Origin of the sequence: Rummeliibacillus sp. TYF005, assembly GCF_003844195.1 — a bacterium.
Lineage (GTDB): Bacteria > Bacillota > Bacilli > Bacillales_A > Planococcaceae > Rummeliibacillus.
This window is the reverse complement of record NZ_ML122541.1, coordinates 173,014-288,356: the sequence shown is the minus strand read 5'-3', so window position 1 is coordinate 288,356 and position 115,343 is coordinate 173,014. Positions and strand designations below refer to the sequence as shown.

Here is a 115,343-nt window from a genome sequence, read left to right as displayed (position 1 = left end):
CTTATCGTAGGATAATAACACTCCATTCGAAAAGGATTGCATTGTGTTAAATTCACCTATCCGTGAGTCTATAACAGGAGCTGTAACAGTTACTTTTTCATCATGAAATACATCCTTTGTCCAATTTGTAAGAATTAATAAATCATCGTTTGATAATACGTAGGCCGTTACATCACTATTTATTATTTGCTTTTTTTCTAATACGATTACACTAAATAATAAGAATGCGACAAACAACATTAGTTTCCACTTTTTCAAGAACTACCACCCCAAAACTGCATTTTCTTTCAGTTTATGAGCCAAGCATCGTAAAAATGAAAAAAGAGTCTCTAGAGATTATTACCTCTCTAGAAACTCTTTTCATAAATGTCTAAATAATTATTTAGCAAATAAAGCTTTAATTTTTGCAAATACACCTTTATGTTCATTTTCTAATGACATAAGCGGCACAGATTCACCTAAAATTCTACGCACAATATTACGATAAGCAATAGCAGCTTGTGTAGAAGGCTCCATTACAATCGGTTCACCTTTGTTTGAAGAACGGATTACTTGTTCATCATCAGGAATGATTCCTAATAAATCTATAGATAGATGTGTTGTAATTTCATTGACATCCATTGAATCTCCGTTTTTCATTAACTGTGGTCGAATACGGTTAATAATGAGTTTAGGCGGTTCTATTTCTTCTTGTTCTAATAAACCAATAATTCGGTCAGCATCACGAACTGCTGAAATTTCAGGCGTTGTAACAACAATCGCTCTGTCAGCACCAGCAACGGCATTTTTATAACCTTGTTCAATTCCGGCAGGACAGTCAATTAGGACATAGTCAAAATCTAGTTTTAACTCTTCCACTAACGTCTTCATTTGCTGAGGAGTTACAGCATTCTTATCGGAAGTTTGAGCAGCTGGCAATAAAAATAGTAAATCATCAAAACGTTTATCTTTTACCAATGCCTGCTGAATTTTACAACGCCCTTCAACAGTATCTACTAAATCATAGATAATACGGTTTTCTAAACCTAAAATCACGTCTAAGTTGCGCAAACCAATATCTGTGTCTATTAAGCATACTTTTTTATTTTGAAGGGCCAATGCAGTACCTAAATTGGCAGTAGTAGTTGTTTTCCCTACTCCACCTTTACCAGAAGTAATTACAATAGCTTCACCCACATTAGCTTCCTCCCTTAAATGTCGATAAATTTGGTCTTAAAATACGTAAATCCTGTAAACGGTCAATAGCAATTTGTCCGTTTGAATGAATATAAGCACATTCCATTTCAGGTTTTTCTGCTAGAATTGTCACCTCATTGGTCATCAATTCCATTAGATCCGCAATCTTTAAATGAGTTGCTTCTAACCATGAAGCAGCAATCACACAATCACGATTTCCTTGTGCCCCTGCATGTGCAATCCCCTTCAAACGTCCCATAACATAAATACTACCTCCAGCAACTACTTTACCATTGGGATTAACATCGCCAATAACAACAAGATCGCCTTCAGCTCGTATTTCTTGTCCAGAACGTACAATTCCTATGTAAGTTGCAGATTGACTTTTCAAAAGCTTTTGGTTACATTCTTCCACAGTAATAACATCACTTTTAATCTTTGAAACTTTCAGGTGTTTGGATTGTTGCACAATATGAAGAATTTCTTTTAATTGCTCTTGACAGCAATATCGGTTTCCTACATGAATTGTTACTTCTGCCTGTCCTTCTAGACCATCTTCAGTGACTTTACGCTTTAATTCATCCAATAAATCAGAGTAAGCGCATTGATCATCAAGCTGAAGCACGAGTCCTTCTTTTGTTCCTTTGATCAAGACTAGTTGCTTAGTTGTCAAATGCTTCACCCCACGCTTCACTACTATAACGTTAATCGACTTGTGTTTTTCAATAGTCGAGCTTCAATCAAATACTTAAATGTCCAACCTAGCATGATTAAATAGATACAGTTTGCAATCATAGTTGGAATAAGTCTTTGATTTAAAAACTCTGTAAATGGAACCGAAGTAAAAGAAATCAATAAGAAAAATTGATGTAAAACAATCTCTAATAGGGCTACAAGCACCAATGAAAGAATTGTTGATATAGCTAGATGTTGATGGATATATTTTACTGTATAACCTGCTATAAAACAAATAAACGGGTAGAGGAATGTATATAATCCAATAATATCAATATAGAAAATATCATACAATACCCCAAATACTAATCCATACCACATCGCACGTTTACGGTCATAGTAGATTGACAAGAAGATTAAGTAAATAATCAAAAATCTAGGCACTAGGTAATATAAATGGCCATGCCATTTAATGGGTGAATAGAGTGAAAACTCCGTTTCTAAAAAGAACAATACAACAGCTACAAAAGGTATAAGAAATCTAGCCATTATTTTTGAGCTCCAGTTCCTGTAATAGCTTTATTTGTATTATTGCCATCAGAACCATCAATAGTAATCGATTGACGATTAGCAATTACAACATGATCCAACATAGAAAAATCAGCCGCTGGTTTCACATAAGCTAGTTTTGTTAAGCCATAGTCATCCGTAGAAACTTTTGTAATTTCACCAATTAATACACCTTTAGGGAAAATCCCTCCTAGACCAGATGTTGTAACTTTATCACCCTTTTTAACAGGTAAGCTTGAATCGATTCTTTTTAAAATCAATTCACCACGTTTTGGTTCAAAACCTTCAACAAGGCCAAATGCTTCTGATTTTTTATTTGCCACAACAGCAGATACACGATAATTTGAGTTATTCGTAGATAATAACTCAACTTGAGATGTATAAGGTGTTGTTTGAACAATTTTACCTATTAAACCTTTTGAAGTTAGTACTGCCATATTAACCTTTACACCGCTCATAGAACCCTCATTTAGAATGAGTTTTTCTTCCCATTGATCAGGGTTTCGTGCAATGACATTTGCTTGAATTGGATTAAAGTTACGTAAATCATCTTTCTTTCCGACTAAATCTTTTAACTTGTCATTCTCAACTTTCAATTCATTGACTTTAGCTTGTAATGTTCCAAATTCCTCCAAGCGCGATTTTAAACGTTTATTTTCATCGTAGGTGTTTAATAAATCATCTACATTATTGACGAATCCTGTTATATAGCTAGCTGGTTTTGCAACAATAGATTGCACAAAACCAACAGTATCTTTAATTATTTGTTCAGGAAGAGAAGCGTTTTGACGATCGCGTAAGGAAAAGCTAATCAATGCCACTAAGAAGATTACGCCGACAAGCAGCAATATCAATCGCTTATTCGAGAAAAACTGTGGCATTGTCTAATCCCCCTTATTTTGTTTGGTGACGACGCATTAAGTCGATATGATCTAATGCCATACCAGTACCAATTGCAACACAATCTAATGGATTTTCTGCGATAAATACAGGCATTTTTGTTTCATCACTAATAACCTTGTCCAAATTTTTAAGTAAAGCGCCACCGCCAGTTAACACAATTCCTCTTTCCATAACGTCAGCAGAAAGTTCTGGTGGAGTTTGTTCTAATGTTTTTTTCACGCCATCGATAATTGCAGCGATTGATTCTTTCAATGCATCTACAATTTCAACAGATGAAATTTCGATTGTTTTCGGTAATCCTGTTACTAAATCACGTCCGCGAATTTCCATTTTTTCTTCTGGACCTTCAGTGCTTGCAGAACCAATTTCCATTTTAACTGATTCAGCTGTACGTTCACCGATTGTAAGGTTATATGTCTTACGAATATATGCTGTAATAGCAGAGTCCATTGCATCCCCACCGACGCGTACAGATTCACTTGTTACGATACCGCCTAAAGAAATAACTGCAACTTCAGAAGTACCACCACCGATATCTACTACCATACTACCTGTTGGTTCCCAAACTGGTAGATTTGCACCGATTGCTGCTGCAAATGGTTCTTCAATTGTATAAGCTTCTTTAGCACCAGCTTGACGTGATGCATCGATTACTGCACGTTGTTCTACAGATGTAATGCCGTAAGGAACACAAACCATAACATTTGGTTTCTTCCAGTTACCACCTGAAGCTTTCATAGCTTCTTTCATATAATATTCAATCATCGCAGTTGTAATGTCGAAATCTGCGATAACACCATCTTTCATAGGACGAATTGCCACTATTGAACCTGGTGTACGACCAATCATATTTTTGGCATCATTACCTACTGCAACGATTTCGCCAGTTTTTGTATTTTTCGCTACTACAGAAGGTTCTCTGAGTACGATTCCTTTACCTTTTAAAAATACCAATGTATTTGCTGTGCCGAGGTCAATCCCGACATCTTTTCCACCTAATCCAAACACTATTCTGTTCTTCCTTTCTCTTTTAGCCATAACTTTCGTAGCTGTTCATAAAATCATAAGTTTCATTATAACGGAAAAGAGCAAAAAATTACAGTCCTACATGTACCCTTTCTCCTTTAAACTTATAAATTGATGATCTCCAATGATGACATGGTCTAATAATTCGATTCCGATGATTAAACCAGCTTCTTGTAAACGCTTAGTTACATCTATATCTTCTGGGCTAGGAGAGGGGTTTCCTGACGGATGATTATGTGCACAAATAATTGAGGCAGCCGATCGCTTAACAGCTTCACGAAAAATTTCACGGGGATGTACAATACTTGCATTTAAACTCCCTATAAAAATCGTTTGCTGATGGATAATTTGGTTTTTAACATTTAAAAATAGCGTCACAAAATTTTCCTGCAATAAAGATGACATGTCTGGCATCAAATAAGTGGCTGCATCTTGTGGTGAGCGAATGGTGAAACGTTCATCGGTCCTTTTTTTATGTAAACGTCTACCTAATTCAATTGATGCTAACAATTGGATAGCTTTTGCCTCACCAATTCCTTTGATACACATGATTTCTTCAATTGTCGCATTCTTTAATTCGTGAAGCTGTTCAAAATGAGTTAATACGCGATTTGCAACATGTAGAACAGATTCATGTTTTGTCCCTGTTCGAAGAAGAATTGCTAATAACTCTTGATTTGATAAACTATCTGCACCTTGTCGCTTAAGTCTTTCTCTCGGCCTATCATCAAGATGAACGTCACGAATCATTAATGGATTTTCAACACTAGTTGAAGTTGCCATAAACTGATTCCCCCTCTTCAACAGATATAATCTCTTTATCTGTTAAAAATTTTTTCAGTACATCTAATGGTAACCCCGCAACATTATATTTACTTCCGTCAATCCTCTTCACTAAATTCTGTCCAACTCCCATTATATTATAACCAACATCTTGTTCAAAAGGTTCCCCTGTTTCGATATATTGTACAATTATTTTTTTGGATAAATGGTGCATTAAAACTTCAGATTCTACCACAAATGATGAGATTTTATCATCATAACGGATTCCCACTGCTGAAGTAACTAAATGTCTTCTATTTGATAGCTTTTGAAAGAAAGTTATTGCTTCATGTCTACTACGGGGTAAAGGCAAGATCTCGCCATTAAAACTAACGACTCTTTTAACATTCATATAACATAGGGAAGGGTGTGGAGCTTTCATCCGTAATAATTGAACAACAACAAAACTGTTTACAAATTCAATAGGGTTAGTAGGTAGCGTAAAATCCATTGATACATTTTGGTGAACAACTGAAAAAGGGAGCTGCAGTTTTCCTAACAACTCTTCACAATTTCCTTGTGGATTTAATAATATAATGTCTTTTTTTAACTGAATTGACATTCTATCAACCTCCTTTTTAGTCATCATAATCCAAAAGTAAAAATTAGGGAAATTTACGAAAATAAGCAAAAATGTTATTTTGAATACTATTTAACTATCAAAATTTAATTTGTAAACAGTCATTTTGGGATACATAATGCTCTAAAATCATTAACTTTACGATTTCCAATTCTTTCGAAACCTTAGTGGCAGTAGTAACGGCCGTCTTCCAATCAACCGGTGTTGCCTGTCCAGATTTAGAATCGCTAATATTTAATTTTGCCACTTTGTCAACAGCTAACAATTGAGGTATAATTTTTACCCCCTTTTCTTCACATGCAGCACCATTTAAAACAAAAGGCTTCACAAAAGAGTCTTTAGTTACAATCGATTTAATCTTCTTCTCACTATTACTAATAGCTCCCCACAAATAGAATTGCTTATCAGCTCTAATAATAGAAACATTCTCAAATTCAGGATGTGCTGCTAAAAAATCTGAAGCAGCTTGTGATGATGAGTAAACTCCATACTGTATTGCATAGAATTTGACTGGTTTATTTTCTACACTAGCACTTTTTTGTGAATCTACAGAAAGAGTTTCCCCATTCGAATCTCCTACTTTTTTCTCAACTACCTGTAATAGGAAGAAAAATAGTAGTACACCTGCAGCTCCAATAATGACACCATGTATAACCGCAGCAAGTAAAAACTGCTTTTCTTCCTTTTTCTGTCTTGTATTAAATTTCATATCGACATCACCCCTATTCAATACCCTAGCAGAATAGACATAAAAAAAGGCGAGACTGATGTCGTCTCGCCTTAAAAAGTTTTCTCGCTAAAATAACAAATTCATATACCATTCGAGTATATCTGTACCGTAAAAATACGTCACAACACTCCCTAGAGCAATCCAAGGTCCAAAAGGCACAGGGTGTTTGCGGCCTTTCTTTTGCCATACTAACTGTGAAACACCTGCTACAAGGCCAATGATAGAAGAGACAAACAGTGCCAAGATCGTTAGTTTACTTCCTAAAACAAGGCCAATGACGAAAAATAGCTTTATATCTCCACCACCCATTCCACCTTTCGACACAAAGGCTATCAAAAACAAAATACCAAACCCAATGACTGCTCCAACAAATGCGTCCCACCATGGGTTTAAAGGTGAAAAGATCCGAGAAATAATGAGTAAAATACCAAATGGCAATAAAACCTTATCAGGTATTAACATATATGCTATATCAGACACTGTAATAATAATTAGTAGTGATATAAAAAGAATAGCGACAACTAGTTCTAGTGTAAATCCAAAGTGTAAATAGGCGAAGGCATATAAAACCCCTGTTAACAGCTCCATTAATGGATGGAAAAATCCAATCTTTGCCCCACAACTACGACATTTTCCTCGTAAAAAAAGATAAGAAAATACTGGTACTAAATCGAGTGCAGTTAATCTCCTATTACACCCTTCACAATGGGAAGGTGGAGAAATAATAGATTGTCCTTTTGGCACTCTTAAACCCACTACATTAAAGAACGAGCCAAATACTAATCCAAATATCATAAAAAATACCGCATAAACTATTTCCATCATCTTTTCCCTCTCTATCTATACCAAAAGACAGAAATCTCCCTGAAAGGCTTTACTGGAGAATTACTGCCTGTTTTTGTTGTGCTCATTTCTTTTCGTTTTGTTCATCCAGTTGACCGACATAATAGAAGGTAGTAAGTTGAATAGTCGCTTGTAATGGATCTTCTTTCGTATCCGCAGATGAATTTGTTACCTCTATATTGGGTGTTTCATAAGAAACAGAGTCTATTCGCATGATTCGAGGCAAAAATTCAATTTCCCTCAAAAACTGTTTAATCTCTTTTTTATCAGTTGCATCAACCGTTAAGTTCATCGTTAATAGTTTCAAGGATTCTGGCAAACTACTAGTAGCAATAGGTGACACAGGTGCTATATTTTTTTCACTATTTTGCGTAGCATCTGTATTCTGGTTATTTGAATCTGGTGCAGTCGTATTTAAATTTTGTGATTGATTTGAGTCAACCTGTTGCGCATCTGTGGATTGGGTAGATGAATTACTATTTGTTGCCCCATCTTTTTGCTCTTCTGTGTTAATTGTTTCTTTCACAGCTGCATCATAATTATTAAAAGCAATATCGACAATTTCCGTGTTACTAACAGATTCTAATTGCTCAATCGAATCGATTAAGCTATCAAGCTCTCTTTCTGTAGGGACTTCTGTTTTTAGTTCAGACGTACTCTTTTTCTCTGCCTGCTGATTAGATTTTAAGTTATCTAATTGTTTCTCCAAGTCTTTTGATTCTGTTTTTAAATTTGTAATTTGGTATTGCAAAGAATCTCTTTCTTCCATCTTTGGATAAACTACATAGTAAAAAATCGCAAATCCCAATACAAATACAAGTGCTGCGATAAATAAGGAAGTTAGTTTTTTGTTCGTACCAAATGATTTCATGGGCGTTCACCCTCTGCTAGTAGATTTGCTTGATTGATCTTAAGTTGAATGGTTGCTTTATAGCGAGGGACAAGCAGCTCACTCGCTGTCGCGTTTTGGTACTCTGCTTTCTCTGGTTTAAAAGAAGAAACAGAAGAAACTTGCACATCTGTATACAATTTATCTGTCATTAAATTTTGAACATATGTAGAGACACCATGTAATGTTTCAAAATCTGCTGTAATTTCAATGCCTGATTCACCATATGTAATATCCGTCAATTTTTCATAAGATTCTAGATGACTTTCAATACTGTCAATAATCGGTGTAACAGGGTATGAAACAGCTTCAACAAACTTCACTGATTGTTCAAAAGAACCTGGTGATTCCTTTTGAAAATTAGCAATTTGTTTATGATAAGAATCTACCTCGCTCGATAATGCTTGTTGTTGTGAGTCAAGAGATTTTATATCACTTGCAAGCGAAAAATAATATAAACCAAATACGAGCGCCATTAAACCAGCTATTAAGACGGCAAGCCATACAGCTGGTTTTTGCGATGTACTTTTTTCCACATTGGGTAAGAGGTTAATATCTGGAATCATGCCTTGACAACCTCCTTCAATGCCAAACTAATGAGACTGGCTTGTGATGCTTTAAAGTTTGGAAACTCTTCTTCCATTACTTGATCTGTTAAAATGTGAACAGGTAAAGTAACTTGACTTTCTAGCATTTCTGCAATGTATTTAAGCTCAGGAGAGTCTCCCAATACGACAATTTGATCTACCCCTTTTTCCCCTTTGTTCAATGAATATTGATAAAAGTTAATAATTCGTTCAATTTCAGCTAGCGGCTCAAATAGCGCGTTTTGATACTGACTAATCTCATCATTGTAAAAATAATCAAAATCATCTTCTGTATAACGCGATTGCCATTTACTACGCTCTGTCTCAATCGTTTGGAAACGCAAAAACTCTACCTCGCCAAATGAATAGATGACGAGCGACAATTCATTGATTGACCAGTTGGCTAGCAATGTTGTCGTATTCACCAAATTTGGTAAGAGTAAATTGACTAAACGAATCAATGAAATCACTTTAATATCTGCTACAACAGGTGTTAAGCCTGCATCTGTCAGTAATCCAACTACTTTTTGCACTTCTTCCGCATTCGTTGCGAAGATTGTTGCTTTACCATCGCCTTGCTTCGCATCATAAATATCAATCAGAGGATTTTCAAATGGTAGATGGATCGTTCGACCAATCTCCATCTCCACATACTGTTTAATAGATACAACATCTTCTAATTCTTGCGGATGCTCAATAGCTTTCATCATTACCGTACTTTCCGGTACATAAAAGCTCACATTTTGGCCCTTAATCCCCCAATTTTTCACATGATCTTTTAACAATTCAAAAAATGCTAGTTCATCCTCGATAATTCCATCGACCATCATCTATCATTCTAATTACCATTCTGATTACCATTTTGAGTTGTATCATCAGCAGTAATATCTTGACCATCCATTGCTTTGGCTAATTTTTCACTTGTTACAGTACCTGAAGAGAATTTATCTTTAAACTTTCCTTTCATCTCTTTTAATGGAGCGTAAGTCAATTTATACCCATCAGTAGTTTTTTCAACAAAAGTAGCATCAGTTAATTCAGCAGTATCTTTTTCAACAAAACCTTTTAATTCAGTACCTAAGCACTTATCTTTATCTTCACAAGATCCATCTTGTAATGCAATTTTTGCTCCAGAAATTATACTTGAAGCATCGGCTAAAATAGCTTTATCCTTAGAATTATTAATAATATTCCCAATCGCAGGAATTGCAATTAAAGCAATAATCGCAATAATAACGATAACTGCTAAAAGTTCAATCAATGTCATACCTTTTTGATTTTTCATCAATTTTTTCATTTTTGTTTTCATTGTTCTTCCTCCCTTTTTATATGTAGGTTCTTCACCTAGAAAATTTCGTGAAACATCGTCTTTCATTTCCTTTTCACCTCCTTTCAACTGGTCTTTTTACATTTGTTCATATAGGCTAAACATCGGTAGCATGACTGCTGCCATGATGAACCCAACTACAACTGCCAATAAAAGAATCATGATTGGCTCGATTAACGCTTTCAATGAGTCTACTGTTCGGTCGACATCATCTTCATAGAACTCCGCAATTTTCTCCAGCATATAATCGAGAGAACCTGTTTGTTCGCCGATTGATACCATTTGTGTTACTAAAGGAGGGAAAACCCAACTTTGCACTAATGGCTCTGCTAACGAACTCCCTTTTTCGAGTGAAGACTTTGATTGTTTTACGACATCTTCAATGACAGGGTCTCCAATAATTTTCTCAACAATTGCTAATGCATTTAAAATAGGAACAGAACTACTAAATAATGTAGCGAGCGTTCTTGTCATTCGAGCAATTGCCGATTTTTGCAACACTTTTCCGAAAATCGGCATTTTCAACAGTGCATAATGAATATAAAAATTTAATTTTGTATTGTTCTTATAGAGATATAGGAAAACGCCAATAACCACTATTCCCCCGAATAGAAATATCCACCAAAAGTTTTTTAATGCATCACTTAAGGCTAGTACCATTAATGTAATGGCGGGTAACTCAGCACCAAAACTTGCGAAGTTTGCGGTGAATTTTGGCACTAACCAAATGAGCATAAAAGCGGATACAAAAAGGATGAGAATGAGTAAAACAATTGGATAGGCCATCGTTGACTGGATCTTCTTCTTCAATTTAAAAGACTTCTCGTAACTAAATGCCATACGGTCTAATGTATCATCCAAATTTCCTGTTGCTTCACCAGCTTTCATCATATTGACAAATAGCACAGGGAATATCTTTGGGAATTTCGTTGCGGCATCCGAAAAAGCAATCCCAGAACGTAAGTCTTCTTCGACACCATTTAGTGCTTTTTTTAAGCCTTTGCTTGATGTTTGTTCAGATAGAATATGGGTAGCTTCAACAATCGATATCCCAGCTCTTATTAATGTTGCAAATTGCCGGCAGTAAATAACAAAATCTTCATTTTTCATGGCATTGCCAATCGTCAAATCTTTGTGCAATAAGCTCTTCGATTCTTCAACTTGTCTTGGATTAATACCTTTATCACGCAATTTTTTAATCGCTAGTTGTTTTGAACCCGCTTCAATCGTGCCCTTTTCCATTGCCCCTTGCATAGTACGGCCGCTAAATCGATAAACTGTCATACAAATTCACCTGCATTCATATAAACTTTTGCTGTATCAAAATCGATTAGTCTTTTGGCAAGTAGCTGCTGTATTGAGCTATCAATTGTATGCATACCAAGTGCTCGATTCGTTTGCATAATATTTGTCAATTGATGTACTTTGTCATTGCGGATTAAGTTTGCTACTGATGATGTATGTATCAAAATTTCAGTAGCAGCAATACGACCAGGCTTGTCTATTCGTTTAAATAGACGTTGAGAAATGATCCCTTGCAAAACATTCGCTAATTGAATACGAATTTGCCCCTGCTGATGAGGAGGAAAAACATCAATAATGCGATCAATCGTTGTAGGTGCACTGCTCGTATGAAGCGTTGCCATCACTAAATGACCAGTTTCTGCAGCAGTAATTGCTGTGGAAATCGTCTCTAAATCTCGCATTTCTCCGACTAGAATAATATCTGGATCTTGACGAAGTGCAGCACGAAGCCCATTTGCAAAGCTTTTCGTATCTGAACCAATTTCACGTTGATTGACAATTGACTGTTTGTGCTTATGCAAATACTCAATTGGATCTTCTAATGTGATAATATGTTTAGCCTGATTTTCATTGATATTGTTGATCATCGCTGCCAATGTAGTCGATTTCCCTGATCCTGTGGGACCAGTCACTAGAATAAGTCCTTGAGGTTTTTTACATAAATCTTTTAATACATTAGGCATTCCTAGTTGTTCAATGGTTGGTATTTCTGCTGTAATCTTACGAGCAGCTAATGTACAACTGTTTCGTTGATGATAAGCATTCATACGAAAACGGCATCTTCCGGGTAACGAATAGTTAAAGTCGACTTCGCCATTCGTCTCAAATTCTTCCATCCGATGAGGTGGCAACACATCACAAATCATTCGCTTTAAATCCTCAGGCGTTAGTATTTCTTCTCCATGCGGTTGTAATTGACCGTTGATTCGATAATAAGGAGGTACCCCTACAGTTACATGTAAATCCGAAGCATCCTTTTCATCAGCAATGGTTAGTAAATCTACAATTGATTTTGTCATTTCCTCACATCCTACTCATCTGTCGCCACACGTAATATTTCTTCAGTTGTCGTTAGACCATCTGCTACTTTTAATAGTCCATCTTCTAGTAACGTGCAATATCCATGCTTGTACATATGTTTTTTTATATCTGCTAGACTTGCCTTATTTAGTATTAACTCTTTAACTTGTTCATCAACTACCAAAACCTCGTGAATTGCTAGCCTTCCTCTATACCCCGTATTATTACAAGATGGGCAACCTGACCCACGCTTTACTTGTGAAATTGGAATTTGATGTTTCTCAAATATACCTGATTCTCGACTTGATAATTGTTGGTATTCTCCACAATCTCGACAAACTCGACGAACAAGACGTTGTGCTACCACTCCAACCACTGAAGAAGAGAGTAAAAAAGGTTCAATCCCCATATCAAATAGTCGAGATATAGATTCGACTGCACTATTCGTATGTAATGTACTTAATACTAAATGACCTGTTAAAGATGCCCTTGTTGCAATTTGAGCAGTCTCTAAATCTCGTATTTCTCCAATCATGATAATATCTGGGTCTTGACGCAAAATTGAACGTAACCCAGTCGCAAATGTTAAACCAATTTCTTCACGGACTTGAATTTGATTGACACCTTCCAATTGATATTACACTGGATCTTCAACCGTAATAATATTGACCTCTTCATTATTTAGATAGGTAAGAGCAGTTGATAATGTTGAAGATTTCCCTGATCCTGTTGGTCCAGTTATCAATACAATTCCATTTGGTTTGCCAATCATTTCTTTAAAATAAGTTAAATTAGCCTCTGAAAAACCTATTTTATGGAGATCTCCGTGTGAATTATTTAAATCTAATACACGCATCACCACTTTCTCCCCGTAAACAGTCGGTAAAGTAGATAATCGTATATCAACTGGATGAAGATTAATATTAGCTTTAATCCGTCCATCCTGCGGTAAGCGATTTTCTGTAATATTTAAATTCCCCATAATTTTTATACGAGCAATAATCATATTCTGCATCGTTTTCGGTAACGATCTTTCAGTTTTTAAGACACCGTCAATTCGATAGCGAATACGAAGTACGGTTTCTTGAGGGTCAAAATGAATATCACTTGCTCTTTGCACAACGGCATTCGAAATAATTTGGTTCACGAGCTTAACAATTGGCGAATCATCATCTAGCATTTCGTTTTCATCATTCTTTTCTGTAGGCATAAGATCATTTAATGCCGCATCCATTGTTTCTTGTAAGTCATAATACTTACTAATCGCACGTCGTAAATCATCTTTTGTCGCAATACAAGTTTCAATTTGACAGCCTGTAGCCATTCGTACTTCTTCAATCGCAAAATAATCCATTGGGTCTGCCATTGCGATTAATAACTTATTCTTCTCTCGAGACAAAGGCATAAGTAAAGCACGTTTTGCCAGACCTTTTGGAAGCAACTGTATTAGGTCTTGATCAATAGCAAACTGACTGATGCTAATGTGTGGAATGTCTAATTGAATTTCTAATACGTCTATAAGTTGTTGCTCAGTTAATAAGTTTTCGCGTATTAAAAAGTCACCCAGCTTTTCATCTTTGCTCTTATTATGTAAAGCAAATTCTAATTGTTCCCCTGTTATAGCCCCTGCTTCAACTAGTAAATCACCCAATCGTTTCCTAGTCGTTAAACTCATCATATTCACATCCTACAATGTTATTTAGTATCTTTTGGTGTTACTATATCGCCAGATTTGTTATAATAACTGCCTTTCGGTACAGATCCACCATTTTTACTCTTTGTAGCTTCTTTATGACTTGCTGAAATTGAATTTTGCTCTTTACTATTTGAACTTTCGCTATTACTATTTAATTTTCCGCTCGAATCCTGATTACTTAAATCCTCAGAAACTGATTGTCCATTTGAACCTACTGAATCTTCGTTTGTATCATCTAAAGTATTACTATTCGTTGATTGAATAGATGATTTTTCGATAATTTCATTTTGTGGAGCATAGTAATTTTGACTTATGAGTTGGGTCTTTGAATCACCATTTTCCTCTGTAATAGTTCGATAGATTAATAGCTGTAAACCCGGTTTCGCTTGTTGAATTGTTTTACTTTCACCTTTCGATAAATTTTTGGAGTATCGATAGATTGTACGTGATTGAACTGTCTTTTTATCTTTTTCTGAAACAATAACTTCTGGGCTACCCGGTAAAGTAAATAATTCAATTTTCAGAGTATTTTCTTTCACGGAAGCTACAACTTTTGTAGGGACCGCACTATGAGAGATGAATTGCAAATCCTTTTCTAAAAAAGGACTTACAGTAGCTTCGTATCCTGGTTTTATGTAAGTTGGAATTTTTTCAGCTTGATGTCTTTCCATAATTTCAAAACTACTTTGTAAAACTGCACTATATAATGCTGATGCCACAAGCGTCATCGTATCATCATTACTACTAGCTTTTGTGGCAAGATCATTAAAAGAAAACGGCGTTTCTGGTTCAATCATGACGCCATCTAATTCTTTTACAATTGCTGTAGCGTCTAAAATTTGATCTTCTTTTAATGCAATTGACTGAAATGAAATTCGTTCTGCATCTTCCAATGAAAGATCATTTACTTTTATTTTAATGGGAGATTTCTTTAAGTAAGATGCTGATTCAAGTAATTGTGATTCAATTTCTGAATTATGTATTTTAGTTTCACTTTTAATTTTTTTCATTAATGACTTACTTGCTCTAACATCTAACCGTTCATCAACAGTAGGAGAATCTTGCCAAAATGCATACCATGGTTTTTCACTATGCTCTTTAAATTTTTTAATAGAATTATCAATATTAAATAGAAAATCATCACCACTTAATAATATTTTCTTAGAACCAACTGTTACGTAAATACCTTCACTCTTCCAGTCTTCTATTGCGGTATTTAAATTTCTTCTGATCTCTTTATCCGATAATTCATCCACACTAACAGTTCCAATCGTTGATCCATTAGAAGTTGCATACGCTATAACATCCACATATTTTAGAGAAATTAGTAATATTGATAAAAATAGTATTATTGCCATTGCTTTAGACAAAAAATTCATACTTATATCCCCTATCAAAATCATTCTATTAACATGTATTTTTAACTTTATTTAACATTATATCTTTTTCTTATAAAAAAATCTGTGACTTTTTACATCAATTTTGTTCAAAAAATAAATTAATTAAACAAATAATATGATTTTTTTCATACAAATTATCTAAATAAGTGTATATAATATATATGCATGGGTAAATTGTAAATTTATAGAATTTTAATTGCGCTGTATTTACCATATTAATCTAGTAATTACATAAATAATTAGCAAAAAAGATTTTGGGAAAGGATATTAAATGATGTCAAATAATGTTTATCGTAACGAGAGAGGGGCAACATTAGTAGAAGTCATTGCTTCATTTGTCATCTTAGTCATTCTATTAGTATCATTTTTCACCTTTTTCATTCAGACGAAGCAAACAACGAAATCTTCAAAGACTAATGTTGATGCCACATATGTTGCACAAACCGAAATGGAAAATATATATAATACCAGTATAAATTATACATTTAATGATAAAGAAAGTGGTATTTCAGGGTTAAAATATCAAAATGCTTCATGTGTAAATACTTTTCATAAAAAAGATACTCAATTTTCCGATTATTTAATAGTCTTGCAAATTGAACATAATGCCCAATTCCCTACAGTTCTCTCAGATATAACTATTAAAGTTTATGACAAAAAAACATTAGAAAATCTAGATGTTATCTGTGATAATCCTCAAAATTATAAGGCAATTATGCAAAATGTCATTGAATGGAAGGCTGGTACTCAATGAATTTCAAAAAGATTTTTCTAAAACAAAAGGGAATAACCTTAATAGAAGTTGTAGCAGTACTTGTTATTATTAGTTTCTTGTCACTCTTAATACTTAACGTTTTAACAGATAGCTCTCAGCAATATAATGTCCAAGTAGCGGAAAATACTCAGATTAATGATATTTCATATATTTTAAAACTAGTTACAAAGGAAATTCGAATGACGAGCGTTGAGCATATTATTGAGATTGATAACGGTATACGATTTAATAACTCGAATACAAACTATCAATTAGATACAGCTAATCGCACGATTTACAAATATAGTGGCGATCCAAATACCTATAGTAATCGCGACGAAGTTCTCGCAAATCAAATTAATACATTTAAAATTGAAAAAATAAAGCCTACTAAACAAGGGTCTAATACAGGATGGCATATTCTTATTGAAGATCAGCATAACAAAAAAATTGAAACAACAATATTTTCGAGGAGTTGAGGCTATGAAAACACTTTTGATTTGCAGGAATAACAATCAAAATGGCTATACTTTAATTATCGCCATCCTAACTCTATTTATAATATCAATACTCGGATTAGGCTTAATAAGCACCACTTCTTCAACAATGAAAAAAACTGCTAACGAAAGGGACAACCAATCTGCCTACTATATCGCAGAATCTGGCATTACCCAGGAACGAGTTGAAATCAAAAAAATAGCAAAGCTGGCTTTTGACGAAACAAAAATTGCCGAAGCGGCTTATATTGCCGCTTTAAAGGAACATCAAGAAACTAAACCAGCACCATTCGATTTTCAATCTGAGTTTATTCAAAATGCGAAAGAGAAAATTAATAAAAAGTACACAAATTTACCTGAAGGAAGTAGCCTTCTCGTAATAAGTGACAGTAATTTAATAAAAATGAGCAGTAAAGTTACATACACTAAGCAAAAAGGTATAGAACCTACTTCAGAAACAACCGTAAAGCCGGATTATCAAAATAGTACTACTAAAAAGCTTATTTATACTATTAAATCAACCGGGAAAATTGGGGACAATAATAAAAGGACTATCTCACAAATAATACAAATTTCTCTAGATCAAGATCCAGGCAAAAAAAAGGTTGTTATTGAAAATCCAATAGATCCTACACCTCCAAGTCTAAATTCTTGTTATGCAGTTTACACTTCAGGAACATTTAACGGTGGAAGCGCAACAATAAAAGGAGATGTATACTCAACGAAGAAATTAGTGATTGAAAATACAGGAGCCTCCTATAGGGGAAGTATCTATTCTACTGAAGACATAATTATAAAGGGTTCTAATGGCATAAAAAATGTTTATTCTCAAAAAGATGTTACCTTAAGCGGTGGAAGTATCAGTGGTTCAGTTTATGGTAACAATATTTCAATTGATGGTTATCCGAAAATTTCACAAGATGTAATTGCCTTGAATAACATTAATATTACAAGTTGGGTGGAGATAGGTGGACATTATAAATATGGAAATAATTTTTCAAATACTACAACTTCACAGGAGACTTCAAAAGCAAGTCAATTAACAAACGGAGAAATAACAAATTTGAAAAAAGAATACTCATTTGAAAATAATAATGAAAATAATTTCAACAATACATGTACAGCAACTATACCCAAATTAAAAAATACAGAGGATGTTTTTAGAAATACAAATCTCCCTATTTATCCAAATAAAAAGATTACCAGTACAGATAATAGTGGAACTTCCTTTGCTTTTGTGGAAGATGGAATTCTTTCCGTAAATGCAAAAGCAAGCAATCAGGTATTAATATTAGATTCAGATATCTATTTAAAAAAAATAAATATTACTGGTAATGAAACACTATATATAGATCTTAAAGGTCAAACTCATTCAATATATGTTGATTCATTAAATTTAGCTGGCAAAATCAAGCTTATCAATCAAGGAGTATTAAATCTTTACATTAAAGATAAGATGTATTTGAATCATGGCTCTATTAATGAAAATGGTGGTTCTTCACAAACAAATATCTATTATGCTGGTGCTGACAAATTAACTATAGCGAGTAATATTAATTTAATGAGCTCTTTACATGTTAAAAATGCAGACTTAACTTTAACTTCTGGAAGTAAAGTAGCTGGTAATATTTTCGTTTACGGAAATAATAATGTGGAGGTTTCTGGCGGATCTAAAGATGTAGAACAATTATTTTTAGCCCCAAATTGCAACTTTGTACAATCCGAAGGTGGAACCATTAATGGAAATATTGTAGCTAAAAATTATGTTAATTCTGGTGGTGGTTCGGTGAATCCCCCTTCGAAAACAGAGCAACCAGGAAGTTTAAATCCAGGAGGTAGTTCGACGACAACCATAGAATTAGATGATTTTCCTGCAATAACTGACGATTTTGTATTTATTCAATCTCAAATTGAAGAAAAACGATAAAAAACTAAGGCTCTAGCCTTAGTTTTCTTTTTAGAATTTATTTAAAGTACCTGTCAAAACCCAGCAACCCGGTTCCTACCCTTTTGCTTTGCGCCAATGTACATTGCTTGATCGGCGTTTCGTAGTAATGAGGGGCCATCATCGGTATCTTCATAAGCGGAAGATACACCTATACTAGCAGTGACATGCACGACTAAATGTGAGACATCTTCTATTAAATCCGGAGAAATTTCAAATGGTTGTTGCTCAATGGTTTTACGTAAATGTTCTGCAATTTTTAATGCAGCTTTTTTTGAATAGTTTGGTAGAAGGACAACAAACTCTTCCCCTCCGTACCGAGCAATGGTTCCTCGCGAAGCCACTTCTCTTCGTAAAAGATCTGCAATTCCACATAAAATATCATTACCACTTTGATGACCATAATTATCGTTAATTCTTTTAAAATAGTCGATATCGAGCATTATTAATGATAAATTTGAAATATTTCGATTATTTAAATCACCCATCATATCCGTTAAATGTTGGTCAAAATATCTGTAATTAAATAATCCCGTCAAACCACATCGTTCACTACTATGTTTTGCATTTTCTACATATCTTGCTTTTTCTAACGAAACGATAAAGTACGAACAGATAAGTTCTAAAATCTTTATTTGGTAATCTTTAAAAAAGTTTTTCTTTTTAGATGTTAATAATAGAATGCCTTCCATACTTTTTTCTCTCAATAGTGGTAGTGCTAAAACACTTTGAGTATCAGAAGGGAGATAGTCATTTGAACACAAATCTAATTCTGAACGTTTATTTACCCCAAATTTTGTTTCTGTAGTTAAAATTTCAGTTAAAAGGCCTGTACTAAGTTCTTTGTGGGTAACGTTTTTTAATATCATTTTCCCATTTTCATATGCTCTTAAAACTGAAAGAGTTCCTGTTTGTTTTCTTCGATCAATCATATAAAGTCCATCAACAGAAACCATTTTAGGTACACGATCCATAAATAAGTCGAGCGTTTCTTCTGAACTTAATCGATCAGCTAATTGGTGTCCAAAGTGCGCTGCGTTAGAAAGTTCCTTATTTAACTTACTTGAAGTCCCATATAATTGTAATAACTTTATCGCAATATAAAATGGAATCCCTAGTAAAATGATAGATATGACACCTACATGTTCACCTAGAATATACAAAGTGATTCCCATTGGAAGTACAAAGCAACAAGTTAAATAATCCCATGCGTCTTCCATCGTAAAGAATGGTGTCCTATTTCCTAATAAAAGTCCACTAACTTTTAATAAAATATGATTTGCAGTAATATTCACCAAAATATAAAGCAAACCATAACTAATAATCTCCTTAATATCATGCGTATGGATTCCTCCCCCAAATTTCAAAAAGGCAAAACCGCTTATGAATGAAACAAGTAAGAACATAATCGAATTCCAAGGCATACGGTATAGTTCTTTCCGAGTTAGTTTTAAACGATAGATAAAAGGAATCATCGAAATTTGGAAAACAATAATTTCAATAAATAATCCAAATCTCAAAAATACAGCAAGACTTACCCATTGAATTAGGAAGTAAGGTACCCCATTAATATTCGCTGGCCAATAAGCAGTTACAAGACTTAAAACAGTGAGTCCTATTAATAATATCCAATCTATATCACTAGTAGGAGGAAATGCGCGATAAATTGCATAGATACTTATAGGTACAATGGCCATCCATGCTATAAAGATCATTATCTGAAAAACAAATGACTTTTTCATACTCTCCCCCCACTTATTCTCAAGTTACTGTAAATTATAGCACAAAAAATTTCCAATTCAATACAAATGTATAGGTTATTTAAACCTTGTTAATAGTGTTTTTCTCCATTGGGCTAAAAGATAAAGCGACCCTGTCATAATAATAATACCACTCATATCTAGCTTTTTTTCCATAATTTGAATTATATTATCTTTGGATACAGATTTATTTTCACTATGACTTAAGTCGTATATCATATTAGCTGGCATTGCCCGTTCATTATCTACATCAACAAAAGTAAAACTATTACCTACTTCTTCTAATAACCTTAAAACACCTTCTACATCTTTATCCTTTAATATCCCCATAACAAAATGAATCTTTTGTCCTGGAAATTCTTCTTTAATCGTCTCAATAAGTGTTTTTGCACTTGCAGGATTATGTGCACCATCAAGATATAAGTTTTGAGTGATTTTTTCAAAACGTCCAGCCAAATGTGCTTCGTGAACACCTTTTTTTATCTTTTCTACATTAATTTCTATACCCTGTTCTTCTGCAAATTTTATAAAGGCGGTAATCGCAAGAGCCATATTACTACGTTGATGGGCACCTGGCATGATACGTTTCAAATGTGAAATTTCATAATTAGGTTTATAGTATCTTTCATCATCTTCCGTTACTTCAATAGAGAAATCTTTGTCGTACACATAGAGTGATGCATTTTGTTTTTTTGCTTCATCGATGAAAACCGTCATTGCTTCAGGTGGAAGCTCTCCGGTAATAATTGGTCTTTCTTTCTTAATAATGCCTGATTTGTGATAAGCAATTTTAGCTAACGTATCTCCTAAAAAGCGGGTATGTTCTAATGAGATACTAGGTACAACTGAAACAATAGGGATCATTACATTTGTAGAATCATAACGGCCACCCATACCACATTCGATAATCGCAATATCGGGTTTAAATCGACTAAATGCCAGATAGGCTGCTACTGTAAGAAGCTCAAAATCCGTTAATCTTCCACTTAAACCTGCCTCACTCATAATTTCAAAAATTGCATCCATCTCATTTGTTGTAATTGGCATTTCATTAAGCTGGATTTGGTCGTGAACATCTTCTATACATGGAGACATAAATGTAGCTGTCTTTAAGCCATGACTTCTAGCAATATGTTCAATAAATGTTACTGTAGAACCCTTTCCATTTGTACCAGCTAGATGAATTACCGGTATACTATTTTGAGGATTTCCCACTAAAGCTAATGCTTCTTTCATCGCATCTAATCCTGGTTTAATCGCTGGATCGCTGGAAATTTGCCAACGTTCCTTATATTCATCTAATTTAGGAATCATCTTAACACTCCGTCCTATATATTCAATCATTTTCGTGCTAAACTTTTATATATTATTATAGCACTGTGTTAAGGGGATTTTTATGATGAAAACTTGTTGGATTATATACAATGGTAGTCTTGTAAATGACAAATTTCTCGACCAAGCAAGACTAATGGCCGAAGCATGTGAACAGCTTAATGTTCAACCAATTATTTATAAAAATTATGAAATTATGATGAAGCTAGACGAAAAACTTCAAAACAAACCCGATTTCGTCATCTTTTTAGACAAAGATATTCTACTCGCAACTTTCTTAAAAAATAGTGGTATTCCAGTTTTTAATGATCCTGAGGTCATTGAGACTTGTGATAATAAGGCCAAACAATACATACAGCTCGCAAAAGCAAATGTACCAATGCCTACGACAATTATTGCACCAAAGGTCTATGCTAAGTTTACTATTCGAGATAGCGGTTATTTTGAAAATGTTTTACAAACATTAGGCTTACCAATGATTATTAAAGAAGGTCATGGATCATTTGGGATGCATGTCTATCTGATTCATACAAAGGAAGAATTTTATGAAAAAGTGGATGCACTTAGAGGTGTAGATTTTGTCTTCCAACAGTTTATCGATTCAAGCCGTGGTCGCGATATTCGGGTCAATATTATTGGTGATGAAGTCGTGGCATCCATGTATCGCCATTCTGAAACTGATTTTAGAGCAAATATCACAAATGGTGGTCATGCAGAAAAAGTAGTGTTGACGGATACACAGAAAGAAGTGGCTATTCAAGCAGCTAAAGCAGTTGGTGCTGAATTTGCAGGTGTAGATTTATTATTCGGACCAGATGAAGAGCCTCTAGTTTGTGAAGTAAATGCTGCAGCACATATTCGAAACCTTTATAATGTTACGGGCATTAATGTAGGTGTTAAGTTTGTCGAGTATATTTTGAAGAAAATTGGGTGATTTGATGGAAAAGGCTTATCTTATATATGAACGGGAAGACTCTAAGAAAAATACAACTTTTATCGAACAAATGATAGCTGCAGCTCGTAAAATGGAAATTGAGTTCATTTTAGTAATAGCAGATGAAATTGAGCAAAATATTATGGATATACCTTTCAATGGGGCACTATTTGTTTGGAATCGTACACGTAATCCTGAAATTGCTAAAAAGTTAGAATCGATTGGCATTAAAGTATTTAATCGTTCAACTGTAAATGAGCTTGCGAACAATAAAAAAGAGACCTTAAAGTTTGCCCATCTACACGGAATTCCTACCGTTCCTATCTTACGTGAAGAACAAATACAACAGTATCCTATTATTATTAAAACAATTGATGGACATGGTGGGAATGAAGTTGCTCTATGTAACTCAAGTGAAGATCTTAAATTTTTTCAATTAAAGTGGCGAGGGCGAAAACTATTAACGCAACCTTATATTGAGACAAACTCCACAGATGTACGGGTATGGGTTGTAGGTTCAAAGATTATTGGTGCTGTTAAAAGAAAAGGAAGTCACGATTTTCGATCTAATTACACTTTAGGCGGATCTATTGAAAAATATAATCTATCTCATGAGCAGCGTTTACAAGTGTTGACACTTCAAAAAGCATTAAATAGTAATTATATCGGCATTGACTTTTTACTACGACCGGATGGCAAATGGCTCTTAAACGAAATTGAAGATCCAGTCGGTGCAAGATCATTTTACAATTTATATGATGAAGATTTATCTACTATATTAATGGACTATTTCGTTCAGGAATTGGAAGTTTTATAGTTTCTTGGTGATGCGGGGGTGTCTGATGACTCTCCCGTATTTTTATTAGCTGTTTCTCACGCGATTTTCGGGTGGTCTCCCGCGATTTTGACTAATTCTCACGCGATTTTGACAATTTATATCCTACTACATTTGTTAATTAGATTTATAATTTAAATAAGGAAGCATATATTTTACCCTGCTTGTTTTTCCCAATTTTATTAAGTTCATATTTTTCAACATTCTATAAGATTGATCAACACTTTTTATATTAAGAAATTTTCTACATTCTTCATTGGATATTTTATTATTTATTATTGTTAAATAATCATAAATTGCCCTTTCATGAGCTTTTGAACTTTTAGAATAGCAATTAGGGCATCTCCAGTAATGGGATAATCTCTTCATTCCAAGTGTATTGCACTTATTACAGATTACACCATTTGAAACATCCTCTCGCGGAATATTATATCGTTCAATTAATGGGTAAGGTATAAATTCCTTATGCTTATCTAAAATGGAATGCCTCAAATATTCTAGCTCATCGTCAGTAATAGAATCGCATTTTGTCACAATCCTTCGTAAAAGTGGCTTTATTTCATTTTTTTGTAGGACTGTAGTTTTGTTAGAACTTTGCTTAATAAAGCTTGATGTAAAAGGAAAAATTATTGCTCCGTAGACTGGAATATGAATATTCTTATTTTGGAAAAATTTTTGAAGTTGGTAAATATATTCTTCTAATTGAGGCTCTGGACTTTTAAAAACATGAATTTCACCATCAGGTAGTGTACGGATAAGTTGACTAGGATTGTCTGTCAATTCAATAGCTCCTTTAATATTTTTCACTTCAAAAATAAATGCATAGTAACGCGTTAATATTAAAATGTCAATTTGGATATGGCTTTCTATAGACAAATAGAGATCATGAAAAATGTAAAACTGGTATGGTAATTGGAGTTGCTCAAGAGAGTTCATTACAACTTTTTCGCCAAAGTTTCCTGCTTTAATACGGTTATATTCGTTCAATAACTCTTGCCTTTTTGGATTTGACAATGAGAGTCTTTGAATTAGTCCATATAGTGCATCTAAATAATGTGTATCAGAATACCCTTTTCCAATCAAATTGCTTCCTCCTTCCACTCTAGGTCAAACAAAGTATAAAAGGGTTCCCTAAATCATGCAAAGTAGCGAAATTAAAAAGCGTGCATTTTTTATTTGATAAAAAATCATTTTTTTATCATTTTCATTTATTTAAGCGAAATAAATACAAATTTTACTATACAAAAAATAGTTTTGCTTAATTTTGATATTTTCTATTTCTGTGATTTTCTCAGTTACTCATTCCTACTCACGCGATTTTTGGTCGGTCTCCCGCGATTTCGACTGCTCCTTTCGCGATTTTCGTTCGGTCTCCCGCGATTTTGACTAATTCTCCCGCGATTTTGACAATTTATATCCTACTTCACTTGTTAATTAGATTTTTTATTAGCTGTTTCTCCCGCGGTTTCCGGTTGGTCTCCCGCGATTTTCAGTCTGTCTCACGCGATTCTGTCTAATTCTCCCGCGGTTCCGACAATTTATATCCCAAAACTCCTCTCATCCATAGTAATCCACATAAAAAAACGCCCAAGCTACAAATAGTTAGCTTGGGCGATTTTTCTTTGTATAAAAACTACATATTTTTCAATTCAGCAATACGTTTTTCAACAGTTGCAAATTTTTCTAGGTAGTCTGCTTCTTTTTCACGTTCAGCAGCTACTACTGCTTCTGGTGCTTTTGATACGAAGCGTTCATTGTTTAATTTACCTTGAACACGTTTTACTTCTTTATCCCATTTTTCAAGTTCATGAGTAAGACGTTCAATTTCAGCAGATACATCGATCAAACCTTCAAGAGGTAAGAATAGTTCAGCTCCTGATACAACAGCTGACATTGTTTTCATAGAAGGTTGTAGGTTTTCACCTAAAGTTAGTGTTTCTGGATTACAGAATTTTTCGATGTATGCTTTATTTTCTTCAAGAACTGCAAGAGTTGCTGCATCTTTAGCAGAAATGTACATAGGTACTTTTTTGCTCATTGGTGTATTTACTTCTGCACGGATATTACGAACAGCACGAATGATATCCATTAACAATTTCATATCTTGAGATTGTTGGTTGAAAGTAAATTCTGGGTTCACCACTGGCCATGAAGCTTGTGTAATTGATACACCTTCATGAGGAAGGTTTTGCCAGATTTCTTCAGTAATGAATGGCATTAATGGATGTAATAGACGCATAGTATTGTCTAAAACATATGCAAGTACGGAACGTGTTGTTTTCTTAGCCGCTTCGTCTTCACCGTATAACGGCAATTTAGCCATTTCAATATACCAGTCACAGAAATCATCCCAGATAAAGTTGTGTAAATGACGACCAACTTCACCAAATTCATATTTATCTGCAAGACGAGTAACTTCTTCGATTGTTTCGTTTAAGCGAGTTAAAATCCATTTATCTGCAACAGATTTTTCGCCAGTTAAATCGATTTCATCATATGTCATGCCATCCATGTTCATAAGAGCGAAACGTGATGCATTCCAAATTTTGTTAGAGAAGTTCCAAACAGCTTCTACTTTTTCTGTTGTATAACGTAAATCTTGACCTGGAGATGAACCAGTTGCTAAGAAGTAACGCAAAGAGTCAGCACCATATTTTTCGATAACATCCATTGGGTCAACCCCGTTACCAAGCGATTTAGACATTTTGCGACCTTCACCGTCACGAACTAAACCATGGATTAATACATCTTTAAATGGACGTTCGCCTGTGAATTCAAGACCTTGGAAGATCATACGAGATACCCAGAAGAAGATAATATCGTAACCTGTAACTAACGCACCAGTTGGATAGTATCGTTTGAAATCTGGGGCATCAGTATCTGGCCAACCCATTGTAGAGAAAGGCCATAATGCAGATGAGAACCAAGTATCTAATACGTCTTCATCACGAGTCCAGTTTTCTTCATCTGCTGGTGCTTCTTTACCAACGTAAACTTCACCAGTTTCTTTATGATACCAAGCTGGAATTTGGTGACCCCACCATAATTGACGAGAAATACACCAATCGTGGACATTTTCCATCCAACGAGTATATGTGTTTTCAAAACGATTTGGCACGAAGTTTACCTTTTCTGCTTCTTTTTCTTGAAGTTCAAGAGCAGCTTTTGCAAGTGGTCCCATTTTAACAAACCATTGTGCTGAAAGATAAGGTTCTACGACAACACCAGTACGTTCTGAGTGACCAACAGAGTGAGTGTATGGTTCAATGCGGATCAATACGCCCATTTCTTGTAAATCTTTAACGATTTGTTTACGACATTCGAAGCGATCCATGCCTTGGTATTTACCAGCATTTTCGTTCATCGTACCGTCTTCGTTCATCACGATAATACGTTCTAAATTGTGGCGATTACCAACTTCAAAGTCATTAGGGTCATGTGCTGGAGTCATTTTTACAACACCAGTACCGAATTCCATATCTACATAATCATCGGCAACAATTGGAATTTCGCGACCTACGATTGGAAGAATTGCTGTTTTACCTACTAAGTGAGCATAACGTTCGTCTTTTGGATTTACAGCAATACCACTATCACCAAGCATTGTTTCTGGGCGAGTTGTTGCAATTTCAAGTTTGCCAGAACCGTCAGCTAATGGATATTCCATATGATAGAAAGCACCTTCGATATCTTTGTAAATAACTTCGATATCAGATAATGCAGTTTTTGCTTGTGGATCCCAGTTTATAATACGTTCACCACGGTAGATTAAACCTTTTTCATAAAGCTTAACAAATACTTCTTTTACTGCATCTGAAAGACCGTCGTCTAAAGTGAATCTTTCACGAGAATAATCAAGAGCCAATCCTAATTTTGCCCATTGTTGTCGGATTGTGCCTGCAAAATTTTCTTTCCATTCCCACGTTTTTTCGAGGAATTTTTCACGACCTAGATCGTAACGAGAAATACCTTCTTCACGAAGTTTTGCTTCTACTTTTGCTTGTGTCGCGATACCTGCATGGTCCATTCCTGGTAACCAAAGAGCATCATATCCTTGCATACGTTTCATACGAACAAGAATATCTTGTAATGTTGTATCCCAAGCGTGACCTAAGTGTAATTTACCAGTAACATTTGGTGGTGGGATAACGATTGAATATGGTTTTTTACCACTTTCAGGTTGAGCTTTAAAAAATTCTCCTTCAAGCCACCATTCGTAGCGACCTTGTTCAATCGACTGCGGATCGTATTTTGTAGACATTGTTGTAGTTTGTTCAGTCAATTGGATGACCTCCTTTAATACTCGCTATCAGTAAAAGTAAATGGGGAGAAAATAAAAAACCTCCGCCCCTAAACAAAGGGCGAAGGTATTATTCGCGGTACCACCTTAATTTCAGCAAAAAGCTGACACTTCATCTGATAACGGCTTTTCACCGGTTTCTGCTACTAATTTGTTCACAGAAACTGCTCCAGGGCTACCTTCAAACGTCTACTTGAGAAACTTGCACCAACCGTTTCCTCTCTAACAAGTAGGAGCGTTCTACTCCTCCCCTTCTTCGCATATATATAGCTGTATTCATTTTACCGAATTAAAAATTGTTTTTCAAGCATTTCAAATTTCTGATTTTAAATCATATTCCCCACTTAATACTTTTAGACATTGAAGCAGAAAATAACATTTGCAAAACTCCAAACTCAAGAATAATAATTGATATCAAAAGATATTTCGATATAACGTTATAATTTAAAACCATAAATACATTCTTATCATTAATAAATGAAATTATTTAGAATGGAATCAGGGCATTCATCATCATTCACTAAAAAATTTATGTACAAAGAAGTTGATAAAGACAAAGCACCATTACATCACAGAAAGATTGCAAAAATAAAAGATCTATACTTTGTAGAGTAAACTGCATAATAACTTTCCTACTTAACTACAAAAATCCATTCCTAGCAACATATAATACTAGGAATGGATTTTTCATTTTAAAAGAAAGGAGATTGAAACATGAAAAAGGGTCGTTACAATCCATATTTACTCCCTCCTTGGTTGCGCAAGACAAGGTTTTACTGTAAGAATATCATCATACCTATATCCTGCTTTCAATTCATTCGAGTCATTTTTGTACCGACATCTTTAGACGTTGTCTTACTGTTAATCTTTTTATTACTTTGGTATTTGTTATTTACGGATACCATTTAATTGAATTTCAACAGTTGTATAATGTTCTTCTAAGTCCCACAATAGTTCGCTTATGATTGATTCTTCGTCATCATATGCTTCAGTAGATGTATCTGAGAGGTCGACTAAATCTGTACTTTCTACAGGTTGTACTACGGCCTCTGACGATTCATTCTGTAGCTCTTCATAACTACATTCTACTTGATACTTAACCTGACAAATACCATCATCTTGCATCTCTACTTTAATATCTCGTGCATTTAATTTAACAGATGATTGTGGGATTTCTTTTGGCAAACTAATTTCAAAGGGATTAGCATATTCAAAATATGCTTCTTTTTCTTTCCATTCCACGTCATCTATTAGAGTGCACTCATTCGATAACTGTTTTACCCTTTCCTTTTCTTTATCAAATTCAAGAAAAGCTGATAGGTGATAAATGCCCGAAATTGTGAGTGATAAATCATCTACTTGTTGCTCCCAATGTGGTACTACTTTTATCTCACTTACTTTTACTGGGCAGCCATATGATTCTGGAAAAATAAATGATTCATTTATTTCCCTGGTAATATTTTTCACTCGCTATCCCTCCTCTATCTTCATATATATGCAAAAAAAATGAAAACAGAACTTTTCGAAAAATAATAAAATGAAATTATCTCACCCTTACCAAAAGGGATATTCAAATCTTATACCCTCCCATTAGATTTAATAAATCTAGTGGGAATTTTGAATATAAGCTACATTCTTGATAGTAGGAACATATATCAATAATTATTTTAATATAACAAGTAAATTTCAAAATAAAAAAAGCCAACGAAAATTAAATTTCGTTGGCCATTGTTATATCTTATCTTGCTAATTTCTTAAATACTTTTTGGAATGCTGTTACTGTTTTTGCGATATGTTCTTCTGTATGTGCAGTTGAGAAGAATACACATTCAAATTGGGATGGTGGAAGGAAAATTCCTTCTTCAGCCATTAATGCATAGTAATCAGCGAATAATTGTAAATCAGCAGTTTTTGCTGTTTCAAAGTTAATAACTTTTTCATTTGTTAAGAAGTAGCCAATCATAGATCCTACACGGTTTACTGTGTGTGGAATATGGTATGTTTCAGCTGCTTCGCGGAAACCAGCTTCTAATTGGTCGCCTAATTTTTTGAAGTATTCATATGATTCTGGTGTTACGTGATTTAATGTTTCTAGGCCTGCTGCCATTGCTAGAGGGTTCCCTGAAAGTGTACCAGCTTGATAAATTGGACCAGCTGGAGCAACACGTTCCATAATTTCACGTCGTCCACCGAAAGCACCTACTGGAAGACCACCACCGATTACTTTACCAAGGCAAGTAAGGTCTGGTGTTACACCAAGATATCCTTGCGCACAGTTAAAACCTACACGGAAACCAGTCATAACTTCATCGAAAATTAGAAGTGATCCAGCTTTTGTTGTCACTTCTCTTAAACCTTCCAAGAAACCTGGAAGTGGAGGTACACAACCCATATTACCAGCAACTGGTTCAACTATAATTGCAGCGATATCTTCCCCATATTTTTCGAATACTTGTTGTACAGCTTCTAAATCGTTATAAGGAACAGTCAATGTATTTTGAGCAATTCCCATTGGTACTCCTGGACTGTCAGGTAAACCTAGTGTTGCAACACCTGAACCAGCTTTGATTAATAATGAATCACCATGACCATGATAAGAACCTTCAAATTTTAAGATTTTATCACGTCCAGTATAACCACGTGCTACACGAATTGCACTCATTGTTGCTTCTGTACCTGATGAAACCATTCTCACCATTTCAACAGAAGGCACACGTTTAATCACTTCTTTGGCTAACTCATTTTCAATAACTGTAGATGCGCCAAAGCTTGTACCTGTTTCAGCAACTCGTTTAATAGCTGCTACTACATCAGGATGTGTATGTCCAATAATTAGTGGTCCCCATGATAGAACATAGTCAATATAGTCATTACCATCTACATCAGTAATAATTGCTCCGTGACCTTTTTCCATTACGATTGGATCCATATTTACTGCATTAAATGCGCGAACTGGGCTGTTAACCCCACCTGGCATTAAATTGATTGCTTCAGCAAATGCTGCTTTTGATTTTTCATGTGAACGAGCCATTGATTATTTTTCCTCCATCCATCGAACTGCATCTTTTGCATGATAAGTGATGATTAAATCTGCACCTGCACGTTTCATGCCAGTCAATGTTTCGAGAACGATTTGTTTTTCATTTACCCAGCCATTTATTGCTGCAGCTTTAACCATCGCATATTCGCCACTTACGTTATAAGCTACAACTGGCAAGTCATAGTTATTTCGTACATCACGAACAATATCTAGATATGAAAGAGCAGGTTTTACGATTAAGAAATCTGCGCCTTCTTCTACATCACTTGTAGCTTCTCTCATCGCCTCATTACGATTTGATGGGTCCATTTGATATGTTTTACGATCACCAAATTTAGGTGCTCCATCTGCCGCATCACGGAATGGTCCATAGTAAGCTGAAGCATATTTCACTGCATAAGACATGATTGGAACATCTTCAAATCCAGCTTCATCTAAACCTTTACGAATAGCAGCTACAAAGCCATCCATCATGTTAGAAGGTGCAATAATATCTGCGCCTGCTTGTGCTTGTGAAACAGCTGTTTTTGCAAGAATATCTAATGAAGGATCATTTAAGATTTTATGATCTTCTGAAACGACACCACAATGTCCGTGTGAAGTGAATTCACATAAACATGTATCAGCAATCACTACAACGTCTGGATAGTTCTTTTTGATAAAACGTGTAGCTTCTTGCACAATTCCGTGATCATGGAAAGCTTGTGTTCCTACTTCATCCTTTTCAGCTGGAAGTCCAAATAAGATAACAGATGGAATGCCAAGAGATACGACTTCATCCATTTCTTCACTTAAACGGTCTAGAGAAAATTGATACACACCTGGCATTGAATCTACAGGATTTTTAATATTTTCTCCATCAATTACGAAGATTGGGTAGATAAAATCTTCTTTGTGTAAGTATGTTTCTTTTACCATCGCACGCATTGTTGCAGATTGACGTAAACGACGATGTCTTTTAAAATTCAATTCTGTCATGATTCTTGTTCCCTTCTTTTAGCCAGTTCGTCAATAATGGCCATCATCGTATATTTTTTTGGTATTATATCTACCGTAACTCCCACTTGGTGTAACGCAGTTTCTGTTACGTGACCAATTGCTACAACCTCAAAGCCGCTCCATCCTATATCGGGTGCTATATGCTTTGCAAAAACATCTACTGCAGATGGACTTGCAAAGATCACAGTAATAGATTGACATGGCGATTGTTTGATCAAATTTTTTATAGCAGAAGTATACTCAAGAGTTTGAATGGTTTCATAAACTGTCCATTCTTCTACTGGAAACGGTAATCCCTCTCTTATAGTAGCCTTTGCTAAACTACCTTTCAAGAATAGACAACTTTTTAATTGTCCTACATGCTTTGGGAATTCCTTTACAAAAACATCTGCACTATATGTAGAAGGCATAAAATCAATTTTCAGGCCTAATGCTTCAATTGCTTGAGCAGTTTTTTCGCCTACTACAGCAATTTTAGCAACACATTTATCTATAGTCTGTTTAAATCGTTTTAGTTTATTCGAAAATGATTGCACCGCATTTTGACTTGTGAAAATAAGCCATTCACAGGCAAAAGCACGATTTAGCATATCGAAATCCTCTGAAGTTTGGACTTCTCTAACAGTAATAAGCGGTAAGTGATGTACTTTACCGCCTAATTCAATTATTTTAGAAGATACTGAGTGAGTCATTTTCGTGCCAGTTAGAACAATTTGTTGTCCTTGTAATGGCAAATTATTTGGCATTTTGCTCAGCCTTTACTTTTTGAATCAAATCAAATGCACCTTGAGCTGTTAACTTAGTAGCTACTTCTTTCCCAGCTGCAACAGCATCTTTTGATACAAGAGATTCTTTATAAAAAACAGATGCATCAGGAGCTGCTACAAGGCCAGTAAAGTTAACTTGTCCTTCGTTATAACGAGCAAATCCAGCGATTGGCACTTGGCAACCACCATCCATAGCAGCTAGGAATGCACGTTCAGCTTGAGCTTCTTCCCATGTTGCTTTATCTGTTAGTTTAGCAAGTTCTGCAAGTAATTCTTCGTCATCAGCACGACATTCGATTCCTAGTGAACCCTGTCCAACTGCTGGCATACAGATATCTGTAGATAGATACTCAGTTACTACTTCATCATTCCAGCCTAGTCTTTTAAGTCCTGCTGCTGCTAAAATTATTGCATCGTATTCATCTGTTTCAAGTTTTGCCAAACGAGTATCTACGTTACCACGAATCCATTTAATTTCTAAATCAGGTCGAGCAAGTAATAATTGTGCACTACGACGTAAACTACTAGTACCTACAACAGCACCTTTAGGAAGATCAGCAAATTTTACATGACCTTTTGATATAAACGCATCACGTGGATCTTCACGTTTTGGAATACAACCAATTACAAGTCCTTCCGGAAGTATAGCAGGCATATCCTTCATACTATGAACAGCAAAATCAATTTCTTTATCATATAATTCTTGTTCAATTTCTTTTACGAATAAGCCTTTCCCGCCAACTTTAGATAATTGAACATCAAGGATTTTATCACCTTTTGTAACTATTTCCTTCACTTCAAATTCAAATGGTGCCCCTGCTTTTTTCAATTGGTCAATGAACCAATTTGTTTGAGTTAAAGCAAGCTTACTTCTTCTTGAACCTACAATAATTTTACGCACTTACAATCCAACCTTTCTATTAATACCAAAAGTGAAAACTTGATAATCGACTTCCTAAAAAGAAGTTGATAATTACAATCAAGAACGCATAGACATGTGTCCAAGCATACATAGTAGTATGTAGTTTTCCTTTGCGATTTCCATATAAAATTAAACAATAGATTAATAAGGATACAAAAGAACCAATTATTTTCGCATCAAAGATTGTAAAGTGATCAAATGATGTAATTCCCCATTGTAATCCTAATATTAAACTAATAAGTAGAAACGGTATACCTGTTAATAATGCTGCTGACATACCTTTTTGGGCTTGGTCCAAAGATGGAAGCCGTGTCCATTGTTTTGTCCATTTCTTTTTCTTAAGTACATTATAAAGGATTAAATACAATGCAGAGAAAACAAATGACAAAGAAAATGCAACATATGACAAAATTGCGAACGTTACATGTATAAAGAGTAACTCAGAGATTAGCGTATGTCCTACAGGTGACTGAGCAATCTGACTGGGTGCAAATGTATGAATGGTCATAAATATAAACCCAAGCACATTTAAAAAGAATACCGGCAAATCCACACGGTATAAGCAATGCAATAATATGGAGATTGTCACTAATAACCAAGCATAAAAATAAATGCCTTCAAATAAGGACAAAATTGGGAAACGATGTGTTTCTATAATATAAAGACCTAAGAAGATTGACTGCATCACCCAAACAATAGATACTAACCAAAAAGCAATTCGGTGAGCCTTTGCATCCTTATTAAGGTAATCAATAAAATAAAAGACAAGACTGATCGCATATATGACGGTCATTGCTTCATGCAGCCTTGTCATTGTCAAATCAGTCATAACCGACTCCTTTGTACTTTTGTTACTTTATTCAACTTTATTCAATTAAAAAAGCGTCTTCGCACCTCTAAGTTTATCACATAGACACGAAAACGCCTTCTAAAAAGTTCTTTAATATGACAATTTAGCATCAGCCTTTTGGGTTTCTAACGCTAATTTTTGCATGCGTTCTTTTTGGTGAAGTTGTTGTTTTCGAGCTTCTTCTTCTACTTCTTCTTCAATCCCAAAAATTTGTTGGAATAGCGCTAGTTGCTCTTTCGACTTTTGAGAACCCGCCATTTCTTTTGCTTGCAAAATTGGTTCTTTTAACAATTGATTGATAATCGATTTCGTATGCTTATTTAATACCTTTTTCTCACGTTCCGTTAAGTTAGGCATTTTATTTTCAATACTTTGCATAGTATCATATTGAATTCGAGCTGCTTTTTGTCGAAGAGCTGCAATAACAGGTACTACGCCTAAAGTAGCCATCCAATCTTTGAATTCATCAATTTCTGTATCAATCATTGATGTAATTTGCTCAGCTGCACGTTGACGTTCTGCAAGATTTGCTTCAACAATGCCGTGCAAATCATCAATATCATATAGAAAGACATTTGGTAAATCTCCAATTCGTGGGTCAAGATCACGCGGAACTGCGATATCTACCATAAATAAAGGTTTTCCTTTACGTAAATGTTCAACGTATTGCATCATGTCAAAATCGATTACATAATCTGTTGCACCAGTTGAACTGATTAAAATATCAGCTTCTAAAAGTACACATTGAAGCTCTTGCATTGACTTAGCAGTACCATGGAATTTCTCAGCTAAAACTTCAGCCTTTGAGAACGTACGGTTAACGACTGTTACTTTTCCGACACCGCTTCCATATAAGTTTTCAGCAGCTAATTCGCCCATTTTACCGGCACCTAAAATAGCCACATGCTTATTTGATAAAGAGCCAAAGATTTTCTTTGCAAGTTCAACTGCGGCATATGAAACAGAAACTGCATTTTCACCGATTGCTGTTTCTCCGTGTGCACGTTTTGCAAAAGTAATCGCTTGTTTAAATAACTTATTGTATACAGTACCGGTTGCACCAAGTTCTTGAGCTTTTAAAAAGCTGCCTTTAACTTGTCCTAAAATTTGAGTTTCACCTAGCACCATAGAGTCAATCCCTGAAGATACTTTGAATAAATGCATCATCGAATTATCTTCTTCACGAATATAAAGATGCTGTTCAAAGGATTTCACAGGGACATGGAACCACTCTGCCAAAAATTGCTTAATATAATAACGTCCTGTATGCAATTGGTCAACAACTGCATAAATTTCAGTACGGTTACATGTTGAAACGATTACATTTTCTAATATACTTTTTTGACTTTGTAATGCTCTCATCGCTTCGGGAAGTTCTTCTTCAGTAAATGAGAATTTCTCACGAATTTCGACGGGCGCTGTTTTATAATTCAAGCCTACTACTATGGTATGCATGAAATTATACACCTCTCACGTTCTAATTAGCGATTTCAATTATAACATATATACAAATCAATTCTTGTCCTCAATTGTGAACATGATATGACATAAAATCGACATTAATTCATTTAAAGTTCTTTAGAATTATTATAATCTATATTTTATCAAATCATACACACGAGCACAATATTGTTGCTTTTAGATTAAATTTTCAGATATTTAATTGACAATGAATCGTTACTTTTGAACTCTAAATGAAGATTTCTAATACAATCAGATGTTATAAAAAACCTGAAGGATCATCCTCCAGGTTTTATGTAAGAATTACATTCTCTTTTCGATTTCAGCCCAAGCTTCTTCGATGCCCATTCCCTTTTCAGACGAGAACAGAATAAGGGGGTCGCTTGGATCCATATCAAGTACTTCTTTTACAATTTTTTTATGTTTGGCATAATTTCCTTTTTTAATCTTATCCGCTTTTGTTGCAATTACAATCGTTGGGATATTGTAATGTTTTAAGAAATCATACATCATACAATCATCGTCAGTAGGTTCATGACGTATATCTACAATTTGGACAACAGCTTTTAACACACTTCGTCCAGTTAAATATTGTTCTATCATTTTCCCCCATGCTTCACGCTCTGTTTTAGAGACTTTAGCATAGCCATAACCAGGTACGTCAACAAAGAATAATTGCTCTTCAATTTTATAGAAGTTTAATGTTTGTGTCTTTCCTGGTTTTGATGAAATACGAGCCATACTCTTTCTACCAATCATTCGATTGATAAAAGATGATTTCCCAACATTAGAACGACCTGCTAGAGCAAACTCTGGCAGACCGTCCTCTGGATATTGTGATGGTCGAACTGCACTGATGACCATCTCTACATTATTGACTTTCATGAAATCCCTCCGTCTAACGCTAATTCCAATACTTCATCTGCGTTTGACACGGGCTTAAATGTGAGCCCCTTTCGAACACTTTCTGGAATATCATCAATATCACGTTCATTGTCTTTCGGTAAAATAATTGTTGTTAAGCCTGCACGATGAGCACCAAGTGATTTTTCTTTTAAACCGCCAATCGGAAGAACACGACCTCTTAAAGTTACTTCACCTGTCATCCCAACCTCACGTCTTATTGGACGCTTGGTTATTGCAGAAGTTATTGCTGTTACCATTGTTACACCTGCAGAAGGACCGTCTTTTGGTACAGCACCTTCAGGGACATGTATATGAATATCATGCGTTTCAAAGAAATCTTCTTCAATAACCAATTGTTCTGATTTTGAGCGCACATAAGAAATGGCTGTTTGAGCAGACTCTTTCATAACATCCCCTAGCTTACCGGTTAATTGGATTTTACCTTTACCTGGAGTAAGGGATACTTCAATTTGAAGAGTGTCTCCTCCAACAACTGTATAGGCTAAGCCTGTTGCAACGCCGATTTGGTTTTCTTTTTCAGCTTGTCCATGATGGAATCGATGTTTTCCAAGTAGATCCTCTAAATTTTTTGAGGTAATAACCACTCGCTTTTTATCGCCCGACACAATTTGTTTTGCAGCTTTTCGACATAGTGAAGCCACTTGACGTTCTAAACCGCGTACACCCGCTTCTCGAGTATAATAACGTATTAAGTCAAGAACTGCATCATCACGTATTTGTAATTGAGTTTTTTGCAATCCGTTTTCTTCCATTTGTTTCGGGATTAAATGTTTTTTGGTTATTTCCTGCTTTTCAACTTCTGTGTATCCTGCTATCGAAATAATTTCCATTCGATCTCGTAAAGGACCAGGAATTGTACTTAAATCATTAGCCGTAGCGATAAACATAACATTCGATAAATCATAAGTTTCCTCTATATAATGATCGCTGAAAGTACTATTTTGGTTTGGATCTAATACTTCTAACATTGCTGCAGAAGGATCTCCGCGGAAATCATTTGACATCTTATCGATTTCATCAAGTAAGAAAACAGGATTGATAGTACCTGCTTTTTTCATCCCTTGAATAATACGCCCAGGCATAGCCCCAACATAGGTTCTTCTGTGCCCACGAATCTCAGATTCATCGCGCACTCCCCCAAGTGATATTCTAACAAATTTTCGATTTAAAGATTCAGCAATTGATTTGGCTAAAGAAGTTTTCCCAACCCCAGGTGGTCCTGCTAAACAAAGGATTGGGCCACGAAGTGAGTTCGTCAGCTGTTGTACAGAAAGGTACTCTAATATTCGTTCTTTTACTTCTTCTAATCCTTCATGATCTCGATTAAGAATCTTTTCTGCAACATGAATATCTCGACGATCTTTTGTCGTCGTACTCCATGGTATAGAAAGGAGCCAATCTAGATAATTTCGGATCACACCACTCTCTGCAGAAGCGACTGGTATTTTTTCATAACGTCCTAATTCCTTTAATGCAACATTGCGCGTTTGTTCTGGCATATCTGATGTCTCAATGCGCTTTTTAAGTTCTGTAACTTCTGCCTGTTTACCTTCACGGTCTCCAAGTTCCTCTTGTATTGCTTTCATCTGTTCACGTAGATAAAACTCTTTTTGTGTTTTTTCCATTGCGCGTTTTACTTTGGTATTAATCTTCTGTTCCAGATTTAATACCTCTTGTTCATCATGTAATCGTTGGATTAATAGTTTGATGCGCTCTTTTACATCTATTGTAGAAAGGATTTCTTGTTTTGCTTGCATTTTTAGTGGTAAATAAGAGGCAATCGTATCTGCAAAACGTCCAGGTTCTTCAAGATCTGCAACAGTTTCATAAGCTTCATTTGAAATTTTACTAGATGACTTTGAATATTTTCCAAAATAGGATAATAACGTACGCATCAATGCTTCTGTTTCAATGTCGACTTCTTTTGCGTCTTCTAAATTTTCTATCTTAGCAGACACGTAATCATCAGAAATTGTAACTTTTTTGATTTTGGCACGATTAAGACCTTCTACAAGGACACGTAATGTGCCATTTGGCAATTTCAACATTTGCTTGACATAAGCAACTGTCCCTACTTGGTACAAATCCTCTTCAGTAGGATTTTCCACACTCATGACCTTTTGTGTGACAAGAAAAATTAAATTATCATCAGCCATCGCTTTTTCCAATGCTACAATCGAGCGTTCACGACCTACATCAATATGTAATAATATCGTTGGATAAACGAGTAACCCTCTAAGTGGTAATAGTGGTATGTCCTTTTTTCTAGTTACCTCTGCCATACGGGTGAACACCTCCGAGTAATTTTAAAGATCACATATCTTATTGTATCTTTTGAATTTATTATTTACACATTAAGTATGTTACAGAATACTCTTTTCATGCACAATATTAAGTTTAATCTGCTCTTATGATTGATGTAGTTTCATCTTATATAAAAAAACTGGCAACGAACAGTGCTGATTGGCACTTGTTCGAAGCCAGTTCTTCAATCAGTTCTTATGCAGACGTTTTTTTGTTGTCTGACTCTAACTCTGTACCATCTTGTAATAGAAGTTTTGGTCGAGCTTTATCTGTAACAGTTTCCTTTGTAATAATACATTTTGTAATATCATCACGAGAAGGTAATTCGAACATGACATCTAACATAATATTTTCTATGATGGAACGTAAGCCACGTGCGCCTGTTTTACGTTCGATAGCTTCTTTTGCAATTTCATATAATGCACCCTTTTCAAACTCAAGTTCCACATTATCAAGTTCTAACATTTTTTCATATTGCTTAGTTAAAGCATTTTTTGGTTCTGTTAGAATTTGAACAAGCGCATCTTCATCTAATTGTTCTAAGCTTGCCAATACTGGTAATCGACCTATAAATTCAGGGATCAAACCAAATTTAAGCAAATCTTCAGGGATTAAATGCTTCATCAAATTTTTATCATCCATATGTTGCTTTGTATTATCAGAACCGAAACCAATTACTTTTTCACCCATACGGCGTTTAATAATTGACTCGATTCCATCAAATGCACCACCTACGATAAACAAAATATTAGTTGTATCGATTTGGATAAATTCTTGGTGTGGGTGTTTACGACCGCCTTGTGGTGGAACGCTTGCTGTTGTTCCTTCAAGGATTTTTAAAAGTGCTTGTTGAACACCTTCACCTGAGACATCACGAGTGATTGATGGATTTTCAGATTTACGTGCAACTTTATCGATTTCATCGATATAGATAATCCCTTTTTCAGCACGTTCGATATCATAATCAGCTGCTTGAATTAGTTTAAGTAAGATATTTTCAACATCTTCCCCAACGTAACCAGCTTCAGTTAAAGAAGTCGCATCTGCAATTGCAAATGGTACGTTAATAATACGCGCTAAAGTTTGTGCTAATAATGTTTTACCACTACCAGTTGGTCCGATTAGTACAATATTAGATTTTGATAACTCTACATCATCAACTTTACTGTTTGAATTTATACGTTTGTAGTGATTATATACAGCTACTGATAACGCTTTTTTTGCACGTTCTTGTCCGATGACATAATCATCCAAAGTATCTAGTATTTCTTTTGGCTTTGGAATGTCTTTTAGCTCAACTTCTTCTTCAGTACCAAGTTCTTCAACTACGATTTCAGAACAAAGATCGATACATTCATCACAAATATATACCCCAGGTCCTGCAACCAGTTTACGAACTTGTTCTTGTGGTTTACCACAGAATGAGCATTTTAAATTGCCTTTTTCATCATTAAATTTGAACAATTATTTCACCCCTATTCATGCAACAATGTTACAAGATTCATCCTAGATTATCAAATATTACGAACTCTATTACATATTTGTTCTTAATATGTATCATTAAGAATTTTCTAAATTTATATTAAGAAAACAAGGTACGGATTAAAAACCCGTACCTTGTTCAGGTTTACTTTATAACAAATTATTATTCAGTTACTTTAGCGTTTTCAACTAAGAATTCAACTGTTTTACGAATTTTCACATCGTGTTCAAGTACAGTTGTTCCACCTAGTACTGATTTGATTTGTTCAGCATCCATTTTGAATTGTTCAGACATTTTTTCTAATTCAGCGTTAATATCTTCTTCAGATGCTTCGATTTTTTCAGCTTCTGCAATTGCTTCAAGAACTAATGCAACGCGAACGCGTGATTGTGCATCTTCTTTCATTTGAGCGCGTAAAGCTGCTTCATCTTGACCAGAGAATTGGTAATATAGGTCAAGGTTCATACCTTGCATTTGTAAGCTTTGATCATATTCTTGTATCATACGGTTGATTTCTGATTCAACCATTGCTTCTGGAATATCGATTGTTGCATTTTCAGCAGCTTTTTCAACTAAATCATCACGTAATGCTGTTTCTGAAGCACTTTCTTTTTCAGCAACAGTTTTTTCTTTTAGTTTAGTGCGAAGTTGGTCTAAAGATTCTACTTCTGCATCGATTTCTGATGCTAAATCATCATCTAATTCAGGAAGTTCTTTAGCTTTTACTTCTTTTACAGTTACTTTGAAAGTAGCTTCTTTACCAGCTAATTCTGCAGCATGATATTCTTCTGGGAATGTTACAACTACATCTTTAGATTCGCCAGCTTTTACGCCTACAAGTTGTTCTTCAAATCCTGGGATAAATGATCCAGAACCGATTTCTAATGAGTAGTTATCACCTTTACCGCCTTCGAATGCTACGCCATCTTGGAAGCCTTCGAAATCGATTACAGCTGTGTCGCCTTCTTCTACAGCGCCATCTTCTTTTACAACTAATTCAGCAAGACGAGCTTGTTGCTCTTTTAGTTGTTGTTCAATTTCTTCATCAGTTACTGTAGTATCTTGTTTAGTTACTTCTAAACCTTTGTAGTCACCAAGAGTAACTTCTGGTTTTACAGTTACTTTAGCAGTAAATTTGAAGTCTTTGTGTTTCCCTAGATCTTCCATTTCGAAATCGATTTCTGGTTGATCAACAGGTTCGATACCAGTTTCATCAATAGCTAAAGGATAATTTTCGTTTACTAGAAATTCTAATGCATCTTGGAATAATGATTCAACGCCAAATTTCTTTTCGAACAATTGACGAGGCATTTTACCTTTACGGAACCCTGGTACATTAATTTGTTTTACTACTTTTTTGAATGCTTTATCTAAAGCTTCATCAACTTTTTCAGCAGCAACTTCTACTGTAAGTAATCCAGTGTTGCCTTCTTGTTTTTCCCATTTTGCTGACATTTATAAATACCTCCAAAATTAAATTCAAATGTTGGACAATTCACTCGTTAATACGACTTTCACAACTGTTTTAGTATATCATAGATAGCTATAGTTTCAACTGATTTCACACATCAAACAGCTCAGACTGTTCTTCAAGTAGATTTATAAGGTCTAATAAATCATAATCTGTTTCTTTTACCTCTCCAAACATCGCATGTACGAAATCAATATAACCGTCTGCCACTTCCTCTGGTGAGTACTGAAACCATTCAAATGGATAAGTTACAAACATATGCCTTGTCAACAAATATTGTACCATTTCCAAAGTTGTTGGTTCTTGTTCTAATAATTCTTCTACAAGTTTCAATACTTTTTTAGCAACAGGCAATTCATCAGGGAAATCTAGATCTATAGGGTTTATAGTACATTCTTTATCAAATTTTCTCACTTGTACTTCTATATCAATTTCTTGTTGGACAAGTAAGTACAATACAAAACTTTGAATCATCGGATGTGCGCGATTATCTTCAATTATTGCAACTAATAAGTTTTTCAGTGGACGAAGGTTCAGTTCACGAATAGCTTGTAGATGTTTCATTTGTTGCAAATTTGTTTGAGCAAAAAAGGTATCTGCTTTAAGTTGTTCAGATGTCTTTTCTAATTCCATATCACCTGGTTGCTCATTACTTTGCGAATCAGCAATCATAGCATTAAGATTTTTTATACGAATGAATTTATCTTGGGACTCTGGTGGGATTACCTCTTCCTCAAGTAGAGAACTGATTAATGTCTCAACTTGATTGAATTCTTTTAACTCCATTAATACCGTCAAATAAAGTTCCATAGTTTCTATGTATAATTGTGGACCTATAGCTAATAATTTCTCGCAAACAGCTTTCGCTTCTTGGAAATTTCTTGTTTCATACAAAGAAAATGCGTAGATACTTAATAGTCCTTCATCATCATCTGTATACTGCAAAGCTTCACGCAATGATTCAACAGCTTTATCATATTGATAATTTTCGGCAAACTTTTGACCTTCAGTTATTAGCCTATCAACTGCCCCAGGGAACACAATAACATTTTCATGTTTTTGAAGTTTTCTTCTTTTATTACGCAATTGTGTTCACTCTCCCTGAAATCATCATAGCATATTTTTATTTTAAGCATAAACAATTTTATATGACAAAAAACAATGTTTTTTTATATTATTTCAAAATGGTGACGCTTAACCATTATGGGTGAAAATGATAACGTTTATGCCATCTGAAATAAGTTTTATTTTCTTTGTTTATCGTAATCTTCTTATTAGCTGTCAATTGAAATCTACTGTATTCTTCAGGTTGAATTTGTTGAGAAATGTGTAATTTCCCACTACCATCTAACGAGATAAGTCCTTCTTCATATAAGACTGCATGGTTTGCACAAAGAAAAACACCGTTATAAGGATCATTTCTTTCTTCTAATAGACTATCTTTAATAGGTTTAGCATGAGTTGCTCGCATCATTTTTGGTAGATTAATATGACATATTGGACATTGACCATCCCATAATGATCTTTGACGTTCTATAAATAATGATTGCTCTTGTAGAACCTGTTGTTTGACTTCTTTATCTATATAATCTAGTAATGTAAACAATGGATTCGTCATTTGAATAGCATCAATAGATAATGATAATTGTTCTTCCGTATTCTTTTTGTTTAAAGTTCGAATGATACTAGAAAAGGCTAATGTCATTTCCTCATGGCAAGGATATAAATAACCACCATTTCCACTACCATCCTCTTGAAAAGCCGAATATTTCGTTGGAAGTAAAGGATAAATTTCTTGCCAAAAGTCCCTTATGATTAAAGGGATATCTAATGTAAAGTATTTGGTATAAACAACATGTCCTTTTTCTTCAGTCTGTAAACGGAACAAAACAGGTTTTGCTTTTTCTACACAATCACTTTGAGCAACACTAATCGCAACAATTGACCCTTTGACATAATGGAAGAGAATATCACCCTTCTTCACTTGTTTCATCCGGGCCCAAAAGTGAGGTTCTAGCCCTGCCTTATCATAGATTGGTGACCAAATCACCCCCAAATCCTTGTCTTCCTCATAAGTTTCTCCTTGCATGACGATGAAGCTACGCATCTAAAAACACTCCTTACTTCCTGTTGCTTGTTACTTCTATTATAACCCTATTGAGTTATGATTGAGAAAGATCTCGCTCTCTGCTACCGAAAACAAAAACCGGAAAAGCCCTTGTTCCAAGAGATTCCGGTTTTATGAAATGTTATTTATTTTTTTGTTATTTATATATTTTATACTCGCGTTTATGCATACCTAATATATAAAACAGTACTGTCATCAGTGCTATGAAAATAATCCCTACAATTAATGAAATCCGTGTCTCATCATTCATCCACATGCCTACTAATACCATCAATAAGAATAGGATGGTTACATAGTTACTTACTGGTGCAAAAGGCATTTTAAATGGATGAGTTTTCATATCTTCTGCATGTACTTTTCTAAAACGAATTTGAGCGATTAATAAGGCAAACCAAGGAATCATACCTGGTAATACGCTAGCACTATAAACATAAACGAATAGTTTAGACGGGGCTACAAAATTTAAAACAATCCCAATCACTAAACCGATTAAAACAGCGATAGTTCCCCAATATGGAACACCATTTTTAGAAACTTTCAAGAAAATTTTAGGTGCCTGACCATTTTCAGCAAGTGTATATATCATACGCCCAGCACTGTAAATCCCACTATTACATCCAGACATCGCTGCAGTAATAACAACAAAGTTGATGAAACCAGCTGCTACTGTAATACCGATTTTTGCAAATGTTACAACAAATGGACTTCCAACTGCTTTTAGTTCATCCCAAGGATAAACTGTAACAATGACAAAAATTGCGCCAATATAGAATATTAAAATACGCCAAATAATTGACTTTGTAGCTTTTGTAATGGATTTTTGAGGATCTTTTGCTTCACCTGCTGTAATACCGATCAATTCCACACCTTGATATGCAGCAACCACTAGTGATAATGCAAAGAAGAAGCCTTTAATGCCACCTGTAAAGAATCCACCATTTGACCATAAATTTGAAAAGCCAATGGGATGTCCACCGTTTCCAAGACCAAAGAAGATCAATCCAACCCCTGCTATAATCATTAAAATAATAGTAACGATTTTAATCAATGCAAACCAAAATTCAAATTCACCAAATGATTTAACTGATACTAAGTTAGCAATACCTAAAATCACTATAACAACAATACCAGGTGCCCATGCAGGAAGATCTGGAAACCAATATTGCATGTAAGCACCAACTGCAATAACTTCTGACATTCCGACAATTATCCATTGGAACCAGTTACTCCAAGCTGTTAAGTAACCAGCTAATGGATGAATATATTCATGTGCAAATGTAGCAAAAGATCCCGTTTTTGGCTCAAGATAAAGCATTTCTCCCATTGCACGCATGATGAAATAAACGAAAACACCGGCAATTGCATAAGCAAGCATAACAGATGGCCCTGTCCAGCTAATTGTACTTGCCGAACCCATAAACAAGCCAACGCCAATTGTTCCACCAAGGGCAATCATTTGGATATGCCTTGCTTCCAATCCCCTTTTCAGTTCTTTATTTGTCATTTTTAATCCTCCTATGTATTAACACAGATGTATTTACTATTACTTTCACTTTATATATTGTTCAATTATTTCTTCAATCATATTCAAACCAAATTTATATAAAGCAATAAATTGTATTGTATAAAAATTTATTTACGTCTTTAAGTGTAAACATTTTCGTGGAAAAATACAATTGTCTTTCTGAAAAAAACACTTATTTATAGCAAAAAACATCTTGTATATAAAAAAAGAGGATTAAAAGAGTTATTTTTAATATAAAAAATATTTTATTTTGGGAAAAATGACACAAAAAAATGATTTATGAATAGCAATCTCATAAATCATTTCTTATATTAACCTTATTCGTTACTTTTCATCATTGTATGAATCACTCGCATTCAAAACATTCTTAACTGCATCTACTCGCACTTTACTATGACAATCTTCACAAAACATAAATTGGCTTTTTCTTCCTTTATACATACGGAAAGCCAAGCTTCCTTCAGCTAATTGGAAGTTTCTTCTGCAGCTATTACAAACAACAGAATAAAACAACATTCATTCCTCCTCATAAATATAGATTGATTTCGTTCTTCCGCTAAATCATTTAGCGAAAAAATAAAATACTTACACTACTATATTGCGCATAATACCTAACATTTTATGTATAAATTCTATGATTTGAGCTGATTTTACCATTTTATAACTTAATTCTGTATTTTTTATTTATCTTGCTGAACCATGAAGAATCAATATCATTGTAAAAATACTTCTTTCATTATGAAATCCTTTGATTTTACATTATATTTTTCTTAGTTTAATCTTTTAATGAGATATTAAGGAGGAACTTAAATGCACAACGTTCAAGATATTATTGAAGCAAAAGAATTTATATTAAGCAAGACAACTAAAAAACCTAAGATTGGTTTAATACTAGGTTCCGGACTCGGCAATCTTGCAGATGAAATTGAAAATCCCATCAGCATTCCCTACAGTGAAATTCCCCATTTTGCAAAGTCTAGTGCAGTTGGTCATGCCAATGAGCTTGTTATTGGTACATTGAACGGAAAAACAGTAGCTGCTATGAAAGGTCGCTTCCACTATTATGAAGGATTCACATTAGATGAAGTGACATTCCCTGTTCGCGTGATGAAAGCTCTTGAGATTGAAACACTAATCGTCACAAATGCATGTGGGGCTGTCAATACTAACTTTAAGCCAGGAGATTTAATGTTAATCACCGACCATATCAACTTAGTCGGTGCAAATCCTCTAATCGGCCCTAATAATGACGAGTTGGGAACACGATTCCCTGACTTATCACAAGTTTACAATCAAGATTTGCGCAATCTTGCATTGGATGTAGCAAAGAAACAAAATATCACATTACAACAAGGTGTTTACGCTTGGTGGAGCGGACCAACATACGAATCTCCAGCAGAAGTTCGCATGATCCGTGTACTTGGGGCTGATGCATGTGGAATGTCAACCGTACCTGAAGCTATCATAGCTACTCATGCAAGTATGAAAGTATTAGGCATATCTTGTCTAACAAATATGGCATGTGGAATCCTAGACCAGCCTTTAAATCACGAAGAAGTGATTGAAGTTGCAGGTCAAGTAAATACGAAATTTGTTGGTTTGATCAAAGGGATCTTAGAAGAAATATAGGCTACGAATGACTAGAGATTAAAAAAAGAAGTCTGATGATATTATTCAGGCTTCTTTTTATTATTTATCAGAAAATGCTACCAACTATTTCATCATTATCGTTCGTTTAAAATGAATAACTTTTTTCGTTGCATAAAAACTTTTGTACTGGAGCAAAATTATAGAATCAAATCTAATTGGAGAACAACATTTATGATTATTCTTTCACTTTTATTGATGTTAGGCGGATTATTTATTATAAATGCGATTTACGCTTACCAAAACAAGAATATTGATCCTGACTTTTTATCCACTTTGTGGTACTACATTAAAGTCCTCCCTTTTTTCCTGTCTGCGAGTATGATGATTGGATATGGAGTTAAATTTTTAACAAAAATTGTAGATAACTTAACCTTTTCGCTTATTGCATCTAAAGGAATAGAGATTTTCGTGAGCGTTGCCATTGGTTACCTATTTCTAAAAGAAGTTCCAAATTGGCGTACCGGGGTAGGTATTATCATTATCTTAATCGGCTTTTTAGTATTGAAAGGAAAATAGAGGATATATTAATGATTAAAAAAGTCAGATTGAATAGTCTCCTATTGCATCTGACTTTCTATTCTGCTCTCACATCGATACTGTATTCTTAGTAAGATTTAAATTTTTTATTAACTATCTCTTTCTCACAATATAGCTTCAATTGCTTGTTCAATATCTAAAAATGAACTATACGGCTCAAAACGTTGTAATACGCGACCATTTTGATCTACTAAAAATTTTGTGAAATTCCAACGAATATTACGACCTATTAAATAATCTGGATAATTCGTTTGAATAGCATTGTATAAAATCTTTTGTTGTAGTGTTTCACGGGTAAATGGTGGACAATCTACCTCGTGTTTCAAGTAATTGAATAATGGATGTGTTTTATCTCCATTGACATCGATTTTATCAAAAACCGGATATGTAACTCCAAATTGAAGTTTGCAGTGACTAGCAGTAGTTTGACCATCTTCAGGATTTTGTTCACCGAATTGATTGCATGGAAATGACAGTACACTAAAACCCTTTTCTGCATAGCGTTCATACATCTTTTGTAAATCCTCATATTGATATGTAAATTCGCAATGACTTGCTGTGTTGACTATTAATAGGACCTTATTTCGATAGGTTTCCATTGATAAAATTTCACCGTTAGGTTTTTTAACTAAATAATTATAAATACTCATCGTTTTGCTCCTTATTATGTTTGTTTGTGATTGAATTCATTTACTAACATTTTAATAGCTTAAGAGACTTCTACCTAAACGCAACTACCAATATTTTGCCAAATTAAATTGCACACAACTCATTCTGGTGAGTACATTGTACTAAATTTAAATTCACTTTACAAGTTTTATGTATTGTTATCTAACCGATTTTCCTCTTTAATTATCGTATTTGCTAAAGTAAGTAAGATTTATTTATTTTTAGCATAAGGCTTTTCTCTTTTACCAATAGTACTTTGTACATAAAAGAAGCTAAGCTACTAAGCATTAGCTTCTTTCATTTGTTTATATCAAATATAAACTAATTCCATGCCGTGCGTTCACTTACAGGCTTATCATCAGTGGAGAACTCCCTTTCTTTTTTGAAGTCATTGGCATCAAAGTTTGCTTCAGCGCCAAATTCTTCATTTAGATGGTTTGCCTTGGTCTGACGACTTTTTGCACGCGGTTGTTTCTTTACTTCTTGCTTATTGTTTATATTTGACATAGCCATCCTCCACTCTTTTTATAAAACGCATTAATTTATTTAACACGTTTCAATAGAAGTTTGACCACAATCGCTCATTTTATAACACCATGGATATATAAATTATTGTTAGATAAATTTCTAAATATATATTGATAGTGCCGGCTAAATTCACTAAAAATCACACCAGACATTGATGAACTGAAGGTCGGAGTCGTCTCTCTATTTAACCTTCTAGATGGGAGTCCTTAACCTTTTAATTATTAGTGCATATAATATTGGAGAGATTTACGAGTTATAGACTTCTTCAGACAAAATGTGCAAAGGAGTGATTCCAATAAAATTTAGTTTTTTAACACCTGCTTATAATTCTGAAAAATGGATTAAACGACTGTTAGACAGTATTCCTAAACAGTATGCATATGAAATTCTTATTTGTGATGATGCTTCAACAGATAATACGCTAAATATTTTATTAGACTATCAGAAAAAATGCCCTCAACTTAAAGTCTTAAAAAACGAACAAAATATTGGCGCTAGTGAAAGTTATAATCGTTTAATCGAAGAAGCAACAGGAGATTACGTAGCTATTATTGATAGCGACGACATCTATTTACCAACCATTGTTGATGTATTAGAACAAATCGATGGAGAGTATGATATCTACTATTACAATATGTTAACAAAAAATGGTCAAGCATTTATTAAACAGCCTACCGATGGATATATGTGGCCAGGTCAATTTAAAATCATTCGCCGCTCATTTATAGGAGATGCTAGATTCGTAACGAGAAGAGAATATGCCGGGGATACTGATTTTAATATGGCGTTACTCAATAAAGGTCCTAAATGTAAATATACTGGGATTTTCGCATATTGGTACAATTACCCTAGGGAAAATTCAGAATCAGATTTACATCTTAGAGGGTTAAAATAATGTTTTATAGCATTAAAATAGTATATTTGAAAAGAGGTTTACTATGAAGTTTAGCTTTGTAACGCCCGCTTATAATAGTGAAGGATATATTGAAATGATGCTAGATAGTATTCCAAAAGAATATGCTTACGAAATCATCGTTTGTGATGATGGCTCTACGGATCGAACATTAGAAATTTTGGAGAACTATCAAAAAACATGTCCTCAACTTCAAATTTTAAAGCATGAAGTAAATAAAGGGACAAGTGAATCTTATAATGACTGCTTAGCTGCAGTTACAGGAGATTATGTAGCAATTATCGATAGTGATGATATCTATCTACCAACGATTATTGACGTATTACAACAAATTGATGGGACATACGATATTTATTATTATAATATGTTAACAAAAGAAGGAAGTTATTATATTCATGGTCCAGTTGATTGGCCAGGAAACTTTAAAATCTTTCGAAGAAGCTTAATCGGGGATGCAAAATATACAAAAAAACCTACAGGTGCTGATTTAGATTTTTATAATTCTTTATTAGCAAAAAATCCAACTCGCAAACATTTAGATATCTTTGCTTATTGGTATAACTATCCTCGAGAAGGCTCAGAGTCGGATTTATACTTTAAAAGTTTAAAGGGATTTACAGGTTAATCCAATCCTATTAAAAAGCTCAAAATTTTTACACCATCGTAAAAATTTTGAGCTTTTTCGTTTTTATTACGTTGGACATACGCCATAGAAACGCATTCGTTCAACTACTTACTTTCGGACGTATCGTCCTATCTTCGAACTACTTTCATTAAGTCATGTTTTACCGCGGCGGCTGATTCTTACTCATGCCAAGATAATTGTTTTTTACGTTTTCTGCAAAGTGTTAAACCCGGGTTAACTGGTAATGTCATTAATTCATACTCTGTTGTGTCTTTTGACAATTCTTCAATTGCTTGATAGGCTGTATCGCAAAGAGCCCTTTGCATCATCCAATTATCCCTTGGGTGTGTATCATGGAACAAAATTAAACCATGTGGTGAGACGAAAGGAAAATAATCATAAAAATCCTGTAACACCGCTTCTTTTGCATGGTCTGCGTCTATAAATAAAAGATCAATTTGTAAAGGATTTTTTTGTAATTCTTGTGCAAATTCTTGCGTAGTACCGTTAAAAAAATGGACTTTTTCCGACTGTTGCATAAAATTTCCTGCTGCTGGATTCATGTCAACCCCAATTAGTTTTTCCGCATAAGGAATCATGCGATTAAATAAATCACAGTGATATAAACCAAGTTCTACATATACTTTTGGGCGAATAAGCCCCCCTAGGAAAGCAATTAAATCCTCATGCCAATTTTGATCCAACTCACCACAACCTCTCCGATATATTCCCAAAAATTATAAGTGGTTATCTTCTTTATCATATTTTGAAATCGGCGTATTGTTACAAATAGTTCCATTTCTTTTAAAACGGTATGGAACTTTTATAAATAGTACCCAAACCAAATTTTCACCCATTCATATACTAAATAGAGCTTCATTAATAAAACTATGAATATTTTACTGCTAGACTATTTTAGAGAAGAAATTCATTGGAATGGGGTGTTTATTTGAAATTCAGCTTTTTATCCCCTGCGTATAATAGCGAAGCTTGGATTAAGCGAATGCTAGATAGTATTCCAAAAGAATATGCCTATGAAATTATTGTATGTGATGATGGTTCTATAGATCGGACCGTTGAAATTTTAGAAAAGTATCAGCTAACATGCCCCCAACTCAAAATTTTAAAAAACTTCTCAAATAAAGGCGCAAGTTATTCCTACAATCGATGCATTGAAGAAGCAAGCGGAGATTATATCGCAATTATTGACAGTGACGATATTTATCTACCTCCAATACGAGAAGTTTTAGCTCAAGTAGATGGGACATACGACATTTACTATTACAATATGTTGACTAAAATTGGGCAACGTTTTGTGAAGAGTGAAACAGATGGATACAGTTGGTGTGGGCAATTTAAAATTATTCGTAGAAGTTTTATAGGGGATGCGAAATTTACTGATCGAAAGGATATCGCTGGAGATTACGATTTCAATAAAACATTAGTCGACCAGTCTCCAAAGTGCAAATATACAGGTATCTTCGCCTATTGGTACAACTACCCGAGGGAAAACTCAGAATTTTATCTATATCAAAGAGGATTAAAATCATAAATCACTAATCAAGCACGATTAATATTTTATACTACATTAAAGTTTGGAGAGAATACAACTTGTTTAAAGATAAAATATTATTGATAACTGGCGGCACTGGATCATTTGGAAATGCAGTATTAAAGCGTTTTTTAAATACAGATATTAAAGAAATCCGAATTTTTTCGCGGGATGAAAAGAAACAAGATGACATGCGGACTTTATATCAAAATGATAAATTAAAGTTCTTTATAGGGGATGTCAGGGACATTAATAGTATCAGTCATGCTATGTACAATGTGGATTTTGTATTTCATGCTGCAGCATTGAAACAAGTACCTTCTTGCGAGTTTTTCCCTTTAGAGGCTGTCAAAACAAATATTCTTGGAACAGATAATATGCTGACTTCAGCCATTCAAGCAGGTGTAAAAAAAGTCATCTGTCTATCTACCGACAAGGCCGCTTATCCTGTAAATGCCATGGGGATTTCTAAAGCAATGATGGAAAAAACGTTTATTGCAAAATCACGAATAGTTCCTGATGATACATTGATCTGTGGGACACGGTATGGGAATGTAATGGCATCAAGAGGTTCGGTCATTCCATTATTTATCGATCAAATTAAAAGCGGAAAACCACTGACAATTACTGATGACAAAATGACACGCTTTATGATGAGTTTAGAAGAAGCAGTAGACTTAGTTATCTATGCATTCCATCATGCATCCAATGGTGACATAATGGTACAAAAAGCACCATCCTCTTATATTAAGGACTTAGCTCAAGCTTTAATCGAATTATTTGGTACAAATAACAAAATTCATACAATTGGCACTCGTCATGGGGAAAAAATCTATGAAGTACTATTAACGAAAGAAGAAGCAGCAAAGGCAATTGATATGGGCAATTTTTATCGAATCCCCGCTGACAACCGTGATTTAAATTATGCAAAATATCTCAATCAAGGCTCCCCTAAAATTACATTAAGTGATGAATATAACTCCAACAATACAAAAATCCTTACCATTGATGAAATAAAACAAAAACTACTCACTCTCCCATTGATTCAAGAAGAACTAAAATCATGGAAGGGAGAGTAGAATATTGAAATTCTTAGTACTTGGTGCTACTGGGATGGCAGGTCATACGATTGCTTTGTATTTAATTGAAAAAGGCCACGAGGTCATTACTTATTCAAGAAGTCCCTTTTCCTTTGGGCAAAATATTAATGGAGAGTTAACTAATGATACATTTTTACGTTCCCTTCTGATAGATACAGACTACGATATTGTTATTAATTGTATCGGAGTTTTAAATAACACTTGTGATCAGGCACCAGCTAATGCGGTCTTTTTCAATAGTTTTTTACCACATAAAATTGTTGAAATATTAGAAGTAGATGAAAATAAAAGATTGTTTCATATGAGTACAGATTGTGTGTTTTCAGGGAAAAAGGCACCTTATTATGAGGATAGTCTTCGAGATGGTGAAACCTTTTATGACCGCACAAAGGCTTTAGGAGAAATTGAAAATGAAAAACATTTAACCTTTAGAAATTCAATTATCGGACCTGATATGAAAGAAGATGGAATTGGATTATTTAATTGGTTTATGAAACAAGAGGGGACAATTTATGGATATAACCAGGCGATTTGGACGGGAGTAACGACATTAACATTAGCAAAAGCAATGGAGAAGGCTGTAACAGAAGGGTTATCGGGATTATATAATTTAGTTAATAATGAAAGTATTAATAAGTTTGAGCTATTAAAGTTATTTAATAAGCATTTTAAAGATGAAAGAGTAACCATTTTGCCTGATTCGAAAGTAAAATTAGATAAAACCCTTTTAAATCAACGTAAGGACTTTAAATTTATAGTTCCCTCTTATGAAGATATGATTATAGAGATGAAAGATTGGATTGCGTCCCACCCAATATTATATCCACATTATATTTAAGATAGAACCTAAAAAACATACAACCTAAATTCAAAGAAGCCGGAATAATACGCTATCTGATACGAAAAGGTGCTATCAAAGCGTAAAATAAAAACGGATTATGATAACGAGTAGTTTTCATAATCCGTTTTTTGCTTTATTTGAGAAATTGGCGAGGCGTTTCCCAGCCAACTTTCTCAAATTATTGCCATGGCGATCAACCAAACTCTGTTCGGGACTTTAATAGACCACGCAATAGAAAGTGCGTAAAAAGCCAAATTGCCATTGAGATTAACGAACGCACTTTCAACAACTACTTACGTTTTTCATAAAATGTTGAAAGTTGTTCTTCCTCAAGATCTTCTTTTGCTTTCTCCTTCATTTCTTCATATTGTATATTGTATTCCAATGTACTTGGCGATTCTTTATACATTCATATATGTATGGACAACCGCTAAAGTCATCACTTAAAAAAAGGTGTTGTAAATCAAGCACCTAATTAAAAGACTGCCAAAAATCCATTAATCTGATTTTTGGACAGCCCGTTCATTCATTGAAAAACATCAATTTCATCTAGAGTTGAAAATGAATATTTTTCTATATTTACTCATCTAATTTCTTTATAACAATAGAACCGTTTATGTTTGCTCCGGTTCCTCCTATTCCAGTTGCGAGGGTAACAGCATTTGAACTGACATTTCTTAGTGTTACAACATCATTAGCTGCTAGGGTCACTATTACAAACCCCTGATTTTGTATAACACCAGACCCTCCTCCATAGAGTGAACCCGGTACCTCCGTACCATTTACATACACTGCAAATTGACTAGATTCATTAGTTGTCGTAGAGAAATTTATCTGGTAATCACCTGGTGTTGTAACTACAATATCGGTGCTACCTGGTGTATGTGTAATTCCAGGTGTTAGTAATCCATTTGTATCAAAAGTAACATCTGCATTTACAGGCACACTTTGGTTAGACACATTGTAAACATATCCGTATTCCAATAACCCAGCTGATGTTGGACCGGTTGGACCGGTTACTCCGGTTGCTCCGATTGGACCTGTTGCTCCTGTTGCTCCGGTTGATCCGGTCGCTCCTGTTGCTCCGGTTGCTCCGGTTGATCCGGTTGCTCCCGTTTCTCCTGTTGCTCCCGTTGCTCCCGTTGCTCCCGTTGCTCCCGTTGCTCCCGTTGCTCCAGTTTCTCCGGTCGCTCCCGTTGCTCCCGTTGCTCCTGTTGACCCAGTTTCACCTGTTGCTCCGGTCGCTCCTGTTGCTCCCGTTGCTCCTGTTGCTCCGGTCGCTCCGGTTGCTCCGGTTTCACCTGTTGATCCTGTTGCCCCAGTTTCTCCTGTTGCTCCGGTCACTCCTGTTGCTCCTGTTGCTCCTGTTGCTCCCGTTGCTCCTGTTGCTCCTGTTTCACCTGTTGCTCCGGTCGCTCCTGTTGCTCCTGTTGCTCCGGTCGCTCCCGTTGCTCCTGTTGCTCCTGTTGCTCCCGTTGCTCCAGTTTCTCCAGTTTCTCCTGTTGCTCCCGTTGCTCCCGTTGCTCCCGTTGCTCCTGTTTCACCTGTTGATCCCGTTGCTCCTGTTGCTCCGGTTGCCCCAGTTGCTCCTGTTGAGCCAGTTTCTCCTGTTGCCCCAGTTGCTCCTGTTGCTCCGGTTGCTCCTGTTGCCCCAGTTGCTCCGGTTGCTCCGGTTGCTCCGGTTGCTCCGGTCGCTCCCGTTGCTCCGGTTGCCCCAGTTGCTCCGGTTGCTCCGGTCGCTCCGGTTGCTCCGGTTGCTCCTGTTGCTCCCGTTTCTCCTGTTGCTCCTGTTGCTCCGGTTTCACCTGTTGATCCCGTTGCTCCAGTTGCTCCAGTTTCTCCAGTTTCTCCTGTTGCTCCCGTTGCTCCTGTTGCTCCGGTCGCTCCGGTTGCTCCTGTTGCTCCTGTTGCTCCCGTTGCTCCCGTTGCTCCCGTTGCTCCTGTTTCACCTGTTGATCCCGTTGCTCCTGTTGCTCCTGTTGCCCCAGTTGCTCCTGTTGAGCCAGTTTCTCCTGTTGCCCCAGTTGCTCCTGTTGCTCCGGTTGCTCCGGTTTCACCTGTTGCTCCTGTTGATCCTGTTGCTCCGGTTTCACCTGTTGCTCCAGTCGCTCCCGTTGCTCCTGTTGCTCCTGTTGCTCCTGTTGCTCCGGTTGCTCCGGTTTCACCTGTTGCTCCTGTTGATCCTGTTGACCCAGTTTCTCCTGTTGCCCCGGTTGCTCCTGTTGCTCCTGTTGCTCCTGTTTCACCTGTTGCTCCAGTCGCTCCCGTTGCTCCTGTTGCTCCTGTTGCTCCGGTTTCACCTGTTGATCCTGTTGCTCCGGTTTCACCTGTTGATCCTGTTGCTCCTGTTGGAATTGTTGTTAGTTCTATTGTTACAATGGCAGAACCAGGTGTTACTATAATATCTAGTGTGTCAGAATTAAAGGCTAAAACATCGCCTAATCCTACAGTTGCTGTACCTGTTTCTCCCGATACAAAGAATAATGTTTGGCCTGTCGCGAAAGATCCAGTTGCTCCAGTAGGACCTGTTGCTCCTACAGGTCCAGTCGATCCTGTTGACCCTGTTACACCCGTTGCTCCTGTTGCTCCGGTTGACCCAGTCGATCCAGTTACTCCTGTTGATCCTGTTGATCCTGTTGACCCTGTCGCCCCAGTTTCTCCTGTTGCTCCCGTTACTCCGGTTTCACCTGTTGACCCGGTTGCTCCAGTCGCTCCAGTTGACCCGGTTGATCCTGGTAATCCTGGTGCTCCGGTTGCCCCTGTTGATCCCGTTGCTCCGGTTGTTCCTGTTGCTCCGGTTGATCCCGTTGCTCCGGTTGATCCGGTTGATCCAGTTGTTCCAGTTGTTCCAGTTGACCCGGTTGATCCTGTTGCTCCCGTTGCTCCGGTTGATCCAGTCGCTCCGGTTGATCCTGTTGCTCCTGTTGCTCCGGTTGTTCCCGTTAATCCCATTGCTCCCGTTGCTCCGGTTGTCCCGGTTGCTCCGGTTGATCCTGTTGCTCCGGTTGATCCAGTCGCTCCGGTTGATCCTGTTGCTCCGGTTGTCCCGGTTGCTCCGGTTGTTCCGGTTGATCCTGTTGCTCCGGTTGTCCCGCTTGCTCCGGTTGATCCGGTTGTTCCGGTTGATCCTGTTACTCCCGTTGCTCCGGTTGTTCCAGTCACACCGGTACCAGGTCCAGTCGGTCCAGTTGGTCCAGGACACCCAGTTGGTCCAGTTGGTCCAGGTCGCCCAGGTTTTCCAGGTCGCCCAGGTTTTCCAGGTCGCCCAGGTTTTCCAGGTGGTCCAGGTGGTCCAGGTGGTCCAGGTGGTCCAGGTATTGGATGTTTTCCGCAGTGACAAGGTGATGGATAACAACTTCTACAATGATCATCGCCATGATTGTGATGATGTTCACAATCACAATGAGAACGATGACACTTACTACAATGTTTATGACCATGATGTTTTTTTGGACTCATATTTTTCTCACCTCCCTCGTATTAAGCTATTCAGCTTACTAAAAGGTGACAAGGACATAAATCTATTTAAAAAGTATTTTTTCAAAGTACTTTTTGTTATAAAGAACTTTTTCAGAGTTAGGTATATACTTACCTGCCATTTCATTATGCATAAAAGCAGTTTTATAATCTTTTAAACGATCGTAAAGAACGCAAAGTTGTAAATGTGGTAGCCAGGTTGAAAAAGCGGGATTTTGTAAACTTAGACTTGATTCCACACTCTTACTGTGTAAAAGAGCGTGTTTATACCAATATATTGCTTCGTTATTTTGGTTTTGCTCCATATAATAGAAACCAATTCGACAACAAGCTTCTGGTCGAGGAAGATCATAAGAAAATGTTCTTAAGGCCGCATTGATTGCTTTATCCTTCTCGTTTAATTCTAGATAGCAATCGCCTATTCGAAAACAAGCACGAATATTATCTTCAATCCATCCTTGTTTTGTTTCTAAAAATTCTTCATATTTCTTAATTGCTTCAAGATATTCACCGTGATCAGCCAATTCATTAGCATAATAATACATATCTCTTGGAGTAAATTCTTTACCGGCATCTAACATTTTCCTATAAATTTCTATATTTCGATTTACATCATGGCTTAGTGGAAGATGACTTACGGCTATGTCACTTTGAAATATATTTCCGTGAACAGCGAGGAATTCATGGACTTCTCCAACCCACTGGAAGTTTTTTGATCTTTTAGCTAATCGATTTCTTCGTAAAAGTGCAGAAACATTCCCATCTTCATCAAATCCTAAATTATAAATCATAGACACAGCATCTACTTCTGGAGAAAGCGTTTCTTTCAACTGTTTAAGCTTTTCTTGATCTTGTTCTAGGAACACATCATCAGCATCAAGCCAGAGAATATAATCCTTTGTTGCCTGCTGGAAAGAGAAATTTCTAGCTGCTGCAAAATTCTGAATCCACTCAAAATCGAAAATTCTGTCGGTAAATTCACTAACAATTTCTTTTGTTTTATCTGTTGAACCTGTATCAACAATATTAATTTCATCAACGAGGTCTTTTACAGATTCAAGACAACGCCCAATTACTTCTTCTTCATTTTTAACAATCATACATAGACTAATAGAAATCACTGTATATCCCTCCCGTACTATATATATGTAGAGGTAATCAATTTGCTTAGGAGTATATAACCGAAAAGGGGTATGAATAGAAAGTAACTCGTGCATAAAACCTATCATATTGTAAGGAGACAAATACTGCTAAGGAGGAGAAAATGGTGAAAAAAATTGCATTACTCAGTATGGATGGGCACACATTAGGTGATCAATATATTTTTAAAGATATTTGCCTAATTCCTATCTTGTTAGGTGGCTATTTAGGCTATGATGTTTTGATTACGACAGAAATAAATCAAGAAAAGTTAAAGGAAACTTTCCCAAATATCAATTTTGAATTTATTGCCTTTCAGGATAATTATGAAATAAACATGAATCAATATTTACAAGACCATGCGAACGAAATCGATATTGTCTTTGCTTTCGGGGCTTATCCTTCTTATTTGCAGTTACTCGACACATACAAAAAGGGTAATCCAAATGGAAAAACATATTTAAAGCTAGATATGAACCGATATTGGTTAAATCGTTTAATTGTAAATTCCCCTGATTATTTAGTTCGTCTATTTCAGCATTGTGATTTTGTTTCAGCAGAATGTTCACCTATCGTGAAAATACTTGAGGAAAAATTCCAAAGGAAAATTCACCATATTCCAAATGGTTTTTATGATTTTTTTCCGACAGAAACAGTGTCTTATGATGAGAAAAAAAATATAATTTTAACTGTCGGTAGATTAGATGCACCGGATAAGCAAGTAATGATGATCGTATATGCTTTTTTGAATGCGCAAATTCCAGATTGGGAACTTCGCTTAGTTGGGGCTATGTCGGAACAATTTAAAGAACAGTTAATGAATTTTGTTGCTGCAAGTCCCTACTCAAATCAAGTGAAAATTTTAGGCCCCATATTTGACAAACGTCAATTGGAAGAAGAATATAGACAAGCTAAAATTTTCTGTCTTACCTCTAAAGTAGAATGCCATGCACACGTATTAGCTGAGGCCGCAAAAAATGGTTGTTATCTTATGTTAACTGATATAGATGGTGCAATCGATATGACGAAAAATCAAAAGTGGGGTAGAATCCATCCTATCTACAATTGGCCTTTTTTTAGTGAGTCACTTAAAGAGGTATCAGAACAGGAAGAATTGTTTAAAACAACATGTGTGGAAATTCAAAACTTTGCAAGGAACAACTTAAATTGGCACCACCTAATTGCTAAAATAGCAAATATATTAGGTGAAAAACGAAGTGAACAAAAAACTGATTTACTTTAAAGATTGCTTCACACGTGAATTGCAGCTCTCAGTGCAAAATCGAATACCATTAGCGACGGCTGCAGACCATTTTCTACAACATTGTTGTGTAGTAAATGTGTAATAACCTTTCATTTTTATCCTTTTTACTGAAAAAACAAAAGCGCCTCAAACCCTTATTATTAAAGGATTTGAAACGCTTTTTAGTTTGTTCAATTCATTCTATAGAACCTTATTATGTCCCAGGAGGTCGTACCTAAATACCTTTATACCAATACTTTAAAATATGTTTGTATACCTTTTGTATACATGATAAATATATTTAATCTTATTTAATCTTACTGTATACCATCTTGTAACCACAAAATTTTGTATCAATATCCTAGACCGTCTTTATGGCGGTCTTTTTAATATTCTATTTGTTTACAATATATAGTATATTTGAATGAAGGAGGGATTAAGGTGAATCGTTATATTTTTAAAAGAATAACCAAAGTAAGTATCTTTTTAGTATCATTACTAAGTTTTATGTTATTTATCCATGTACAAAACAGTTTTGCAGAAAATAAGTATTTAATAGAACCAAAAGAAATCTCAGATAAAGAAAGTACTTTATCATTTTCTTTCAGTGGATCTGATGATAATTTCGCTGGAATAATTGCAGAAGTAAACGGAGAAACATACACAGAGCATTATTATTCAATAAAAGATGGACAGGTTAATACTATAGAGTTTTACGAAACATTTAAAGCTGGAACAAAAATTAATTTATATGTAGTTTATTATGATGAATCTTTAAAAGACAATAAAACCGAATTAGCAAAAACAATCATAGTACAAGATAAAACAGCTCCGAAATTAAGTGTTCCATCCTTTGATGCGAGGAAAAATACAATAAAAATAAGTACTGAGTCAGGAGCAAAAGTAACTGCAACGTATAATGGTAAAAGCGTGAACGTTAAGAAGATCTCCAATACAGCTCGAAGTATTACAATAAAAAAACCATTAGTTGGCAAAAAATTAATTGTAATTGCTAAAGATGCTGCAGGTAATACTAAAAAAATTACAAAAACAACTTCAAAGCCATTCGTTTATCTATTTACTGATGACATTCAAGAATCCGATAAATATGCAACTGGCTCAGTATATGATTACAAATCAACAGATAAGTTATATTTAGTTGTCGGTTCTAAAAAATATAAGGGCACAATTAAGAAAGGTAAGTATAAAATTAAAACGCCTAAGCTCAAAACACCTAGAACAGTTAAAATAAAATTGTTTGATAAATACGGAAATTTACTCGTTACTGAATCAGCAAGAGCGTATAAATATGGCGAAATAAAAATAGGCATGACTAAGAAACAGATATTAAATTCTTTTTATGGAAAACCTGATGACATTTCTACTGATTATTATTCCAATGAGTATTGGGAATATTGGAGATATGATTTTGGTAGTAAAACAACATTTCTTAATTTTAGAAATGGAAAGTTGAATAACGTTAGCACATATTAACAGTATGGACCACCAATTAAGGTGGTCTTTTTTATTTTAAGAAACTTTACTTAACAACAATTAGATTATTTATGCTTGTTAGCTTCGTTGCATCAATAGTAACAGTTACTTTTAACTTTCCATTAGTAGCCCAGCTTATATGTTTTATTGCATGAACCTTTCCTTCTACATAAAATGGTGTTGGCTTATGGCAAGTAGCATGTATTGAATCTCCTATATTCGGCAATTTTCCACCATAGTTTATGGTCAAATTTACATTGATAAGTGTCTTATCCATATATTCACCTCATTTATATTTTAATTTCCTAACCAATTAAATTTACTAATATCAAACGGAGGAGGATTATACGTACTATCCTCGCCTTTCTTCTTATTTAACAGCCAATTGTATCTAATGATATTTAAACCACTGTCACGACGTTTCTTTGCGTTATTATAGGCAGTTGCTACTACTCCTCTAACTGTGGAAGAAATACGCAGATGACTAAGCATATCCATAGATACTTTCTTAATCGTATCTTTGGCCAAAATGAAATCTTCTTTTGTTTCCATAGATATTGCTAATGAAATCTCATATGCTGCATTTAAGATGCTTTCACTAAATGGCATCATGTGGATGAAGTCAAATAAAGCTTGTTGATACTTATTGCCATATTGTTTTATCTTTTGCTCTTTGCTTTCCTCACTTACAGGCTGTTCCTCCACAGATTCTATATATTTATTATTTTTATGTGCTTGTTTTAAAAGATTAAAAGATTGTAATGGTTGGTTTTCTGAATGTTCCACTTCACTCTTACTCTCGCAAGTAGTTTCAGAGTTTTCTCGTTCGGACATTTCCGATGGGACATTGTGTTTTAAAAAAATATAGATGTTAGCGCCTTTAATGCCATTCATCTTTTTAGTAGCTACTTTCTTGATAATTTGTAGATCCGTAAGTTTTTTAATCGCACGTTGCACAGTCTTAGTTGAAATTTCTAATGCTTCAGCTATTGTAGAAACTTTCAAGTGGCACACACCTGGATATTCAAGAGCATGTGAAGCAAGTTTGAAAACGATGGCTCTCTCACTGGATGTTAAGTTGTAGTAGTGAGTTTGAATATGTTTCTCTACTTCTGCATCCATTTCATCCACAGAATTAAATGTTACATATTGTTTTAGATATTCAAATGCTGCCATCGTTTTCACCTCACTTTCTTCACATAATTAATTCTATTTACATATTAAACTATAAAATATACATTGTAAACTATTTAGTTTAATTTTAATTAAAATTATTTACTATGTAATCGAAAGAGTATAAAATGGTATTAACAATACATTGATGATAAGAGGTGAAAATATGGATTTAACTGTAGCTGAAAAAATTCGGATTGTTCTCGGAAGGAAAGATAAGACACTTACTGATCTAGCTGAAGCATTAGAAATGTCACGTCAAAACTTGAACAATAAAATGAAGCGCGACAATTTCAGCGAAAAAGAAATTGCTGATATTGCACACGCTTTGGAATTGGACTATGAGATAAATTTCATTAGCAAAGATGGTAAGAAAATTTAATTCAAAATAAAACCGCTCTTTCCAATTGTGGAAGAACGGTTTTTTATTTACTCTTTTTTAAAATCGATTAGGTCACGAATATCGTCTAATGAAAATGCTTCAGCTATTTTTTCCAATGCTGTTACCGGAATTTGTTTCATCTTATTGTTTACCAGAGTGGATATTGTACGTGTAGACAATCCTGTTTTATCCGCAAGATCTTGATATGTCATTTTATTATCGTTTAAAAGCTTATATAGTTTTACATCTATTTTGTATACATTCGTGGAAATCACCTTCATTCTTTTTACGAATTTTGCAATAAATTTTTATCGGACAAGATATTTTCTTACGAATTTTGCAATACATTATAACTACCAAGGCAACTACCCACCCAACTACTCACACTACTACCTATGCAAATGCTCCCCGACTACTTCTACTGGGCATATTAAAAATCCTTTATTTTCTAAGACTAAACATCAATTTTAAACATTCCCATTTACTGCAACTCTTACTTCGTAAGATAACCACCGTGGCGTAATTCATTAGAGAGGAGATGTTGAATGATTTTCGAATTTTTGACGACAACAATTTTTGGTGGAATTGCAATAAAAGCTTTTTTGAAGAAACAAAATTTAACTGAAAACGATAGTGGTAAAATTCAACGGATCATTACTTTATCAGGATTAAATGTGAAAGATGGAAAGGAGACTTTAACTACTCACCTTGTTTCTAAGAAGCAACATGATTGGGGATGGGAGTATAAGTACAGGATTCCGCTTGGAAGAAGTTTCAACGATTACTTAGCGAAGCAAGATATTCTACAAGATGGATTGAAAAACAGAAGTAAGCAAATCACATTCAATGATTTAAAATCGCTTAATTTTGATGATGGCATAATCACATCTCTTAAATCACTGTGGAAGAAAAAGCTTACTGAACCAAAAGAAATTGAATTAGATTTTGATGGATTATTAATTATTCGAGTGTATGACGAGCCTTTACCCAAGCAAGTACCATTCCAACCAGGAACAAGTTGGAAGGTTCCTGTGGGTATTACAAGGGGTAAAAATACATTCAAATATCATGATTTTGAAGTTATTCCTCACCTGGTGTTAGGTGGTGCGACTAGGTATGGTAAAAGCAACTTTATAAATTCAATTATTATATCGCTAGTTCACAGTGAACCATCGTTTGTAAATTTTTATTTGATTGATTTAAAAGGCGGTGTGGAGCTTTGCGATTATGAAAATATAAAACAAACTAAATCAATCGCATACGAGCCACATGAAGCGTTAGAAACGCTCAAAATGGCTTATGAACGCATGAGGAATATACAACAACAATTAAAAGTAAAAGGTAAAAAGAATGTACAACAGGCAGGTATAAAGGACCGTTATTTTATTATTGTGGATGAAGTCGGTGAATTGAATCCTAGTGAAGCTGTTACAAGAAAAGAAAAGTTATTAAAACAAGAATGTCAAACAATCATGAGCCAAATAGCTCGTATTGGTGCCGGGTTAGGTTTTAGATTAATAGTCGCTACTCAATACCCTACTGGTGATGTTATTCCAAGACAGGTAAAACAAAATTCCGATGCTAAGTTATCATTTCGAGTACAATCACAAACTGCTAGTCGTGTTGTATTAGATGAACCAGGTGCAGAACTTCTTCCACAGATTAGAGGAAGGGCTATATACCAAAGTGCTGATAAACGAGAAATTGTGCAAACTCCTGTTATTTCATCTGAAATTATAGAAGAAACTATAAAACCTCATATTCGAATTAACGAAAAAGAGGAGGGCCAGGATGCTATTGAAGATGAAACAGTTATCACCAAGGCAAGAATCGATACTGTTACTTTTGAAGAAGTTTGATTTTTTAACTCGTGATCAACTACGTTATTACTTTGGATTAGGTCAAAAACGAAATGCAAATAGAGTGTTACGTGATTTATCAGATTATCTAATGTCAATTAGAGATGGCCAACAATCAATTTATTATTTAAGTAAACTTGGTCGAGAATATGTAGGATGTGAAAAGATACGCAAGAAAAGTAGTAACGTGCAGCATTACATTATGCGAAATGAATTTTACTTTTATAATAGTTGTCCTAGTGACTGGAGAAATGAAATTAAAGTTAGTGACGGTTCTTCCACAGTTATTGTTGATGCAATATATACAAAAATACATACTACGCACTTTTTAGAAGTTGATAATTTACAATCAATGGCTGAAAACCGTCTAAAGATTAAACGTTATGAAGAATTATTAAGTAATGGTTTACTTGCTGAAAAGCTTGGCCACTTCCCTACTTTGGTTTGGCTTACCACTACTGAACTAAGAAGAATTCAATTGAAAGAATTGTGTGGAGGATTACCTGTTTGTAAAGTGTTTACTTATGAAGAAATTAAACAATAAAGGAGAGATGGAATGTTCTTTAAGAAGAATAAAGTTGAGGTTGTACCAGAGAGTGAATGGACAGATTACGGTGATCAATATGCTACTAAGAAACATTTAGCAATAGCAATGTGTGTACCTACTGCAGCAAGTGTGGGATTGGTAGCTTGGAATAGTTTACAAAGAATTGCTGAGTCGCCTGTTCAAGAAGTTGTAAGCACTACTAGCGGTATAGCTAATCAAACAACACTTAACACAATTCCTGTTAATGCTATTACGGATAAAGGTGGAGAGTTAGCAGGGGAAATGGCATTAAGTACATTCGCAACTATAATGGACCCAATTCTCGATATACTAGTTGCTCTATCATTACCTGTTGCATCTGTAATTCTAGTTGGTTCTCTATTCATGATTATGTTAGGGCAAAAAGAAAAAGCTTATGGATTAATGATGAATGCAGGACTTGGTTACGTATTAATTCAGATGTCACCGTTATTATTAAAAATCCTTGAAGCTTCTGGTAATGCAGTTCAACCATCTTGATAAAAAATCCCCTCTTCCACAATTGGTTGAGGGGCTTTTGTCTACTTATTCAACTTAATTTTTATAACGAGGAAAAGTATATCTCGATTTATTCCGAAAAAGAGAAAAATATTTATATATAACATTTAATGTAACTATTTCCTCTATTTAATTAAATTTTGCCTCTTTTAATACAATATCTATATAACAAAAAATTGTAATGATATACAATTTTAGTAGTTAGGAGGAGATTTTATGAAAAAATTCATTAGTATTTTAAGTGCAATTATTCTTTGTGTTGGTGTTGCTGTACCATTTGGCAATAGTGCGAAAGCAGAATCCATAGACAACAAGAATAAAGATTATGTAGAACCTGTTTCAGGTATTGAAGTTAAAATTCTTGAGGACAATGAAGTAAAAAGAGTAGTTGAGACTACTCAAAATGGAGAAAAAACAATTTCAACATATAACAAATTGACTTCAGAGATGAGTATTGAGAAAAATGGGGTTAATGTTTTTGAAGAAACTATTAGTGATAACATTAATGTATATGATTCTAATTTGTATGCCGCAGCATCTGTAGAACATCCAACTAATCCTGCAATTAGAAAAACCGTATATTCATTGACTGATTCTATTTTTGATTCCACATGCAAAGTTGTAAGAGTGAGTTATAAAACCACTAGTACTACATACAGAATGTGGACTGTTGGAATTGACAAGAAAAAAGTAACTACTAAGAAAGAAACATCTAAAAACATAGGTGATTTACAAACATTCAAAGGTAGTGTCAAAGATATAGTACTTTTAGAAGATGAGTTTGCAGCTGCTGGAGGTACAGCTTATACTAGTGTTATTGTAGCTGTAATGGGGGCAGCTGCAACTGTAGGGGTTGCAACTGTAGTAGGAGCACTCACAGCTGCTGGTGCTGGGATAACTTGTGTAGGAATTGGCGTGAAAATCTACCAAACACGTAAAGATCAAGAACTTAATTATGATACAATAATTCACTAACGGATTAGCTATTAAGCCTTAGAAAAGATTTGTGTTTATTATTAAGAAATATTAATATTTTATTTTAAGTCTTATAGTAAGGGGTATTAAATGCGTGGTATAATTATTTTAAATACTTTTGGGTTAGTTATAATATTGACCATGGTATTTGCAGTTATATATTTTTATAAATTAAATCAAGCGACAACACGTATTGAAACTAAAATTGCTTTGATTTTGACAATTATATCAACTTTGGCTATCTTAATTGCTTTTGGAATTGTTAATTACACGTGGATTACCACATGATAAAAAAGACCAGGAACTCATTAAATTGGGTTCCTGGTCTTTACTTTACACTTTTTCTACATACTCTTTATTTGCAGTGATATACATTCCCCATTTAGTTTTTAATCGATAAGTTGAGCCATACTTAACAATCGCTACAATCGTATATTTAGTACCTTTTTGGCACAATTCCACACGATTCTCTTTATCAAATATCACGGATCTATAAGCGTAGCAATTTTTCTTGATACGATATAAGCCAGTACCCGATTTGTAGTAAGATGGTGCTTCCACAGATGGCTTACTTACGGTTGTTACCTTCTTTTTGTAGCCTAGTTCATTAGCAATTACTTTTGCAATTGCTTGGCATAAATCTTCAAAGTTTTCATGATATGCAGCTGCATCTTTTTTAGATGTAACAAAGCAAACCTCTAAAAGAATCGCTGGTTTTGATGTATTACGAAGGAAGTACAATTCTTTTCGTTCTTTTGCTCCACGATCAACGATACCTAAAGCATTAGCCATAGCTTTTGACATCTTAGCGGATAATGATTTTGCATCATAATACAAACATTCAGTACCTGTTGCAGATGCGCTTGCACTATTAAAATGTACGCTAATATCTAAATCACGAGTTTTGCCATTGTGGAAGGACACAATATTAGCTAAGTTTTGATTTTGATTTGTCGCAGTGGTTTCATGGTACTTATAACCTTTACCGTTGTATTCATCCACAAGAATACTGTACACACGATTCACAACCTTTTTCGCTTCGTTATGCTCATTTAAAATTCCAATTGCTCCACTAACTTTATCACCGTGTCCACTGCTAATTACAAATTGTTTTGTCATATTATTTCAATCCTTTCTTTTGAAGTTCTTTTTCTTGTTCTTTAGCTTTTTTACTTAATAAATAGCTATTCTTATAGACGCCATAAGCGACTAATATAAATGGAACACTAGCCGTTAACACAGCAATAAAAGCATTAATTGTGTCATCATTGAAATGTTTAAAGTTAATATCTAATGCTTGCAAAAATAAAAGGACGGCTCCAAGCCATCCTCCGAACAATCCGATATATTGTTTTAATTTTTCTGCTGTCATGTTCATCAATCCTTTTCCGTGAATTTTTCGATACGATCTACACGATGTTCTAATGATGATAAACTTCTATTAATGCCATCTAAAGCGACGGCTGTTTTTTCTTGTGATTCATTAGAGCGTTGTAGGTGGTCCATGAGTTTATTTTCACGTTGTTCTGACCTGCGCATTACATAAATCGTTAATAGCACACATAATATCGCCCATACCGCTTGGCTTGTTGCTATTTCGCTTGCTGTTTTTACATCCATGATTACACCTCTTTTTCTGCATAATAAAAACCCTCCACAGTGATTGTGGAAGGCTAAAAGACCGCTATAGTTCTTGATTTTTAATTTTTAACTCGCTAATAATATACTTTAATGCTTCAGTATATAGTTCAAAAAAATCTTCATTCATTTCTTTTTCAATTCTTATTAAATCAAAAATTTCAGGATCCAGGGCATCTTTTTTGAATTTTAATCCCTTAACATTTTGCTCTAATTTTAGTTTTTCTTTTAAAGAAAATTCGTCTTCTGGTGAATGAACAAAATGGTTCCGTAGCTGATTATATACTTCTATTTTTCTCCACAATGATTCCCCATCATTTATTCTAAGCCCCACAACATGTTTTAAATAAAAAATATATTTTTTTACACCATTGTGCCTAATATCTTTTGGTTTTATCGTGAGATTAAATTTTTCTTGACAATCATTAGAAATTTTATTTAATGTTTTTTCAAAGTATGCGTACTGTGCTATTAAAGCAGAAGTTCTTAAAATTTTCGGAAACACGTCGCGAAAGTTATGGAAATCATCCTCAAATTGATCTTCAAAAATTCGATCGTGCACTTCTTTTGGATATTTCATTATATAATCCTCATAGGACTGTTCTAATTGTAACTTTTCTTTTTCAATTGTTTCTTCCATGAAAGAATTATAATTTGCAAAGTTTGTATTTTCAAACATGATCAATAACTCGGAAACACTTAATTTCATATGCTTTTCTCCTTTTGTAAGAGGTAGTGCAATATCTATCTCTCAACTAATTCGACAAAAAGGAGATTTTACCTTCTGAATTCGACAATAAAAATAACGCTAGTCGATTGACTGCGTTTTTTAATCAGTTGTACTCTTATTATCTGCATCTAATAAAGCTTGTACTTGAGCCCTCCATGGTGTTGGAACTTGTTCTACTGTTCTATACCCTGCTTGAATTAAATCGTAATATAATTTTGCCATTTTTAAATTCCTCCTAATAAGTTTTCTGTTAGTTCCGCTATTGCTGATTTGTTCTCTAGATCCATTTGTGTTTGTATTTCTGCTAATTCTGCGATTGCTAATTTGTCTTCTAATTTCTCCATTTCTTTGGCTTCTTTTTCAAGTCGAAACTCAAATAAATCTTTCTTCTTAATGACTTGTAACATATTCTCACCACCTTTCTATATATAAGAAAATCCAAGAGCCTTAATATAGCTATAAGCACTAGCTGTATTTTTAAGGACTTGGATTTTTACGTTGACTGCATAATTTACTGATGTTTTCATTCGATTGGTGAATGTATAGGCATTACCTGATAAAACGGCACTCGTTGCATCTTCCCAAGTTGGCGAAGCATCTAATCCGTTGTTACAAACGAATACTTTAAAGTCAGCATTTGTTGCAATGGTACGAATTACACGAACTAATACTTGCTCTGGTTGAACCGATTCAGGTGTAAGGCTTGCTTGTTTAAAGTATGCTATTACTCTATCTTCCTTACGTGTAAATGTGATTGTTCGTGTGGTTGATAAAGAACCATCTGATACAGTAATTGTAAGTGTAGTAGCTGTATTAACAGGCATTTGTTTCCAAACGCTGGATACGTCAGCTGTGTATTTCTGACCACGAACTGCATTTGCAATGGTACGTATTGTAACTCCGTTTGCCTTTTCGGTTATCGTTAAGTTGTCTGTACTGTTAGCATCATTGACTGTGTAATCATATGTGAATGGGCCTGTTTTTTGCCCAACATTTGTATCTGAACCACTGATTGTGGGTGCTTGGTTAAATTCCGATGTCGGTAAGCTAAAAAAAGTGCCAATATTGCGTATTGCTATAAAACTACTATATGGGCTATTGGTATCATTGTAATACAATATAAAATTGATACTAACATTATAGAAAGCTCCATTTCCATTATAATCGCATAATACTACGTTTTTATTATAGTAATTCGTAGGTATCTTATTATAAGCCCCAAAATCCAAACGAGTTGGTGTAACAGATTCCTCTGCTGGCTTACAATAAATATTACTAGTCCCTGATGGTGAATAATAAGCATGATTTGTTGCTTCGTCAGGTTTTAATTCAAGCGATGGCACTATATAGAAAAATGAATCATCTCTATACGTGTCAAATTTAAATAATGGTTGGTTGCCATTAGCGTTCCCTAAATCTATTTTCCCTGTTGTTCCTACATAAGTATATGCCATACCTTTTCACTCCCCTTTCCTAGATATAAAGTCTCTTATTAGTAGAATCATAAATCCCATTCACCAACTCAACATCATTCAAGTTTTGGAATGTCTCAATCATGATGTTTGCGTTAACCCCTGTTAGACTAGATGCTTTCAACATTTCTAACTCAATTGCTACGTCAATAAGGTTGCTATTTGTATCAACAATCTGTTCTTCAAGTGTTCCAACTCGACCATCTAAACCTTCAATCAGTAACATAATATTTCCAACAATATCGCCACTCAATTGGTCTTTAATGGACTGGAACCAATCGTCAAACTCTAATCGTTTTTCATTCGTAAACTGTTGGTACCATGCCAAATATTGATTAAATATAGTAGTCATATCTGCTTGTTGTATAAGCCCATGAACGATGCCACATAGAGCATCACTCAATCGTGTATCTGTAATATTAATCTGACTAATGCTTGTTGCACCTGCTTTTACATAAACATCTGCCAAGGCTATTTCATACATATCTGCATCACGTTGAACGTTTTGAGCCACCGGATTACTAGCAAATACACCTTTCTTAACATCAATTAAGATTTGACGTTTAGCATTATCAAGTCGTAATACAATGCGATCAATACGATTTAATACACCATCGGCAGTAGCAAGTGTTAAATCATAGTCGCTATCGTTCACAAAAAAATAACCATTAATCCATCCTTTTCCTGGTTTAACGGTTATGGTCATATTTGATTTTTCATAAATCTGTAGGCTGTTACTTGGATTAGGAAATACGCCATTACTAATAAATGAACCGAAGTATTCAGCAAAGTTACTAGCATCGTATACTCTATCTCTATTTACTGAGTTAAAAAAACCACTTCTAGTTGCCATCATTTCACCGCTTTCTTTAACTTACTCAACAAGGTTGGTACGTTACTACCGAACTCAGTCCCTAAGCTATAACCACTCTTGTCGTATTTTTCTTTAGCTGTAACAACCCTTGTGTGCATTGCTATACCGATTTCATCATTTCTTATGGTCACTTTATCGCCCATGAAATAATGTTCCTTGTAAACAAATTGTGTATTGTAATCCACATCTGTTTCAAATGACTGTACACGATGATTTTCAGCTATTTCCGTCTTAGCCTGTTCAACCAATAATGATTCATATTCTGTGGAAGACATAACCGTTTCATCTTCATTTTTAGAAGATATACCACTTGCATCCACAAACATTTCTCTACGTTGACGACCTTTGATTTCATCATTCACAATTAATTGCTTTTGATTACCAGCATCGTCTGATTCACCAACTACAAACGCTACATTCTTATAATCAGATTTATCATCTGTATAGTTTTGAGTGAGGATATTATCAAACTCTTTCGCAAAAATAACAGCGTCACGATCCGTTTGTTCAGTCGTTCTATCAGTACCTTGCCAAACAACAAATATAAATCGTTTATTTGAAATGTCTGCATATATTTCATATGCAATATCTTGCTTCACACATATTTCCCACATAGCATCATCTAAGTCTTTGTTTGCATATGATTCTTCAATGTCACCGCCAACACCTGATAAGTCGCCAAATACTAAGTTAGGAATCTTACGATTAGCATTGCTAGGATTAATTGCATTTGCATCCACAAAGCTACGTATTACAAATTCAGCATTTCCTCGATATGTTTGTTGCCCTATGATTTGTCGCCAACTTAACATTGTGCTTAAAGACTTGCAATATACATCAATTGTTGTTTTCTTTTCATCTGCATATTTAACAGTTTCGATAATGTAGCCTCGTACAACACCTTTTCCAACAGTTAAAAAGATGTCATCATTTTTACTGATAAACCAATCGATATTTTGGTCAGTAGCATCCACAATTAAATCTAATTCACTGTGTTTACGATAATTCGTGGTAAATTCAGCTACTTGATATTCGTCCACAATTCCTAACCGTTCAAAAGTATCGATATTAAATACATTAAGTTCCACGATTACACCCCCACGAACTTATTCGCAAAGTACATGGATACTTCGAGATTATCGACACCTGATTTAGCATCATATCTAAACAAGTTGTCACCTGTTTCAAGCTGTAGAAATTTACTATCTAAATCAACTTTTCCAAATACACTTATCTTGATATTGTTACGAGTTAAATACGCATACTTTTTACCTTTATAAGTTGAGACTTCAACAATATCTCCACCGACTAAATCCATGTTCAACTTAAATTCTTCATAAGTATTTACATTAACTAATGAAGGTGTAGATAATGTACCATTAGCTTTAAACTTTATAATCATTCCACTGTCTTCTTGACCACCATTAAATACATTCGCAATCAATGAAGGACTACGATATCCCATTTCGATACCATCTGTTGGTATTTCCAATGCAAATTCAAAGGCCGGAATCCAAGTAGCGATTTGCACTAATGTTTCATCTTTTTCATAAAGATATGGATCACTACAAGTAAATTGCAATAAGCTTTTCTGCCATCGGTAGTTACTGTTTTCAAATCCAGTTGGAAAATCCGGTGATGCTGTTAATTCAGCATTTAAGAAATACGATTCTCCACTCTTAGTTGTAAAATCTAATCTCATTGGATTTTTCTTTGGATTCAATACTCGATAGGCTTCTTGCCTTCTTTCCTCAATCCATTCATTTCCTTCCACAGTTCTGTTGATGAAGAAGGGGACATTTATATCTCGAACATCTAACCTTGTACGCTGATAACTCGAACCATCATTTGCAGATTCTGAATAACTGACATCTGCTTTTAAACCTGATAAATTAATGTCCTCATACAAACGAAAGTGACGACCAAATTCAATTGATTCGCCACTTGCATTAGTGATTTTCAATTCTTTAATAATCAATTAGTCGTCACTCCTTTTAACCAAATTTAAAAGCCATGCGATCTAATTCTCTGCGCATAGCCTTTTCTGAACTTTCTTGAGTATAAATCTCTACTTTCGGTTGGAAATGCTTAGAGTAATCATAGCTGTTAGAACTGCTATTTACTGTGGAAGAACCAGTCATCATAGTTTGTGCGCTATTAGCTAGACTTCCATATAAATTGCTCATAGCATTTTTTAATCTACTCGCTGATTCTTGTAAACCAACAATGAAACCTTCATTCGTATATACACCAAGCTTTTTCATAACTCGTGAAGGTGAATGAATATCTAATGCGCTTGCTGTTGTACTAGCTACAATTGCCGCTAATTCTGCTGCAACCTTTTCAAGTTCTGATTTCTTAGATTTCATACCATCGATTAATCCTTGTACTGCATATGAACCAATGGAAGGCATGTTCTTCATTTCATTCTTTGTTACCTTAGTAACTTTGCTCATTGAAGTTTTCCATTCGGCTTGATATTCCTCTAGCTTAGTCTTAGTTTCTTCTCTTAAAGCAACTATTTGTTCAGCTGTACTAATTCTCAATCCTTCTAATTCGCTTACTGCTTCATCATGAGCAAGTTTTGATTTTGTCTTCCACAATTCTTGATATTGAGTTAGCTGTTCATCTGTTAAAGTATTTAGCGCTGCAACTTCGGCTGCTGATTTCGGTCCCATTTCTTGTAATTCAGAAATTAAACCTTCACTTACTCCGCGTGATGCTAATGCAGCTAAACTTGCTTGCCATTGTTCAAAAGTAGTGATTTGACCTTGAAGGTTATTTAATAACTGTTCTCCACTTATCTCGCTGTTTAAAGTAACCTCATCGAATAATCCAGCAAAACTATAAAGTGACTTAGCACGATCATCAACAGCCTTTTTATACTCATCTGTTAATTTCTGTTCACTTTCAGCTAACTTTGTATTCAACTCTTCTACTTTCGATAAATAATCTGCATCGATTTTCTTCTTAGCTTCAGTGATTTCTTGCTTCTTTTGCTTTGCTAAGTTTTCGAAGTAGATACGTTCATCACTGTTCTTTTTATAACCTTTAGCAAGAGTATTAAGCATGTTTAATTCTTCTTGCATAGATGTACTAGTTAACTTAGATTTATTTGCGTAATCTCTCTTGTCATCTGCAAATCGTTTTTTATATGCAGCTTCTCTTTCTTTTTTGAGAGTTTCAGCATTCTTTTTCTTAGTACTAGTAATTTCAGCATCTATCTTCTTAATACCAGATGAATAGTTGCTATATTCTTTTTTGAGCTTTTTCAACTCATTTATATATTGCGTTGTGTTTAGTTTTCCGGCTTTAAAGTCCATCTGCACATCTTTCAAATCACTATTAAACGCTCTAATAATCTGTTGCGCCTTTTTCTTAGCTGCCTTTTCTGCTTTTGTATTAGCTTCAATACCTTTAGCGATACCTTCTGTAATCCAATAACCTACTTGGTCACGCATAACTCTTGATGGAGAGTGGATTCCAAGGATTGATTTAAACTTAGCAGGTATTCCATCTGCAACTGATTTAACTGCACTTGCAATCTTGCCTGCAGCACCCTTGATACCATTTACTAACCCTTCTATGATATTTCTACCGATTGATGCAAGATTAATACCTTCTAAGAAAGATTTAGCCTTATTCCAACCACTCTCAACCGCACTTTTTACTTTACTCATTGCAGTTGAAACGACTTCTTTAAACTTACCGAAGATATTAGATACTACTGTTTTAATGCCACCAACTAGAGTAGATGTAACACTTTTTGCAGCACTCCAACCATTTGAAATAACTGTTTTGACAGTATTTATTACAGTTGAAACAGTTGTTTTAATTCCATTCCATACGGTTGTAATAACGGATTTAATGCCATGCCACACACTGCTTGTAACGCTTTTAATACCATTCCAAACGGTACTAATAACTGTCTTAATTCCGTGAAATACCGTACTTGCTGAAGACTTTAAACCGTTCCAAACTGTTGAAACTACAGACTTTATTCCATTCCATACAGAAGAAGTTACAGACTTGATACCATTCCATACTGTTGTGATTACTGTTTTTATTCCGTTAAACACTGAACTACCAAGAGATTTCAAACCGTTCCACATTGATGAAAGTAAAGCTTTTATTCCGTTCCATACTGTGGAGGTAAAAGTCTTAATTCCGTTCCATGCAGTTTTTATTGCATTTCCTATTGCATTAAATACTGTTGTTGCAGTGTTTTTAATACCTTCCCACACAGTTGATAAAAATGATTTAACTGAATCCCAGTTCTTCCACAGGGCTATACCAACCGCAATTAATCCTGTTATAACTCCAATCGCTATGCCTATTGGTAGAGTTATAGCACCTATTGCTGCAGCTAAAACAGGCCATAATGAAGTAACAACACTAATAATTGGTGCAAGTGCCGCAAAAACTCCAACAATGATTCCGATTGCTGCACCAACAGCTGCAATAACTGCGGCTAATGTAGAGTTGTTTGATACCCATTCAGCTATCTTACCTATAACTTCAGCAATTTTAGATAAAAGTGGTTGAAGTCTATCAATCATATCTTGCATTGATTGCTTTAATAAAACTGTAGGATCTTGGTCCATTTTAGAAACAGCATCATTTAATTGTTCTTGATTTTGTTTTGTTTTATCTTGAGCTTCACCAAGTCCTTGTAAAACAGCTATCATATTCGGACCTTGGTCTTCCCATTGAGTAGTAAAAATTTGAGTAGCAAGAGCATTTTTCAAACTCTTATCCTTGATACCATCTAACCAAGTAGCCATATCGGACATTGCTTTTGAACCTTTAGTTCCGCCTGCAGCAACATCTCTACCCCATTGTTGAAATTGTTTTGAAGATATATTTGTTTGTGATAATAAATCCTTCATACTCTTAGGGACTTCTTGACCAAATGCAGCCATTTCAATACGCGCGTTTTTCACACCGTCGTTCAAGTTATCAATATTCCAAGTTTTAGTATCGATGCCTTTTTCGAAAATAGCTTGGATTTCTTTTGTAGAAAATCCGGCTTGTTTCATTTGCAATCCGTACTCTGCGATAGTATCTATCTGTTCCGGAGGAAACCCTGCTTTTAATAATGAATTTGTAAGTGCTAAGGCATCCTTATTTGAAATCTTTAATCCTGACGCAACTTCATTGACTTCTTGAATTAATTCGGTAAAATCAACACCCGAATAACTAGATGCAATTACTGCAGCACCTTTTACGATTGCCGTATTTGCGGAATCACTAGCATCTTTATTTAGTGACCATTGCCTACGGACACCTTCTAATGCAGCTTCACCATCAACACCATATGTTTCTATATTCTTAATCGCTTCATAAACAGATTGCTTACTTTCTTCCGGTACATCAAAAGTAATATCGATTTTCGTATTAAGTGAAGATGTATCAAGTGCTTTGCTAATAACACCTGCGATTCCGCCACCGGCTGCTAAACCAGCAACTACACCTTTTAGATCTTCACCGAAGCCATTTACTTTATCTCCGGCTTGTTCTGCTTCTTTAGCTACATCAGATAAATCCTTTTTAACAGCTTTAATACTTGCCCCATCATCCACAGACTTTAGTGCATTTTTCATCTTATCGATATCGATACTAGAGCCTAATGCTTCTTTACCGATTTTAGCGATTGCTACATCTAATTGTGATGCGCTTGCCTTACCATTCTTAATAGCATTAACTAATCCAATTCCCAATGAATCAGCATACTGATCTACACTTGTACCAGTTGCTTCAAAAAGAGTATCAAGTTGTTTCGTCTTACTTTGTAACTCTTGTTGAGCCTTCCCAACATTAGCTAGTTGTGATTTTAAATTGTTTAGTGATTGCTCTGTATCGATTACTTCACGATTGAAAGCACGATACTGTTCATCATTGATTTTTCCAGCTTTAAACTGCGCTTCAACTTGTGATTGTGCTTCTTTTAATGTTTTGAGCTTTTCAGAAGTGTTTTGTATTTGCTTTGCTAATACTTCTTGTTTTTGAGCGATTAAATCAGCATTGCCTGGGTTAAATTTCAGTAGTTTATCTACCTCTTTTAACTCTGTCTGTGTCTTTTTAACACTTCCATTAACTTTACTGATAGCATTTTGAAGCCCGGTTGTATCGCCACCAATTTCAACTGTAATACCCTTAATTTTCCCTGACATCTATATTCTCACCGCCTTTTTAGGACAAATAAAAAAGAGCGTTAATCAACGCCCTTTCAATGCTTCAATATCTGCTTGTGTCGCTTTACGCGGTTTGTTTTCCTTCTGTTCTTTCGGATTATGAATCTCGTTGTACTCATCGATATAATCTAAGCACATTCCAATTGTCATTAATTCCATGTCAGCATGTTCTAACTTTGTTGAACGACATAAAGCAAGATACAATTCTGTTGTTAATTCTGATAAACTTGTTTTTTCTGTGCCTTCTGTTTCTGTGGATTCTTCTTTTTTTTAGTAGTAGCAAGTGATTCTGTTAATAAATCCATTACTTGTGGAAGAACCTCGTAAACATTGAAGTTATCAAATGATAATAACCATTCGTCACGTTCTCCGATAGATTTATCACCAAACCATGCAAGAACATAAACGATATCATAAAGAACATCGATACTAAATTCACCAAAATTTTCAACTGTTAAATTTTGCATACCTTCTAGTTTCTTTAAATCTTTGAAAATGTCTCGACCAGTTTCGCTTTTGTATTTAACAGGAAAAAGAGCATTCGCTTTAAAACGAACACTCTTTCCAGAAATATTAATTTTCATTTGTCATTCCTCCACAGTTTATTATCCAGCTGGTACTTCTACAGGTTCTGTTACTGCTGTATAGAATGCATCATAAACAGCTTGTGGTGTATCAGGTCCTGTTACCCATTTAATAGCTCCATCAGGTCGTGGAGTAGCTTTAAAGTTTAATTCAACTGTATTTACTTCCGTTTTATCTTCTTTTGTTTTAGAAGCATTACCAGGACGTGAAACTGATACATTGTAATAAACAAAACGGTCAGCTTTTTGATCGCCATCGATTTCAAATAGCAAAGCAATTCGTTTAGATTTAGCATTTGAATTTTCGAATAAACCACCATTTACAACTGTTTGACCTAACACATCAGTATAAAATGATTGTGGAAGTTTGGCGAAATTAAATTTTCCTTCGTAACCTTGGTTAGCTTCGGCTTCATAATAAACACTATCATCTGCAAAGAATGAAGTTGATTCACCGGCCGGATCCGTAGACATTTCTGTTGCTCCTGGAATCCTAACTGGCGTTCCATAAGTGAATTTCCCATCAGCATCTTCTGTAGCTACTGCATAGTAAACATTTTTAAGACCAAATAATACTTTGTTTGCTGCTTGTGGCATTTATAAACATCTCCTCAAATAAATTTTTGTAATAAAAAAAGAACCCGTGGTTTCGGATTCTTTAAATCGTTAAATAGTAAGTTCTTTTATAAACTTTTTCAGACACGATATATACTTCGTCTGGATCATCATAATAGAGTTCGTTATCATCAAATAACTTCTCTATTTTCGCTTCAAGCGCTAAATCTTTTTTACTTGTATATACTTCAACATTAATATTCTTAGTCTTGTGGACGACTTTGTTATCTGCGCCAAATGTGTTATCATCAGGATTCGTATAAATGATAAAAGGTGGTTCCTTGGTAGTTGTAAAATGGTCATAAGCAACTGGATAGCCTATACTCGCCAACTTTTGCGCTAATTCTACTAATGTCATTGTCTACACCATCTTTTCTATACCATGTACGAATTCTTTTATCATTTCTTCTTCGACAGCTTTAATATGTGGCCTAGCTGCTACACGTCCACCGTTTACTTTTGCGTGACCATATTCGAGTAAGTGTGTTAACTGATAATCTGTAGCATTGTGGACTACCCATTTACCTTTTACTTTTTTAGCTCTCCAACCAGTTTTGTAACTACCTGTTAGCTTTGGACTAACAACACTTAAACGAAAAGCACCTTCTTTAGCTACTGTTTCAGCAAGTGACTGTACATCTTCATCCACAACTTTTGAGTATTTTTCTAATTCATCTATGATTGCTTGAGCAATTTCATCTGTTTTGTATACGCCTTTAACCGCCATTACTAACACGCTCCTTCGCAATGATGGTGAGAGTCTTATTTAATTCGTCATCGTTTAGAATACTTTCGATATCGAATATGCGCTCATTAAATTTAATTTGCATATCAGGAGTTAAACCGTTCTTATAACGAATAATGAAACGGTACGTGTTTTCGTTCTGTGTAGATGCTGCAGAAAAATATTCTCGGCCACTTACCGTTTTAATCATGCACCAGACCGTTGCAACTTCCACCATTTCAACATTTTCTTGCATTAATTCATCCACAGTGATTGTTTCTTTTAGAAAAGTGATACGATGCCTAAATGATCCAGAATTAAAATTTGGCGAATACTTAAATGATTGCATCTGTATCACTCTCCGCAACAATTTCTTCAAGTGCTTTTGCAATTCCTAAGTCGTTGATGTTGCTTAAAAAATTGTCATTGAAGTATTCCAGTGCATCGTTATAAACATATCGAGAACGTTCAAAAACCAATTCTTTAAACTCTTCATCAATCGATATGTCATATTCTCCACACATACGCTTTAAAGCCGTATTAGACGCAGAAAGGATGCGTCTTAGGCTCTCATCTTCATCATCACCCAAGTGCATCCTATCTTTGAATTCTTTTAAAATTTCGTCTGTGATTGTCATTCAATCACCTACTTTTTCTCATCTTTAGATCTATCATCAGTAGCTTGTTTCTTATCATCTGTGGATGAAACATCAATGCGCTCTAAAAAAGAGCTATCAAGATTTTTTTCAACCTCGTCAGCTCTTTTTACAGTCATTTCAATTTCTGAATCAGGTGTGTAGACAACACCTGTATGTTTATCACGAAATGTTTTTAATACCTTAAATTTAGCCATTTAAGATTCCCCCTTATTAACCTACTGGCACTGCATCAAAATTAATGTTTAAATCATAAACTAAAGCTGCTTTATTATCTTTTGGTTCACCATTTGCAAACTGTTTTAAAGTGTAAAGCGTTGCATCTTCTATTGCTAATGTTTGGTCAAATTTCTTAACCTTTACGCCACCTGCTAAACGTGCATTGTAACGACCTTTTACAAAGAACAATGCTTTTTTGGATGGAATTTGGTCAGATTCAACAACTTGAATGTTGTATGGTAAAGCTGTTACCCATTGACCGTTAGCTGTTTGAATTGTATTTCGGAATTGGACAGCAATAGCATCTGTTGGGTTAACAACCATTACAACTTTGCCTCCAACTTTTACTTTTTTACCTTTTGCATCTTCAGATAATGCAGAAACAACACCGTGTAACTCTTTTGCAATAGTTTCACCAAATTCAGATGGTGCAAATGTTAATGTACCGCTTGAAGCTTTATCAGTGATAGCCCCTGTAGATGCATTCACATCTTTCATTAGTCCAATTGGTTCTTTTTTAGTTGATCCTCCACCATTTACAAAACCGTACTCTAAACCTGTAGAATATGATTCTACTAGTAATGTACGAACGTAACGTTCAATCCACACTGGACCTAATTCCAACATATCGTTTGGAATAGCTGCAAATGCTGTTAATTTAAGTTGGCCAACCTCTTTATCACTAAATGCAGAAGATACTTGTCCTGCAATACCTTCGAATAAGTTACCCCATGCATATGCTTTTGTTGGGTCTGAATCAATATAACGAGTTACTGCTCCTAAATCTTGCAATCCAAGCGCATCAAGCAATGGATATTCATTCGCTAATTCTTCAAATACACGTTCTACAGTTGTTACAGGAAGAATTGAATCATCAGAAAATCCACCAGATGTTGCAACTTCATTAAAGAACTTCATTTCTTCTGAAGTTAATACATTTTGACCGCGTTGTTGTAAAACTGAACGATCTAACATTTCATTGTTTACTTGTGCAGCAACTGCATTTGTAACTTCTGATTGCAATACATCAAAATAGTTTTCGAATGCTTGTGATTGTTCTTCTTGGGTTGATGCTTCGTTTGATAATACCGATGTTAACTTTGCTTTCGCATTTTTAAAAGCTTCTGATTTGTTAAATTTAATTACCATTTTTACATTCCTCCGATTTTTAGATATTTAAAAAAGCCATACAAGCACTGTTTTGTTTTACAGGCGTAGGCTTTTTAGGTTCCTTATTTTCAAATTGTTCTATCTTATTTTGCATCTCTTGCATTTTAGCTTTAAGTTGAGTAATCTCATCATCTTTGTTTTCTTCCACAGTTGATGATGAAGATGACGATGCAAAACCAATTTCAACAGCTTTTTGAGCACTAAACCACGTTTCAGCATCTACCATGTTGCGTATTTCTTCACGACTAACATTAGCTTTAGTCATGTAAATATCAATGATGCCATCTTCTAAATTTTCAAGGACATCTGCTTCTTTTCGCATTTCTGTTTTAGTTCCCCAAACTATGCTACTAGCTTCATGAATCATAAGCATTGAACCCATTCCCATGATTAATTCATCTGCAGCCATAGCGATAACAGATGCTGCTGAACATGCCCAACCATCAACATTAATTGTGACTTTACCATTATGCTTTTTCAGACGGTTGTAAATAGCGATTCCATCAAATGCATCACCGCCAGGAGAATTAAGATTGATTGTAATATCTCCATCTATGCTATTTAATGCATTGTCAATATCACTAGCTGAAACTGAATCTTCCCACCATGAATCACCAATAACACCGTAAATAGTGATTTCTGTAGTATCTGTTGCTTCATTGTGAAAAGTCTCGAATTTACGATTAACCTTTTTTAATTGCTCGTTGTAAGATTGATTTTTAAAGGTTTTAAGAAAATCTTCTTTTAATATTTGTCTCATTCGTTCTCACCTCCTTCAACGGTAGTACCCATTTCTTGATAGTTTTTAGTAATGTAATGTTTGTCCAGGTTAGTATCTGTTGATGGCTCATACCCAGCCTCCTGTCTGATTTCATTTCCAGTAAATGCACCAGAAGAAACAAGTTTATCTACACTAGCTGCAATATCAAATAGGCTGTTATATGAAATACTTTTAACCTCAACTTTTTGGCCATTTAAAAATTCTTGTTGTGTGAAAAACTTAGAATTTGCTTCATCTTTAATTTTTTTGAGTAGTGGACTAACAGTGTACATCATGTAGTTTTTAGTAGGCTTTTCTACATCTGCCATATCACCATGAATTAAACTGATTGGAATGCCTATAGCCATTGCTACTTGATCTAAGAATCCGTTTGTAACTTTATTAATTTCATCCACACTCTGGGATGAAGAATTACCTGAAGCATGTTCCTTATACTCAATTCCTTTTTGTTGAGGGACTATAGCTACGTCCTTGTCACTAATTGCTTTGTACATGTTATCAATGAATTCTTGTAGTTTAGCTTGTTGTTCTTTTGACTTAGCTGCGATCATATCCATATCAACGGTGCCACGGATTTGATTTTTTCGTTTTTGGGAATTTAATATTCGACCAAATAAATCGCCATAATCTTTATACAAGCCGTCAATTAATGGTGCTAAATTTTCGTTCTTATACCTTAAATGAATGACTTCACTTTGTTTGAATGTTCGTTTAAACATGTAATCTTTAATAGTCACATCGTAAAAGGTATCCTCGAATACTGCATATTCGTTATGGCCGAATGAATCAGCAATAAGTAAGTCACCATCATCAGCTTGAATTACAAGACATTCATTGTCATAAACCAACTTATCGATAAAGGTTTGCCAAAATGTACTTGCAGTCATGTTTTTATTTGGCCTTACGTTTAATCGATAATACAGTTCATCTTTTTCATACTTATCTCCATTTCGGATTCTAAATTCAGATTGACTTATAGTTCTTGCAAGAAACGAAACGCAAGTATCTACTGCTAAACGCTTCATGTGAATTCTTGTGGACGTATCTTGAAAAATATCAAGATCAAACATGAATTCTACCTCGCTATTTCTTTTAAATATTGCATCTAAGAAACCCATTTTTTCTCCTCACCTCCTTTAGAATTTGATATCACCAATGAAGAATTCATTATCCTCAACTATTTCATCTGCTCGATACATACCATGAACGAAAGCTTGGAAACCATCAGTTTTTCTACGAATAGGCTCTTTTTTCATATACTCTTTGTTGCCATCTTTTTTAATAACAACAAGGACATTATTCGTGTACCAACGCATTAAAGGATTATCCCCAAAAATAATTTGTTGATTTGCAAATGCTGTTTCAATCCTTGGCGCTAACAAGCTGTGGATGGCTCTAGGATTACGAATTACTTCTACTTCAAATCCTTCTGCTTCAAATAATGGTTTTAATATTTCCATTCGAAAATTATCAGCTATTATTTTTTTAATAACGTAGTATTCACGCATCTTTACAAACCATTGAACAATTATATTTGGGTCAATTGTAGGTCCTTCCACAACAGTGAGGAGACCTTGTTCTTCCCATTCACGAATAGGTGCAAATTTACGCTTACCAGCCATTTCAGCATCCTGTTTTTTCGAATAACTGTAATACTTATCAGCAAATTCTTTTCTAACATATGAGTGCGTTTGGAATACATAATTTCCTTCATCTCTAAACAGAAGACCACATGCAGCAAAATCTCGAATACTTGCATAGTCAAGACAACCGATGCACTCTTTATAAAGGACATTTGGTAATGGCTTATTTGTAGCAAGAATTTCTTCCCAAGTTGCTACAGATTTTTCTAAATCAGTGATAGGAAGGTTCATACGCTTTGTCATGAACTCTTCTCTATTAGATGGATCATCTTCTAAATCTTCATATTCTTCATAGATGGTATCGAATAAACCTTGAGCATAATCGCTTCTTGGTTCACTTAGCATTGGGTTAGCTTTTTCCCAAGAGGAAATATCATCGACTTCACTTTCATCATCTAATTTACAAATGAAAGGAAATAAAGCGTTTGGCCGAGCTTCACCATTTAAAACCTTCAATGCTTTTTCTTTCATCTTGTCTAGGAAACCGTCACGCACATAACCATCTGTGCCAATATAAAATTCTCGTGGATTAGGTTTCTTACCAAGACCGGAAATATGAACTCTTACATCTTTATTGCTTTCAAATTGGTGAATCTCATCAAATACAACAGCACCATCACGCAAACCATCTTTTGTTTCACCGTTTGATGTTCGAAATTTTAGAACTGATTCTGTTTTCTTATTTGTGATTTTTTGTTTAGTACGTGCCCACATTCCCTTTAAAGTGTTGCTTCGGCCAATTACATTGTAGGTTTCATCAAAAGATGTTTTAGCTTGTTCTTCTGAGTTGGCTACAATTGAGATATTGTATTCTCTAATGCCATGCAATGGGCTTGTTAGGAAATGCGTAATACCGGAAATAATACCGTTCTTACCAGCACCACGTCCCATCATCCATAAGAACTTACGATAGAATACGCGGTTATTCTTCTTGAAAAATAAAAAGATGAAAGCAATTAAAAACCGTTGGAAAGCTTCGGTTGGAAAATACCATTTCTCAATAAACCGAATACAGTTTTCAATCATTTCATCATTGAAATACAAATCATCTCGACTAAGTACATCATTTTGCAAGTACTCAATCAGTTGGATTCGTTCTTTATTTAGTTTTATCTGTCCAGTTTCATAAAGCTGAATATATTCGTCTACGTACTTATTTGAAATCAAATTAAATCATCTTCCGTGAAGTTTTCTTGTTCTTCCACAGTTGATGCAGTTGAGGTTGTGCCTTCACTGATGAAATTGAAAGTTTTCTCGAGTGCAATTAATTGTGAATTAATTTTAGTCTTATCATTCAAAGCTGGATGTGATTTAATAAATCGCTGCGAGCCATTTTCAATAGTTACAGTTGCTCCATCACGTTGAATCGCTTCATCACATAGTGCATCAATTTTCAGAAGTTCTATATATCGTTGAACTTTCTTCACTTCCATTAGATCACCAGTATCAATCTTACTCATTAATTGGTCTCGTAACTGTTCAATCATTTGTGTCATGCTACCCCCTCCCCTCTATATAGCCCCTAACGTGCGCGAATATATTTAAAAATCTGGACAGAACAGTCCACCTCCCGGTGCCCCAATTTCGAATAAAATCGAAACCTTTTGACCGGGGGGTACTTACCATTTTTCATCTTGTTCCCATTTATTTATCTTTCTTTCAAACACTCGTCCATGTTCTTTGTTGTGACAATCAACACAAATGGTTTCAAGGTTATCAATCTCTAATGCTAGTTCAGGATGATGTTCGAGTTCTTTAATATGATGGACAACAAGTTGTATCTTCTTTCGCTTTGCATGTTCACTGAATTCATTTGTGTCAATGCGAACAATACCTTTGCCTTTGCATTCCTGACATTCATAGTTGTCTCGTTTCTTTACTTCTTCTCGAAGTCTTTTCCAATCGCTACTGTCATAGAACTTACGCTTTTGTTCTTTGGTTTTGTATTCATTCATTGATTGTTACTCACTGCCTTCTAATCGTATTGGCAACTTAACAGGTGGTTGAGTTAGTCCTTTAATAAGTCCTTCTGCAACCCACTTACCAACTTGAATACTTTGTTGAGCATTAAGGAACTGACCACGCTTAATAATGTCTGCAATGATTTCATTCTCTTTATCAAAACGTTCTTGTTCAGTCATTGTGAAACCTCCAATCGTGTTGGTAGTTCATCTAATTCAGTTAAACATTTATCACAACGAGAATAGGCTACATCTTCACTGTAAAGAGTTGTATAGCTATCATGACCACACTTTGGACATTTCCAAGCATTATCAATAGCTTCTAACTCATCAGCCAATGCACCTGCATGTTTAGCTATAGCCTTTAACTTACGTCTTGATTTGTTATCGAATCCTAATTCAATTGTGATACCTTTAATGTTTCCCATGCTTATCCCTCCACACTTAATACATGTTATTAACCAATCTTTCAAACTCTTTTTGTATTATTCTTTTTACTTTGTTAACATTCATTGAATCATTAAATGTTATCTGTTCTTCACCAATCGTTCTGATAACTCCATCTTCAGTACCATACTTAATCAAATACTTATGAGGTTGTCGTCCATTCATATCATCTGAAACATATTGATAATCAATTGAAGCAACACCTTTTACTCTCTCACCATCTACATATACAATTGGTGGTTTCGTTACATCTGATATTTCAATCCTTACATTTGCCATGCATATCCCTCCAATAAAATTAATTAAATAAAATCGTTCGCATCATGTTACATAAGTTTTCACAACTCTCTTTGTCATTGAAAGGTAAAGAATAATATACAGTGCCATCAAGATTGGGATACCATTTATTACTATTTTCATCGTATACCGACTCTACAATTATGTTCGCCATCGTTATCCCTCCACAGTTATTACTTAGGTCCAACATGAACCAGACCTTAATTACACACCCATAAACACATACGACCATTCATATGCATTTATCGTTGCATAATCATTCATCTGTGACGTTTTAAATAGAAAGATGATAATTTATACTAGATTGATATAAAACGTCTGTAATCGAATGCTATGCGCTTTTAAATTGATACATAATAAAAAGCACCAGATTATTCCGATGCTTTTTCATTTAACTTTTCAATTATGTATGATAAATTTTCGACGTTTTTCTTTCTGAAGTTTCTACCAACAGCTCTAAATAACCCTCTAGCTATATTGCATAATACTCTTTTAGAATGCACATCAACTATAAATGCTTTCTCTTCTAAACTAGCATCAACATGAGCTCCACCGCTTTTATTTGCTGAGTGCTTAATAAAATCGAATATTGTAATATCTTGTTTTTTATTTTGCAAAGTTATAGATAAGATAACCTGATTTAGCCAATCACTTAAAGGAATTCTCGGTTTTTCATAATCAAACAGTTCATCTGGCACAAATGAATTTCCATCTACAGTTAAGTTTACTAATTCCTTGATCTGATGCAATTGAGGATTGGGTTGTATTTTTCTAATAAGAGAATTATCAATTATCTTGCTCCCACGTTTAGAAGTGTCACAAAGAATCAACCTTAATTGAGCAGCAATCACATTGTTAAATTCTTCTAACTCAAAGAATTCCACCATCATTATACTGTATTCTAAAATTTTCATTGCTTCATTATATTTACCGCGTATTCCTGTGTTTGATCTAGTGAATACCATATCTTCTCTCGACATATCTTATTCCTCCCTTTTATATACATTTTAACCAATAAAATTAAAAAGACCACCCTTTTTGAGTGGTCCATATCCAGAGGAGGAAACTCATGTCATGAAGTACTTTTATCAAATACTCCATGCTACTACTTTAATACATTATTTTGCGAACTTCGCTAGTGTCAGGAAGTTCAGTTTTTCTACGAACTGTGCATTAGTTCTCCCTCAATTCTTCTAAACTATATCCCAACTTGTTTAATTGTCTCTCAACCTCTTCTTTTCCTTCTTTTCCAAAGTACGCTGGGTCTGCGCCAAGAACTTTAGTTGCTTCCTCCATCGCTTTGATAAAAATCTCATCTTTAATATCGGTCATACTTACTCACCCTCCCTGCGTTATACTTTTCTTTTATCATTCACTAAACCCACCCAATCCGTTTAGCAGTCTCATCAATCAATATGTTTCGTTTACGTAATACCTTATGTCTCGACATATACAACTTGTCTGCAATGTCCTCCCATTCGAAGAAATCATTCTTGCACCAATACCGCATCTTTACGATTGTTTTAGAATCATCATCAAGATCCACATATAACTTGTCGATTTCATCCACAATATGCTTTAGATTCTGATAGAGCTTGTCTTCTAATAAAACAATTGCCTTCTGTTGAGTTGTATTAGATATTCTCCCAGAAGAAATACCGCCTATTCGTTCTTCTTCCTGGTATGGATTCAATAATTCCCATTCACGATATTTCAATTTCTTTTTATTCTGCTCATGGTTTATCCAATATTCTTCGATTTTCTTTATGTCTGTACGTGTTAATGCCATGTGCAGCACCTACCTTTTTAATTACGTATTAACCTACCTTGCTTTTCTAACTCATACACTTTTCGTTTTACAGCTTCACGCGGTTTACCGATTAATTCACCAATGATGCGATACGTGCCAAATTGAACACCGTTTTCTTCCACAAATTGAATGATGATTTTTTCCTGCTTTGTGGTCCAACCACGATTGTTGTAATTACCTTGCGATATATTCGTACCATTTACTTTGTTTAGAATATTAATCGCTAATTGTTCTAAACTTTTCTTACAATAAATATCGATTCCATTCACTCTATAATATTGTTTGCAAATAGGATTGCATTTACATTTTCGAGTGGTCTGAATTTCTTCAATAGTCGGTATACTATTCAATTGCTATACCTCCCGATACAAACTGACGTTCTTTTTAAGAGTAAAAAATATATGTTATTCGTTCACTTTAACTTCATAACCATGGTCTTTTGCTAATTGAATTAATGTTTTCTTACCTTCTCCATGCGAATCTCTTGTAGATGCATGTCCATCTGAATAAGCTTTTAATTTACCATCAATATGCAAGTCGTAACGATATTCTGATGGATTCCAAGAAACGATTGCTTGATTGTTCATTTGTTCACCTCTTTTGTTACGCTTTTTCTACGGAATGCACATTAATTTAATTCTGTTATATAACCTTCTCGATTTATCCAACCTTCCATATTATTTTCAATCATTTCATAAATTTGTTCTTTTGTTTTAGGTGTTATTGCATGTACTTCGAAACGGATGCCTAAATGGCGACCAATGTAACGATATCTACCGTTTGGAATCGTTCCTGCATACCAACCATCATGAGGTCTTTCGTCCATGTAATAAACAGGCATACTATTTCCCCCTTTCTATTGCACAAAATTCTTCTACTGTTCACTAAACCCCTGTACTCCCAAATCCATTTACACCACGATCACCACTGTTTAATTCCTGTACTTCCACAAGTTCAATATCAGGAATCTTTTGAAATACTGCTTGTGCTACCTTATCGCCTTTGTTGACTAAAATTTCTTTACTCGATACATTTATGGCAATTACACCAACTTCACCACGATATGAATTATCTACGGTTCCAAATATTACTTTTAATCCGGTTTTAAGTGATAATCCACTCCTTGGTCTTACTTGAAGTTCGTAATTACTAGGCAATTCAAATGCAAGTCCTGTATTAATCTTTTTAGTTTCAAACGGCCAAATAATCATATCCTCCACAGCTATTAAGTCGAATCCACTATCAGTTGGATGTGCTTTAAATGGGATAACTGCATCTTCTACTAATCTTTTAACTTTTATTTTCAAACTCATACCCTAACTCCTCCAATGTTTTTCTAGCTAGATGTCCTTTATCCATTTCAACTTCCGATGGGCTAAATATTCGTTCATCATCACGAAATACCCAGTTACCTTGTTGAGCGTAGAATCGTGCAGTTTTGATTAATTGCTCGTTTTCTCTTGCTAGTTTCATATGTGATTCGTTCAACTTAACCTTTAAAACTTGCAGATAAACAAGAAAATCAATTATTTCTTCACTAGCGTGTTGGATCCATTCTTCCACAGAATAATCATTTGGATTAACAGTGGTACCATACTTAGCTAATCCTTTGGCTGTTTGATTTTCGAGTAAGGCTTGTACATTTCTTATAATTGGATTTGCTATGATTTCATCTGAAATGGTCATTATGCATTCACTTCCTTTAATGCATTTAGTACAATAGCATTCGATTCATGCACCTTTTTTAAATAGCTTTCGATTGACCTAATTTCGTTTTTATCAATGAGCAGTTCATTTGTATGGATAAACTCCAAAGCGCTTAATATCGACTTAGAATAGCCCTTAAATCGCCAATTAGTTGAATATTCTTTTGCAACTGGATTATAAACAGTTTCTAAACGTTCGACAGTAACATTCAAATTGTCATATTCTTTAATTCTGACTTTTCCTAAATCTATTAAAATAGCTTTTTCTTTTGTCATTTATTCTCACCATCATTTCCATAAAGTGCTTCATGCGCTACTTCTCGCATTCTCCATGCTTGTGGATTTGTAGCTTCGATTTTCCATCTAATCGTTTTTAAAGCTGAACGTAAGCGAATATTGTCTTCTCTAAGTGAATCTATCTCACGTAGCAATTCACGTTCATAATGCTTATCCATCAAGCGTTCACTCCTTGTTTTATTTCATCTATCCAGTTATTAATTTCTGTAACTTTCTTTTTTACCGTTTCTCGTGCATCACCCAGTTGTGATAAACGAGTGCGAACTTTTGCACGTTGTTTAACGCTATTATTTCCTTCATCCTTTTGCATTGCGAACAATTTATCCGATTCTTTATCAATACGTTTGTTGTACTTTTCAATTTCTTGCAAGTAATGATTCTTAGCGGTAAGAAGTATTGATATGCGTTCATTCATCACGTATTCGCTCCTTCCACAATCTCAAAAGATGTTGCTTTAACAATTACTGAACCTTTAAAAAATCGTTGAGCACGTTTTGCGCTTTTTAAATTGTCATGAGCTTTAATGGATGGCTTTGTACTACTACCGCCACCCATTGGAAAATTAATTACTTTACCATGCTCATTTATGTTTGCAATTAAAAACACTTCATCTGATTTCGATGTGCAATTGAGCATCACTCATCACCTTCCACATCATCAATCTTCAACTGACCTTCTGGAACTGTAACCGTACCATCTTTATTAACCTCATATTTAATACCTTCATGAGGTTCCTCATAAAATTCCTCAATACTCATTTGAGAAGGTTGAATAAGTAAATCTACATTAGATCCAGCAAATGGATAAAACTTATCGATTTTACCTTTGCTATCTGCATTGACATTAAATTTAAGGACTGTCTTTTTGCTATCACGTTGGATGTTTGCAAATTCAGCTGCAATCGGTTCTAGTTCACTTTTAGCAATTTCCAACACTGTGATAGAACCAGGCATTTTCAATAATTCATCAGCATGTGGAAGTTCATCAGATAATACATGGAACATTAATACTTCCTTTTTGTCGTCTTTTTGCATCTTTTTGAATAATACGTTTAGTTGAATGTTTGTCATTTTAATTTCCCCTTTATTTAGCTAATTTTTGTTTTTTGCGTTCTTTCCTAGCTTTCTCGTAATCTTCTAATTCAATCCATCCACCATCAATCTTTGAAAATTTTACTAGTTTCAGAACAAACGGAAAGCGATATTCGAACAGTTTCTTTTTGAGTTTGAAGTCAGCTGTTAAGAATCCTTTAACATCCACTACTTCGATATGTCCATCTGAATAATGGACTTCAAAATCTGCTTTATATTTAATCGGGCGGATTTTTTTATCACTTTTCACATAGCCTTCGAGCAATATATATTCTTTTTGCATTAAGAATTCTCTGACTGCCCCTTGCTGTTCAAGTTGTTTTAAGTACAAGTAGTAATCGGATTCCATCTTAGAGTCGAAAGTTATTCCATCAACTTCTACTTTTTTATTTTTGTATTTGCTAGTCATTTCATCACTCCTAGAAAGGCAAGTCCTCTTCAGTCACTTCTGTTCGTCCATTGTTAACAGGTGCAAATGGATCTTCATCAACTCTTGAATAATTTTGATTCATATTTGAATTGGATTGAGTCGATTGATAATTTGTTTTTTGCGTTTGACTACCTTGCGTATTATTACGTTTACTTTCTAAAAACTCGATACTGTTTGCTATGACCTCTGTTGTGTAAACGCGTTTTCCGTCTTGCCCTTCATAGCTGCCTGTCTGAATTCTTCCAACAATACCGATTCTGTCACCTTTCTTTTGATAGTTTGCTAGATTTTCAGCTTGTTTTTTGAACACCTTACATGTAATAAAATCTGTTTCATACTCACCTTGCTGATTTTTGAACTCTCGTTGAACAGCAAGTGTAAAATTACAAATCGCTATTCCAGACGGGCTAAAACGTAATTCAGGATCTTTTGTTAGTCGACCAACTAATTGAGTAGTATTCACGATCTACTACCTCCATTGTTTTTTATCTTTATCAAATATCATTGCAGTTGCGGGAAAAATTATTGTTGCATCTCGTATTTCTCTCAGTGTTTTATATTTTTTCTCTTCAGGGAACCAAAAACTCATATCAAGTTCATCTGTAATATCAAAAACCTTTTCAGGCAGCATTCCAAGTTCATTTAAACAATGCCCTCTTGCTGATTTTTCATCCACCGCAAACACAAGAAAATGTTGATTATTGCCAATTGGCATTGTATAGAGTTTAATAATCTTTAAATCTAATTCATTTCTTTTTTTCATCTCTTCCACTTCGTGGTAATTAACCAAATCCCAATTTACTGAATTTGCGTTATCTGTTCCTTTTACAACGTTATTTTTTATTAGCCAATATACAGCGTAGGCGAGTTTTTCTTCGTCATACTTGATAGAGTCATATAACAACTCGTTATACGTCATGAATAGCTCCCGTAAACATGTTGTATTTAGCATGAAGTGTCCCCACTCCACCTTCTCGATGTTTAGCAAGAATCATTTCTAATGAATCATCGTTTTCATCTTTGCTGTAGTAGGCATCACGATAAAGGAACATTACTATATCTGCATCTTCTTCAATACTCCCACTTTCACGTAAATCCGATAGCATTGGTCGCTTGTCTGGTCTTTTTTCTACACTTCTTGAGAGCTGCGCTAATGACACGACAGGACAATTAAACTCTTTTGCAATGGCTTTTAACGATTTTGAAATATCAGATATAGCTAAGTGCATATTTCCTTTAAATTCTTCCTTAGCTTTAATCAACGTTAGATAATCAATAAATATCATCAACTGTTTTCCTGGGAATTGATTTTTTACTTTTCGTACCTTCATGCGTATTTCTTGCACTGTTTGCCCACTCTTATCAAAAATCTGAATGTTTGTTTCGCTTACTTTTCCAATCGCATCCATCCAAGTTCCTTTTTGTCCATCTGATAACCGTTTATATAAATTTTTCATTTTCGAACGATTATAATTTCCTGTTGAAGCAATTAAACGATCGCGTAATTTATTTGCACTCATCTCTAATGAAAAGATAATAGGTATGCAACCATGCCAACCTGCTTGTTTGGCAAAATGCAACATGACATCCGTTTTCCCCATAGATGGACGAGCTGCAATAATAATCAAATCACTGTTTTGCCATCCATTTGTTGAATCTTGCAATGTCTTAATTCCTGTTGGTATACCTTCTGGTTTTTCTTTTGAGTTCCATGGCTCTTCTACAACTTCTAAAACTAATTCTTTAATGTCGTTGTAATCATCAACCTTGTTAGCAACTAAGTTATTGAGTTCAGTAGTTATTTTGTCGAGATTCCAATTTTCGTATTTTGCAATTTCTAAAATGTTTAATTTTTCTTTTTCACGCCAATTATCGATTAACAACTCTACATAACTATCAAACTTTAATTCATTAGCCATGTTCTGTATTCGATTCAACTTACCAGCTCCACCGAACTCTTCAGGCTTACCAGTAGTTAATAAAGTTACTAGATCAATTGCTTGTCCTTTTGCTGCTAGTTCCTTCATAGAGAGAAAAATATTTCGATTTTCACCGACTTGAAAATATTCAGGCTTCAAATCTGAGTCACCTAACAAATGTGGAGCCTTTAATATGGTCCCTAAGATTGCTTCCTCTGTAAGCATCAATCCTCACCTCTTGAATAATCGATATTTAAAGGTTTATAAATTGTCATTTGTTCAGTTCCATTTTGTTCGCTAAAAGGTGTTCTCTTCTTTTGCTCATTTTGCATTTTAATAAGCAATTCAGAATATCTTTTTCTTAATTTAGAAGGAGATAAAACATTGGATTTCCAAAAGTCATCTTGTTGAACCCATTTGATTAGTTTTGAAATCTCATGTTTATCTCTTTTATCCAGCTCTATAAGTTTTCTAAAATCATCACACCATGTTTGCTTATTAGGATCCTTAAATTTTTGGTCGTTTTCACGTATTTTTGAGATAAAGAAATTTGCCAATTTCATCTCATCGGAATCCTCCTCGTAAAAGCGTGAGCGTTTGCGAGATATATTATTATTTACATTATTAACATTATTGTTTGTGTTCATTTGTTGTTCATTTGTTGTTCGTTTGTTGTTCATCTGTTGTTCACTTTTTTTAACACATTCACCTTGAACCGTTGATACAAAAGCGTTTTCGTGCGTTATTTGTTGTTCACTTTTTTTGTTGTTCTCATTTTTGTTCACAGGTTTGTCACCGAATCTGTTGTTCATCTGTTGTTCATTTAGTTGATACATAGACCAATTAATCACAGTAACGACGCTGTATTTCGTTGTTTTTTTGATGTTCACCATATGCATCTTCTCTAGAGTGCCTAACCATCTCCACAAGGTGATTGAAGAAACAATATCTCCTTTTATTGCTCCTCTGTTAAATTCATAAGCTAATGAATCTCGACCAGTAACAAACTGGCCGGGTTGTAACTTTATTATCTGTGTACCAACTAATTGCTCATGTTCTGCGTGAGATGCTTTTAATAAGCAATGAATCCAAAGCTTAAGCATGCCCGCGCTAGAATATATTGGGTTGTCCATGAGCTTTCTGTGTAGACTAATCCAACCGGACATGCATTACCCTCCTATTCCAATAAAAACTCGATTTCAAAAGTATTCGTAAGTTTTTTAGTTGCTCGGCAATACTCGCATTTTTCACATCGCATCGGTTTCTTTTTGCCTTGTTTTATTTCTAAAATTCCTGGTGTATAAATTTCGGCATATTCTTTTTCAAAATCAAACCTAGATTCATCGAAATGTAGTACTGCTTTATCAGGTGGATTTTCTTTCGTTACAGCTACAATGTAAGGGGAATAATACTCACCTGTATTTTGAAAGATTATTTCACGATAAATAGCCATTTGAAGTACATAATCATAGGCTTCTACGAAAGATACATACTTGTTGTATTTGTCACTCCAATAGCGCTTAGAAAGACTTTGAGTAGTCTTTATATCACTAAAAGTTTTACGATCATGATTGATTGAATCAACTTTTATTTTCCACTTAGCTCCGAACAGTTTACCTGTGTAAATAACCTCTTTTTCACCTTCAAGCGCAAACATAGAAAACTTGTCATCTTTAAGCGTTTGAATCATTGCATCAGCTTGTTCAAAATCTGAATATTTTCCATTACTACGTTTTTTAAAGATTACGTCATGTTCTTTTTTACAAAAATTATTGAATGCATCATCACTTTCAAATGCACTATGCAAATATGATCCTACCGTTAAAGCATTAGAATATGGACGAACAAACTCTCCTTTTAATTCTGCTAGTGATCTCGCTTCACACTGTACGAAATTTTTGAATTGTGATACTGACAAGTATTCAACGTTTGCTTCTTGTGAGTAGTAGTTATTCTGATTTAGCAAGGTTTTCTGCAACAGTAGTCACCTCTTTCTCGAAGTCTGCTGCAAGTTTACTAGTTTGTTTTTTACCAGTCTCTTTGTCGAACCAATCTTCAACTTTTGACATTCCATCTTTAAGCGAGTTGAATATTTTAATAAGTTCAACATAATCATGTTCAGTGAAAGATTCTGCATTATAACCAAACTTTGTTTCAATCATTTCTTGAGTAACACGATAATTTTCCTTAAATGCTTTTAGAGCATTTGAAACTCTATCTTTTAAGGGGCCTTTGTTATTGCCAGCTAATGTATTTGTACATTCGCCAACAGCTTTTTCGACAACATCGCCAGGAATCACTTCTAAAATACAAGCACGTAATCTGCGAGAACCGTCATTTGCAACCTTTTCGTAAATATCTCTAGGATCTGTTAGTTGTTTTAGTGAACCTTTTGCTTTTATTGAATGTTTTACCGTGAAAGTTTTTTCTACTCTCACGTTCGTTTCTAAGTCCCATGCATAAGCCATTGCCACTGATTCACCATTACGTTGTTCTAATTCTTTAACACCAAACGATAAGTTTCCCCAATTTTGTGCTAATACTTCTGCTAGTCGAATTGAAGGTCCAGTTACACGTTGACCGCCTTTGGGATATGAATACATTGCCACTTGAGCAAGCGCCGGCCGTTTGCAAGCATCTAAAATTCTTTGTTCTGATTGAAATGAATTTCGAGGAAATTGTTTTGCTAAGAATATAGCCCCTTTTACTTCTTCCATCTCACGAGAAGCACTAGCCTGTGCTAGCACTCCTTGTTGCGATTGATGAAGTGATGGTTGGTTATTATTAAATTGAGTTGTTAAATCATTCATGTATATTTCCCTCCATTTTGTGATATAGTGTTACTAGAAAAAATCTTTTCCTTAACGCTCGTTAAAGACTGCCATCTTTAGCGAGTTTTTTATATTTCCACCAATTCAAGCGCATTTCTAACCTTCTTCCTTTTTGCTAATCTATGTTTATATGTTGGAGTAAGATAAAATTTAATAGTTCTTATCTGTACACCTTTTTGATTAGCCAATTCCTCTAAAGTGCCAATTCCAACGATGTTTTCACCTTTGTACAACGCATACTCTTTCAAATTTTAGCAACCTCCTTCTTCCGCATTACTGCAAAGTAGTTACTAATCGCTTGATGGTCTGAATATCTAAATCTGCTTAACCTATCGATTGAATTCCCTTCATAGTTGTAACGTTTAACTTCTTTGTGTTCCTCGCCACGTTTAACTAATTCAAAGCCACGTTTTTCTAAGTCAGCAATTGCATTATCTAACTCGTATTCTCTTGCACGTTTGATTTTTACGTCTCCGAAAGGTTTGCGCCATCTGTCCAATTAACTCACCTCCTTTAAGGTGCCGGAATTTCTTTAACTCGATTAGTAAATCTGTGGATGAGCGTCCATAAATGGCTTGTCTTTTTACTAAGCAACCAGTTTTCTGAATTAATTCCCATTGACTGCAAATACTTGTGTTCAGCGACTGTTAGGCGTTTACCATTCTTCATGCTTTCACCTTCAATCCTTGTAACCTAATGAAAGTTTTATTAGATTCAAAGTTTCAATAATCCCATCTACTTTCCCGGACTGTTCTTCTCTTCGTATTGAGCAATCAACGTAGTATCTATATTTACTTGGGTCTGTATACAATTCTCTGTTTGCTTCAGCAACTTCGTTATTTTTGAGATCCAGCATTTTTTCTTCGTCTTCTAAAAACTCTTCGATTGAATGAACAATTTTATGAATGAAATCATCCTTATCAATGACTTTGCTGTGAAGATCATCTACAGCTTTGTCTTTAAAATAATTACTTTTAGAATCTACTAATTTGACTAAGCTTCCATTTTCATCAATATAGTTAACACTTGTAATTTTGTTTTCGTATATAGTCGAACCCTTGATTTCGAACTCTTTGCCATCTAATAAAAGAACTTGTTTCATTTTGATTCCTCCCATTTCATACGATTATTTTTATTCGATTCAAGCAACATTAAATATCTCAGATACCCGGGTAACTTCCGCCATTGCTTGTTGTTGATTAGCATTAGACCACCTCATATTGTGCGTTGGTGTCGTCAATGATAAATGTTCCAAAATTATCCGATTGAAAACTTTCATTGCAATCTTCTAAATCATCAGCGTTAGCAGGTTTATGAGTAAAATTGAACTTACCATTAGTTCTAATTTCTAAATCCATTCCCATTACAACTTCATCTGGTTGTACAGCCTTCAAAAACTCATTAGGAACATCAATTTCAAGCGCTCTAGCTAATGCGATTGCTTTACCTATGTGTTCGTTGAATACGTCATCAGGTGCGCATTTGGCTATTCCTCTTTTTGTAACTAATCCATAATTTAAATCTGTAATTAAGCAAACTACCGTTCGTTTTTTAGAATTCACAACAAACCGTATTTCAATTGGCGACTTGTTAAAAAGATAGTACCTTTTGTGGGATTCGACTTGTTCTTCCACAAACTTCTTAGCTTGTTCAATCAACTTCGCACGTTTCTGATTAGCAGTTAACTCAACCTCTGGAAACGGTAATTTTTCAGCTTGTACATCGATGACTTCGAATACTTCTACTGTGGAAGGAGTGCGTTCTCTCCAATAAATTAATCTGCCATCTGCAACTAATTCATCCACTATATCATCTTGTTTAACTGGTCCATATATTTCACCTGACTTTAAACCTCCAACACTTATAGTTGGTCTGATATAGTCACCAGGCTTAGCTATTCTGTTCACACGTTTAAGTTTTAATCCATCATGTTCGATGATTTCAGTTTCAGCTACAGTTGCTGTTGTTTCTTCCACAGTTTCAGTTGATGTTGAAGCAACTTCACTTTCCAATTCTTCTGCTAAAGCTTTCATGCGTTCTACAATGTTTAATACTTTTTCAACGTTCAATTGCTTGTACATTTGAGTTCCTCCTTTGGATTATCCTTATTTCAAAAATTATTCATCGATGTTTGAAAAAAACTCTTAAAAGGATTCAAATTTTTCTCTTCTAAGAATTCATTTAATGTAAATACTTCTGACAAATTATATTCAATCGCATTAGCTCCACGTTCTTGTAAATAACGTACTAATGTCGATTTACCTGTAGGTCCTTGTATGCCTTCTACAATGATTGGTTTTCCGATACTAATCGCATATAGTAATCTTTCAATATCACAATTTGATAAAATACTTTGCAAGTATTTGTAATCATGTTCAATTATTTCTTCCTCACTATCTGCTGCAACAGGTTGTGAGGATTTTTGTTTTTCATTCATGTTTGTTCTCCTTTCACGAAAATATTAAGTAAAAATTATCTTCCAGAAACTTAGACATCTTACTTGCTAGGAATGCCCATTTCTCTCCTGACTTTTTTGGATAATAAACAAATCCACCATTTTCGACATCTAATACTTTTTTGAATCTAGGTTGATATAGTAATTTTTCTTTTAGCCATTCCTGTTTTTTGTTTGTTCTTTTTTCCAATTCCTTCATTGACCAAAAGCAACCAGTTAGTTTTTCTTGTTGTAGTTCTTCAAGTTCAATTTTATTTACAAGCACATAATCTTCTGGCACCGGAATTGTCAAATTAACTTGCATCTGTTGCATTTAATCACCTCAATCTAAATAGAAAGTATTTTTCTAATATGTTCAATATGTTCCTGAGCTTTTGGTCCATCTTTTCTACCGTTGATAATGTCAGATAGATAAGCGTTTGAAATACCTACTAAATCAGCAAGCTCTTTCTGTTTCATCTTTCGTTTAAACAGTTCTGATCTAACTTTTACGCCTAATTCTTGTTGCATAAACTAAACCTCGCTTTCCTTAAAAATTCATACCGTCATTAGCTCGGTAAAACAGTGTTTATCAGAAAAGTTAAAAAATAAGCTAAAATATTTGCTAATTTTGTTGACTGTAACTAACGAATTTGTTAGTATATAGACATAGCTAAATAAGACTTATAAAAGCCTATAAATTAACGCTTTAACCGTTCCCCAACGTTATTAAAGTTATTTTATTGGTTGTATTTTTTATACTTATTTAGCTGAATAATTAGCTTATGAACACAGTATACTAACATATGTGTTAGTTGTCAACTATATTACTAATATTTTTGTTAGTTTAAGTGTTCTAGCGTTAAGGATGGTTGATATGACTACGTTAGAACGTATAAAAAATCTTTGTAAACAATTTAATATTAGTGTGACGATTTTAGAAGAGAAACTTGATTTTCCTAAAAACACTCTTTATCAATGGAATAAAAGAACACCGAGTGTTGATAAATTAGAAAAAGTCGCAGACTACTTCAATGTTAGTATTGATTATCTTCTTGGACGTACTGACAAGAGAAACTATTTTGACCTTACTGCAAAAGATGAACGGGATATTCAAAAAGAACTTAATAAAATAATTGAAGGACTTAGTGATACAAATGGAAGTTATGCTGCTTTTGATGGACAAACTTTAGATGATTTAGACGAGGAAGATCGTGAATTGTTAATCGCATCATTAGAAAATTCTTTACGCTTAGCTAAACGTATTGCGAAACAAAAATTCACCCCTAAAAAATATAGAGATAAATAAGATTCTAGGAGTGTTGAATTTGGATAGAATTAAAGCTCAGGTAGAACGTTTAATCTACAAATGTGGAACAAACAACCCATTCACTATCGCCGAAAAGATGGGTGTTCAAATTGTATATGAACAGTTAGGAAAAATCCAAGGATATTATAATAAAATTTTTCGTGTCCCAATCATACACATAAATGAAAATGCTGAGAATCCTCTGTTCGTATGCTCACATGAATTGGGTCATGCTATAAATCACCCAGATACAGATACATCTTTTTTAAAGAAATACACACTTCTTTCAAATGACAAAATCGAGGTAGAAGCAAATACTTTTGCGGTTGAATTGCTTTTACCCGATGATGTTTTGCTCGATTTAATACATACAAATTACACTATCTATGATGCTTTTCGAGCAAACGGAATACCAGAGGAATTTGTTTATTTAAAAAAGTTTAATAAGTAAAATTTTTTATTTCTAAAAGAACATATATTCTTATTTATGTATATGATAATTTTTTATTGTGAAAATAATAAATAAAGGAGGAAAACTTATGGCAAGTTTAATAAAGAGAGGTAGTACCTGGCAATATACAGTTAATAATTATGTAGATGGAAAAAGAAAACCAGTTGTTAAAGGAGGATTTAAAACAAAGAAAGAGGCTCAATTGGCGGCTGCTGAAATTGAAACACAATTGAAAAAGGGACAACAAGTTGTAATTAAAGAAATACCTTTTTCTCGTTATTTTGAAGAATGGATTGAATTATATAAATCAAATCGTTATAAGACGACTTACAAACGATATATAAATTCGTTAGATCGTGTTAAAGAATATTTCAAAGATATACCTATTCAAAAGATTACTCGAACTGATTATCAAAAATTTATAAATGAATACGGAAAAGGAAAATCCAAAGAGACTGTACGAAAATTAAATACACATGTAAGATCTTGTGTTAAAGATGCAATTGAAGATGGTTTTATTTTTATTGATTTTACTAGAAAAGTTGAATTAAATGCTTCTAAAACAGCTAAAAAACCTTCAGAGAAACATTTAGATTACTTAGAAAGTGTAAGACTTTATAAAGAATTATTTAAACGTTTAGATAACACAACTTCAACATACCATTTAATACTTCTAGGTCTTGTTTCAGGTGCTCGATTTGGTGAATTAGTAGGTCTAACAAAAGATAGTTTTAATTTTAAAAACAATACAATTAATATAAAAAAAGCATGGGATTATAAAGACGGTTCTGGATTTGCACCATTAAAAAATGAACAATCAGAACGTACTATATCCATCGACAGAAAAGTTATGACTGAATTTAAGAAATTAATTTTATCGTTACCAGAAAATCCTTATGAATTAGTTTTCTTTCGTCCAACATCAACTAAGGTTGTAACTAACGAGGGAGCTAATAAATTACTTCGTAAATTATTAGAATCATTAAATATAGATACAATCTCAATGCATGGTTTACGACATACTCATGCGAGTGTACTTCTTTATAAAGGTTCTAACATTCACTCTGTATCTAAACGTTTAGGGCATTCAGATATTCAAACAACATTAGATCATTACGCACATGTTTTGAAAGAAATGGAGCAACGTGATGAAATAATAGCAATGAATCTATATGCAAAATAATCTTGTTTACCTTGTATACTTTTTGTATACATAATTTTAAATTCCTATCTTTTTTAATCGCATTTAATTATAAATAAAAAAACGTTTAAAATGCTGATAAATCAACACTTCAAACGTTTTTAAAATCACTCTTTTATAAGCAATTTTTCTTTAATTATGTCCCAGGAGGGATTCGAACCCCCGACCGACTTAAAAATTCAGAAAATTTATACCTTAACTGAACTCTACGTTTTAGTTGTCTTATTACCACTTGACTGTCATTGTGAGAGTCGATACTCTTACGTACCTAGTACGAATTCATCTTCTATATCATTTTAGCACTGACTCTTCTATTATTAAAGCCATATTTTTTTCATTCCTTTTTATTGCTATTCTCCATCTTCTTCCTGTTTAGCTCTGACATCTATTCATAATTTTTCAGCATTCTTTTATTATTTCGGACTTGTTTTCTGACATTTGTAAAATCATATGGATACCTTACTTATTTAATAAAAGTTCAATTTCTCATTTTTATTTGATTTAGATACTGCTGCCTATTCATCACACTTTAAATTGCTTATTTAATCTTTTCTATTCATTCTCAATTTTCCTTTCACAATTGGTTAATACAATAATAAAAGAGAATCCAATTTTTATGCTAAAAGGGATTCTCTTTGGATACAATTTTAAATTTTAAAATTCATATCTAATTCTCTTAATCGCTCGTATTTTCTTAAACAGAGCATCATACTAATTAGTTTTTCAAAACCTTCACGCTCTTGCTCTGTATTAGCCCTATCCAGCAATTTTGAAAATACATTTTGTTTCTCCTCATTGATAAGAATTTCGCTAATATTAATATGAAGCTTATCTAATAATTGATTAAGTTGTGGAGCTGATGGTATGTATTTGCCATTTTCTACATTGTTAATAATATTACTATTAACTCCAGTTATTTTTTCCATGTCTAGTAGAGTACGATTCCCTCTTTTCCCCTTAACTTTGTCCGCTAATAATTTTTTGGATATTTGGTCTTTCATATATTTCTCCTCTTTATTTTATATATTAAAAAGGGTTATGAACTCTCTCATTGTCATTAGCCAATTTATAATTTATTATACCATTTCGTTATTCTAAAACATTTGTATTATTTACTTCTCTCACTTTCAGATAATTCTCCCCATTCTCTAAGAGAACTTATCCATAATATATTTCATTACATCGACTTAACACAATAATCCTATGCTTTAACATAAAAAAAAAGCACTTAATGTGCTCAAAAAATTTTGTGGGTTATATCTTCGCTTTATTTTTCTCAAGCTCTGAATTGAATTTTTCCTTAGCTTCTTTAAAAGATTGATTTTCAATAAAATAAGCAATGCTAGATTCACATAACGCTAAAGTTCCTGCAGCTGCTACTGCACCAGAAATCGCTGACCCTGCACCTGGTATCAGTTTCGCTAATTGTCGAGCAACTTGTCTTAACGCAAAACCAATACCAACATTAACCCCTAATGCACCTATAAATTCTTTAATTGAATCTTTATTTATTTTTCTTCCACTTATAGCAGCAATAATAAGTATCATAGTAGTTTGCAGACCGGTAATTACAGGTAAATCAGCTATCGGAATAGGTACAGCCCCTACTCCCCCACACAAAGCAGAAATCCTTTTACCATATTTTCTTGCTAACTTTTTTTGGACAGATTTCATTTTAGACAATTTAGCCAACTGCAATTGTGCATCGTTAGGCAATTTTTCTATTAGATAGTTTAATAATTCGTCTATATTCCATACTGTTTCTTCAACCAGTTTTTTAGTATTCTCATCAAACATTTTATACGCAGCCGTAGGAATTACTTTTACTTCATATGGTGTAATGTTGTCTAATTTACGACTTAATTCAGAAACTGCCTCCTTTATATTATTTTGTTTAACAGTACTAATAAAAGGTGGTTCTTCTTTTTTAGGTGTTAACTCATCAACTTGAGTAACAACACCAACTACTGGAATTTCATAATCATGTAATTCTTTCACAATATTTATTAGCTCTTTTACTTGCTCAATATCTTCATCTATTCTTGCCCCAACTTCTTTTGCTTTAGATAAGAACAATATCACATCAGGACATTTATCTTTTACGGCTCTTTCTAACTCTTCTATAGGAGTTTGTTCTTCTGCACACTCTTCTGGCTTGTCCGATTCACCTAGACCACGTGTATCTAAAATTTCTAAGTCTCCTAATTCCGATTTATAAGAATGCCAATTCCCTCTACCTGTTTGAGCTTTTACATCTCCTGTTTCAGCTACATAAGTATTAAAAATTGCATTAATTAAACTAGATTTGCCCGACCCCCTTCTTCCTACTATCATAATTCTCGGTGCACGTGAATCTAAAGCAAAAGCTCTAATTTCTTTTAGCTCTTTTAATATCTCATCTTTAATTTTTTCTGGAATACTCGACTCTGTTAAAGCATTAATTATACTTTTCAATAATTCCTCAAATTCAAGTTTGTTATCTTTATCCATGATAAATACCACCTTAAATTAATATACCTTAATAATAGCATTTACAATATTGGAATAAAATACAAAAGACAAGTCAATTATTAAAATTCCGACAAAAAATTTAATGATTTCACAAAGTTTTTTGTTTTATTAAAACCTGTTTTAACTGCTCTCGTCTTGCCTTTATAGTATTAGTTACTGTTTTTCTAAACTTTTGAGCAGTTTCGCATACTTTTCTTCCCACTGAAGAACCAGCCATATATCCAACCGTTCCTCGTAAAATTGCGAAACAAAGTGGATGATATTCTCTCTTTACTGGATATTTATCAAAATGGAAAGTGCATTGTTAATGCGGGATGTGTATACAAAAGACAAAAAGGATTTTCTCACTCACTAATCATTCAATTGGAACGATTGAACAGTCAATTATCTGTTTATTACTGTGAAGTGGAAGAATACTCCCAAGAAGAGCAGTCTGGACTTTCTGCTCTTCTTCGGTTTTATTTATCGCTTTTTAATTTATTTATATCTCTTCTTAGAACTTGAAGATTTTCTAATTCAGTTAGACCACCTTTCGCCATAGGTATGATATGGTCCACTTGGAAGTATAATCTACTTTTAGCCTTAAATCCTGAAATGGAGCAAGTGTAAAATCCATTTTCATCTTTTGACCTTTCATATACCGCATCTGTTAGTTGCCTCCAATATTGCGGGTTAATATTTTGTATTTCGTGGAGAGTTAGCTTATTTATATGAATCATCTCTGGAATAACAGTTGATTCTTTAGATGACATATAGTAAATATCAGGTTCTTCTAATTTTAGTACCTCGTTATCTAAATATTTTCTAAAATAGAGTTTGTTATATCCGAAGTACACTTTTAAGAAATTCTCTTCTTTTTCCCATAGTTCATCCAAATATTCTTTCTTTCGCTTACCACCAAGTTCATTTTCATAAATAAATTGAGCCACATTTGAAATATCAAATTTCTCTCTATCTTTAAATTGTAAGAATGATGGTTCTATACCTTTTAAAGCAAAGTAACTAAGAATATCTTTGATGTCCTGCTTGTTATAGTCTGGAATCATTTCAAAGCCTGTAAAATAAGCTTCTTCAACTTTTTCGGCTAAAACATCAAGCTGTTCTTCGGTAAAGAATTCAATTTCATTTAACTGATTCACTTCGAAGAAGACAGGTAATTCATCAATAAATTTCTGATATGCTTCTTGAGTACTGTCATAAACTAGTACTTCGCAGTTTTTGATTCTGTCTTCATCATGCTCCGATGGTATCATTAATGAAAATGTATAAATACCAATTGGAATTGTTTTTATAAAATCTATACTTTCTAATTTGGTAGTATCAATAGATTCGTCTATGATTTTTACAAATTCTTCAATTTTTTGTATGGATATCAGCCTTGCCAGTTTCCCTATGTTTTCTTTATTATTTTCATCCCATGTGGCTGTTTCCTCTATATATAATTTTTCTGGATTTACCCATGCGATTTTATTCTTCCATCCGTCTATAAAGCTAACAATATACGCCTTTTCAGTTCCACCTGTTTTTTTTCCTCTTAAAGCCCTACCAATCATCTGTGTCATCAGAATACTTGAAATAGTTGGTCTCGTTAGAAATACCGTTTGAACATCAGGTAAATCGGTTCCCTCCGTCAAAATATTTACATTAATAAGAACATCAATTTCATTATTTTTAAACTTTCTAATTCTTTCTCTATTTGCCTCATTTGATAAATCAACGCCAGTTGCTATATGTTGCTCTGATGAAATTACATATTCAGATGCAATCCCTTTTTCATTGAACAATTTATTTAGTTCAATCGCATGTATTTTGTTTACTGCAAAATACAAGAAGTTTGCCATATTCATCTTTGTTATCTATGTACTCTTGGACAATCCTATTATTTCGCACTTTATTTTCAGCAATATGCTTGGCAATGTCTTCTGGAATACTATCAAACGCTTGAATTCTTTTTATATCCTGTTCACTTAATTCCTTCGTCATATCAATTTCTGTTTCTAACTCTTTGAATATTGGCTCTGAAAGGATTCCTCGGCTAATAAGCGTCCTTAAATCAACTTTATAAACAATGTCATCCTTAAAAATTTTCTTCAATAATCCTTTTTCTACTTCTGCAGTTCTAAATGGAGTTGCAGTCAATCCTAAGATTCCTAATCTATTAGACTTTTCATTTAACAAATCAATTAATTTTCTATAAGTTTTTGCAGTTGCATGGTGAGCTTCATCAACTACAAGAAATATTTCATCATTATAATTCAACCAATTATTCACTAAATAGTTTATCCCTCTATTTAGACTATCTGTACTTGCAATAATAAAATCATCATCTTCTTTGATATTTACAGGTCTATCGTGTTGACCAGATATGATTCTATATTTAAATTCTTTTCGCTTACTAAGCAAATTAGAAAAAGAATTTTTTTTAACTGCATAAAGTGCCTGTTCTAATAATTCATGCCTATGAGCTACCCATAAAACCTTCTTGTTATTATTTATTACATTTCTTAGGACCCATTGTACAGCAGTTAGAGTTTTTCCTCCCCCTGTCGGTATCACTAATAGTCCTGAAAATCTATTTGCATGATTGTTTGTTATATTTTTGTCTAGTGCTTGTAACGCTTCAGTCTGATGTAAATAAAGTTCTATAGGATTTCTTTCCTCACTAACCTTAATCATTCCTGCATATTTACTTTCTACTAAATTTTGCATTGTTTTTCCCTCCCCTTCAATAATTTCAAACGTCACTCTTTCATCAATATCTAATTCTGACCAATCTAAGTCTTTCTCTTTCACAATAATTGCAAGACTATTTTTATCAAGACATTGATTAACCTTATCTATTAATAATGAATTTCTTCTCTTATATCCTAATTGGTCAAGAAAAGTCCGTAACTTCATATTTAGCTTTCTATTTTTTCGTTGGCTAATTTCCTCTTTTAAATTTAAAATGACTTTTTCTATTTGTTTCATCCATTAATACTCCTTTATTAAAAGCTACTGACCAAAATATAAATTCTATCTTACATTAAGACCTTGAGGAACCTTGCTCATTATTTAACAAATCATAAGAATCTCTCAAGGGTTTCTGAACACTCTTTCTCATATGGGCAGTTGTTCATTTTCCTTCATCAGTCTTTCTTAAAAGATGAGCAACTTTCCTTATGAATTCTATTCATACTAGCCCTTGCATCCGTTACACTAAAGTAGTTAAACACGTGCACTTATTTATTGCTAAGCAATTCATAATCATTATTATTTTGTTTAAATAGCTCATTCATTTATTTAATTTCTTCATCCCCCCCAACAAATGTCGTAATGAAATATTTTTCACTGTTAGTTATATACTTCACTCAATTTTATACCTCATGTTTCGAACTGCATGAGATTAAAGTATTTATTTTCTAAAATATATAAAATTTCGAAATATTCCACTTTAATTTTATGTTAACATTTGATATTGAGGAAGTCCTTAATATTGAAAAATTGCTACGGAGGTAAAGCGATGCCAAATACTGATTGGACAAAACTTAATTCATTACAATTAGGAAAATACGCAGAGTATTTTACTAAAATGGAGTTTGCATCCTATGGCTGTGATGTCTATACATCAGAAGTGGATGACCATGGAATAGATTTTATTATAAAAGATAAAAATGGTCGATTTTGCGAGATTCAAGTGAAATCTAAAAGTGGAACGGGCTATGTGTTTATGCAAAAGAGTAAGTTCGATATAACTAATAAAAATCTATATCTTGCTCTTTTAATTTTTGAAGTTGGAAGAATACCAGATATCTTTCTTATACCATCTAAAACATGGGAAGTACCGAATAAAGTGTTTGTTGATAAAAATTACGATAAACCCGGACAAAAAAGTGCTCCTGAGTACGGAATTAATATCTCAAAAAAGAACTTTTCCTTACTTGAAATCTTTAAATTTGAGGACATTATCAAAGATTTTTTATAGGAAAAGTACACTTTTATCTTATTTATCATAGAAAATTGAATTTGCCAAAACAAAATTATAAGATAAAATATTATGTTAAGCAATGACTTCAATAAACATGTACTTATACTATAATAAAATGTAAAAAAGGAGAGGAAATAAATGGTTAGCAAGATTATAAATTTGTATGTAGATGATTTAAGGGACTGCCCCTCAGGATTCACAGTTGCGAGAAATTATGAAGAGGCAATACATTACCTAGAAAACTATAAAATCCATATCTTATCTCTTGACCATGATTTAGGTGTGGATAAGCAAGGTACATTATTACCGACAGGATATGATTTAGTTAAGTACATTTGTGAAAAGGGATTAAGAGCAGATAAAATTTACATTCATACCGATAATGTCGTTGGAAGAGAAAATATGTATCAAACGCTAAAAGCTGCTCAAAGAAGAAGCTTTATAGATAAAGATATAGAAATATATCATTATTCAATTACTCCAAATAAATATTCTGGTTAAAAGAGCTGATTAACAGCTCTTTATTACTAATATGTCAGGTTAATGTGTCCCAGTTCAGCGTTCTATATAACCCCTACATCTTCTCAAAATTTCTCATATATCGTTATTTATTTTGTTTCACTCTGCATTTCTATCAAGAACAAAAAACATGAGTGGATTTTTATAGAAAATTACATTTTATACTCATACTGCTATCATTTAACTATTAATTTATAATGCATTAACAACCTTACTACTATATTCTTCCCAATAGTTCTCTTCATCTCCCCATATTTCATGTAACCAAATATACATCATTATTATCTCAAGGTATTGCTTTTTCCCCTTAATAAACGGTTTCTTTGAAATTTTTGTGTAAAGCGAATTAAGGTTAAATAAGTTTGTTTTTTGTTTGTAATCATACATATATGGTGTCAACTCTTCATTGCTCTTTATTTTATGTTTTAATGGCCATAAGGAATCATCATTAAAAAATCGTGATAATTAATCTGAAGCAAAAGCCCAAATATTCACTTTGTACTTATTCCAAGTCTTTTCTAACCACTCGTTGATTTCTTCGGCTAAAAACACTGAAGGGGTATTTATTTCTATTTCACTTTGAATCCTATGGTAATCTTTTATAAAAAGGAATAACATTTCTGTTTGACCTTTTAAAAATGAGTTCTTTTTTATTAGCTGAGCATAAGCATCATAAGAACAACTCCTAAATTCTTCATCTTTATTGTAAAGAAGAAATAGTTCATCCTTTTTGAGAAAACTTATTATAGAGCGATGGATATACTTTTCATGTACGTCATAAATATTAACTAACCATTCCTGAATTTCATTATCATACATTTCTAGTTGATTTCTGAACTTTACTAATCGTTCTTCGTTTAAAAATGTCTTTTGTTCCATTTCTTCAATATTTAAATACTGATTAAAATATTCAAAAACATAATTCACACAGATTCGCATGTTATCCATTCTGGCATCAATATCATATTCATTTATTTTATCTTCTCTTTTCCTTTTTGAAATATATTCTTCGAGAGAAAGCATTTTGTCACATCCCTTTATTTCTTTCAAAACTTATGTGTGTACCAAATTCCTAATTATTTTTAGAATAATACAATCGAAAGGTTTTAAAATAGTAAAGAATCCGTACATAAAAGTACTAATATTCAGTATAATGCCACTTTTGATAATTAATAAAATAAATAGCCTACTTCTAATAAAGAAGTAGGCTTACCTGTTAACTATACCATTGGAAAATAATTATTTATACTATTCATATTTATTCGCATTATCAATGATTGCGTATTACCTCAATTTTTATATTACCAGTTTTAGTATTTAAAATAAAATTAACATCAAAAGAAGATGGTTTCTCTAGGCTTTTCTCTAAATCCTCTTTAATATCTTTAAATAGTTCTTTTAAGATTTGATATGGTATTGTTTTTTTATTTATAGGTTTAAAAAATAAATTACATTCTTTTACTGTTGTTATGTACTCTTCCAATAAATATTCAATATGGTGACTAAGGTCATAACGAAATCTACTAAAATCCCCATTAAAAGTGAATAAACCTAAAAGAGGTATTTCTTCAAAAATAACTTGTTCAGATTCTTTTTGATTAATTTCGGCAATTCCAATTGTTTTAGAACTAAGTTTATAATTATGTATACGCTTTGAGCACTCCTTGCTTGGAACCTGTTCAATTTGAATATTCAAAAATACTTTGTTATATTTTTTAGTTTTTTTAGAATCTTCATCTATATAATCATTGCAAATGTTTTCTAGCTTCTCTCTAGAAATCTTTTTCCATTGTTCCATCATTGATGTTTTATTATATACTTCATAAATATATTTTGAATGGTATTTACTAAATTCATTACCTGAAGAGTAAACGTTTGTCCATACTTTCCCGTCGCTTAAATCTATAAAAATTCGAGCACACCCCTCCCAGTTATTAAATTCTCTTGCTGCTTTAGCGACACCTTTTAATTCTAAAGTTCTGTTCATATACATTTCCCCTTTCTTTTTACCTAATTTCCATCTATATTTAGTGTATTACTCCTATGATAAAATGTCTAACTTATAAGGTTCGAGTAAGGTTCGAGCAAATAAATTTTTTATGCAAAATAAAATTATTCTTCTGTAGTCTGGTGATTCAATAAACTCCACTTCCATGAAAAAAATATAACCACAACTTTAGAAACTAGACTAATACCTCTCTCTTCACACATTTCAATGAAGTTTCATCAATAGAAAATGCAAAAATCAATCTTCCTATTAATATTGATATATATTAAATCCCTTATATTCTTTATAATACTTTTAAAGCCAATTAAATTCCTCATTATGTAATTATAAACAAATATGATAATCAAGAAGTAGGTGGTAATAAAATGTCAACAGCAAAAACACTCTCTATAGAAACCATGAAAAAAATCGCTGAAGAACGTGGTGGTTGGTGTTTATCAGATAATTATATAAATCAATTAACTAAATTAACCTGGAAATGCTCAGAAGGACATATCTGGGAAACCACTCCGAAAACTATCAGAAAGGGAGCCTGGTGCCCTTTCTGTGCAAGACAGTGGAAAAATAGAAAAAGGCTCCCTAGTCTAGATATAGAAACTGTAAAATTATTAGCAAAAAGATATGGCGGAGAATGCTTATCAAAAGAATATACTAATAAAAACACGAAATTAACTTTTAAATGTAAAGAAGGACATATTTTTAAATTAGCCCCAGCATATCTACAAAGAGGTGGATGGTGCGCATATTGTATCGGGAGATATAAAAATTCAATAGATAGTATGCGTGAAATAGCTGAAAAACATGGTGGTATGTGCTTATCGAAATCTTACAAAAATGTTTTCACAAAACTCAAATGGAAATGTGCAAATGGGCATATATTTGAGGCAATTCCTAAACATATAGTGAATGGACATTGGTGTCCTAACTGCACTCTTTATTTAAATGAGCAACGATGTAGATATATACTCGAAACATTGTTAGATGTGAAATTCATTAAAGACCATAATATTCTGAATGGCTTTGAGCTTGATGGGTACAATGATGATTTAAAACTTGCATTTGAATATCATGGAAAACAACATTTTGAACAAGTTGATTTCTTTTATTCTCGAGGAGATATGAGTTTAAACGATAGAATGGAAAGAGATAAATTAAAAGAAAAGCGCTGTAAAGAATTAGGAATTGACCTAATTATAATTCCATATACAGTCGAACCTGAAGAACACATTACATTTATAGCGAACGAACTTACAAAAAGAGGTTTTCAATTTAAAATAAATCCGAATGATATTAATTTTGAAAATTATTCTTTTACTAATCAAAGTTTAAAAGAAGTACAAGATATTGCGGAATCTAATGGTGGGAGATGTTTATCAACTGTTTACATTAATGCAGATAGTAAAATGAATTTCGTTTGTAAAAATGGGCATGAGTTTAAGATGACTCCTTATAATTTAAAAATTGGGCGTTGGTGCAGAGAATGTTTTTACATTGAAAGAGCAGGTGCTTCACAACGCCTCGATTCTAATGAAATGTATAGAGTGGCAAAAGAAAAAGGCTGGGAATGTCTTTCTACTGATTATAAAAATGCAAGAACTAAGCTCATATGGAAATGTGAAAAAGGACATATTTTTGAAAGAACGCTTGCACATGTAAAAGAAGGTCGAGGTTGCCCCAATTGTAATAAACGTAAAAAATGAGATATTGTGTTTTTAACACATAAGAATACGTATTGAATTGCAATTACAGAATGCTGCGATTTTACTGGAGTGTCATAGTGCATGAGTACCAAATCAAGATACTAGCGATATCAAAAGCTAGCTTTGTCTACGACAAAATATCATGTCTACCACTCCATGTAGTCGCAACGTCTTCTTAAAGAGAAATATGGAATAAAGGGAGAAGTTCTAAATAAAATAGACAACTAAATGTAAATAAATCTTCACTTCAAAAAAAATTTAACATTTAACTAAACAATGAATTTAGTAAATTATTTGCTTCTGTTTCGCTAGGTAAATTTATAGCACTTGCAACATAAATAACTATCGGTAATGAATTAGGATATCCTTTTGCTTTAAATTGATAAAACCTATGAGCATAATTTTTTCCGGATGGACCTAATATCTTTTCTTCTCTAACTAATTCAAATAAATTATTATAATGTTCTAATACTTCAACCCATGATTTTCCTATCCCTATTATTCTCTTTGGCTTTCTTTCAATCGATAACTCATGAATAGTATTAATTGCTAGATTAGTAGCTTCAATTTGTTCTATCCATTCTTGTTTCAACGCTTTAGATATTTTCCAATTCTTAGAGTGGTAAGGGAAAAACTCTATTGTATGCAAAAAATCAAACTTCATTTTGAATGCTTTTTCACACATCTTTTTCATTTTAGTTCGCCAGTCTCTCGGAATTTTATTGAATTCTAATTCTCGTTTTAAAAAATCATTTTTCCCCCAATGTAAATGTCTAAAAGCAATATGATGATTTGACATTTTAATAAGAGACTCATCATCTAAATGAGCAAACTCTGGATAATAAATTCTTAAGGAATTTACATCTTTTTCCCCAGGATTTATTAAAAGCATTAATATATCATTAGATATGTTTTCGGTTAAATATCCGTAAAATGGTTCGGGTGCAAACTCAGTTTGAAATTTAGCTTCAATTTCTTCAGGAACACTTTTTATCTTATTCGGGTTTAACTGAAAGTCAGTCAATATAGCCTCTTCGAAATACTCTTTCCAATAACTATTTAATTTCTCTATATTTGATTTCATAGTTCTCCTCCCTAAATTAGCTAAAGAATATTAGAAGATAGCTTCCAATAGATAAATCGTAATAAGTTTTTTGTATTTTATTGATAACTGTATTCTTTCCATAAATCTTTTAACTTGTTAATCTTGACTTATAGCTCTGATTCTAAATCAATTCTAATATTTCTTTTTTCTTTAAGATATTTGACGAAAAAATCACCAAGTAACTTTAAGCTAGAATAATAACCTATCATTTTACTTTTATCTAAAGTATTATTTAGTTCAGCTTCATGTATTAATTTATGGCGAAACTCAATCATTTCTGAAAGAACTGATACCAGCGTTTTCTCTTGTCCATCGATTGAGATTTTATGAGATAAGATATCTTTATACAAATCAATTCCGATATACTTTTCAAACGCTTTATTTGCCGATTTAAAGTTCTGAAAAGAATACTCTTTTATTTCTATATCAATAATATTTTTTTCACCGTTGATAAGTTCCTTGACAACATTATAAGGTAGTTGCCTATCTTTCTTTTTATAAATTAGATTCTGTGCCTCTTCATTTGTTTCAATATACCTATAAGTAAATGTTTTTAGGAAGTTTTCCATTATTGATACGAAGAAGGGAAGTAACGTGTTATTTCTCAGGTAGTTTTTTTCAAACATTGGTGGTATCCCTAATTCTTCGTAATGTTTTACTTTTTCTAAATCTACTTCTTCAATTAATCCTTCAACCATATCTAAGTTTCTAACAAAGCTTAAATATGCATATCCACATGCTATATCAGTTTTGGAGAGTTTAGGCAAATCATTTTCAAAATCCCCCTCTTCTTCATCTCTATATACTGTACCGCCAAATTTATCTTCTAAGAATTTTATGGTGTCTATTTGTTTTTGAAAATCATAGTAGCTTCGTCCAGCTTTTGTAGATGTTCCGCAGCTGGTCTTCACTAATTTTTCTTGACCCTCCACAAAATGTTGTATATCGTATCCAAAAGAAAACCAACACCCCCTTGTTGAACTATAATCATAATCGAACCAATAATATGTATTCTCATACTCTG

Annotated in this window: 135 protein-coding genes, 1 pseudogene and 1 other annotated feature (2 of these 137 only partly in view); of the genes and pseudogenes, 26 read left to right on the top strand and 110 right to left on the bottom strand. The window is 34.1% G+C overall.

The genetic code is table 11. The features are described from left to right. The 18 genes and pseudogenes from CW357_RS01470 to CW357_RS01385 form a co-directional block, all read right to left on the bottom strand. Positions 1–258 carry the 5' end (the start) of a peptidoglycan DD-metalloendopeptidase family protein gene (locus CW357_RS01470; RefSeq protein WP_119415797.1) on the bottom strand. 261 nt of this gene lie to the left of the window's left edge, so the window shows 258 of its 519 coding nt (coding positions 1–258); the start codon lies at positions 256–258; its stop codon lies beyond the left edge, outside the window. A 120-nt stretch (positions 259–378) separates the two neighbouring features. Continuing rightward, positions 379–1,176, bottom strand: a complete 798-nt coding sequence (gene minD / locus CW357_RS01465) for a septum site-determining protein MinD (protein ID WP_119415796.1) — start codon at positions 1,174–1,176, stop codon at positions 379–381. A 1-nt stretch (position 1,177) separates the two neighbouring features. Further along, a complete protein-coding gene (gene minC, locus CW357_RS01460; protein ID WP_119415795.1) occupies positions 1,178–1,849 on the bottom strand; it encodes a septum site-determining protein MinC in 672 nt (223 codons plus the stop codon). A 23-nt stretch (positions 1,850–1,872) separates the two neighbouring features. Beyond that, the gene (gene mreD, locus CW357_RS01455; RefSeq protein WP_119415794.1) at positions 1,873–2,400 is read right to left on the bottom strand and encodes a rod shape-determining protein MreD; all 528 of its coding nucleotides are present in this window, start codon (positions 2,398–2,400) and stop codon (positions 1,873–1,875) included. After that, entirely contained in the window at positions 2,400–3,302 is a 903-nt protein-coding gene (mreC, locus tag CW357_RS01450; RefSeq protein WP_119415793.1) for a rod shape-determining protein MreC, read from the bottom strand. The genes mreD and mreC overlap by 1 nt, the downstream gene beginning before the upstream one ends. Positions 3,303–3,315: 13 nt before the next feature. Beyond that, entirely contained in the window at positions 3,316–4,332 is a 1,017-nt protein-coding gene (locus CW357_RS01445) for a rod shape-determining protein (protein WP_119415792.1), read from the bottom strand. A gap of 96 nt (positions 4,333–4,428) precedes the next feature. Further along, positions 4,429–5,100 (bottom strand): RadC family protein, encoded by a 672-nt coding sequence (gene radC / locus CW357_RS01440; RefSeq protein ID WP_147414477.1) that lies wholly within the window; start codon positions 5,098–5,100, stop codon positions 4,429–4,431. A 16-nt stretch (positions 5,101–5,116) separates the two neighbouring features. Then, positions 5,117–5,734 carry a Maf family protein gene (locus tag CW357_RS01435; RefSeq protein WP_158582352.1) on the bottom strand — a complete coding sequence of 206 codons (618 nt, stop codon included), beginning with the start codon at positions 5,732–5,734 and terminating at the stop codon, positions 5,117–5,119. A 97-nt stretch (positions 5,735–5,831) separates the two neighbouring features. Further along, entirely contained in the window at positions 5,832–6,461 is a 630-nt protein-coding gene (locus CW357_RS01430) for a hypothetical protein (protein WP_124217180.1), read from the bottom strand. Positions 6,462–6,548: 87 nt separating this feature from the next. Then, on the bottom strand, positions 6,549–7,304 hold the full coding sequence (locus CW357_RS01425; RefSeq protein WP_119415804.1) for a prepilin peptidase: 756 nt from the start codon (positions 7,302–7,304) through the stop codon (positions 6,549–6,551). Positions 7,305–7,389: 85 nt separating this feature from the next. Then, positions 7,390–8,196 carry a RodZ family helix-turn-helix domain-containing protein gene (locus tag CW357_RS01420; RefSeq protein WP_124217179.1) on the bottom strand — a complete coding sequence of 269 codons (807 nt, stop codon included), beginning with the start codon at positions 8,194–8,196 and terminating at the stop codon, positions 7,390–7,392. Next, positions 8,193–8,780 carry a PilN domain-containing protein gene (locus tag CW357_RS01415; protein ID WP_124217178.1) on the bottom strand — a complete coding sequence of 196 codons (588 nt, stop codon included), beginning with the start codon at positions 8,778–8,780 and terminating at the stop codon, positions 8,193–8,195. The genes CW357_RS01420 and CW357_RS01415 overlap by 4 nt, the downstream gene beginning before the upstream one ends. Then, entirely contained in the window at positions 8,777–9,628 is an 852-nt protein-coding gene (gene pilM, locus CW357_RS01410; RefSeq protein WP_164489523.1) for a type IV pilus biogenesis protein PilM, read from the bottom strand. The genes CW357_RS01415 and pilM overlap by 4 nt, the downstream gene beginning before the upstream one ends. 11 nt (positions 9,629–9,639) lie before the next feature. After that, positions 9,640–10,176, bottom strand: coding sequence for a prepilin-type N-terminal cleavage/methylation domain-containing protein (locus tag CW357_RS01405; RefSeq protein ID WP_371683566.1), 537 nt, complete (start codon positions 10,174–10,176; stop codon positions 9,640–9,642). Between the two features lie 30 nt (positions 10,177–10,206). Further along, a complete protein-coding gene (locus tag CW357_RS01400; protein WP_124217176.1) occupies positions 10,207–11,412 on the bottom strand; it encodes a type II secretion system F family protein in 1,206 nt (401 codons plus the stop codon). Further along, positions 11,409–12,452, bottom strand: a complete 1,044-nt coding sequence (locus CW357_RS01395; protein ID WP_119415784.1) for a type IV pilus twitching motility protein PilT — start codon at positions 12,450–12,452, stop codon at positions 11,409–11,411. Before CW357_RS01395 ends, CW357_RS01400 begins: the two co-directional genes overlap by 4 nt. 11 nt (positions 12,453–12,463) lie before the next feature. Continuing rightward, a pseudogene (locus CW357_RS01390) lies at positions 12,464–14,128 on the bottom strand (GspE/PulE family protein). A 20-nt stretch (positions 14,129–14,148) separates the two neighbouring features. After that, a complete protein-coding gene (locus CW357_RS01385; protein WP_164489522.1) occupies positions 14,149–15,528 on the bottom strand; it encodes a VanW family protein in 1,380 nt (459 codons plus the stop codon). Positions 15,529–15,823: 295 nt separating this feature from the next. On the opposite strand from CW357_RS01385, the gene CW357_RS01380 reads away from it, so the two are divergent. From CW357_RS01380 to CW357_RS01370, 3 genes are read left to right on the top strand one after another with little or no spacing between them, the layout of a single operon-like run. Beyond that, a complete protein-coding gene (locus CW357_RS01380; RefSeq protein WP_158582350.1) occupies positions 15,824–16,303 on the top strand; it encodes a type IV pilus modification PilV family protein in 480 nt (159 codons plus the stop codon). Continuing rightward, complete coding sequence (locus tag CW357_RS01375; protein ID WP_158582349.1) at positions 16,300–16,782, top strand: PilW family protein; 483 nt, start codon at positions 16,300–16,302, stop codon at positions 16,780–16,782. Before CW357_RS01380 ends, CW357_RS01375 begins: the two co-directional genes overlap by 4 nt. Positions 16,783–16,786: 4 nt before the next feature. Further along, positions 16,787–18,727, top strand: coding sequence for a PilX N-terminal domain-containing pilus assembly protein (locus tag CW357_RS01370; protein WP_119415780.1), 1,941 nt, complete (start codon positions 16,787–16,789; stop codon positions 18,725–18,727). A gap of 53 nt (positions 18,728–18,780) precedes the next feature. On the opposite strand, the gene CW357_RS01365 is transcribed toward CW357_RS01370, so the two are convergent. Both CW357_RS01365 and CW357_RS01360 read right to left on the bottom strand, forming a co-directional pair. Then, positions 18,781–20,487 carry a sensor domain-containing diguanylate cyclase gene (locus CW357_RS01365; RefSeq protein ID WP_124217174.1) on the bottom strand — a complete coding sequence of 569 codons (1,707 nt, stop codon included), beginning with the start codon at positions 20,485–20,487 and terminating at the stop codon, positions 18,781–18,783. Positions 20,488–20,562: 75 nt separating this feature from the next. Next, the gene (locus CW357_RS01360; protein WP_124217173.1) at positions 20,563–21,819 is read right to left on the bottom strand and encodes a bifunctional folylpolyglutamate synthase/dihydrofolate synthase; all 1,257 of its coding nucleotides are present in this window, start codon (positions 21,817–21,819) and stop codon (positions 20,563–20,565) included. An 85-nt stretch (positions 21,820–21,904) separates the two neighbouring features. Between CW357_RS01360 and CW357_RS01355 the strand changes: the two genes are divergently transcribed. Together CW357_RS01355 and CW357_RS01350 are read left to right on the top strand one after the other, a co-directional pair. Then, the gene (locus tag CW357_RS01355; protein WP_124217172.1) at positions 21,905–22,771 is read left to right on the top strand and encodes an ATP-grasp domain-containing protein; all 867 of its coding nucleotides are present in this window, start codon (positions 21,905–21,907) and stop codon (positions 22,769–22,771) included. Between the two features lie 4 nt (positions 22,772–22,775). Continuing rightward, positions 22,776–23,588: an ATP-grasp domain-containing protein gene (locus CW357_RS01350; protein WP_119415776.1), complete on the top strand. Its 813-nt coding sequence runs from the start codon at positions 22,776–22,778 to the stop codon at positions 23,586–23,588. Between the two features lie 135 nt (positions 23,589–23,723). On the opposite strand, the gene CW357_RS01345 is transcribed toward CW357_RS01350, so the two are convergent. The 17 genes from CW357_RS01345 to CW357_RS01260 form a co-directional block, all read right to left on the bottom strand. After that, the gene (locus tag CW357_RS01345; RefSeq protein ID WP_124217171.1) at positions 23,724–24,689 is read right to left on the bottom strand and encodes a nuclease-related domain-containing protein; all 966 of its coding nucleotides are present in this window, start codon (positions 24,687–24,689) and stop codon (positions 23,724–23,726) included. 550 nt (positions 24,690–25,239) lie between these two features. Further along, positions 25,240–27,867 carry a valine--tRNA ligase gene (locus CW357_RS01340; RefSeq protein ID WP_199670720.1) on the bottom strand — a complete coding sequence of 876 codons (2,628 nt, stop codon included), beginning with the start codon at positions 27,865–27,867 and terminating at the stop codon, positions 25,240–25,242. 93 nt (positions 27,868–27,960) lie between these two features. Then, positions 27,961–28,172: a binding site (T-box leader), on the bottom strand. A gap of 622 nt (positions 28,173–28,794) precedes the next feature. Next, entirely contained in the window at positions 28,795–29,373 is a 579-nt protein-coding gene (locus CW357_RS01330; protein WP_119415772.1) for a hypothetical protein, read from the bottom strand. Between the two features lie 271 nt (positions 29,374–29,644). After that, positions 29,645–30,937, bottom strand: coding sequence for a glutamate-1-semialdehyde 2,1-aminomutase (hemL, locus tag CW357_RS01325; protein WP_119415771.1), 1,293 nt, complete (start codon positions 30,935–30,937; stop codon positions 29,645–29,647). Positions 30,938–30,940: 3 nt separating this feature from the next. Next, a complete protein-coding gene (gene hemB / locus CW357_RS01320; RefSeq protein ID WP_119415770.1) occupies positions 30,941–31,924 on the bottom strand; it encodes a porphobilinogen synthase in 984 nt (327 codons plus the stop codon). Next, positions 31,921–32,691: a uroporphyrinogen-III synthase gene (locus CW357_RS01315; protein ID WP_124217170.1), complete on the bottom strand. Its 771-nt coding sequence runs from the start codon at positions 32,689–32,691 to the stop codon at positions 31,921–31,923. Before CW357_RS01315 ends, hemB begins: the two co-directional genes overlap by 4 nt. Further along, positions 32,681–33,613, bottom strand: coding sequence for a hydroxymethylbilane synthase (gene hemC / locus CW357_RS01310; protein WP_119415768.1), 933 nt, complete (start codon positions 33,611–33,613; stop codon positions 32,681–32,683). Before hemC ends, CW357_RS01315 begins: the two co-directional genes overlap by 11 nt. Before the next feature lie 19 nt (positions 33,614–33,632). Further along, positions 33,633–34,463, bottom strand: coding sequence for a cytochrome c biogenesis protein CcsA (ccsA, locus tag CW357_RS01305; RefSeq protein ID WP_119415767.1), 831 nt, complete (start codon positions 34,461–34,463; stop codon positions 33,633–33,635). A 111-nt stretch (positions 34,464–34,574) separates the two neighbouring features. Beyond that, positions 34,575–35,939 (bottom strand): glutamyl-tRNA reductase, encoded by a 1,365-nt coding sequence (hemA, locus tag CW357_RS01300; RefSeq protein WP_119415766.1) that lies wholly within the window; start codon positions 35,937–35,939, stop codon positions 34,575–34,577. A gap of 309 nt (positions 35,940–36,248) precedes the next feature. Next, positions 36,249–36,830: a ribosome biogenesis GTP-binding protein YihA/YsxC gene (gene yihA / locus CW357_RS01295; protein WP_119415765.1), complete on the bottom strand. Its 582-nt coding sequence runs from the start codon at positions 36,828–36,830 to the stop codon at positions 36,249–36,251. Then, on the bottom strand, positions 36,827–39,154 hold the full coding sequence (gene lon / locus CW357_RS01290; RefSeq protein WP_124217169.1) for an endopeptidase La: 2,328 nt from the start codon (positions 39,152–39,154) through the stop codon (positions 36,827–36,829). Before lon ends, yihA begins: the two co-directional genes overlap by 4 nt. Before the next feature lie 217 nt (positions 39,155–39,371). Then, the gene (clpX, locus tag CW357_RS01285; protein WP_119415763.1) at positions 39,372–40,640 is read right to left on the bottom strand and encodes an ATP-dependent protease ATP-binding subunit ClpX; all 1,269 of its coding nucleotides are present in this window, start codon (positions 40,638–40,640) and stop codon (positions 39,372–39,374) included. 181 nt (positions 40,641–40,821) lie between these two features. After that, positions 40,822–42,114 (bottom strand): trigger factor, encoded by a 1,293-nt coding sequence (tig, locus tag CW357_RS01280; RefSeq protein ID WP_124217168.1) that lies wholly within the window; start codon positions 42,112–42,114, stop codon positions 40,822–40,824. A gap of 106 nt (positions 42,115–42,220) precedes the next feature. Continuing rightward, positions 42,221–43,216, bottom strand: a complete 996-nt coding sequence (locus CW357_RS01275; RefSeq protein WP_119415761.1) for a tetratricopeptide repeat protein — start codon at positions 43,214–43,216, stop codon at positions 42,221–42,223. A gap of 115 nt (positions 43,217–43,331) precedes the next feature. Continuing rightward, positions 43,332–44,237, bottom strand: coding sequence for an HNH endonuclease (locus CW357_RS01270; protein ID WP_119415760.1), 906 nt, complete (start codon positions 44,235–44,237; stop codon positions 43,332–43,334). 157 nt (positions 44,238–44,394) lie between these two features. After that, positions 44,395–45,762 (bottom strand): amino acid permease, encoded by a 1,368-nt coding sequence (locus CW357_RS01265; protein ID WP_119415759.1) that lies wholly within the window; start codon positions 45,760–45,762, stop codon positions 44,395–44,397. A gap of 345 nt (positions 45,763–46,107) precedes the next feature. Continuing rightward, positions 46,108–46,296, bottom strand: a complete 189-nt coding sequence (locus CW357_RS01260; RefSeq protein ID WP_369973784.1) for a DUF2197 domain-containing protein — start codon at positions 46,294–46,296, stop codon at positions 46,108–46,110. A gap of 297 nt (positions 46,297–46,593) precedes the next feature. Here CW357_RS01260 and CW357_RS01255 point away from each other — a divergent pair, with 297 nt between their 5' ends. Further along, positions 46,594–47,412: a purine-nucleoside phosphorylase gene (locus CW357_RS01255; RefSeq protein ID WP_119415757.1), complete on the top strand. Its 819-nt coding sequence runs from the start codon at positions 46,594–46,596 to the stop codon at positions 47,410–47,412. 192 nt (positions 47,413–47,604) lie between these two features. Beyond that, positions 47,605–47,949: a hypothetical protein gene (locus CW357_RS01250; RefSeq protein ID WP_119415756.1), complete on the top strand. Its 345-nt coding sequence runs from the start codon at positions 47,605–47,607 to the stop codon at positions 47,947–47,949. A 125-nt stretch (positions 47,950–48,074) separates the two neighbouring features. Here the strand turns inward: CW357_RS01250 and CW357_RS01245 are convergent, their stop codons facing one another. Continuing rightward, a complete protein-coding gene (locus tag CW357_RS01245; protein WP_119415755.1) occupies positions 48,075–48,620 on the bottom strand; it encodes a glutathione peroxidase in 546 nt (181 codons plus the stop codon). A gap of 340 nt (positions 48,621–48,960) precedes the next feature. After that, a complete protein-coding gene (locus tag CW357_RS01240; RefSeq protein WP_119415754.1) occupies positions 48,961–49,146 on the bottom strand; it encodes a hypothetical protein in 186 nt (61 codons plus the stop codon). Between the two features lie 307 nt (positions 49,147–49,453). Between CW357_RS01240 and CW357_RS01235 the strand changes: the two genes are divergently transcribed. Both CW357_RS01235 and CW357_RS01230 read left to right on the top strand, forming a co-directional pair. Further along, complete coding sequence (locus CW357_RS01235; RefSeq protein WP_233548065.1) at positions 49,454–50,062, top strand: glycosyltransferase family 2 protein; 609 nt, start codon at positions 49,454–49,456, stop codon at positions 50,060–50,062. A 43-nt stretch (positions 50,063–50,105) separates the two neighbouring features. Further along, positions 50,106–50,705, top strand: coding sequence for a glycosyltransferase family 2 protein (locus CW357_RS01230; RefSeq protein ID WP_119415753.1), 600 nt, complete (start codon positions 50,106–50,108; stop codon positions 50,703–50,705). A 179-nt stretch (positions 50,706–50,884) separates the two neighbouring features. On the opposite strand, the gene CW357_RS01225 is transcribed toward CW357_RS01230, so the two are convergent. Continuing rightward, the gene (locus CW357_RS01225; protein WP_119415752.1) at positions 50,885–51,409 is read right to left on the bottom strand and encodes a class I SAM-dependent methyltransferase; all 525 of its coding nucleotides are present in this window, start codon (positions 51,407–51,409) and stop codon (positions 50,885–50,887) included. Positions 51,410–51,654: 245 nt separating this feature from the next. On the opposite strand from CW357_RS01225, the gene CW357_RS01220 reads away from it, so the two are divergent. The 3 genes from CW357_RS01220 to CW357_RS01210 are packed head-to-tail and all read left to right on the top strand — an operon-like array spanning position 51,655 to position 54,195. Next, positions 51,655–52,257 (top strand): glycosyltransferase family 2 protein, encoded by a 603-nt coding sequence (locus CW357_RS01220; RefSeq protein WP_119415801.1) that lies wholly within the window; start codon positions 51,655–51,657, stop codon positions 52,255–52,257. A 59-nt stretch (positions 52,258–52,316) separates the two neighbouring features. Further along, the gene (locus CW357_RS01215) at positions 52,317–53,336 is read left to right on the top strand and encodes a polysaccharide biosynthesis protein (protein ID WP_119415751.1); all 1,020 of its coding nucleotides are present in this window, start codon (positions 52,317–52,319) and stop codon (positions 53,334–53,336) included. A 4-nt stretch (positions 53,337–53,340) separates the two neighbouring features. Continuing rightward, a complete protein-coding gene (locus tag CW357_RS01210; RefSeq protein WP_124217167.1) occupies positions 53,341–54,195 on the top strand; it encodes an SDR family oxidoreductase in 855 nt (284 codons plus the stop codon). Positions 54,196–54,777: 582 nt separating this feature from the next. On the opposite strand, the gene CW357_RS01205 is transcribed toward CW357_RS01210, so the two are convergent. Together CW357_RS01205 and CW357_RS01200 are read right to left on the bottom strand one after the other, a co-directional pair. Beyond that, a complete protein-coding gene (locus CW357_RS01205) occupies positions 54,778–57,657 on the bottom strand; it encodes a collagen-like protein (protein WP_124217166.1) in 2,880 nt (959 codons plus the stop codon). 62 nt (positions 57,658–57,719) lie between these two features. Further along, a complete protein-coding gene (locus CW357_RS01200; protein WP_124217165.1) occupies positions 57,720–58,796 on the bottom strand; it encodes a tetratricopeptide repeat-containing glycosyltransferase family 2 protein in 1,077 nt (358 codons plus the stop codon). Between the two features lie 143 nt (positions 58,797–58,939). Between CW357_RS01200 and CW357_RS01195 the strand changes: the two genes are divergently transcribed. Then, positions 58,940–60,058, top strand: coding sequence for a glycosyltransferase family 4 protein (locus CW357_RS01195; RefSeq protein ID WP_124217164.1), 1,119 nt, complete (start codon positions 58,940–58,942; stop codon positions 60,056–60,058). A gap of 441 nt (positions 60,059–60,499) precedes the next feature. Continuing rightward, positions 60,500–61,552, top strand: coding sequence for a hypothetical protein (locus CW357_RS01190; RefSeq protein ID WP_124217163.1), 1,053 nt, complete (start codon positions 60,500–60,502; stop codon positions 61,550–61,552). Between the two features lie 46 nt (positions 61,553–61,598). Here the strand turns inward: CW357_RS01190 and CW357_RS01185 are convergent, their stop codons facing one another. Together CW357_RS01185 and CW357_RS01180 are read right to left on the bottom strand one after the other, a co-directional pair. After that, positions 61,599–61,829 carry a hypothetical protein gene (locus tag CW357_RS01185; protein WP_124217162.1) on the bottom strand — a complete coding sequence of 77 codons (231 nt, stop codon included), beginning with the start codon at positions 61,827–61,829 and terminating at the stop codon, positions 61,599–61,601. Between the two features lie 20 nt (positions 61,830–61,849). Further along, complete coding sequence (locus CW357_RS01180; RefSeq protein WP_124217161.1) at positions 61,850–62,728, bottom strand: helix-turn-helix domain-containing protein; 879 nt, start codon at positions 62,726–62,728, stop codon at positions 61,850–61,852. Positions 62,729–62,891: 163 nt separating this feature from the next. On the opposite strand from CW357_RS01180, the gene CW357_RS01175 reads away from it, so the two are divergent. Beyond that, positions 62,892–63,107, top strand: a complete 216-nt coding sequence (locus tag CW357_RS01175) for a helix-turn-helix domain-containing protein (protein WP_124217160.1) — start codon at positions 62,892–62,894, stop codon at positions 63,105–63,107. A 47-nt stretch (positions 63,108–63,154) separates the two neighbouring features. On the opposite strand, the gene CW357_RS01170 is transcribed toward CW357_RS01175, so the two are convergent. Continuing rightward, complete coding sequence (locus CW357_RS01170) at positions 63,155–63,388, bottom strand: helix-turn-helix domain-containing protein (RefSeq protein ID WP_124217159.1); 234 nt, start codon at positions 63,386–63,388, stop codon at positions 63,155–63,157. Positions 63,389–63,652: 264 nt separating this feature from the next. Between CW357_RS01170 and CW357_RS01165 the strand changes: the two genes are divergently transcribed. The 5 genes from CW357_RS01165 (at position 63,653) to CW357_RS01145 (ending at position 67,313) form a co-directional block, all read left to right on the top strand. Beyond that, a complete protein-coding gene (locus CW357_RS01165; RefSeq protein WP_124217158.1) occupies positions 63,653–64,966 on the top strand; it encodes an FtsK/SpoIIIE domain-containing protein in 1,314 nt (437 codons plus the stop codon). Next, a complete protein-coding gene (locus tag CW357_RS01160; protein ID WP_241155031.1) occupies positions 64,911–65,510 on the top strand; it encodes a replication-relaxation family protein in 600 nt (199 codons plus the stop codon). Before CW357_RS01165 ends, CW357_RS01160 begins: the two co-directional genes overlap by 56 nt. Positions 65,511–65,522: 12 nt before the next feature. After that, positions 65,523–66,032 carry a hypothetical protein gene (locus CW357_RS01155; RefSeq protein WP_124217157.1) on the top strand — a complete coding sequence of 170 codons (510 nt, stop codon included), beginning with the start codon at positions 65,523–65,525 and terminating at the stop codon, positions 66,030–66,032. Between the two features lie 234 nt (positions 66,033–66,266). Beyond that, the gene (locus CW357_RS01150) at positions 66,267–67,025 is read left to right on the top strand and encodes a geobacillin-26 family protein (protein ID WP_124217156.1); all 759 of its coding nucleotides are present in this window, start codon (positions 66,267–66,269) and stop codon (positions 67,023–67,025) included. 90 nt (positions 67,026–67,115) lie between these two features. Beyond that, positions 67,116–67,313 (top strand): hypothetical protein, encoded by a 198-nt coding sequence (locus CW357_RS01145; RefSeq protein WP_124217155.1) that lies wholly within the window; start codon positions 67,116–67,118, stop codon positions 67,311–67,313. A 45-nt stretch (positions 67,314–67,358) separates the two neighbouring features. Here CW357_RS01145 and CW357_RS01140 read toward each other — a convergent pair whose 3' ends face one another. The 57 genes from CW357_RS01140 to CW357_RS00880 form a co-directional block, all read right to left on the bottom strand. Continuing rightward, the gene (locus tag CW357_RS01140; RefSeq protein WP_124217154.1) at positions 67,359–68,144 is read right to left on the bottom strand and encodes an N-acetylmuramoyl-L-alanine amidase; all 786 of its coding nucleotides are present in this window, start codon (positions 68,142–68,144) and stop codon (positions 67,359–67,361) included. A 1-nt stretch (position 68,145) separates the two neighbouring features. After that, positions 68,146–68,397, bottom strand: coding sequence for a phage holin (locus tag CW357_RS01135; protein WP_124217153.1), 252 nt, complete (start codon positions 68,395–68,397; stop codon positions 68,146–68,148). A gap of 5 nt (positions 68,398–68,402) precedes the next feature. After that, complete coding sequence (locus tag CW357_RS01130) at positions 68,403–68,645, bottom strand: BhlA/UviB family holin-like peptide (RefSeq protein WP_124217152.1); 243 nt, start codon at positions 68,643–68,645, stop codon at positions 68,403–68,405. A gap of 64 nt (positions 68,646–68,709) precedes the next feature. Continuing rightward, positions 68,710–69,372: a hypothetical protein gene (locus CW357_RS01125; RefSeq protein ID WP_124217151.1), complete on the bottom strand. Its 663-nt coding sequence runs from the start codon at positions 69,370–69,372 to the stop codon at positions 68,710–68,712. 120 nt (positions 69,373–69,492) lie between these two features. Then, positions 69,493–69,615, bottom strand: a complete 123-nt coding sequence (locus CW357_RS18465; RefSeq protein ID WP_206426805.1) for a CD1375 family protein — start codon at positions 69,613–69,615, stop codon at positions 69,493–69,495. Between the two features lie 2 nt (positions 69,616–69,617). Next, entirely contained in the window at positions 69,618–69,800 is a 183-nt protein-coding gene (locus tag CW357_RS01120) for a hypothetical protein (protein ID WP_124217150.1), read from the bottom strand. 15 nt (positions 69,801–69,815) lie between these two features. Then, entirely contained in the window at positions 69,816–70,847 is a 1,032-nt protein-coding gene (locus CW357_RS01115; RefSeq protein WP_124217149.1) for a hypothetical protein, read from the bottom strand. Between the two features lie 19 nt (positions 70,848–70,866). After that, a complete protein-coding gene (locus tag CW357_RS01110; protein WP_124217148.1) occupies positions 70,867–71,718 on the bottom strand; it encodes a hypothetical protein in 852 nt (283 codons plus the stop codon). Further along, complete coding sequence (locus CW357_RS01105) at positions 71,718–72,827, bottom strand: siphovirus ReqiPepy6 Gp37-like family protein (RefSeq protein WP_164489519.1); 1,110 nt, start codon at positions 72,825–72,827, stop codon at positions 71,718–71,720. The genes CW357_RS01110 and CW357_RS01105 overlap by 1 nt, the downstream gene beginning before the upstream one ends. A 2-nt stretch (positions 72,828–72,829) precedes the next feature. Then, positions 72,830–73,717, bottom strand: coding sequence for a phage tail family protein (locus CW357_RS01100; RefSeq protein ID WP_124217146.1), 888 nt, complete (start codon positions 73,715–73,717; stop codon positions 72,830–72,832). A 16-nt stretch (positions 73,718–73,733) separates the two neighbouring features. Then, positions 73,734–77,912, bottom strand: coding sequence for a hypothetical protein (locus tag CW357_RS01095; protein WP_124217145.1), 4,179 nt, complete (start codon positions 77,910–77,912; stop codon positions 73,734–73,736). A 45-nt stretch (positions 77,913–77,957) separates the two neighbouring features. Continuing rightward, positions 77,958–78,092, bottom strand: a complete 135-nt coding sequence (locus CW357_RS18720) for a hypothetical protein (RefSeq protein ID WP_256386310.1) — start codon at positions 78,090–78,092, stop codon at positions 77,958–77,960. A gap of 53 nt (positions 78,093–78,145) precedes the next feature. Continuing rightward, the gene (locus CW357_RS01085) at positions 78,146–78,517 is read right to left on the bottom strand and encodes a hypothetical protein (protein ID WP_124217143.1); all 372 of its coding nucleotides are present in this window, start codon (positions 78,515–78,517) and stop codon (positions 78,146–78,148) included. A 21-nt stretch (positions 78,518–78,538) separates the two neighbouring features. After that, positions 78,539–79,114: a major tail protein gene (locus CW357_RS01080; protein ID WP_124217142.1), complete on the bottom strand. Its 576-nt coding sequence runs from the start codon at positions 79,112–79,114 to the stop codon at positions 78,539–78,541. Positions 79,115–79,175: 61 nt separating this feature from the next. Continuing rightward, on the bottom strand, positions 79,176–79,490 hold the full coding sequence (locus tag CW357_RS01075; protein WP_124217141.1) for a hypothetical protein: 315 nt from the start codon (positions 79,488–79,490) through the stop codon (positions 79,176–79,178). Between the two features lie 3 nt (positions 79,491–79,493). Next, positions 79,494–79,859 carry an HK97 gp10 family phage protein gene (locus tag CW357_RS01070; RefSeq protein ID WP_124217140.1) on the bottom strand — a complete coding sequence of 122 codons (366 nt, stop codon included), beginning with the start codon at positions 79,857–79,859 and terminating at the stop codon, positions 79,494–79,496. Further along, positions 79,849–80,205, bottom strand: a complete 357-nt coding sequence (locus tag CW357_RS01065; RefSeq protein ID WP_124217206.1) for a phage head closure protein — start codon at positions 80,203–80,205, stop codon at positions 79,849–79,851. The genes CW357_RS01070 and CW357_RS01065 overlap by 11 nt, the downstream gene beginning before the upstream one ends. Then, positions 80,192–80,494 (bottom strand): hypothetical protein, encoded by a 303-nt coding sequence (locus CW357_RS01060; protein WP_124217139.1) that lies wholly within the window; start codon positions 80,492–80,494, stop codon positions 80,192–80,194. Before CW357_RS01060 ends, CW357_RS01065 begins: the two co-directional genes overlap by 14 nt. A gap of 8 nt (positions 80,495–80,502) precedes the next feature. After that, positions 80,503–80,709: a hypothetical protein gene (locus tag CW357_RS01055; protein ID WP_124217138.1), complete on the bottom strand. Its 207-nt coding sequence runs from the start codon at positions 80,707–80,709 to the stop codon at positions 80,503–80,505. A 16-nt stretch (positions 80,710–80,725) separates the two neighbouring features. Continuing rightward, positions 80,726–81,880, bottom strand: coding sequence for a phage major capsid protein (locus CW357_RS01050; protein WP_124217137.1), 1,155 nt, complete (start codon positions 81,878–81,880; stop codon positions 80,726–80,728). A gap of 19 nt (positions 81,881–81,899) precedes the next feature. After that, a complete protein-coding gene (locus tag CW357_RS01045; RefSeq protein ID WP_124217136.1) occupies positions 81,900–82,661 on the bottom strand; it encodes a head maturation protease, ClpP-related in 762 nt (253 codons plus the stop codon). Further along, entirely contained in the window at positions 82,658–83,800 is a 1,143-nt protein-coding gene (locus CW357_RS01040) for a phage portal protein (protein WP_124217135.1), read from the bottom strand. The genes CW357_RS01045 and CW357_RS01040 overlap by 4 nt, the downstream gene beginning before the upstream one ends. An 18-nt stretch (positions 83,801–83,818) precedes the next feature. Next, positions 83,819–85,492: a terminase TerL endonuclease subunit gene (locus CW357_RS01035; protein WP_124217134.1), complete on the bottom strand. Its 1,674-nt coding sequence runs from the start codon at positions 85,490–85,492 to the stop codon at positions 83,819–83,821. Continuing rightward, positions 85,489–85,821 carry a hypothetical protein gene (locus CW357_RS01030; RefSeq protein ID WP_206426804.1) on the bottom strand — a complete coding sequence of 111 codons (333 nt, stop codon included), beginning with the start codon at positions 85,819–85,821 and terminating at the stop codon, positions 85,489–85,491. Before CW357_RS01030 ends, CW357_RS01035 begins: the two co-directional genes overlap by 4 nt. Positions 85,822–85,944: 123 nt before the next feature. Further along, positions 85,945–86,280: an HNH endonuclease gene (locus tag CW357_RS01025; protein ID WP_124217133.1), complete on the bottom strand. Its 336-nt coding sequence runs from the start codon at positions 86,278–86,280 to the stop codon at positions 85,945–85,947. Positions 86,281–86,286: 6 nt separating this feature from the next. Beyond that, positions 86,287–86,466: a hypothetical protein gene (locus CW357_RS01020; RefSeq protein ID WP_124217132.1), complete on the bottom strand. Its 180-nt coding sequence runs from the start codon at positions 86,464–86,466 to the stop codon at positions 86,287–86,289. After that, positions 86,463–86,714: a hypothetical protein gene (locus tag CW357_RS01015; protein WP_124217131.1), complete on the bottom strand. Its 252-nt coding sequence runs from the start codon at positions 86,712–86,714 to the stop codon at positions 86,463–86,465. The genes CW357_RS01020 and CW357_RS01015 overlap by 4 nt, the downstream gene beginning before the upstream one ends. A gap of 16 nt (positions 86,715–86,730) precedes the next feature. Beyond that, the gene (locus CW357_RS01010; RefSeq protein ID WP_124217130.1) at positions 86,731–87,012 is read right to left on the bottom strand and encodes a hypothetical protein; all 282 of its coding nucleotides are present in this window, start codon (positions 87,010–87,012) and stop codon (positions 86,731–86,733) included. 19 nt (positions 87,013–87,031) lie between these two features. Next, the gene (locus CW357_RS18140; RefSeq protein ID WP_164489518.1) at positions 87,032–87,184 is read right to left on the bottom strand and encodes a hypothetical protein; all 153 of its coding nucleotides are present in this window, start codon (positions 87,182–87,184) and stop codon (positions 87,032–87,034) included. A gap of 217 nt (positions 87,185–87,401) precedes the next feature. Next, positions 87,402–88,010 carry a hypothetical protein gene (locus CW357_RS01005; protein WP_124217129.1) on the bottom strand — a complete coding sequence of 203 codons (609 nt, stop codon included), beginning with the start codon at positions 88,008–88,010 and terminating at the stop codon, positions 87,402–87,404. A gap of 193 nt (positions 88,011–88,203) precedes the next feature. Beyond that, complete coding sequence (locus tag CW357_RS18135; protein WP_164489517.1) at positions 88,204–88,362, bottom strand: hypothetical protein; 159 nt, start codon at positions 88,360–88,362, stop codon at positions 88,204–88,206. A gap of 43 nt (positions 88,363–88,405) precedes the next feature. Continuing rightward, positions 88,406–88,819, bottom strand: a complete 414-nt coding sequence (locus tag CW357_RS01000; protein WP_124217128.1) for a DUF722 domain-containing protein — start codon at positions 88,817–88,819, stop codon at positions 88,406–88,408. Between the two features lie 17 nt (positions 88,820–88,836). Beyond that, the gene (locus tag CW357_RS00995) at positions 88,837–89,190 is read right to left on the bottom strand and encodes a hypothetical protein (RefSeq protein WP_124217127.1); all 354 of its coding nucleotides are present in this window, start codon (positions 89,188–89,190) and stop codon (positions 88,837–88,839) included. Positions 89,191–89,244: 54 nt separating this feature from the next. Further along, positions 89,245–89,427, bottom strand: coding sequence for a hypothetical protein (locus tag CW357_RS00990; RefSeq protein ID WP_124217126.1), 183 nt, complete (start codon positions 89,425–89,427; stop codon positions 89,245–89,247). A 41-nt stretch (positions 89,428–89,468) separates the two neighbouring features. Continuing rightward, complete coding sequence (locus CW357_RS00985; RefSeq protein WP_124217125.1) at positions 89,469–89,681, bottom strand: hypothetical protein; 213 nt, start codon at positions 89,679–89,681, stop codon at positions 89,469–89,471. A gap of 43 nt (positions 89,682–89,724) precedes the next feature. Further along, positions 89,725–90,153, bottom strand: a complete 429-nt coding sequence (gene dut / locus CW357_RS00980) for a dUTP diphosphatase (RefSeq protein ID WP_124217124.1) — start codon at positions 90,151–90,153, stop codon at positions 89,725–89,727. Continuing rightward, positions 90,131–90,526 carry a hypothetical protein gene (locus tag CW357_RS18460; RefSeq protein ID WP_206426803.1) on the bottom strand — a complete coding sequence of 132 codons (396 nt, stop codon included), beginning with the start codon at positions 90,524–90,526 and terminating at the stop codon, positions 90,131–90,133. The genes dut and CW357_RS18460 overlap by 23 nt, the downstream gene beginning before the upstream one ends. Continuing rightward, positions 90,526–90,822, bottom strand: coding sequence for a hypothetical protein (locus tag CW357_RS00970; protein WP_124217123.1), 297 nt, complete (start codon positions 90,820–90,822; stop codon positions 90,526–90,528). Before CW357_RS00970 ends, CW357_RS18460 begins: the two co-directional genes overlap by 1 nt. Next, positions 90,819–91,001: a hypothetical protein gene (locus CW357_RS00965; RefSeq protein WP_124217122.1), complete on the bottom strand. Its 183-nt coding sequence runs from the start codon at positions 90,999–91,001 to the stop codon at positions 90,819–90,821. Before CW357_RS00965 ends, CW357_RS00970 begins: the two co-directional genes overlap by 4 nt. After that, positions 91,001–91,258: a hypothetical protein gene (locus CW357_RS00960; RefSeq protein ID WP_124217121.1), complete on the bottom strand. Its 258-nt coding sequence runs from the start codon at positions 91,256–91,258 to the stop codon at positions 91,001–91,003. The genes CW357_RS00965 and CW357_RS00960 overlap by 1 nt, the downstream gene beginning before the upstream one ends. Then, on the bottom strand, positions 91,258–91,479 hold the full coding sequence (locus CW357_RS00955; RefSeq protein ID WP_124217120.1) for a hypothetical protein: 222 nt from the start codon (positions 91,477–91,479) through the stop codon (positions 91,258–91,260). Before CW357_RS00955 ends, CW357_RS00960 begins: the two co-directional genes overlap by 1 nt. Continuing rightward, complete coding sequence (locus tag CW357_RS00950) at positions 91,479–91,913, bottom strand: hypothetical protein (protein ID WP_124217119.1); 435 nt, start codon at positions 91,911–91,913, stop codon at positions 91,479–91,481. The genes CW357_RS00955 and CW357_RS00950 overlap by 1 nt, the downstream gene beginning before the upstream one ends. Positions 91,914–91,926: 13 nt before the next feature. After that, entirely contained in the window at positions 91,927–92,343 is a 417-nt protein-coding gene (locus CW357_RS00945) for a DUF1064 domain-containing protein (RefSeq protein ID WP_124217118.1), read from the bottom strand. A 10-nt stretch (positions 92,344–92,353) separates the two neighbouring features. After that, on the bottom strand, positions 92,354–92,830 hold the full coding sequence (gene ssb, locus CW357_RS00940; RefSeq protein WP_124217117.1) for a single-stranded DNA-binding protein: 477 nt from the start codon (positions 92,828–92,830) through the stop codon (positions 92,354–92,356). A gap of 3 nt (positions 92,831–92,833) precedes the next feature. Continuing rightward, on the bottom strand, positions 92,834–93,283 hold the full coding sequence (locus CW357_RS00935; RefSeq protein ID WP_164489516.1) for a hypothetical protein: 450 nt from the start codon (positions 93,281–93,283) through the stop codon (positions 92,834–92,836). Further along, positions 93,273–94,508, bottom strand: coding sequence for a replicative DNA helicase (locus CW357_RS00930; protein ID WP_124217115.1), 1,236 nt, complete (start codon positions 94,506–94,508; stop codon positions 93,273–93,275). Before CW357_RS00930 ends, CW357_RS00935 begins: the two co-directional genes overlap by 11 nt. After that, positions 94,508–95,449 (bottom strand): hypothetical protein, encoded by a 942-nt coding sequence (locus CW357_RS00925; RefSeq protein ID WP_124217114.1) that lies wholly within the window; start codon positions 95,447–95,449, stop codon positions 94,508–94,510. The genes CW357_RS00930 and CW357_RS00925 overlap by 1 nt, the downstream gene beginning before the upstream one ends. 11 nt (positions 95,450–95,460) lie before the next feature. Beyond that, positions 95,461–96,261 (bottom strand): PD-(D/E)XK nuclease-like domain-containing protein, encoded by an 801-nt coding sequence (locus CW357_RS00920; protein WP_241155030.1) that lies wholly within the window; start codon positions 96,259–96,261, stop codon positions 95,461–95,463. Beyond that, positions 96,233–97,093, bottom strand: a complete 861-nt coding sequence (locus CW357_RS00915) for a hypothetical protein (protein ID WP_206426802.1) — start codon at positions 97,091–97,093, stop codon at positions 96,233–96,235. The genes CW357_RS00920 and CW357_RS00915 overlap by 29 nt, the downstream gene beginning before the upstream one ends. 89 nt (positions 97,094–97,182) lie before the next feature. Then, positions 97,183–97,362, bottom strand: coding sequence for a hypothetical protein (locus CW357_RS00910; protein ID WP_124217113.1), 180 nt, complete (start codon positions 97,360–97,362; stop codon positions 97,183–97,185). Beyond that, the gene (locus CW357_RS00905; protein WP_124217112.1) at positions 97,359–97,613 is read right to left on the bottom strand and encodes a hypothetical protein; all 255 of its coding nucleotides are present in this window, start codon (positions 97,611–97,613) and stop codon (positions 97,359–97,361) included. Before CW357_RS00905 ends, CW357_RS00910 begins: the two co-directional genes overlap by 4 nt. A gap of 14 nt (positions 97,614–97,627) precedes the next feature. Continuing rightward, positions 97,628–97,783, bottom strand: coding sequence for a DUF6906 family protein (locus CW357_RS18825; protein ID WP_371683565.1), 156 nt, complete (start codon positions 97,781–97,783; stop codon positions 97,628–97,630). A 10-nt stretch (positions 97,784–97,793) separates the two neighbouring features. Continuing rightward, positions 97,794–98,216 carry a hypothetical protein gene (locus CW357_RS00900; RefSeq protein ID WP_124217111.1) on the bottom strand — a complete coding sequence of 141 codons (423 nt, stop codon included), beginning with the start codon at positions 98,214–98,216 and terminating at the stop codon, positions 97,794–97,796. A gap of 103 nt (positions 98,217–98,319) precedes the next feature. Beyond that, positions 98,320–99,195, bottom strand: a complete 876-nt coding sequence (locus tag CW357_RS00895; RefSeq protein WP_124217110.1) for a hypothetical protein — start codon at positions 99,193–99,195, stop codon at positions 98,320–98,322. A 29-nt stretch (positions 99,196–99,224) separates the two neighbouring features. After that, positions 99,225–99,551 (bottom strand): hypothetical protein, encoded by a 327-nt coding sequence (locus tag CW357_RS00890; RefSeq protein ID WP_124217109.1) that lies wholly within the window; start codon positions 99,549–99,551, stop codon positions 99,225–99,227. Between the two features lie 13 nt (positions 99,552–99,564). Continuing rightward, complete coding sequence (locus CW357_RS00885) at positions 99,565–99,882, bottom strand: DUF771 domain-containing protein (protein WP_124217108.1); 318 nt, start codon at positions 99,880–99,882, stop codon at positions 99,565–99,567. A gap of 14 nt (positions 99,883–99,896) precedes the next feature. Further along, on the bottom strand, positions 99,897–100,079 hold the full coding sequence (locus CW357_RS00880; RefSeq protein ID WP_124217107.1) for a helix-turn-helix domain-containing protein: 183 nt from the start codon (positions 100,077–100,079) through the stop codon (positions 99,897–99,899). A gap of 346 nt (positions 100,080–100,425) precedes the next feature. Here CW357_RS00880 and CW357_RS00875 point away from each other — a divergent pair, with 346 nt between their 5' ends. The 3 genes from CW357_RS00875 to CW357_RS00865 all read left to right on the top strand — a co-directional run bounded on the left by CW357_RS00875 (position 100,426) and on the right by CW357_RS00865 (position 102,491). Next, the gene (locus tag CW357_RS00875) at positions 100,426–100,857 is read left to right on the top strand and encodes a helix-turn-helix domain-containing protein (protein WP_124217106.1); all 432 of its coding nucleotides are present in this window, start codon (positions 100,426–100,428) and stop codon (positions 100,855–100,857) included. A gap of 19 nt (positions 100,858–100,876) precedes the next feature. Beyond that, positions 100,877–101,308 carry an ImmA/IrrE family metallo-endopeptidase gene (locus CW357_RS00870; protein ID WP_241155029.1) on the top strand — a complete coding sequence of 144 codons (432 nt, stop codon included), beginning with the start codon at positions 100,877–100,879 and terminating at the stop codon, positions 101,306–101,308. 88 nt (positions 101,309–101,396) lie between these two features. Then, positions 101,397–102,491 (top strand): site-specific integrase, encoded by a 1,095-nt coding sequence (locus tag CW357_RS00865; protein ID WP_124217105.1) that lies wholly within the window; start codon positions 101,397–101,399, stop codon positions 102,489–102,491. Positions 102,492–103,156: 665 nt separating this feature from the next. Here CW357_RS00865 and CW357_RS00860 read toward each other — a convergent pair. The 4 genes from CW357_RS00860 to CW357_RS00845 form a co-directional block, all read right to left on the bottom strand. Further along, positions 103,157–103,510: a helix-turn-helix domain-containing protein gene (locus tag CW357_RS00860; RefSeq protein WP_124217104.1), complete on the bottom strand. Its 354-nt coding sequence runs from the start codon at positions 103,508–103,510 to the stop codon at positions 103,157–103,159. Between the two features lie 253 nt (positions 103,511–103,763). Beyond that, positions 103,764–104,999, bottom strand: a complete 1,236-nt coding sequence (locus CW357_RS00855) for a GTPase family protein (protein WP_124217103.1) — start codon at positions 104,997–104,999, stop codon at positions 103,764–103,766. Positions 105,000–105,478: 479 nt separating this feature from the next. Continuing rightward, complete coding sequence (locus CW357_RS00850) at positions 105,479–106,861, bottom strand: helicase-related protein (RefSeq protein WP_164489515.1); 1,383 nt, start codon at positions 106,859–106,861, stop codon at positions 105,479–105,481. Next, positions 106,815–107,990: a DEAD/DEAH box helicase gene (locus CW357_RS00845; RefSeq protein WP_241155028.1), complete on the bottom strand. Its 1,176-nt coding sequence runs from the start codon at positions 107,988–107,990 to the stop codon at positions 106,815–106,817. The genes CW357_RS00850 and CW357_RS00845 overlap by 47 nt, the downstream gene beginning before the upstream one ends. A 532-nt stretch (positions 107,991–108,522) precedes the next feature. On the opposite strand from CW357_RS00845, the gene CW357_RS00840 reads away from it, so the two are divergent. Then, positions 108,523–108,984 carry a DUF4365 domain-containing protein gene (locus CW357_RS00840; protein ID WP_206426801.1) on the top strand — a complete coding sequence of 154 codons (462 nt, stop codon included), beginning with the start codon at positions 108,523–108,525 and terminating at the stop codon, positions 108,982–108,984. Between the two features lie 141 nt (positions 108,985–109,125). After that, complete coding sequence (locus CW357_RS00835) at positions 109,126–109,488, top strand: cyclic-phosphate processing receiver domain-containing protein (protein ID WP_124217101.1); 363 nt, start codon at positions 109,126–109,128, stop codon at positions 109,486–109,488. A 483-nt stretch (positions 109,489–109,971) separates the two neighbouring features. On the opposite strand, the gene CW357_RS00830 is transcribed toward CW357_RS00835, so the two are convergent. After that, the gene (locus CW357_RS00830) at positions 109,972–110,529 is read right to left on the bottom strand and encodes a hypothetical protein (RefSeq protein WP_371683564.1); all 558 of its coding nucleotides are present in this window, start codon (positions 110,527–110,529) and stop codon (positions 109,972–109,974) included. 247 nt (positions 110,530–110,776) lie between these two features. Beyond that, positions 110,777–111,493 carry a hypothetical protein gene (locus CW357_RS00825; RefSeq protein WP_124217100.1) on the bottom strand — a complete coding sequence of 239 codons (717 nt, stop codon included), beginning with the start codon at positions 111,491–111,493 and terminating at the stop codon, positions 110,777–110,779. A 386-nt stretch (positions 111,494–111,879) separates the two neighbouring features. Here CW357_RS00825 and CW357_RS00820 point away from each other — a divergent pair, with 386 nt between their 5' ends. Further along, positions 111,880–113,214 carry a zinc-ribbon domain-containing protein gene (locus CW357_RS00820; protein WP_124217099.1) on the top strand — a complete coding sequence of 445 codons (1,335 nt, stop codon included), beginning with the start codon at positions 111,880–111,882 and terminating at the stop codon, positions 113,212–113,214. Between the two features lie 265 nt (positions 113,215–113,479). Here CW357_RS00820 and CW357_RS00815 read toward each other — a convergent pair whose 3' ends face one another. Both CW357_RS00815 and CW357_RS00810 read right to left on the bottom strand, forming a co-directional pair. Then, complete coding sequence (locus tag CW357_RS00815; protein ID WP_124217098.1) at positions 113,480–114,298, bottom strand: hypothetical protein; 819 nt, start codon at positions 114,296–114,298, stop codon at positions 113,480–113,482. A gap of 128 nt (positions 114,299–114,426) precedes the next feature. Beyond that, positions 114,427–115,343 carry the 3' portion of a hypothetical protein gene (locus CW357_RS00810; RefSeq protein ID WP_124217097.1) on the bottom strand. 88 nt of this gene lie beyond the right edge of the window, so only the last 917 of its 1,005 coding nucleotides appear in the window; its start codon lies beyond the right edge, outside the window — the gene reads right to left on this strand; the stop codon is at positions 114,427–114,429.

Excerpts from the sequence above, each read along its gene's own strand:
- mreD (WP_119415794.1), bottom strand. The coding sequence starts at position 2,400 with ATGGCTAGATTTCTTATACCTTTTGTAGCTGTTGTATTGTTCTTTTTA.
- mreC (WP_119415793.1), bottom strand. The coding sequence starts at position 3,302 with ATGCCACAGTTTTTCTCGAATAAGCGATTGATATTGCTGCTTGTCGGC.
- radC (WP_147414477.1), bottom strand. The coding sequence starts at position 5,100 with ATGATTCGTGACGTTCATCTTGATGATAGGCCGAGAGAAAGACTTAAG.
- CW357_RS01435 (WP_158582352.1), bottom strand. The coding sequence starts at position 5,734 with ATGTCAATTCAGTTAAAAAAAGACATTATATTATTAAATCCACAAGGA.
- CW357_RS01430 (WP_124217180.1), bottom strand. The coding sequence starts at position 6,461 with ATGAAATTTAATACAAGACAGAAAAAGGAAGAAAAGCAGTTTTTACTT.
- CW357_RS01425 (WP_119415804.1), bottom strand. The coding sequence starts at position 7,304 with ATGGAAATAGTTTATGCGGTATTTTTTATGATATTTGGATTAGTATTT.
- CW357_RS01420 (WP_124217179.1), bottom strand. The coding sequence starts at position 8,196 with ATGAAATCATTTGGTACGAACAAAAAACTAACTTCCTTATTTATCGCA.
- CW357_RS01415 (WP_124217178.1), bottom strand. The coding sequence starts at position 8,780 with ATGATTCCAGATATTAACCTCTTACCCAATGTGGAAAAAAGTACATCG.
- pilM (WP_164489523.1), bottom strand. The coding sequence starts at position 9,628 with ATGGTCGATGGAATTATCGAGGATGAACTAGCATTTTTTGAATTGTTA.
- CW357_RS01405 (WP_371683566.1), bottom strand. The coding sequence starts at position 10,176 with ATGAAAGACGATGTTTCACGAAATTTTCTAGGTGAAGAACCTACATAT.
- CW357_RS01400 (WP_124217176.1), bottom strand. The coding sequence starts at position 11,412 with ATGACAGTTTATCGATTTAGCGGCCGTACTATGCAAGGGGCAATGGAA.
- CW357_RS01395 (WP_119415784.1), bottom strand. The coding sequence starts at position 12,452 with ATGACAAAATCAATTGTAGATTTACTAACCATTGCTGATGAAAAGGAT.
- CW357_RS01385 (WP_164489522.1), bottom strand. The coding sequence starts at position 15,528 with ATGAATTTTTTGTCTAAAGCAATGGCAATAATACTATTTTTATCAATA.
- CW357_RS01380 (WP_158582350.1), top strand. The coding sequence starts at position 15,824 with ATGTCAAATAATGTTTATCGTAACGAGAGAGGGGCAACATTAGTAGAA.
- CW357_RS01375 (WP_158582349.1), top strand. The coding sequence starts at position 16,300 with ATGAATTTCAAAAAGATTTTTCTAAAACAAAAGGGAATAACCTTAATA.
- CW357_RS01370 (WP_119415780.1), top strand. The coding sequence starts at position 16,787 with ATGAAAACACTTTTGATTTGCAGGAATAACAATCAAAATGGCTATACT.
- CW357_RS01365 (WP_124217174.1), bottom strand. The coding sequence starts at position 20,487 with ATGAAAAAGTCATTTGTTTTTCAGATAATGATCTTTATAGCATGGATG.
- CW357_RS01360 (WP_124217173.1), bottom strand. The coding sequence starts at position 21,819 with ATGATTCCTAAATTAGATGAATATAAGGAACGTTGGCAAATTTCCAGC.
- CW357_RS01355 (WP_124217172.1), top strand. The coding sequence starts at position 21,905 with ATGAAAACTTGTTGGATTATATACAATGGTAGTCTTGTAAATGACAAA.
- CW357_RS01350 (WP_119415776.1), top strand. The coding sequence starts at position 22,776 with ATGGAAAAGGCTTATCTTATATATGAACGGGAAGACTCTAAGAAAAAT.
- CW357_RS01340 (WP_199670720.1), bottom strand. The coding sequence starts at position 27,867 with ATGTCTACAAAATACGATCCGCAGTCGATTGAACAAGGTCGCTACGAA.
- hemL (WP_119415771.1), bottom strand. The coding sequence starts at position 30,937 with ATGGCTCGTTCACATGAAAAATCAAAAGCAGCATTTGCTGAAGCAATC.
- hemB (WP_119415770.1), bottom strand. The coding sequence starts at position 31,924 with ATGACAGAATTGAATTTTAAAAGACATCGTCGTTTACGTCAATCTGCA.
- CW357_RS01315 (WP_124217170.1), bottom strand. The coding sequence starts at position 32,691 with ATGCCAAATAATTTGCCATTACAAGGACAACAAATTGTTCTAACTGGC.
- ccsA (WP_119415767.1), bottom strand. The coding sequence starts at position 34,463 with ATGACTGATTTGACAATGACAAGGCTGCATGAAGCAATGACCGTCATA.
- hemA (WP_119415766.1), bottom strand. The coding sequence starts at position 35,939 with ATGCATACCATAGTAGTAGGCTTGAATTATAAAACAGCGCCCGTCGAA.
- yihA (WP_119415765.1), bottom strand. The coding sequence starts at position 36,830 with ATGAAAGTCAATAATGTAGAGATGGTCATCAGTGCAGTTCGACCATCA.
- lon (WP_124217169.1), bottom strand. The coding sequence starts at position 39,154 with ATGGCAGAGGTAACTAGAAAAAAGGACATACCACTATTACCACTTAGA.
- tig (WP_124217168.1), bottom strand. The coding sequence starts at position 42,114 with ATGTCAGCAAAATGGGAAAAACAAGAAGGCAACACTGGATTACTTACA.
- CW357_RS01270 (WP_119415760.1), bottom strand. The coding sequence starts at position 44,237 with ATGCGTAGCTTCATCGTCATGCAAGGAGAAACTTATGAGGAAGACAAG.
- CW357_RS01265 (WP_119415759.1), bottom strand. The coding sequence starts at position 45,762 with ATGACAAATAAAGAACTGAAAAGGGGATTGGAAGCAAGGCATATCCAA.
- CW357_RS01255 (WP_119415757.1), top strand. The coding sequence starts at position 46,594 with ATGCACAACGTTCAAGATATTATTGAAGCAAAAGAATTTATATTAAGC.
- CW357_RS01250 (WP_119415756.1), top strand. The coding sequence starts at position 47,605 with ATGATTATTCTTTCACTTTTATTGATGTTAGGCGGATTATTTATTATA.
- CW357_RS01245 (WP_119415755.1), bottom strand. The coding sequence starts at position 48,620 with ATGAGTATTTATAATTATTTAGTTAAAAAACCTAACGGTGAAATTTTA.
- CW357_RS01240 (WP_119415754.1), bottom strand. The coding sequence starts at position 49,146 with ATGTCAAATATAAACAATAAGCAAGAAGTAAAGAAACAACCGCGTGCA.
- CW357_RS01230 (WP_119415753.1), top strand. The coding sequence starts at position 50,106 with ATGAAGTTTAGCTTTGTAACGCCCGCTTATAATAGTGAAGGATATATT.
- CW357_RS01205 (WP_124217166.1), bottom strand. The coding sequence starts at position 57,657 with ATGAGTCCAAAAAAACATCATGGTCATAAACATTGTAGTAAGTGTCAT.
- CW357_RS01195 (WP_124217164.1), top strand. The coding sequence starts at position 58,940 with ATGGTGAAAAAAATTGCATTACTCAGTATGGATGGGCACACATTAGGT.
- CW357_RS01185 (WP_124217162.1), bottom strand. The coding sequence starts at position 61,829 with ATGGATAAGACACTTATCAATGTAAATTTGACCATAAACTATGGTGGA.
- CW357_RS01180 (WP_124217161.1), bottom strand. The coding sequence starts at position 62,728 with ATGGCAGCATTTGAATATCTAAAACAATATGTAACATTTAATTCTGTG.
- CW357_RS01175 (WP_124217160.1), top strand. The coding sequence starts at position 62,892 with ATGGATTTAACTGTAGCTGAAAAAATTCGGATTGTTCTCGGAAGGAAA.
- CW357_RS01170 (WP_124217159.1), bottom strand. The coding sequence starts at position 63,388 with ATGAAGGTGATTTCCACGAATGTATACAAAATAGATGTAAAACTATAT.
- CW357_RS01165 (WP_124217158.1), top strand. The coding sequence starts at position 63,653 with ATGATTTTCGAATTTTTGACGACAACAATTTTTGGTGGAATTGCAATA.
- CW357_RS01160 (WP_241155031.1), top strand. The coding sequence starts at position 64,911 with ATGAAACAGTTATCACCAAGGCAAGAATCGATACTGTTACTTTTGAAG.
- CW357_RS01155 (WP_124217157.1), top strand. The coding sequence starts at position 65,523 with ATGTTCTTTAAGAAGAATAAAGTTGAGGTTGTACCAGAGAGTGAATGG.
- CW357_RS01150 (WP_124217156.1), top strand. The coding sequence starts at position 66,267 with ATGAAAAAATTCATTAGTATTTTAAGTGCAATTATTCTTTGTGTTGGT.
- CW357_RS01145 (WP_124217155.1), top strand. The coding sequence starts at position 67,116 with ATGCGTGGTATAATTATTTTAAATACTTTTGGGTTAGTTATAATATTG.
- CW357_RS01140 (WP_124217154.1), bottom strand. The coding sequence starts at position 68,144 with ATGACAAAACAATTTGTAATTAGCAGTGGACACGGTGATAAAGTTAGT.
- CW357_RS01135 (WP_124217153.1), bottom strand. The coding sequence starts at position 68,397 with ATGACAGCAGAAAAATTAAAACAATATATCGGATTGTTCGGAGGATGG.
- CW357_RS01130 (WP_124217152.1), bottom strand. The coding sequence starts at position 68,645 with ATGGATGTAAAAACAGCAAGCGAAATAGCAACAAGCCAAGCGGTATGG.
- CW357_RS01125 (WP_124217151.1), bottom strand. The coding sequence starts at position 69,372 with ATGAAATTAAGTGTTTCCGAGTTATTGATCATGTTTGAAAATACAAAC.
- CW357_RS18465 (WP_206426805.1), bottom strand. The coding sequence starts at position 69,615 with ATGGCAAAATTATATTACGATTTAATTCAAGCAGGGTATAGAACAGTA.
- CW357_RS01120 (WP_124217150.1), bottom strand. The coding sequence starts at position 69,800 with ATGTTACAAGTCATTAAGAAGAAAGATTTATTTGAGTTTCGACTTGAA.
- CW357_RS01115 (WP_124217149.1), bottom strand. The coding sequence starts at position 70,847 with ATGGCATATACTTATGTAGGAACAACAGGGAAAATAGATTTAGGGAAC.
- CW357_RS01110 (WP_124217148.1), bottom strand. The coding sequence starts at position 71,718 with ATGGCAACTAGAAGTGGTTTTTTTAACTCAGTAAATAGAGATAGAGTA.
- CW357_RS01095 (WP_124217145.1), bottom strand. The coding sequence starts at position 77,912 with ATGTCAGGGAAAATTAAGGGTATTACAGTTGAAATTGGTGGCGATACA.
- CW357_RS18720 (WP_256386310.1), bottom strand. The coding sequence starts at position 78,092 with ATGGAATTAATGACAATTGGAATGTGCTTAGATTATATCGATGAGTAC.
- CW357_RS01085 (WP_124217143.1), bottom strand. The coding sequence starts at position 78,517 with ATGAAAATTAATATTTCTGGAAAGAGTGTTCGTTTTAAAGCGAATGCT.
- CW357_RS01080 (WP_124217142.1), bottom strand. The coding sequence starts at position 79,114 with ATGCCACAAGCAGCAAACAAAGTATTATTTGGTCTTAAAAATGTTTAC.
- CW357_RS01075 (WP_124217141.1), bottom strand. The coding sequence starts at position 79,490 with ATGACATTAGTAGAATTAGCGCAAAAGTTGGCGAGTATAGGCTATCCA.
- CW357_RS01070 (WP_124217140.1), bottom strand. The coding sequence starts at position 79,859 with ATGGCGGTTAAAGGCGTATACAAAACAGATGAAATTGCTCAAGCAATC.
- CW357_RS01065 (WP_124217206.1), bottom strand. The coding sequence starts at position 80,205 with ATGCAATCATTTAAGTATTCGCCAAATTTTAATTCTGGATCATTTAGG.
- CW357_RS01060 (WP_124217139.1), bottom strand. The coding sequence starts at position 80,494 with ATGACAATCACAGACGAAATTTTAAAAGAATTCAAAGATAGGATGCAC.
- CW357_RS01055 (WP_124217138.1), bottom strand. The coding sequence starts at position 80,709 with ATGGCTAAATTTAAGGTATTAAAAACATTTCGTGATAAACATACAGGT.
- CW357_RS01050 (WP_124217137.1), bottom strand. The coding sequence starts at position 81,880 with ATGGTAATTAAATTTAACAAATCAGAAGCTTTTAAAAATGCGAAAGCA.
- CW357_RS01045 (WP_124217136.1), bottom strand. The coding sequence starts at position 82,661 with ATGAGACAAATATTAAAAGAAGATTTTCTTAAAACCTTTAAAAATCAA.
- CW357_RS01040 (WP_124217135.1), bottom strand. The coding sequence starts at position 83,800 with ATGGGTTTCTTAGATGCAATATTTAAAAGAAATAGCGAGGTAGAATTC.
- CW357_RS01030 (WP_206426804.1), bottom strand. The coding sequence starts at position 85,821 with ATGACACAAATGATTGAACAGTTACGAGACCAATTAATGAGTAAGATT.
- CW357_RS01025 (WP_124217133.1), bottom strand. The coding sequence starts at position 86,280 with ATGAATGAATACAAAACCAAAGAACAAAAGCGTAAGTTCTATGACAGT.
- CW357_RS01020 (WP_124217132.1), bottom strand. The coding sequence starts at position 86,466 with ATGACTGAACAAGAACGTTTTGATAAAGAGAATGAAATCATTGCAGAC.
- CW357_RS01015 (WP_124217131.1), bottom strand. The coding sequence starts at position 86,714 with ATGGGAAACATTAAAGGTATCACAATTGAATTAGGATTCGATAACAAA.
- CW357_RS01010 (WP_124217130.1), bottom strand. The coding sequence starts at position 87,012 with ATGGCAAATGTAAGGATTGAAATATCAGATGTAACGAAACCACCAATT.
- CW357_RS18140 (WP_164489518.1), bottom strand. The coding sequence starts at position 87,184 with ATGGCGAACATAATTGTAGAGTCGGTATACGATGAAAATAGTAATAAA.
- CW357_RS01005 (WP_124217129.1), bottom strand. The coding sequence starts at position 88,010 with ATGTCGAGAGAAGATATGGTATTCACTAGATCAAACACAGGAATACGC.
- CW357_RS18135 (WP_164489517.1), bottom strand. The coding sequence starts at position 88,362 with ATGACCGATATTAAAGATGAGATTTTTATCAAAGCGATGGAGGAAGCA.
- CW357_RS01000 (WP_124217128.1), bottom strand. The coding sequence starts at position 88,819 with ATGGCATTAACACGTACAGACATAAAGAAAATCGAAGAATATTGGATA.
- CW357_RS00990 (WP_124217126.1), bottom strand. The coding sequence starts at position 89,427 with ATGAACAATCAAGCAATCGTTTCTTGGAATCCATCAGAATATCGTTAC.
- CW357_RS00985 (WP_124217125.1), bottom strand. The coding sequence starts at position 89,681 with ATGCCTGTTTATTACATGGACGAAAGACCTCATGATGGTTGGTATGCA.
- dut (WP_124217124.1), bottom strand. The coding sequence starts at position 90,153 with ATGAGTTTGAAAATAAAAGTTAAAAGATTAGTAGAAGATGCAGTTATC.
- CW357_RS18460 (WP_206426803.1), bottom strand. The coding sequence starts at position 90,526 with ATGACCATTTCAGATGAAATCATAGCAAATCCAATTATAAGAAATGTA.
- CW357_RS00970 (WP_124217123.1), bottom strand. The coding sequence starts at position 90,822 with ATGACAAAAGAAAAAGCTATTTTAATAGATTTAGGAAAAGTCAGAATT.
- CW357_RS00965 (WP_124217122.1), bottom strand. The coding sequence starts at position 91,001 with ATGGATAAGCATTATGAACGTGAATTGCTACGTGAGATAGATTCACTT.
- CW357_RS00960 (WP_124217121.1), bottom strand. The coding sequence starts at position 91,258 with ATGAATGAACGCATATCAATACTTCTTACCGCTAAGAATCATTACTTG.
- CW357_RS00955 (WP_124217120.1), bottom strand. The coding sequence starts at position 91,479 with ATGCTCAATTGCACATCGAAATCAGATGAAGTGTTTTTAATTGCAAAC.
- CW357_RS00950 (WP_124217119.1), bottom strand. The coding sequence starts at position 91,913 with ATGACAAACATTCAACTAAACGTATTATTCAAAAAGATGCAAAAAGAC.
- CW357_RS00945 (WP_124217118.1), bottom strand. The coding sequence starts at position 92,343 with ATGACTAGCAAATACAAAAATAAAAAAGTAGAAGTTGATGGAATAACT.
- CW357_RS00935 (WP_164489516.1), bottom strand. The coding sequence starts at position 93,283 with ATGACGTATAACGAGTTGTTATATGACTCTATCAAGTATGACGAAGAA.
- CW357_RS00930 (WP_124217115.1), bottom strand. The coding sequence starts at position 94,508 with ATGCTTACAGAGGAAGCAATCTTAGGGACCATATTAAAGGCTCCACAT.
- CW357_RS00925 (WP_124217114.1), bottom strand. The coding sequence starts at position 95,449 with ATGTCCGGTTGGATTAGTCTACACAGAAAGCTCATGGACAACCCAATA.
- CW357_RS00915 (WP_206426802.1), bottom strand. The coding sequence starts at position 97,093 with ATGAATGATTTAACAACTCAATTTAATAATAACCAACCATCACTTCAT.
- CW357_RS18825 (WP_371683565.1), bottom strand. The coding sequence starts at position 97,783 with ATGAAGAATGGTAAACGCCTAACAGTCGCTGAACACAAGTATTTGCAG.
- CW357_RS00900 (WP_124217111.1), bottom strand. The coding sequence starts at position 98,216 with ATGAAACAAGTTCTTTTATTAGATGGCAAAGAGTTCGAAATCAAGGGT.
- CW357_RS00895 (WP_124217110.1), bottom strand. The coding sequence starts at position 99,195 with ATGTACAAGCAATTGAACGTTGAAAAAGTATTAAACATTGTAGAACGC.
- CW357_RS00890 (WP_124217109.1), bottom strand. The coding sequence starts at position 99,551 with ATGAATGAAAAACAAAAATCCTCACAACCTGTTGCAGCAGATAGTGAG.
- CW357_RS00885 (WP_124217108.1), bottom strand. The coding sequence starts at position 99,882 with ATGCAACAGATGCAAGTTAATTTGACAATTCCGGTGCCAGAAGATTAT.
- CW357_RS00880 (WP_124217107.1), bottom strand. The coding sequence starts at position 100,079 with ATGCAACAAGAATTAGGCGTAAAAGTTAGATCAGAACTGTTTAAACGA.
- CW357_RS00875 (WP_124217106.1), top strand. The coding sequence starts at position 100,426 with ATGACTACGTTAGAACGTATAAAAAATCTTTGTAAACAATTTAATATT.
- CW357_RS00865 (WP_124217105.1), top strand. The coding sequence starts at position 101,397 with ATGGCAAGTTTAATAAAGAGAGGTAGTACCTGGCAATATACAGTTAAT.
- CW357_RS00860 (WP_124217104.1), bottom strand. The coding sequence starts at position 103,510 with ATGAAAGACCAAATATCCAAAAAATTATTAGCGGACAAAGTTAAGGGG.
- CW357_RS00855 (WP_124217103.1), bottom strand. The coding sequence starts at position 104,999 with ATGGATAAAGATAACAAACTTGAATTTGAGGAATTATTGAAAAGTATA.
- CW357_RS00850 (WP_164489515.1), bottom strand. The coding sequence starts at position 106,861 with ATGGCAAACTTCTTGTATTTTGCAGTAAACAAAATACATGCGATTGAA.
- CW357_RS00845 (WP_241155028.1), bottom strand. The coding sequence starts at position 107,990 with ATGAAACAAATAGAAAAAGTCATTTTAAATTTAAAAGAGGAAATTAGC.
- CW357_RS00840 (WP_206426801.1), top strand. The coding sequence starts at position 108,523 with ATGCCAAATACTGATTGGACAAAACTTAATTCATTACAATTAGGAAAA.
- CW357_RS00835 (WP_124217101.1), top strand. The coding sequence starts at position 109,126 with ATGGTTAGCAAGATTATAAATTTGTATGTAGATGATTTAAGGGACTGC.
- CW357_RS00830 (WP_371683564.1), bottom strand. The coding sequence starts at position 110,529 with ATGCTTTCTCTCGAAGAATATATTTCAAAAAGGAAAAGAGAAGATAAA.
- CW357_RS00825 (WP_124217100.1), bottom strand. The coding sequence starts at position 111,493 with ATGAACAGAACTTTAGAATTAAAAGGTGTCGCTAAAGCAGCAAGAGAA.
- CW357_RS00820 (WP_124217099.1), top strand. The coding sequence starts at position 111,880 with ATGTCAACAGCAAAAACACTCTCTATAGAAACCATGAAAAAAATCGCT.
- CW357_RS00815 (WP_124217098.1), bottom strand. The coding sequence starts at position 114,298 with ATGAAATCAAATATAGAGAAATTAAATAGTTATTGGAAAGAGTATTTC.